Source organism: Halomonas organivorans, from assembly GCF_014192055.1.
In the GTDB taxonomy this organism is placed as follows: Bacteria; Pseudomonadota; Gammaproteobacteria; order Pseudomonadales; family Halomonadaceae; genus Halomonas; species Halomonas organivorans.
This window is the reverse complement of sequence record NZ_JACHXM010000001.1, coordinates 1-112744: the sequence shown is the minus strand read 5'-3', so window position 1 is coordinate 112744 and position 112744 is coordinate 1. Positions and strand designations below refer to the sequence as shown.

Annotated in this window: 105 protein-coding genes and 1 riboswitch (1 of these 106 cut by a window edge); of the genes, 55 read left to right on the top strand and 50 right to left on the bottom strand. The window is 65.6% G+C overall.

The window, feature by feature from the left end:
- On the top strand, window positions 1-580 hold the 3' end of the coding sequence (locus tag FHR96_RS00525; RefSeq protein ID WP_183385691.1) for a DNA cytosine methyltransferase. Its footprint begins 1133 nt before the window's first position; 580 of the gene's 1713 nt are visible here — the last part of the coding sequence; its start codon lies off the left edge, out of view; its stop codon occupies window positions 578-580.
- Window positions 581-590: 10 nt separating this feature from the next.
- Here the strand turns inward: FHR96_RS00525 and FHR96_RS00520 are convergent, their stop codons facing one another.
- The 6 genes from FHR96_RS00520 to FHR96_RS00495 form a co-directional block, all read right to left on the bottom strand.
- Window positions 591-947 carry a hypothetical protein gene (locus FHR96_RS00520; RefSeq protein ID WP_183385690.1) on the bottom strand — a complete coding sequence of 119 codons (357 nt, stop codon included), beginning with the start codon at window positions 945-947 and terminating at the stop codon, window positions 591-593.
- Between the two features lie 302 nt (window positions 948-1249).
- A complete protein-coding gene (locus tag FHR96_RS00515; RefSeq protein WP_183385689.1) occupies window positions 1250-3316 on the bottom strand; it encodes an AIPR family protein in 2067 nt (688 codons plus the stop codon).
- Window positions 3317-4297, bottom strand: coding sequence for a PD-(D/E)XK motif protein (locus FHR96_RS00510; RefSeq protein ID WP_246392688.1), 981 nt, complete (start codon window positions 4295-4297; stop codon window positions 3317-3319).
- Window positions 4281-6947: a Z1 domain-containing protein gene (locus FHR96_RS00505; RefSeq protein WP_183385687.1), complete on the bottom strand. Its 2667-nt coding sequence runs from the start codon at window positions 6945-6947 to the stop codon at window positions 4281-4283. The genes FHR96_RS00510 and FHR96_RS00505 overlap by 17 nt, the downstream gene beginning before the upstream one ends.
- Window positions 6944-8419, bottom strand: a complete 1476-nt coding sequence (locus tag FHR96_RS00500; protein WP_183385686.1) for an ATP-binding protein — start codon at window positions 8417-8419, stop codon at window positions 6944-6946. Before FHR96_RS00500 ends, FHR96_RS00505 begins: the two co-directional genes overlap by 4 nt.
- Before the next feature lie 889 nt (window positions 8420-9308).
- Window positions 9309-9980 (bottom strand): hypothetical protein, encoded by a 672-nt coding sequence (locus tag FHR96_RS00495; protein WP_183385685.1) that lies wholly within the window; start codon window positions 9978-9980, stop codon window positions 9309-9311.
- Between the two features lie 116 nt (window positions 9981-10096).
- Window positions 10097-10206, top strand: a riboswitch (TPP riboswitch).
- Here FHR96_RS00495 and FHR96_RS00490 point away from each other — a divergent pair.
- From FHR96_RS00490 to FHR96_RS00480, 3 genes are all read left to right on the top strand, one after another.
- Window positions 10196-11584 (top strand): sodium:solute symporter family transporter, encoded by a 1389-nt coding sequence (locus tag FHR96_RS00490; RefSeq protein ID WP_183385684.1) that lies wholly within the window; start codon window positions 10196-10198, stop codon window positions 11582-11584. It overlaps the preceding riboswitch by 11 nt.
- A 74-nt stretch (window positions 11585-11658) precedes the next feature.
- Window positions 11659-13347 (top strand): dihydroxy-acid dehydratase, encoded by a 1689-nt coding sequence (ilvD, locus tag FHR96_RS00485; protein WP_183385683.1) that lies wholly within the window; start codon window positions 11659-11661, stop codon window positions 13345-13347.
- 5 nt (window positions 13348-13352) lie between these two features.
- The gene (locus FHR96_RS00480) at window positions 13353-14906 is read left to right on the top strand and encodes a hypothetical protein (protein WP_183385682.1); all 1554 of its coding nucleotides are present in this window, start codon (window positions 13353-13355) and stop codon (window positions 14904-14906) included.
- Window positions 14907-14934: 28 nt separating this feature from the next.
- On the opposite strand, the gene FHR96_RS00475 is transcribed toward FHR96_RS00480, so the two are convergent.
- The 3 genes from FHR96_RS00475 to FHR96_RS00465 form a co-directional block, all read right to left on the bottom strand.
- Entirely contained in the window at window positions 14935-15405 is a 471-nt protein-coding gene (locus tag FHR96_RS00475; protein ID WP_183385681.1) for a MarR family winged helix-turn-helix transcriptional regulator, read from the bottom strand.
- Window positions 15406-15544: 139 nt separating this feature from the next.
- A complete protein-coding gene (locus FHR96_RS00470; RefSeq protein WP_183385680.1) occupies window positions 15545-16216 on the bottom strand; it encodes a hypothetical protein in 672 nt (223 codons plus the stop codon).
- 80 nt (window positions 16217-16296) lie between these two features.
- The gene (locus FHR96_RS00465; RefSeq protein ID WP_183385679.1) at window positions 16297-16575 is read right to left on the bottom strand and encodes an XRE family transcriptional regulator; all 279 of its coding nucleotides are present in this window, start codon (window positions 16573-16575) and stop codon (window positions 16297-16299) included.
- Between the two features lie 275 nt (window positions 16576-16850).
- Between FHR96_RS00465 and FHR96_RS00460 the strand changes: the two genes are divergently transcribed.
- The 6 genes from FHR96_RS00460 (at window position 16851) to FHR96_RS00435 (ending at window position 24696) form a co-directional block, all read left to right on the top strand.
- Window positions 16851-18290: an APC family permease gene (locus FHR96_RS00460; RefSeq protein ID WP_183385678.1), complete on the top strand. Its 1440-nt coding sequence runs from the start codon at window positions 16851-16853 to the stop codon at window positions 18288-18290.
- 172 nt (window positions 18291-18462) lie between these two features.
- A complete protein-coding gene (glaH, locus tag FHR96_RS00455) occupies window positions 18463-19434 on the top strand; it encodes a glutarate dioxygenase GlaH (RefSeq protein ID WP_183385677.1) in 972 nt (323 codons plus the stop codon).
- A gap of 99 nt (window positions 19435-19533) precedes the next feature.
- On the top strand, window positions 19534-20730 hold the full coding sequence (lhgO, locus tag FHR96_RS00450) for an L-2-hydroxyglutarate oxidase (RefSeq protein ID WP_183385676.1): 1197 nt from the start codon (window positions 19534-19536) through the stop codon (window positions 20728-20730).
- Between the two features lie 316 nt (window positions 20731-21046).
- Window positions 21047-22009, top strand: a complete 963-nt coding sequence (locus tag FHR96_RS00445) for a TAXI family TRAP transporter solute-binding subunit (RefSeq protein ID WP_183385675.1) — start codon at window positions 21047-21049, stop codon at window positions 22007-22009.
- Between the two features lie 11 nt (window positions 22010-22020).
- Window positions 22021-22662 carry a DUF1850 domain-containing protein gene (locus FHR96_RS00440; protein WP_379685273.1) on the top strand — a complete coding sequence of 214 codons (642 nt, stop codon included), beginning with the start codon at window positions 22021-22023 and terminating at the stop codon, window positions 22660-22662.
- 30 nt (window positions 22663-22692) lie between these two features.
- On the top strand, window positions 22693-24696 hold the full coding sequence (locus FHR96_RS00435) for a TRAP transporter permease (RefSeq protein ID WP_183385674.1): 2004 nt from the start codon (window positions 22693-22695) through the stop codon (window positions 24694-24696).
- Window positions 24697-24770: 74 nt separating this feature from the next.
- On the opposite strand, the gene FHR96_RS00430 is transcribed toward FHR96_RS00435, so the two are convergent.
- The gene (locus tag FHR96_RS00430; protein WP_183385673.1) at window positions 24771-25538 is read right to left on the bottom strand and encodes a YbaY family lipoprotein; all 768 of its coding nucleotides are present in this window, start codon (window positions 25536-25538) and stop codon (window positions 24771-24773) included.
- 295 nt (window positions 25539-25833) lie between these two features.
- On the opposite strand from FHR96_RS00430, the gene purE reads away from it, so the two are divergent.
- The gene (gene purE / locus FHR96_RS00425; protein WP_183385672.1) at window positions 25834-26343 is read left to right on the top strand and encodes a 5-(carboxyamino)imidazole ribonucleotide mutase; all 510 of its coding nucleotides are present in this window, start codon (window positions 25834-25836) and stop codon (window positions 26341-26343) included.
- Window positions 26344-26370: 27 nt separating this feature from the next.
- The gene (locus tag FHR96_RS00420; protein WP_183385671.1) at window positions 26371-27483 is read left to right on the top strand and encodes a 5-(carboxyamino)imidazole ribonucleotide synthase; all 1113 of its coding nucleotides are present in this window, start codon (window positions 26371-26373) and stop codon (window positions 27481-27483) included.
- A 120-nt stretch (window positions 27484-27603) separates the two neighbouring features.
- Here FHR96_RS00420 and FHR96_RS00415 read toward each other — a convergent pair whose 3' ends face one another.
- The gene (locus tag FHR96_RS00415; protein WP_183385670.1) at window positions 27604-28617 is read right to left on the bottom strand and encodes a YeiH family protein; all 1014 of its coding nucleotides are present in this window, start codon (window positions 28615-28617) and stop codon (window positions 27604-27606) included.
- 124 nt (window positions 28618-28741) lie between these two features.
- Between FHR96_RS00415 and FHR96_RS00410 the strand changes: the two genes are divergently transcribed.
- From FHR96_RS00410 to FHR96_RS00365, 10 genes are all read left to right on the top strand, one after another.
- The gene (locus FHR96_RS00410; RefSeq protein ID WP_183385669.1) at window positions 28742-29647 is read left to right on the top strand and encodes a LysR substrate-binding domain-containing protein; all 906 of its coding nucleotides are present in this window, start codon (window positions 28742-28744) and stop codon (window positions 29645-29647) included.
- Window positions 29648-29765: 118 nt separating this feature from the next.
- Window positions 29766-31202, top strand: coding sequence for a F0F1 ATP synthase subunit beta (atpD, locus tag FHR96_RS00405; RefSeq protein WP_221195641.1), 1437 nt, complete (start codon window positions 29766-29768; stop codon window positions 31200-31202).
- On the top strand, window positions 31180-31605 hold the full coding sequence (locus tag FHR96_RS00400; protein ID WP_221195640.1) for a F0F1 ATP synthase subunit epsilon: 426 nt from the start codon (window positions 31180-31182) through the stop codon (window positions 31603-31605). Before atpD ends, FHR96_RS00400 begins: the two co-directional genes overlap by 23 nt.
- A complete protein-coding gene (locus tag FHR96_RS00395) occupies window positions 31598-31915 on the top strand; it encodes an AtpZ/AtpI family protein (RefSeq protein ID WP_183385667.1) in 318 nt (105 codons plus the stop codon). Before FHR96_RS00400 ends, FHR96_RS00395 begins: the two co-directional genes overlap by 8 nt.
- Window positions 31905-32222: an ATP synthase subunit I gene (locus tag FHR96_RS00390; protein ID WP_183385666.1), complete on the top strand. Its 318-nt coding sequence runs from the start codon at window positions 31905-31907 to the stop codon at window positions 32220-32222. The genes FHR96_RS00395 and FHR96_RS00390 overlap by 11 nt, the downstream gene beginning before the upstream one ends.
- Window positions 32219-32935 (top strand): F0F1 ATP synthase subunit A, encoded by a 717-nt coding sequence (locus tag FHR96_RS00385; protein ID WP_183385665.1) that lies wholly within the window; start codon window positions 32219-32221, stop codon window positions 32933-32935. Before FHR96_RS00390 ends, FHR96_RS00385 begins: the two co-directional genes overlap by 4 nt.
- Window positions 32928-33203 (top strand): F0F1 ATP synthase subunit C, encoded by a 276-nt coding sequence (locus FHR96_RS00380; RefSeq protein ID WP_183385664.1) that lies wholly within the window; start codon window positions 32928-32930, stop codon window positions 33201-33203. The genes FHR96_RS00385 and FHR96_RS00380 overlap by 8 nt, the downstream gene beginning before the upstream one ends.
- 3 nt (window positions 33204-33206) lie before the next feature.
- Window positions 33207-33974, top strand: coding sequence for a F0F1 ATP synthase subunit B family protein (locus FHR96_RS00375; RefSeq protein ID WP_183385663.1), 768 nt, complete (start codon window positions 33207-33209; stop codon window positions 33972-33974).
- A 4-nt stretch (window positions 33975-33978) separates the two neighbouring features.
- Window positions 33979-35514, top strand: coding sequence for a F0F1 ATP synthase subunit alpha (locus FHR96_RS00370; protein ID WP_183385662.1), 1536 nt, complete (start codon window positions 33979-33981; stop codon window positions 35512-35514).
- 4 nt (window positions 35515-35518) lie between these two features.
- Window positions 35519-36424, top strand: a complete 906-nt coding sequence (locus FHR96_RS00365; protein WP_183385661.1) for a F0F1 ATP synthase subunit gamma — start codon at window positions 35519-35521, stop codon at window positions 36422-36424.
- Between the two features lie 10 nt (window positions 36425-36434).
- On the opposite strand, the gene FHR96_RS00360 is transcribed toward FHR96_RS00365, so the two are convergent.
- Window positions 36435-37238 carry a TraX family protein gene (locus FHR96_RS00360; protein ID WP_183385660.1) on the bottom strand — a complete coding sequence of 268 codons (804 nt, stop codon included), beginning with the start codon at window positions 37236-37238 and terminating at the stop codon, window positions 36435-36437.
- Window positions 37239-37418: 180 nt separating this feature from the next.
- Between FHR96_RS00360 and cadR the strand changes: the two genes are divergently transcribed.
- The 5 genes from cadR (at window position 37419) to FHR96_RS00335 (ending at window position 42235) form a co-directional block, all read left to right on the top strand.
- Window positions 37419-37880 carry a Cd(II)/Pb(II)-responsive transcriptional regulator gene (gene cadR, locus FHR96_RS00355; RefSeq protein WP_183385659.1) on the top strand — a complete coding sequence of 154 codons (462 nt, stop codon included), beginning with the start codon at window positions 37419-37421 and terminating at the stop codon, window positions 37878-37880.
- A gap of 257 nt (window positions 37881-38137) precedes the next feature.
- On the top strand, window positions 38138-39157 hold the full coding sequence (locus FHR96_RS00350; RefSeq protein WP_343066301.1) for a TRAP transporter substrate-binding protein: 1020 nt from the start codon (window positions 38138-38140) through the stop codon (window positions 39155-39157).
- A gap of 101 nt (window positions 39158-39258) precedes the next feature.
- The gene (locus tag FHR96_RS00345) at window positions 39259-39693 is read left to right on the top strand and encodes a TRAP transporter small permease (protein ID WP_246392686.1); all 435 of its coding nucleotides are present in this window, start codon (window positions 39259-39261) and stop codon (window positions 39691-39693) included.
- Window positions 39690-40976 carry a TRAP transporter large permease gene (locus FHR96_RS00340; RefSeq protein ID WP_183385657.1) on the top strand — a complete coding sequence of 429 codons (1287 nt, stop codon included), beginning with the start codon at window positions 39690-39692 and terminating at the stop codon, window positions 40974-40976. The genes FHR96_RS00345 and FHR96_RS00340 overlap by 4 nt, the downstream gene beginning before the upstream one ends.
- Before the next feature lie 188 nt (window positions 40977-41164).
- Window positions 41165-42235, top strand: a complete 1071-nt coding sequence (locus FHR96_RS00335) for a GlxA family transcriptional regulator (protein ID WP_246392685.1) — start codon at window positions 41165-41167, stop codon at window positions 42233-42235.
- Window positions 42236-42423: 188 nt separating this feature from the next.
- On the opposite strand, the gene FHR96_RS00330 is transcribed toward FHR96_RS00335, so the two are convergent.
- The 7 genes from FHR96_RS00330 to FHR96_RS00300 all read right to left on the bottom strand — a co-directional run bounded on the left by FHR96_RS00330 (window position 42424) and on the right by FHR96_RS00300 (window position 48798).
- Window positions 42424-43191, bottom strand: coding sequence for a transporter substrate-binding domain-containing protein (locus tag FHR96_RS00330; protein WP_221195639.1), 768 nt, complete (start codon window positions 43189-43191; stop codon window positions 42424-42426).
- Window positions 43192-43331: 140 nt separating this feature from the next.
- Complete coding sequence (locus tag FHR96_RS00325; RefSeq protein WP_183385656.1) at window positions 43332-44063, bottom strand: ABC transporter permease; 732 nt, start codon at window positions 44061-44063, stop codon at window positions 43332-43334.
- Window positions 44063-44767 carry an ABC transporter permease gene (locus FHR96_RS00320; protein ID WP_183385655.1) on the bottom strand — a complete coding sequence of 235 codons (705 nt, stop codon included), beginning with the start codon at window positions 44765-44767 and terminating at the stop codon, window positions 44063-44065. Before FHR96_RS00320 ends, FHR96_RS00325 begins: the two co-directional genes overlap by 1 nt.
- A gap of 23 nt (window positions 44768-44790) precedes the next feature.
- Window positions 44791-45561, bottom strand: a complete 771-nt coding sequence (locus tag FHR96_RS00315; RefSeq protein ID WP_183385654.1) for an ABC transporter ATP-binding protein — start codon at window positions 45559-45561, stop codon at window positions 44791-44793.
- A 270-nt stretch (window positions 45562-45831) separates the two neighbouring features.
- The gene (locus FHR96_RS00310) at window positions 45832-46827 is read right to left on the bottom strand and encodes a succinylglutamate desuccinylase (protein WP_183385653.1); all 996 of its coding nucleotides are present in this window, start codon (window positions 46825-46827) and stop codon (window positions 45832-45834) included.
- A 246-nt stretch (window positions 46828-47073) separates the two neighbouring features.
- A complete protein-coding gene (locus tag FHR96_RS00305; protein WP_183385652.1) occupies window positions 47074-48093 on the bottom strand; it encodes an SMP-30/gluconolactonase/LRE family protein in 1020 nt (339 codons plus the stop codon).
- 123 nt (window positions 48094-48216) lie between these two features.
- Window positions 48217-48798: a lipocalin family protein gene (locus FHR96_RS00300; protein ID WP_183385651.1), complete on the bottom strand. Its 582-nt coding sequence runs from the start codon at window positions 48796-48798 to the stop codon at window positions 48217-48219.
- Between the two features lie 103 nt (window positions 48799-48901).
- Here FHR96_RS00300 and FHR96_RS00295 point away from each other — a divergent pair, with 103 nt between their 5' ends.
- Together FHR96_RS00295 and wrbA are read left to right on the top strand one after the other, a co-directional pair.
- Window positions 48902-49768 carry a class I SAM-dependent methyltransferase gene (locus FHR96_RS00295; protein WP_183385650.1) on the top strand — a complete coding sequence of 289 codons (867 nt, stop codon included), beginning with the start codon at window positions 48902-48904 and terminating at the stop codon, window positions 49766-49768.
- 102 nt (window positions 49769-49870) lie between these two features.
- The gene (gene wrbA / locus FHR96_RS00290) at window positions 49871-50467 is read left to right on the top strand and encodes an NAD(P)H:quinone oxidoreductase (protein ID WP_183385649.1); all 597 of its coding nucleotides are present in this window, start codon (window positions 49871-49873) and stop codon (window positions 50465-50467) included.
- 67 nt (window positions 50468-50534) lie between these two features.
- Here the strand turns inward: wrbA and FHR96_RS00285 are convergent, their stop codons facing one another.
- The gene (locus FHR96_RS00285; protein WP_183385648.1) at window positions 50535-51614 is read right to left on the bottom strand and encodes a tartrate dehydrogenase; all 1080 of its coding nucleotides are present in this window, start codon (window positions 51612-51614) and stop codon (window positions 50535-50537) included.
- Between the two features lie 105 nt (window positions 51615-51719).
- On the opposite strand from FHR96_RS00285, the gene FHR96_RS00280 reads away from it, so the two are divergent.
- Window positions 51720-52670 carry a LysR substrate-binding domain-containing protein gene (locus tag FHR96_RS00280; RefSeq protein WP_183385647.1) on the top strand — a complete coding sequence of 317 codons (951 nt, stop codon included), beginning with the start codon at window positions 51720-51722 and terminating at the stop codon, window positions 52668-52670.
- Complete coding sequence (locus FHR96_RS00275) at window positions 52667-53992, top strand: glycosyltransferase (RefSeq protein ID WP_183385646.1); 1326 nt, start codon at window positions 52667-52669, stop codon at window positions 53990-53992. The genes FHR96_RS00280 and FHR96_RS00275 overlap by 4 nt, the downstream gene beginning before the upstream one ends.
- 42 nt (window positions 53993-54034) lie before the next feature.
- On the opposite strand, the gene FHR96_RS00270 is transcribed toward FHR96_RS00275, so the two are convergent.
- From FHR96_RS00270 to FHR96_RS00250, 5 genes are all read right to left on the bottom strand, one after another.
- On the bottom strand, window positions 54035-54712 hold the full coding sequence (locus FHR96_RS00270) for a TVP38/TMEM64 family protein (RefSeq protein WP_183385645.1): 678 nt from the start codon (window positions 54710-54712) through the stop codon (window positions 54035-54037).
- Window positions 54713-54905: 193 nt separating this feature from the next.
- Entirely contained in the window at window positions 54906-56456 is a 1551-nt protein-coding gene (locus FHR96_RS00265; protein WP_183385644.1) for an ArnT family glycosyltransferase, read from the bottom strand.
- A 25-nt stretch (window positions 56457-56481) separates the two neighbouring features.
- Window positions 56482-58200: an ArnT family glycosyltransferase gene (locus FHR96_RS00260; protein ID WP_183385643.1), complete on the bottom strand. Its 1719-nt coding sequence runs from the start codon at window positions 58198-58200 to the stop codon at window positions 56482-56484.
- A 52-nt stretch (window positions 58201-58252) separates the two neighbouring features.
- Window positions 58253-58534 (bottom strand): lipid-A-disaccharide synthase N-terminal domain-containing protein, encoded by a 282-nt coding sequence (locus tag FHR96_RS00255; protein ID WP_183385642.1) that lies wholly within the window; start codon window positions 58532-58534, stop codon window positions 58253-58255.
- Window positions 58531-59298 carry a glycosyltransferase gene (locus FHR96_RS00250; RefSeq protein ID WP_183385641.1) on the bottom strand — a complete coding sequence of 256 codons (768 nt, stop codon included), beginning with the start codon at window positions 59296-59298 and terminating at the stop codon, window positions 58531-58533. Before FHR96_RS00250 ends, FHR96_RS00255 begins: the two co-directional genes overlap by 4 nt.
- 265 nt (window positions 59299-59563) lie before the next feature.
- Between FHR96_RS00250 and FHR96_RS00245 the strand changes: the two genes are divergently transcribed.
- Window positions 59564-60226 (top strand): response regulator, encoded by a 663-nt coding sequence (locus tag FHR96_RS00245; protein WP_183385640.1) that lies wholly within the window; start codon window positions 59564-59566, stop codon window positions 60224-60226.
- Window positions 60223-61686, top strand: a complete 1464-nt coding sequence (locus tag FHR96_RS00240; protein ID WP_183385639.1) for an ATP-binding protein — start codon at window positions 60223-60225, stop codon at window positions 61684-61686. The genes FHR96_RS00245 and FHR96_RS00240 overlap by 4 nt, the downstream gene beginning before the upstream one ends.
- Here FHR96_RS00240 and FHR96_RS00235 read toward each other — a convergent pair.
- From FHR96_RS00235 to betC, 6 genes are all read right to left on the bottom strand, one after another.
- A complete protein-coding gene (locus tag FHR96_RS00235) occupies window positions 61638-62444 on the bottom strand; it encodes a zinc-dependent peptidase (protein WP_183385638.1) in 807 nt (268 codons plus the stop codon). The genes FHR96_RS00240 and FHR96_RS00235 overlap by 49 nt on opposite strands.
- A 4-nt stretch (window positions 62445-62448) precedes the next feature.
- Entirely contained in the window at window positions 62449-64023 is a 1575-nt protein-coding gene (locus tag FHR96_RS00230; RefSeq protein ID WP_183385637.1) for a bifunctional GNAT family N-acetyltransferase/carbon-nitrogen hydrolase family protein, read from the bottom strand.
- An 84-nt stretch (window positions 64024-64107) separates the two neighbouring features.
- Complete coding sequence (locus FHR96_RS00225) at window positions 64108-65022, bottom strand: DMT family transporter (protein ID WP_183385636.1); 915 nt, start codon at window positions 65020-65022, stop codon at window positions 64108-64110.
- Window positions 65023-65155: 133 nt separating this feature from the next.
- Window positions 65156-65422: a DksA/TraR family C4-type zinc finger protein gene (locus FHR96_RS00220; RefSeq protein ID WP_183385635.1), complete on the bottom strand. Its 267-nt coding sequence runs from the start codon at window positions 65420-65422 to the stop codon at window positions 65156-65158.
- A 177-nt stretch (window positions 65423-65599) separates the two neighbouring features.
- Window positions 65600-67249 carry a BCCT family transporter gene (locus FHR96_RS00215; protein WP_183385634.1) on the bottom strand — a complete coding sequence of 550 codons (1650 nt, stop codon included), beginning with the start codon at window positions 67247-67249 and terminating at the stop codon, window positions 65600-65602.
- Window positions 67250-67549: 300 nt separating this feature from the next.
- On the bottom strand, window positions 67550-69082 hold the full coding sequence (gene betC / locus FHR96_RS00210) for a choline-sulfatase (protein WP_183385633.1): 1533 nt from the start codon (window positions 69080-69082) through the stop codon (window positions 67550-67552).
- Between the two features lie 133 nt (window positions 69083-69215).
- On the opposite strand from betC, the gene FHR96_RS00205 reads away from it, so the two are divergent.
- A complete protein-coding gene (locus FHR96_RS00205; RefSeq protein WP_343066300.1) occupies window positions 69216-70088 on the top strand; it encodes a LysR substrate-binding domain-containing protein in 873 nt (290 codons plus the stop codon).
- A 73-nt stretch (window positions 70089-70161) separates the two neighbouring features.
- Here the strand turns inward: FHR96_RS00205 and FHR96_RS00200 are convergent, their stop codons facing one another.
- The 5 genes from FHR96_RS00200 to glcD all read right to left on the bottom strand — a co-directional run bounded on the left by FHR96_RS00200 (window position 70162) and on the right by glcD (window position 75167).
- Window positions 70162-70470: a hypothetical protein gene (locus FHR96_RS00200; protein ID WP_183385631.1), complete on the bottom strand. Its 309-nt coding sequence runs from the start codon at window positions 70468-70470 to the stop codon at window positions 70162-70164.
- 187 nt (window positions 70471-70657) lie between these two features.
- Window positions 70658-71059 carry a GlcG/HbpS family heme-binding protein gene (locus FHR96_RS00195; RefSeq protein ID WP_183385630.1) on the bottom strand — a complete coding sequence of 134 codons (402 nt, stop codon included), beginning with the start codon at window positions 71057-71059 and terminating at the stop codon, window positions 70658-70660.
- 261 nt (window positions 71060-71320) lie between these two features.
- Window positions 71321-72553: a glycolate oxidase subunit GlcF gene (gene glcF / locus FHR96_RS00190; RefSeq protein ID WP_183386069.1), complete on the bottom strand. Its 1233-nt coding sequence runs from the start codon at window positions 72551-72553 to the stop codon at window positions 71321-71323.
- Between the two features lies 1 nt (window position 72554).
- Window positions 72555-73658 carry a glycolate oxidase subunit GlcE gene (glcE, locus tag FHR96_RS00185; RefSeq protein ID WP_183385629.1) on the bottom strand — a complete coding sequence of 368 codons (1104 nt, stop codon included), beginning with the start codon at window positions 73656-73658 and terminating at the stop codon, window positions 72555-72557.
- A gap of 9 nt (window positions 73659-73667) precedes the next feature.
- Complete coding sequence (gene glcD / locus FHR96_RS00180) at window positions 73668-75167, bottom strand: glycolate oxidase subunit GlcD (RefSeq protein WP_183385628.1); 1500 nt, start codon at window positions 75165-75167, stop codon at window positions 73668-73670.
- A gap of 489 nt (window positions 75168-75656) precedes the next feature.
- Between glcD and FHR96_RS00175 the strand changes: the two genes are divergently transcribed.
- Window positions 75657-76364 carry a glutathione S-transferase family protein gene (locus FHR96_RS00175; RefSeq protein ID WP_183385627.1) on the top strand — a complete coding sequence of 236 codons (708 nt, stop codon included), beginning with the start codon at window positions 75657-75659 and terminating at the stop codon, window positions 76362-76364.
- A gap of 231 nt (window positions 76365-76595) precedes the next feature.
- Complete coding sequence (locus FHR96_RS00170; protein ID WP_183385626.1) at window positions 76596-76946, top strand: phasin family protein; 351 nt, start codon at window positions 76596-76598, stop codon at window positions 76944-76946.
- A gap of 88 nt (window positions 76947-77034) precedes the next feature.
- On the opposite strand, the gene FHR96_RS00165 is transcribed toward FHR96_RS00170, so the two are convergent.
- Window positions 77035-77658 carry a phosphoribosyltransferase gene (locus FHR96_RS00165; protein ID WP_183385625.1) on the bottom strand — a complete coding sequence of 208 codons (624 nt, stop codon included), beginning with the start codon at window positions 77656-77658 and terminating at the stop codon, window positions 77035-77037.
- Between the two features lie 305 nt (window positions 77659-77963).
- Between FHR96_RS00165 and FHR96_RS00160 the strand changes: the two genes are divergently transcribed.
- Complete coding sequence (locus tag FHR96_RS00160) at window positions 77964-79358, top strand: uracil-xanthine permease family protein (protein ID WP_183385624.1); 1395 nt, start codon at window positions 77964-77966, stop codon at window positions 79356-79358.
- 130 nt (window positions 79359-79488) lie between these two features.
- On the opposite strand, the gene uraD is transcribed toward FHR96_RS00160, so the two are convergent.
- Window positions 79489-80013 (bottom strand): 2-oxo-4-hydroxy-4-carboxy-5-ureidoimidazoline decarboxylase, encoded by a 525-nt coding sequence (gene uraD, locus FHR96_RS00155; protein WP_183385623.1) that lies wholly within the window; start codon window positions 80011-80013, stop codon window positions 79489-79491.
- Between the two features lie 192 nt (window positions 80014-80205).
- On the opposite strand from uraD, the gene uraH reads away from it, so the two are divergent.
- The 3 genes from uraH (at window position 80206) to FHR96_RS00140 (ending at window position 82881) form a co-directional block, all read left to right on the top strand.
- On the top strand, window positions 80206-80559 hold the full coding sequence (gene uraH / locus FHR96_RS00150) for a hydroxyisourate hydrolase (protein WP_183386068.1): 354 nt from the start codon (window positions 80206-80208) through the stop codon (window positions 80557-80559).
- 207 nt (window positions 80560-80766) lie between these two features.
- Complete coding sequence (locus FHR96_RS00145) at window positions 80767-82023, top strand: urate hydroxylase PuuD (RefSeq protein WP_183385622.1); 1257 nt, start codon at window positions 80767-80769, stop codon at window positions 82021-82023.
- 117 nt (window positions 82024-82140) lie between these two features.
- Entirely contained in the window at window positions 82141-82881 is a 741-nt protein-coding gene (locus FHR96_RS00140) for a GntR family transcriptional regulator (RefSeq protein WP_183385621.1), read from the top strand.
- A 116-nt stretch (window positions 82882-82997) separates the two neighbouring features.
- Here FHR96_RS00140 and FHR96_RS00135 read toward each other — a convergent pair whose 3' ends face one another.
- The 4 genes from FHR96_RS00135 to FHR96_RS00120 all read right to left on the bottom strand — a co-directional run bounded on the left by FHR96_RS00135 (window position 82998) and on the right by FHR96_RS00120 (window position 87788).
- Window positions 82998-83873, bottom strand: coding sequence for a MurR/RpiR family transcriptional regulator (locus FHR96_RS00135; protein ID WP_183385620.1), 876 nt, complete (start codon window positions 83871-83873; stop codon window positions 82998-83000).
- 166 nt (window positions 83874-84039) lie between these two features.
- Complete coding sequence (locus FHR96_RS00130; RefSeq protein WP_183385619.1) at window positions 84040-85491, bottom strand: NCS1 family nucleobase:cation symporter-1; 1452 nt, start codon at window positions 85489-85491, stop codon at window positions 84040-84042.
- Between the two features lie 85 nt (window positions 85492-85576).
- On the bottom strand, window positions 85577-86953 hold the full coding sequence (locus tag FHR96_RS00125) for an NCS1 family transporter (protein WP_183385618.1): 1377 nt from the start codon (window positions 86951-86953) through the stop codon (window positions 85577-85579).
- Window positions 86954-87041: 88 nt separating this feature from the next.
- Entirely contained in the window at window positions 87042-87788 is a 747-nt protein-coding gene (locus tag FHR96_RS00120; protein ID WP_183385617.1) for an aspartate/glutamate racemase family protein, read from the bottom strand.
- A 395-nt stretch (window positions 87789-88183) separates the two neighbouring features.
- On the opposite strand from FHR96_RS00120, the gene FHR96_RS00115 reads away from it, so the two are divergent.
- The gene (locus tag FHR96_RS00115; protein ID WP_183385616.1) at window positions 88184-88840 is read left to right on the top strand and encodes an aspartate/glutamate racemase family protein; all 657 of its coding nucleotides are present in this window, start codon (window positions 88184-88186) and stop codon (window positions 88838-88840) included.
- Between the two features lie 184 nt (window positions 88841-89024).
- Window positions 89025-89963: an allantoinase PuuE gene (puuE, locus tag FHR96_RS00110; RefSeq protein ID WP_183385615.1), complete on the top strand. Its 939-nt coding sequence runs from the start codon at window positions 89025-89027 to the stop codon at window positions 89961-89963.
- 122 nt (window positions 89964-90085) lie between these two features.
- On the opposite strand, the gene FHR96_RS00105 is transcribed toward puuE, so the two are convergent.
- Window positions 90086-91534: a YfcC family protein gene (locus FHR96_RS00105; protein WP_183385614.1), complete on the bottom strand. Its 1449-nt coding sequence runs from the start codon at window positions 91532-91534 to the stop codon at window positions 90086-90088.
- A gap of 425 nt (window positions 91535-91959) precedes the next feature.
- On the opposite strand from FHR96_RS00105, the gene FHR96_RS00100 reads away from it, so the two are divergent.
- Both FHR96_RS00100 and FHR96_RS00095 read left to right on the top strand, forming a co-directional pair.
- The gene (locus FHR96_RS00100; RefSeq protein ID WP_183385613.1) at window positions 91960-92493 is read left to right on the top strand and encodes an ureidoglycolate lyase; all 534 of its coding nucleotides are present in this window, start codon (window positions 91960-91962) and stop codon (window positions 92491-92493) included.
- A complete protein-coding gene (locus FHR96_RS00095) occupies window positions 92490-93338 on the top strand; it encodes a bifunctional allantoicase/(S)-ureidoglycine aminohydrolase (protein ID WP_183385612.1) in 849 nt (282 codons plus the stop codon). Before FHR96_RS00100 ends, FHR96_RS00095 begins: the two co-directional genes overlap by 4 nt.
- A 90-nt stretch (window positions 93339-93428) precedes the next feature.
- Here FHR96_RS00095 and FHR96_RS00090 read toward each other — a convergent pair whose 3' ends face one another.
- The 7 genes from FHR96_RS00090 to FHR96_RS00060 form a co-directional block, all read right to left on the bottom strand.
- Window positions 93429-94136 (bottom strand): GntR family transcriptional regulator, encoded by a 708-nt coding sequence (locus FHR96_RS00090; RefSeq protein WP_183385611.1) that lies wholly within the window; start codon window positions 94134-94136, stop codon window positions 93429-93431.
- 115 nt (window positions 94137-94251) lie between these two features.
- Window positions 94252-95439 (bottom strand): serine hydrolase domain-containing protein, encoded by a 1188-nt coding sequence (locus FHR96_RS00085; protein WP_221195638.1) that lies wholly within the window; start codon window positions 95437-95439, stop codon window positions 94252-94254.
- Between the two features lie 102 nt (window positions 95440-95541).
- On the bottom strand, window positions 95542-96306 hold the full coding sequence (locus tag FHR96_RS00080) for an aspartate/glutamate racemase family protein (protein ID WP_183385610.1): 765 nt from the start codon (window positions 96304-96306) through the stop codon (window positions 95542-95544).
- 101 nt (window positions 96307-96407) lie between these two features.
- A complete protein-coding gene (locus tag FHR96_RS00075; RefSeq protein WP_183385609.1) occupies window positions 96408-97688 on the bottom strand; it encodes a TRAP transporter large permease in 1281 nt (426 codons plus the stop codon).
- Window positions 97685-98242 carry a TRAP transporter small permease gene (locus FHR96_RS00070; RefSeq protein ID WP_183385608.1) on the bottom strand — a complete coding sequence of 186 codons (558 nt, stop codon included), beginning with the start codon at window positions 98240-98242 and terminating at the stop codon, window positions 97685-97687. The genes FHR96_RS00075 and FHR96_RS00070 overlap by 4 nt, the downstream gene beginning before the upstream one ends.
- A complete protein-coding gene (locus FHR96_RS00065; protein WP_183385607.1) occupies window positions 98239-99237 on the bottom strand; it encodes a TRAP transporter substrate-binding protein in 999 nt (332 codons plus the stop codon). The genes FHR96_RS00070 and FHR96_RS00065 overlap by 4 nt, the downstream gene beginning before the upstream one ends.
- A gap of 146 nt (window positions 99238-99383) precedes the next feature.
- On the bottom strand, window positions 99384-100103 hold the full coding sequence (locus FHR96_RS00060) for a GntR family transcriptional regulator (RefSeq protein ID WP_183385606.1): 720 nt from the start codon (window positions 100101-100103) through the stop codon (window positions 99384-99386).
- A gap of 124 nt (window positions 100104-100227) precedes the next feature.
- Here FHR96_RS00060 and FHR96_RS00055 point away from each other — a divergent pair, with 124 nt between their 5' ends.
- The 11 genes from FHR96_RS00055 to FHR96_RS00005 form a co-directional block, all read left to right on the top strand.
- The gene (locus FHR96_RS00055; protein WP_183385605.1) at window positions 100228-100965 is read left to right on the top strand and encodes a maleate cis-trans isomerase family protein; all 738 of its coding nucleotides are present in this window, start codon (window positions 100228-100230) and stop codon (window positions 100963-100965) included.
- Window positions 100966-101030: 65 nt separating this feature from the next.
- Entirely contained in the window at window positions 101031-102086 is a 1056-nt protein-coding gene (locus tag FHR96_RS00050; protein WP_221195637.1) for a TRAP transporter substrate-binding protein, read from the top strand.
- 52 nt (window positions 102087-102138) lie between these two features.
- A complete protein-coding gene (locus tag FHR96_RS00045) occupies window positions 102139-102765 on the top strand; it encodes a TRAP transporter small permease subunit (RefSeq protein ID WP_183385604.1) in 627 nt (208 codons plus the stop codon).
- Window positions 102762-104063, top strand: a complete 1302-nt coding sequence (locus FHR96_RS00040; RefSeq protein WP_183385603.1) for a TRAP transporter large permease — start codon at window positions 102762-102764, stop codon at window positions 104061-104063. The genes FHR96_RS00045 and FHR96_RS00040 overlap by 4 nt, the downstream gene beginning before the upstream one ends.
- Before the next feature lie 205 nt (window positions 104064-104268).
- Window positions 104269-105711 carry a dihydropyrimidinase gene (hydA, locus tag FHR96_RS00035; protein WP_183385602.1) on the top strand — a complete coding sequence of 481 codons (1443 nt, stop codon included), beginning with the start codon at window positions 104269-104271 and terminating at the stop codon, window positions 105709-105711.
- A gap of 2 nt (window positions 105712-105713) precedes the next feature.
- Window positions 105714-106478, top strand: coding sequence for a fumarylacetoacetate hydrolase family protein (locus FHR96_RS00030; RefSeq protein ID WP_183385601.1), 765 nt, complete (start codon window positions 105714-105716; stop codon window positions 106476-106478).
- A 248-nt stretch (window positions 106479-106726) separates the two neighbouring features.
- Entirely contained in the window at window positions 106727-108502 is a 1776-nt protein-coding gene (gene gcl / locus FHR96_RS00025; protein ID WP_183385600.1) for a glyoxylate carboligase, read from the top strand.
- A gap of 91 nt (window positions 108503-108593) precedes the next feature.
- Window positions 108594-109370 carry a hydroxypyruvate isomerase gene (gene hyi / locus FHR96_RS00020; RefSeq protein WP_183385599.1) on the top strand — a complete coding sequence of 259 codons (777 nt, stop codon included), beginning with the start codon at window positions 108594-108596 and terminating at the stop codon, window positions 109368-109370.
- A 99-nt stretch (window positions 109371-109469) separates the two neighbouring features.
- The gene (locus FHR96_RS00015) at window positions 109470-110357 is read left to right on the top strand and encodes a 2-hydroxy-3-oxopropionate reductase (protein WP_183385598.1); all 888 of its coding nucleotides are present in this window, start codon (window positions 109470-109472) and stop codon (window positions 110355-110357) included.
- Between the two features lie 181 nt (window positions 110358-110538).
- Window positions 110539-111894, top strand: a complete 1356-nt coding sequence (locus FHR96_RS00010; RefSeq protein WP_183385597.1) for a glycerate kinase type-2 family protein — start codon at window positions 110539-110541, stop codon at window positions 111892-111894.
- The coding region (locus tag FHR96_RS00005; RefSeq protein ID WP_246392684.1) for a pyruvate kinase at window positions 111891-112744 on the top strand (854 nt) is incomplete at its 3' end. The genes FHR96_RS00010 and FHR96_RS00005, both read left to right, overlap by 4 nt.

Below are 112744 nucleotides of genomic sequence, written 5' to 3'. Positions count from 1 at the left end.
TGAGCCCGTAGCTGAGCCAAGAGCCATTAGGCCGACTTCACCGCTCGAGGAGTGGTATCACGGTGCTCAGGAACCGAATATAAAAGGCTTATGGTACAATCATGAAGCCAGAAGCCACATGGAGGAGGATCTGGCCAGATACCTCTACTGCGCGACCTTTGCCAAGATCGTGGGACATTCTCCAATAGGAACCAAGGAGATCTATCTCGACTACTTGGCCCCTATGCATGTGAACTGGAAATCTGGCAAGTTTGCTGATCGCTTCAAGGTGGTGATTGAGAGTCAACCTTCAAAGACGATCACGAGCCATATCTCGAAGGACGGGCACTACTTTATCCATTACGATCCGCACCAATGCCGAAGTCTGACTGTGCGTGAAGCTGCAAGACTGCAGACCTTTCCTGATGACTACTATTTCGAAGGAAATAGAACGGAGCAGTATGTTCAAGTCGGCAATGCTGTGCCGCCGCTCTTGGCTGCTAAAATTGCTGAAAAGGTCATGCGCCTTGTGAATCAGGCCGGTAATGTTGTTGGTGAAGAGGTAGAGAAAGAGAGGGCTTTACTCAGTCGGACGGTCTAGAATCGGCTGGTCAGAAGCGCTTTATCAATATCTCATCGTCTAAGTGGTTGAGAATGTTGTCGTTCATTCCTGCTCGTAGCCAAGCGTCTACAATCTCTATTAATGTTTGCCAATATTCTATCCAATCCTCGACTCCATAAGAGGAAAGGTGCTCTTTCTCCATACTTGTGGCAGGTTCGCTATCAACGCAAATATAGCAATTCGGGTCGGTTGCTTGGTGAAGGCTCTCGAATGATGCTGTGTCTTCAACACTGATAACCCCATTGTCGATATCTTTTTTTATCAGTTGTTCTGCTGATTTTAGCCGGGTGACGAGGATGCAGTTGATGGTTTCAAAAGAAGGGGGTTCACAATGGTTTCTGTTCATCTTTCATCTCCTTTTTCTATGTTTATTATAGTATGTATGAGATGGCGGGGATCTGAAAGAGACAATTTCTCTATATGCTAGTGTTTTGACTGAGATGTCTTCAACAGCCAGGTCAGAGTGGTTTGTTCACCACGGCAGCCTTGCAGGACCAGCACGTGGAATCTGAATCGGAACCTCGCCCTGAAGAAAGCCTTGGGGACGAGGTTGCCCAGCTTGGTTACTTTATCAGTATCTTGATATCTCTTGGCATCAGATGGCCGAAGTATGGAAAAGCGTAGTAAGTGAGTATGTTGGCCATCCGGTCAGTCGGCAACAATTCCTTCTGTCCGCCCTTTTTCAAGGATACCAAGCAGTACCGTGCATTGCTTCTCAGTGGGGATTTTTTCCGGAATCTGCATGGCTATCTTGAGAATCCCGATCTCCTTCGGGGTAAGAAGCGCCTTCTCAATAAGCCTCCCATGAAGACGACTCCACTTTTCGGCAGGGACAGCCAGCACCTGTCGCTGGGCTTCGATACCGTTGTCGATCCTCTGGGTCTGCCTTGCGGTTCGCACTTCCGCTGCCTGCTCATCGGAAGACACGAGTTGAGAGTAGAACTCGGATGGAAGTCTCTTTTCGATCTCGACCGTCCGGCCCTGAATCCGGTCCCAGCAAGCTTCCTTCTTGCACCACTCCGAGATGTTTGAGATGCCATCTGGGGGCCGGGTAATTTCCTCATTCACCACACAGGAAACGATTGAAAGCACGCTGTCCATGACAGCGTCGATACCTTGCTCATTCCATATACGTAGAAAATCAAGGTGTCCCTTTTTTCGCTTTGTGATCTCGCTCAGCACCGCAAGCGTATAGGCGACGATGTTGGCGCGATATCCTCCCTTGTACCAAGGCTGTGTTGATACCAGCCGCTCGGTAGCACGAAAGATCAATCCTCGCGCAACCGAACGCTTGAAGTAGTGTTCATTGAAACTGTCGGAGGATTTTTCCCATTCACGACCGATGCGATGGGCATACTGAGCGAAGTTTTTCTGGGCACCTAGATTTACATATCGTGGGTGATCATCCCAAACGTTCTCGAACTTTGCCAAGTCGGTTTTCGTGAACATCTGTGGTTTGGGGTTCTCTGCCTTGAAGCGACGCTGTTCGCTGGGTGTGAGCTTCGACTGAGCATCGGCGTACTGGCCGCGCGCTCGTTCGTAGAACCACTTGGTCTCACGCTGTGCACCGTTCTTGGCAGGTGCCCAGATGCGCCTGGAGAATCCTTCCATACGGATATGGAATGGGTGGTTGGAAAAGAAGTCCGCAGCGTTCACTCGGTTTTGGGTGTTCGCATACTCGGAGATTTTCGGGACTACAGCTTCGCTGTTCTGACTATCGATGACGGAAAGTTTCATTTGAACGAATATCTGTGACAAATCTGCCTTGTCACGCCTCCGCGTATGGAACAGCGAGGCAGTTGTCTGGCCACCATTGACTATCTGAAGATCGATAACTCTTGTTATTGCAAGCCCGGAATCCGTCATATTGGTCTCGACGCTCTGCGCGGTCGCCGTGATACCGTTGTTATAGGAAAAGAACATTCCCGGTTCATTCAATATCGTTGCCCTTATGCCCTTGTTTACTGTACCCCGAGCCTGAAGGAATGTCCTCACGTTTTGTTCGAGCAGTCGCGCACCGAATCTTTCGTAAAGTGATGCGAGGACCTCCGCCGGCATGACAGTCAGATAGGACTGATAAGCTTTGTCTCCCAAGTGAGCCGGCAGACAGGAGATACCCGATCCGAACATCTGCTCGAAATCGAGATCGAGAGGTTCCTTGTGGCTACGCGAGCTTCTCTGGCGATGAAGGCGGGAGATATCCCAGATTTGATAGGTCACGGGAATGTCCGCCACAACCGAGTCGGGAAGCTCCTTGATCCTTTCACTCAGCGAGCGCTCGGAAAAAAGGGTCAGCCTGAGTCGACGAATTGCTCCCTTTCGATCAGTAATTTGTCTAGCAAGGCCATATTCCGGTGACGTGAGTTCCAGATCGGCTGCCAACCCCTTGCTGATACTGGCCTCAAAGAAATTCTCAACTCGCTTGAATGTAGTATCAACATCTGTCTTGGTCAGGGATGCCAGATCATCTCGGGATTCATAGTCAGCAACAAAGAGATCTAGGATACCCTCGTCGTCAAACCAATATCCATCCACACGCATTCCACGTTTCGCACGGAAGTGGCAGAGCTCAAAGCCTTCTGTGACCCCGGTTTCGATAAGTTCATTCGCAACGGTCTCCATGAACTCGGAAAGCTGAAATCTGCCATTTGCCTCGGCACCGGCCAGAAGTTCTTGGTGGAAATCGTGGAGGAATTCTGCGGTCGTGATCTCCAATCAGGGCCTCCCGAATATTTCGATATCTTCACAAGAAAATGGAGCAATTGCCTCCAATTGAATGTCATAGGCCACATGGGACAGACCCTGTGGTATCCGAGAACGGATTAGCCGGGGAAACTGTTCTGTAACCGTGTATCCATTGGTACTACCAACAGTGAAACGTGGTCTGTCATAGTCCGCCAGAGCAGCGTACCCACAACCGGCAATCTTGTCGGAGAATTTTTCAATTGCCTCGGCAGTAATAAGTTCCTGCTCAATCAATGCAACCATGTCGTTCAGCGAACGTGCCGATTCTGCATCTGGCATATCGATCAGGCGCACTGTCATCAGAAACAGGCTGTCCACCAATGCTTCCAGCTGATCCTCGGAAGATATGCGAACACTGCTCCTCTCGCGACCGGAAAGGGACTTCACTTCTATGGCAACGTTACCCAAAATGAAATCCTGATGTGAGTCGTCGGCCCCACACCACGCATCGATAGCCTCATCCTGCGTCAGTCTGTGCAGGTAAAGTTGACGTAGAACATAGAGTTCAGCAAATAGACCACGAATCTCTTCGTTCGTCAGCAGCCTCGCCTTCTTCCCTGCGAGAAAGGCCTTCCACCGCTTCAGGTGTTGAAGAGTAACGGACAGCGCGATGGTGGAGTCCGTCACAGACGCCAGACTGGAGATCAGCGTTTCACACAGTCCAAGGAAAAGGTCACTATCGATATTCCGTGAAAGTGCCAGTACGAGACGCTGCTGGCTTTCATTGTCACCATTGCGAAGGTCGACACTGATTCCATTCAGCCGGGTTACGTCACGCCGGTATTGCGCGGTGTGGTCACCCTCGAGTTCAATGATAAGAAGACAGCGGCCCGCAGTATCCTTGCCCCAGTAAAAAGGTATACCTGTCGTGTCTGCCACCCGTCTAACATTGTAATCCGAGCGAGGTTCGGCGATGTGCTCCCATGGAGTGATCCTACTCGTCATAGTCATCCTCCGCATCCGGATCATCCTCGAACGATCCATACATTTGCTGCAACCAGACACTGTTGGCAACAACTCTAATCTCATTCTCGGGACCAAAAAGACCGTTTGGGAAACTGACGCCAAACGCAGGGATCCGCTTTCCTTTCAATTCAATAAGCTCCGTTTCTGTAGGTTCAAGAACATGAATCATCAGAAGTGGCTTTTTCCTGACAATACGATAGTGAATGTCCGATGGTTTGTTTTCCTTGCTGTTCGGGTCATTCTTCGCTTCTTCTGATGCTTGAGCGAGCTGGCTTTCAGTCAAACCAAATTTTTCATCTCCGCGACTGGCTAGACGATGTTTTGACAACTGCCATCCTTTGGAGGTCGCACTTTTTGCAGAACGTTGCTGAGTCCCCAGCTTGAATTCAGCGGCTATTTCAGGCTTCTTGGAAATCAAGAGAACATCACCATGCTGGAACCGCTCGGATATAGCGTAAAGATAATCCAAGGCGGCCTTCTTATTTACCTCCATGCCAGAGTGAACTTGGAATCGTGTAACAAAAGCAGATATCTGGTCTACGCTTACATCAGGAATAAACCAACCTTTCTTTGTCTTTTCAATCTCTTTGCCGAAACCTGAGCGCCAGAATTCCTGAATGAGAGCCTCGTTTTCAGTATTAACATTCGAATCCAACGGAAGGCAGGTGATTTCTCTGATACTGCCAGTGAGATTCTGGTTGAATACAACTTCTTCTCCCGTTCGCATTTTGTTGGCAGCCGTGATAAGTAGTCTGTCTGGGTGCGACTGAACATAAAGTCCGAATTGCTTCGGGCTCATGCCATCACGACGCATACGTTTGATCTGCTCTCTCAGTTCCTCGGATGCCTCCGCGATATGTGAGTACCAATTGATCGAGTCCTCGGAAAGGTGAACACGACAGAGATCCTCAAAACCGGGGCGATAACCGAACCAACGCCCCATTTGCATGAGCGTGTCATACATTCGGGTGTTGCGGTACATGTAGCTGACAGTCAGCCCTTCTATGGTCAATCCCCGTGAAAGACTGAGCCCGCCAATGGCAATAGCGCTAAGTCCGACACCATCCCTTTCGTATTTTTTGAAATCAAGCACCTCATCGCTCTTGCTGTTGATAACAAAGATACGGAGGCTGTCGAACACCCCCATGAGAGAAGCCTTGACTTCATTCCATTCGAACTCGCAGCTCGAATACTCACTTTCGAATACAGCCCGAAGTGCTGCCATGTATTGATTTCGAGAGGAGACCTCCTCGGGCATCATGTAGTTTGCCTTGACAGCCTCTCGGACTCTTTTTTCACGGATACTGATAAAGTTCCTGACTTCCTGCTGTATGGAGACAAAGCGGGAAATGTTGATCATCATCGAACAATGCTTTCCGGAGTGTCCACGCAGGTTTCGGATTGCACGTGCGACAATAAATTGATCCATCGCCCTGTAGAGACTGGGAGGAAGTTCGACAACAGCATCATCCTTCTTGTGCGAGAAGGGTAGATAATCTTCACAGTCGGTTATGCTCTCCAGCACAACCGAGCTGGAGTCCTCGTCGAGGAACACTCTTTCCGGTCCAAAGTAGGTATTAGGTGCATCCAGTGAGTATATGAAATCCCTAGGAAACAGCTCATCCCGCGCATCATCGTCATAGGCATCCGGGTTTATGAAGATGTTTGCGAACGGAGTGGCCGTGTAGCCAACATAGCAGGACTTCGCAAACAGTCCGAGAATCCGGCGAATCATCGCATTGGTGCGGGTCGGACTGATATCCTCCTTGTTCGTATTGATCGATGCATTGTCGGCCTCGTCATCAATCAACAGCATCGGGACATCCGATATGCGCCCGTCTCCCTGAGCATTGAGCTCCTTCAGCCATTTGTGCAGAGCCTCGAGGGTGCGAACATTCTTCTTGATGACAAGGATGATGGGCTTACCGAAGTCATTGATTTTCCACCCGCTCTTGGCTGCAGTATTCTTGCTGAAATCCTCGTTGATATTGGTGAGAGTGGCTGGGTAGGGATAATCACGATTTCGTCCAACGCCGATGGCGACCCGGTTTTCCGGGTCACTGGATCGTCCGATGAATCCTTCATCGATCCGTTCCTGCGTCTGCTTGCGCAGGTTGTTGTGAATCCCCGCGATGACAATGATGAACTTGTAACCGGCATCGGCAGCCTTCGCAATGACTCCCATGTAGTTCGCGGTCTTCCCGGACTGGACATGACCAATGACCAGTCCTCTACGGTTCCAGGATCCTTCGCTGGTTGGATCCTGCAGTTGCCCCAAAATCTTGCTTCCAACGTCGCTGAGTTTCTGCACGAGGCTGGGCTGCCACTTCTCGCCCTTCAGATATCCTTCATATGCATCCGAATAGGTCCATTCTATGTCACGCTTGTAAACCCATTCTTCATCATGATATACCTCGTTATCGACCAGAGAGACGCCGGATCCCATCCATGTATCGATCGCAATCATGGCTTCCTCGACAGCAAGACGCAGGTCGCCATCGTAACCAAGAAGAGGTGCCAGCTGCCTTGCCCTAGCTTCGATATCAGCCTTTTTCGGTACCTCCTCCTGGCCCTCGAAAGCGGTAATGAGGGCTCTGATTAGCCCCTTTTCCTTTTCATTGCGAATGTCATTCATGTAAACTCCTGGTCGATATATTGGTCAACGATTTCCATATGCCGCTCAAACAGTCTTGTCGATCTGACAACTTCACGGAAAACGTCCGCATTCCCTGTGGCGTCTCCCCACAGCGCAGCACGCAGCGAAAAAAGCCTGTCAATGATATCTTGCTCCGCAGGTGTCTGACTCACTTCCTGCGGATGGGTTGAATAATCGGAATAGATCATCTCGACAGGCAATGACGCGGAAATCGAAGCCAGCAGAACATTCAGATTCTTCTCCCCGTCCTTATCCAGTCGTTCCACCAATCGCTGGATCAGTGGATGTGAACCATTGATCGTATAGCGAATCCCTCCATGGTCGGCGTACCTTTCCCATATCGGAGCCGCATTATCTTGGAAAAGGCGCTGCCCACGGCCACGATGCACAGTAGTACTGCGCCCCGTAACCTCTGAAATGATCTGGCGAAGCCGCTCGCGTACCTGGCGGGGAGGCCGAGCGCGTGATTTTTTGATATCTATGGTCCAGGATTCATCCAGATTATTGGGGAAGTCGATCTGTACCCGCGCGAGTTTGGTAGCTTCACCTTTCGGGATGAGCCGGAACCAGTCACCCCAAGCCATGAGGCGGCCATTGCGATATATATATGCGCCTTGGTTCGATATAAAGTCGCTGCGACTCTGGTAAAAATCGTACTCACTGGCAGTCAGCCTTGAGTGATGCGGCAACACATATGGCTGAAGTCGAACTGCAACGTCACCGACACGAACAATTTCCTCTGGAAGAATCTGTGTGGCCGGATTACTTTTGCAGAAAGGATCGAAAGCAATGACAGCATGGCCGTTGACGGTAATGGAAATCTTGGGGCATCCCTTGATCTCGCCAGCCAGGAACCGATGAAAGACGAGCGCGAGGTGCCTGTCCAGAACATCCAGCTTCTCACTGATGATCTCGTCTCGACGGTTGCCTGTTTCGTCCTCCACGAGCCGATCAAGATCCCGCCAGATGACGGCAGTACCACTATCCGATAGTCGGTCAACGTACGGCAACGTCTGGATATCTTCTTCGTCAAGAATGGACAGGACCCATTCGTCAACGGCGTCGATACGGTCAAGATTCCACTCGGCTCCGCAAAGTACTCCATCCTTTGCGCTGACTACTGTTAGCGAACGGCACTGGGAGAACGATGCTGTCTTCAGACCAAGGCCAAAGCGTCCCAGATCCCGCGGTGATCGAAGTTCCTTCGGATTGGTCGATCCATGGCGCATGGCATCAAGGAGCTCGCCCTCCGTCATTCCCCTACCATTGTCGAGGGTGACAACCAAAGGGGCTGTATGTGACGTGTCGCAGATGATGTCGATGGTATTTGCGTCGGCAAAAAGGCTGTTGTCGATCAGATCGGAAATTGCTGTCTCAAGTGAGTATCCGAGGTCGCGCATCGATGCTGAGAGGCATGATGCACTTGGCGGATGAGTGTGATCGCGTGCCATCAGTGCTCCCCCTGTAATTTCTGGTTCCATTCAGAAGGTTTTCTGCCACCTTCACCTGTTTGTGGCTACCAATAACGGCATAATAATTTCAATCCTGACGGAACCTCTCTCTTCGATTCCCGGCGATGATTCATTTTCCTGACTAAGTCAGACGCTAGGGGTATTGCCCCTCTCTTCCCTCATGCATTGGAATCAATAGCTCTTTGAATGTGCCACTTGACTGTTGCTTGACGCTGGAGACAACCGTCAGGGGGAGTGCATTGAGGCTCTTCCTCAGGTTATCCATGCTCCGAGGCCTCTCTGGCAGGTTATATATGGGCTACATAACAACTGCCCCCCGCACGGACGAGAGGGGGCTCTTTGCTAAGTCATCTCGCGAGGGGCGCTGTGACCACCGTGTGGCAGGCCAGCGGGCTTGAATCTGCCGTTTCCCCCCATTGTGGATAACTTGAGTTGAAAGATGGCTGCTCGCTATAGGCTCGCAAGCTAGTGTCTGTTGGGCGATTACTCAGGTGAGGCTCTCGCTCGGAGGTAAGGCCATTGAAGGTGGTATAGTGTCGGTACTTGGCATGGTTGCCCCCTGCGAGGTAGTCATTTGAGCTTTGATGCTGTTATACCATTCCGAGGGCTCAAGGTCATACCGGCCAACTGGCCTTCGACTCGGACTCGACACCAACTTTCACCCACCATGGGAGTCTCGCCGCACGAGACGCATGGGGCTGAGAGTGCCGCACGGATCGACCCCGGAACTTGATCTGGCTCATGTCGGTGGAGGAAGGATGACATGCCGTTTCTCACGTTTGCTGTGCTCTGCGCAGCAAGGCGGTGTGTTGCCTTCCTTAGCTAGCGCGCATGATCGGCGGGATGCCGTGGGAGAAGTGAACGAGGCCTATGCCTGACACTCCTCCAGCAGCTGCAGCACCGGCCCTAGCTGGCTCTCATGCAGCAATAGCACGCTTTGGCCGAGCTCGCCGTCGGCGGGCAGGACCACGGCAAACTCGCCTTCTTCCAGGTGGAATTCGTGGATCTGCCGGCTGCCTTCGGGCGTCTCGCAGCGGATCGAGCGGTAGGCGTCGTCCTCGCCGTAGATCAGGCGGTGATAGACCTTGAAGAAGGTGTAGAGCGACAGGCCCCAGGGGAAGGCCGACCAGCGGGCGGGATTGTTGCGCGTCTCGGCGTCTACCTCGATGCCATCCGATCGGGCCGCGGCGATGGCAGCGGCCAGCGGCTCGGCGAGCAGCGATGCCTCGCCACGGGGCAGTGGGGCGAGCGCCTCAGCGGCCCGGTGGTAGCGCTCGGCCACGGCCCGATAGTCTGCCAGGTCATTCAGCCGGTGGTCGCTGTGCCGCAGGTCTCCGGCGGCGCAGCCGCCGTTTTCCCAGCCGTGGATCACCCGCAGCGTCAGGCATTCTTCACGCATCGGCGTCGCCAGCAGGGCCTGAAGGGCCACGCGCAGGTGGAGCAGGCGTTCGCCGACCAGATTGTCGAAGGCGGTATAGGGGTCGGCGAAGATACCGTGCAGGCATCCGGGGGCATGTTCCTTGGCTTCGGTGAATGGCATGGCAGGCTTCCGGCGTGTGGGACGTTCGAATTCGGGTGTCGTTGTGTCATGCTGGTCGGGCGATACCGATATCGGCCGTCTCGGTCGTGGCTTGAGGGTCGCCCTCACAATTCACTCACTGTCGCCAGGGGAGTCTCGCCGTGCGCGAGGCTGAGAGAGCGTTCGTCGCTGACCCTGGAACCTGATCCGGTTCATACCGGCGGAGGAAGTGCGACATGCCTTACCTGACGTCTGCCGTGCTCGGCGCGGCGCTGCTGTGCTTTACCGTTCTGGGCCTCAGGGCCCGCCGGGCCGATGGCCCCCTCGACGACTACGTCACCGCCCGCAACTCCCAGTCGGCACCGACCCTGGGGCTGTCCTTCCTGGCCTCCGGCATGGGTGCCTGGATCCTCTTTGCTCCGCCCGAGATCGGCGCCTTCGTGGGGCCGCTGGGTCTGGCCGGCTATGCGATCGGCTCGGCGCTGCCGTTCATCGTGCTCGGCGCTTTCGGGCCGGCCATCCGCCGCCGGCTGCCCGAGGGCCGCAGCATCGGCGAATACGCCGAGGCCTGTTTCGGCGCCGGCGTGCGGCGCTGGGTATCGTTGGTCTCGGTGCTCTACATGGGCTGCTTCCTGGCTGCCGAGCTGACCGCCATCGGCGCCATCACCGGCCTGCTGTCCGACGTGTCGGTCAACCTGGTGGTGATCGGGGTGGCGGTGGCGACCCTGCTCTACACCGCGGTGGGTGGCCTGCGGGCTAGCCTTGCCACCGACCGCTGGCAGGCCTGGCTGCTGCTGGCCCTGCTGCTGGTGGTGGGCGGCGTGGCGCTCGCCCGGTTGCCTGCGCTGCCCGTCGACGCCTCGCTGCCGTCGATCCCTGCCGGTGACGCTCTCTCCGTGGCGCTGACGCTGGTGATCGCGGTGACCGCGGCCAACCTCTTCCACCAGGGCTACTGGCAGCGGGTCTGGGCGGCGCGGGACGAGCGTGCCCTGGGCCGCGGCGCCTGGCTGGGCGGCGTGACCACCGTGCTGGTGGTAGCGGTGGTCGGCGGTCTTGGCATGTTGGCCGCCATGGCCGGGGTGTCGCTTGGCGAGCCGCCGATCCCGTTCTTCGCGCTACTCGCCGAGGCGCCGGGCTGGCTGGCCCTGCCGGCTCTGGTGCTGGCGGTGACCCTGGTGGCCTCCAGCGTCGATACTCTGCAGAACGGCATCGCTTCGCTGGTGGTGGCCGGCAGCGGCCGGCGTGGCCTGTCGCTGGGCGCGGCCCGTTGGGTCACCGTGGCGCTGATGGTGCCGGTGGTGGCAATCGCCCTGCAGGGGCTCTCGGTGCTGCGGCTGTTCCTGATCGCCGATCTGCTGTGCGCCGCCATCGTCGTGCCGGTGCTGCTCGGCCTGTGGGCGCGGATGGGGGCCGCCGCGGCCCTGGCCGGCGGGCTGGCCGGCATGGCCGGTGCCGTGCTGCCGGGCTGGATCGTTTCCGGCAGCCTGATCCACGGCCTGCTGGCGGCGAGCTTCCCCGGCGGCGTGCCGACCCTGCCGCCCTTCCTCGGGGCGCTGGCGGCCTCCAGCCTGGCGGCCCTGGTGGTGGCCTGGTGGCGCCCCGCAGCGGTGGCGCGCGCCACCTGAACGGTTGCCAGCGTGGGCCTTGGCGGCCACCCTCTGAAGGTTCCCCCTGAATCGAGCCGAGAGGAGACCGCGTCATGAGCGACACGCCCCAGGACCCGCGCCGACGCCATTCCGCCCCGGTGGTGGACGGCGTCGGCAAGTCGGCCAGCCGCGCCATGCTGCGTGCGGTGGGCTTCGAGGACGCCGACTTCACCAAGCCCCAGGTGGGCATCGCCTCCACCTGGAGCCGGGTCACCCCCTGCAACAGCCACATCGGCGAGCTGGCCGAGCAGGCCAGCGACGGCGCCGATGGTGCGGGGGGCAAGGGGGTGGTCTTCAACACCATCACCATCTCCGACGGCATCGCCAACGGTACCGAGGGCATGAAGTACTCGCTGGTGTCGCGGGAGGTGATCGCCGATTCCATCGAGACGGTAGCGGGCTGCGAGGGCTTCGACGGCCTGGTGGCCATCGGTGGCTGCGACAAGAACATGCCCGGCTGCCTGATCGGCCTGGCGCGGTTGAACCGCCCCAGCGTCTTCGTCTATGGCGGCACCATCCTGCCCGGGGCAGGGCACACCGATATCGTCTCGGTGTTCGAGGCCATGGGCGCCCACTCCCGCGGCGATCTCGACCGCATCGAGCTCAAGCAGATCGAGGAAACGGCGATTCCCGGCCCCGGCGCCTGCGGCGGGATGTACACCGCCAACACCATGGCCTCGGCGATCGAGGCGCTGGGCATGAGCCTGCCGGGCAGCTCGGCGCAGAACGCCGTGTCGCAGGAGAAGCGCGACGACTGCCGCGCCGCCGGCGCCGCGGTGCTGGCGCTCCTCGAGCGCGATATCAAGCCCGTCGACATCATGACCCGTGAGGCGTTCGAGAACGCCATCACCGTGGTCATCGCGCTGGGCGGCTCGACCAATGCGGTGCTGCACCTGATCGCCATGGCCGACGCCATCGGCGTGTCGATCACCCTCGATGACTTCACCACGATCGGCCGTCGGGTCCCGGTGCTGGCCGACCTGCGGCCAAGCGGCCAGTACATGATGAGCGAGCTGGTGGAGATCGGCGGCATCCGGCCGCTGATGAAGACCCTGCTCGACGCCGGGCTGCTGCACGGCGACTGCCTGACCGTGACCGGTCGGACGCTCGCCGAGAACCTGGCCGACGTCGCGCCTTATCCGGACGGCCAGGACATCATCGCCCCGCTCGAGGCGCCGCTGAAGGCCCAGAGCCACCTGCGTATCCTCTACGGCAACCTGGCTCCTGCCGGGGCGGTGGCCAAGATCACCGGCAAGGAGGGCACCCGCTTCTCCGGCACGGCGCGGGTGTTCGGCTCCGAGGAAGAGGCCCAGGCGCGCATCAACGACGGCAGCGTGGTGGCCGGCGACGTGGTGGTGATCCGCTACGAAGGGCCGCGGGGCGGGCCCGGCATGCGCGAGATGCTGACTCCGACCTCGGCGATCATGGGCCGCGGACTCGGCAGCGAGGTGGCGCTGATCACCGATGGCCGGTTCTCGGGCGGCAGCCACGGCTTCGTGGTCGGCCACGTCACCCCCGAGGCCTTCGACGGCGGTCCGCTGGCGCTGGTGGAAGACGGCGACACCATCACCATCGACGCAGAGGCGGATACCCTCGAGGTGGCGCTGGAGGCCGCCGAACTGGAGCGTAGGCGCGCGGCCTGGCAACGGCCGGCGCCGCGCTATACCCGCGGGGTGCTGGCCAAGTACGCCCGCACGGTCGGGCCGGCCTCCGAAGGCGCGGTGACCGACCGCCCGGTGTAGTCGCCGTGACCCGCTGGCGGTGGCTGGCGGCGCTGGTCGGCGTCGCCTGGCTCGCCGGCTGCGCCGTGACTCCGGCCTGGCGGGCCGATCCGACGCCGGACCAGCGACAGTGTCGCGCCCGTCTCGCCGCCTTCGACGCCGCCGTGGCCGAGGCCGGCGTCGGCGATGCCGGGGCGGCCCGCATCGAGGGCTTTCCCTACCTGCGCACCGACCGGCTGTTGGCGAGCTTCGCCGACGAGCTGCACGATTCTTCCGAGACGCCGCGCCATGCCGACTGGCTGGCGCGGCTGCGTGGCCTGGACGCCGAGGCGCGTCGCATCGAGGCGGCCAACCTGCCCGCCGACATCCGACACCGCCTGACCCAACGCTTCGGCGATGCCCCGGCCGTGGCCGCCAATGCCTGTGCCGAGCGCCTGCTGGGCAAAGAACTGCAGGGCAAAGAACTGCTGGATGGGGAGCTGCGCGGCCCGGAGGATCGCCCGGCGCGCAGGGCGCTTCACGAGGCGATCGAGATGCCCGACCACTACGTCGATAGCTGGCGGGCGCTGGGGCTTTATCCGTTGACCCGGCTGGGGCTGGCCTGGGGCTATACACGCTGGCGGGAAGAGTATCTGGCGACGTTCGGTCGGCCCTTCCCGGCGAGCGCCGAGGTGCGTCGCTATGCGCCCGAGCCGTTGGCGAACGAGGGGCTGGACGTCGCCTCGGCCGCTCGGCTGGTGCGCGAGGCGCCGCGCAGCCCGCTGGGGATGCTGGCACTGGATGATGCCCACCTGCGACGCCTGGCGGCCTACCATGCCCCGGCCTTCGCCATCGAGACCCGCAGCCATGACGACCGCCCGGGCACGCCCGTATGGCGGCGCGGCGCGGCGGGCCCGCGGCCGGGCGTGGACACCACGCGGCCGGAGGTGGACGTGCGGTTGGCTCATACGCGCTTCCATGGCGTCGTGCTGCCGCAGCTGGTCTACACGCTGTGGTTCCCGGCGCGTACTCGACAGGGAAACTTCGACATCCTCGGTGGGCGTCTGGACGGGGTGGTCTGGCGGGTGACCCTGGGCGAGGACGGCCGGCCGCTGATCTATGACAGCATCCATGCCTGCGGCTGCTATCACCTGTTCTTTCCGGTGCCGCCGCTGCGTCGAGTGCCGGTGGCGGCAGACCACGACCTGCGTGAGGCGCCGCTGACGCCGATGTCGGCACCCTCCAGGGGAGAAGGCGAGCGTCTGAGGTTGCGCCTGGCGGCGGTCAGCCATTATCTGGTCGGGATCGAATCGGCGAGAGCATCGCAGCCATCGCAGGCGACGTATGCGCTGACCCTGGCCCGCGAGCCGCCGCGTTTCGGCCAGCGTTCCCTGGCGCTGCCGGACGGGGGACGGCGCAGCCTCTACGGGCCCGAGGGCATCGTGTCGGCGTCGGCACGTCGCGAGCGTTTCATCCTGTGGCCGGCGGGAATCCGCAGCCCCGGCGCCATGCGCCAGTGGGGCACCCACGCCACGGTGTTCGTGGGGCGACGCCATTTCGACGAGCCCTACCTGTTCGAGTCGGCCTTCGCGCTGCCGTAAGGCGGACGGGAGAGCGGTGAAGAGAGGGTCAGTGTGCCTGGACGATGGGCACTTGGCTCCGGTGGTTGTGCTCGTCGGCGATGCGCTTGAGCAGCCGCCCCAGCGTTTTCCGATCGTCGGGGGGCAGGGGCGCGAGGATTTCCTCCTGCACCTCCTCGACCAGGGGCGCCACCCGGGCGCGCAGTTCGCGGCCGGCCTCGGTGATGGTGACCCGCATGGCGCGGCGGTCCTCGGGGTTGCGTCGCCGCGAAACCAGGCCGCGGTTCTCCAGCTTGCGCACTACCCCCGCCACGGTGTTGCGGTCCAGCGCCGTCTGGCGGCCCAGGGTGACCTGATCCAGCGGGCCCAGCTCTTCCAGGGCAGACAGCATCACATACTGCAGCTGGGTGAGCTGGAAGACCTCGCACTTGCGCAGGAAGATCGCCACGCTGATCTGATGGCAGCGGCGCAGCAGATTCCCCGGCAGGGTATTGGCCCGGGAGAGCGGATGGGCGTCCATGGCGTCGAGTCTGACTGGGGTGAAGAGGGGATAGCCCTCGGATTATGTCACAGCGCCGGTTCGGGAAGGTAGTGAAGGGCCCCCGGACCCGACGCGCTCGGTCGGGTCCGGGGCAGAGGCTCCCGTCAGTGGGACGACCTCATTCCGGCACGGCAGAGCGCATCATGTCCTCGAAGGTCATGGCGTCCTCGGGCAGTTCGAAGATATCGGCTTGCGGCGTCTCGTCGGACAGTTCGGCGATCTGGAAGCGGTCGCTGAAGCGCAGCATGCCGAGCTCCCGCTCTTCCAACTCCGTGGCGATGGGATCCGACTCGCCTGTCATGCTCTGCTGGTAGGCATGAAATACCGCCATCAGCTCGCGAACCTGGGGATCGTCGCTCAGCACCAGGGTATCGTCGTGGGCGTTGCCGGCCTTGTCGGTCCACTGCAGGCGATAGACGTCGCCCTCGAGGCCGGCGATGGTCTCCTGCTCGCCGGTCGCCTCCAGGGCATCGACCGAGCTGGCCTGCTCGTCGGTGAGCCCGGCCGCAGCCTTGTCGCCGCCCATGCCTTCGGCCATTTCCCTGAGTTTGGCAAGGTCCATGACCATGGTCTGGCCTTGCATTTGGCTGACCATGTAGCCCTTGCCGTCCTTGAGCAGCATGAAGCCCGCCTGGGCCTGCTGGGGAAAGTCCATGCGCAGGTCGTCACCCGCCCAACTGACTTCCATGGTGGCGCCGCCCTGGGCGGAATGGCTCTCCAGGGTGGCCTTGCCGTCGGCCAGGACGGGCAGCGAGGCGGCCAGCAGCAGGCCGGTCACGAGGTGTCGCATCGGGAGTCTCCCTAGTGTCTCGAATCCATGAGGCGGGGTGGGCCGGCGGTGACCGGCCCTTGCCCGAGTCGCGCGGGCGGCTAGGGCGGAGTGAGTTCGTGGTCGATGGTCCGGCGCAGTGTCTGGAGCTCGTCGAGGGTGAGCTGCTCCAGCCGCCCGGCGAGGAGGTCGCTGATCTTCTGCATGGGCAGTCCCGCTCGGCGGGCGATCTCGCGATTGCCGAGATCCGATACGGCGATCAGCCGGGTGATGATGCGCATCAGGCGCGTGCGTTGTTCGAGATCCCTGACGTCGAGGTCAGGGCACCTTGGCGGAGGTTCTACGCGATCCGCGCGGGTGGTGGGGCTTGCCGTGCTCATGATGCTCCAGAGGACAGAATCGACCGCTACAGCATGAAGGCTTTTTTCGGGTTTCGCCAGCCCCGAAATGTCCTTGCGATCGCCCCGTGGCAAGGTGGCCATGGGGCCGCCCGTCATGCCTGATCCGGCCGCGTCGGCGAGCGATGTGCTGCGACCAAAGTTGCATGCATCTCGATGACTGACGACTTGTGACCGCAAGGGGGAGTGGTTATTTTGTCGATGATTTTGAAAAAAATATTAATTAATACAAAAAATCGTCTAAATGGGAGAGGTACATGAACAACGACCCGACGCAAACGACACAGCTGACGCGAGTGCTCGCGCGCAAGGACGTGCTGGCCCTGGCCTTCGGCGCGATGATCGGCTGGGGATGGATCGTGCTGACCGGTAGCTGGATCCAGTCGGCGGGCAGCCTGGGCGCCATTACTGCCTTCTTGCTCGGCGGGGCGGTGATCGTGCTGGTGGGCCTGACCTACGCCGAACTCGCCTCGGCCATGCCCCAGGTCGGCGGCGAGCACGTCTACAGCTACCGTGCCATGGGGCACTTCGCTTCCTTCCTGTGTACCTGGGCGATCACCCTGGGCTACGTCAGCGTAGTCGCCTTCGAAGCCGTGGCGCTGCCCACGGTGGTCGAGCACCTGTTTCCCGACTATGCGGTGGGACAGTTGTGGACCATCGCCGGCTGGGACGTGAAGGCCACCTGGGTGGCGGTCGGCGTGGCCGGTTCGCTGGTGATGACCTGGATCAACTACCTCGGCGTGCGCACCGCGGCCCTGGTGCAGAAGGTGGTGACCCTGCTGATCCTGGCGGTGGGGGTGATGTTCATCACCGGCGCCCTGTTCGAGGGCAGCGCCGCCACCCTGGAGCCGCTGTTCAACGTCGAGCAGGGCGTGGTCGGCGGCATCATGACGGTGATCATCATGGTGCCCTTCATGTTCGTCGGCTTCGACGTGATTCCCCAGGCCGCCGAGGAGATCGATCTGCCGTTCAGGGAGATCGGCCGGGTGCTGATGATCTCGGTGATCCTGGCAGTGTTCTGGTACGCTTTCATCATCCTCGGCACGGCGCTGATGCTGGACCCGGCGGCGCTGGCCGAGAGCTCGTTGGCGGTGCCCGATGCCATGCAGGCGGTCTTCCAGGCGCCCTGGGCGGGCAACCTGATGATCCTGGCCGGCATCGCCGGCATCATCACCAGCTGGAACGCCTTCTACATTGGCGGCTCCCGGGCCATCTATGCCCTGGCACATTCCGGCATGCTGCCGGCCTTCCTCGCCCGGCTGCATCCCAAGCACCGCACGCCCACCAACGCCATCCTGGTGATGGGGCTGCTGTCTGCCGCCGCACCCTTGCTCGGTCGACCGGCGCTGGTCTGGCTGGTGGTCGCCGGCGGTCTGGGCATCGTCGTCGCCTACCTGTTCGTGTCGCTGTCCTTCGTGCTGCTGCGTCGCCGCGAGCCGGACATGCCGCGCCCCTTCCGCGTGCGCCGCGGCAAGACGGTGGGCGCGCTGTCGGTGATCCTCTCGCTGGCGCTGATCGGCCTCTACCTGCCCGGCAGCCCGTCCGCGCTGTCGCCGCTGGAATGGTCGCTGTTCGGCGGCTGGATGATACTGGGGCTGGCGCTTTATGCCTGGTCGCGGGCCCGCTACGGCGTGGCCTACAGCGACACCATGATGCAGCGCGAGCTGGACGGTGCCGATCCCTACCAAGGGCGTTGACGGCTCCTGCTGCCCCGATGGATTCGACCCCGGCCTCTCACAGGCCGGGGTTTTTGTTGGTCAGTCTGCGGTGTGAGGAAGGCAGGGGAAAGATGAAACGTAGATATATTGACGATTTTAAAAAATGTAGATATTTTTAATTCATCAACGCTCGAGACCATGGAGACCCCAGATGACCGTGCTGACCCGGATTCCCGACATCGCCATGCCGCTGCCCGCCGACCTCCAGGGCTTCAGCCTGACGCCGTCGACGCAGTCGCCGCGGCTGCTGCAGATGACCTTCTCCCGCGAGGTGGTCGAGGCCTTCCTCGCTGCCGTGGCCGACTGGCCGGTGCAGGCGCTGGAGTACAAGTCGATGCTGCGCTTCCGGGTGGCGAAGATCCTCGACGAGCTGTGCGGCAATACCCTGAAGCCGGTGCTGATCAATACCCTGGTGGATCGTGGTACGGGTGGGCTCCAGGTGGTGCCCGAGGGCCTCGACGGCGTCGAGCAGGCCGAGGAGATGGTCAAGTTCGCCACCGCCGTGGCGCACCTGATGGGCCGCTCCAACTACGACGCCATGAGCGGCCAGTACTATGCGCGTTTCGTGGTCAAGAACGTCGACGAGTCGGACAGCTACCTGCGCCAGCCCCACCGAGTGATGGAGCTGCACAACGACGGCACCTTCGTCGAGCAGGACACCGACTACGTGCTGATGATGAAGATCGACGAGCAGCACATGCAGGGCGGCAACTCCCTGCTGCTGCACCTGGACGACTGGGCGGACCTGGAGCGCTTCTACCGTCATCCGCTGGCGCGCCGCGAGATGCGCTGGACCGCGCCGCCAAGCAAGAACGTCGCCAAGGACGTCTACCATGCGGTGTTCGACGTGGACACCGAGGGTCGGCCGATCATGTCCTACATCGACCAGTTCGTGCAGCCCAAGGACTTCGAGGAGGGCAACTGGCTGAGCGATCTCTCCGAGTCCCTGGAGAACAGCCCGGCGATCCTCTCGGTGCCCAACCCGGTGGGCAGCTTCCTGCTGATCAACAACCACTTCTGGCTGCACGGTCGGGATCGCTTCACACCGCACCCCGAGCTGCGCCGCGAGCTGATGCGCCAGCGGGGCTACTTCACCCATGCCAGCACCCTGCGCCAGCGCTGAGAAGAGGGCGCCGGGGAGCAATGCGCCCGGCGTAGGGGTACCCTGACCAGGCCACGCCGCCATCGCGGCGTGGCCGTCGCATTGGCACAAGAGGACGGCATGTACGATTTCATCATCATCGGCGGGGGCATCCTGGGCATGTCCACCGCCATGCAGCTCAAGCAGGCCTATCCGGATCGCCGGATGCTGGTGGTGGAGAAGGAGCGCGAGGCGGCGCGCCACCAGACCGGCCATAACAGCGGGGTGATCCACGCCGGGGTCTACTACACCCCGGGCAGTCTCAAGGCTCGCTTCTGCCTGGAAGGCAACCGGGCCACCAAGGCCTTCTGCGATGTCCACGACATACCCTACGACAGCTGCGGCAAACTGCTGGTGGCCACCAACGACCTGGAGATGCAGCGCATGCAGGCGCTGTGGGATCGCACCGAGGCCAACGGCCTCACGCGCGAGTGGCTGGACGCGGGCGCCCTGCGGGAACGCGAGCCCAACATCACCGGGGTCGGCGGCATCTTCGTGCCGTCGAGCGGTATCGTCGACTACCGTGCGGTGACCCGCGCCATGGCCGCCGAGTTCGAGCGCCTGGGCGGCGAGATTCGCTACGGCGCCGAGGTGACGGGGCTCGAGGAACGGCGCCGCGAGGTGGTGGTGACCACCGGGGCCGGCGAGTTTACCGGCCGCTATCTGGTGAGCTGTTCGGGGCTGATGGCCGACCGGGTGGTGCGCATGCTGGGCCAGGATCCCGGATTCACCATCTGTCCCTTCCGCGGCGAGTACTACCGGCTGCCCGAGCGCCACAACGCCATCGTCAATCACCTGATTTATCCGATCCCGGATCCCTCGATGCCGTTTCTCGGCGTGCACCTGACGCGCATGATCGACGGCTCGGTCACCGTGGGCCCCAACGCCGTGCTGGCCTTCAAGCGTGAGGGCTATCGCCGGCGTGACGTGTCGCCCCGAGACCTGGCGCAGATGTTCACCAACCCGGGCATTCTCCGGGTGCTGGGCAAGCACCTGCGCCCGGGAATCAAGGAGATGAAGAACTCGCTGCACAAGCGCGGCTATCTGGAGCTGGTGCGCAAGTATTGCCCGAGCCTGACCCTCGACGATCTGGAGGCCTATCCGGCCGGGGTGCGGGCCCAGGCGGTATCGCGGGACGGCAAGTTGGTCGACGACTTCCTGTTCGTCAACACTCCGCGCACGGTCAACGTCGGCAATGCGCCGTCGCCGGCCGCCACCTCGGCGTTGCCCATCGGCGCGCACATCGTTGCCAAGGTGAAGGAGCAGGTCGGTGAGTGAGTTCGCGTTGAAAGAAAACGGCGAGGGAGGGGTAGACGGGGGCGAAACGTCTGTGGAAGACGAACAGGGACAACGGGAAAGGCGGCCTGTGGCCCACGCGGACAAGGGCTTCCGGCCGCTTTTCAACTCGTCAGGACAATATGCTCTCGATGATTCGGTATTATCTAAAGTAGTAGCGCGTATCGACATTGGTGGTCTGGTCGCTTTGCCCGGGGCCTGCTAGCGTTTTTGCATGCGTTGGCGCTCGGTGGTTGACCGGGCCCCACCGCCCCACAAGGACAACAAGCTCAGCGATATTCGCGAGGGAGGATTCTTCATGCGCGCACTCAAGACGGCCCTGGCGGCCACCCTGCTGGTCGTGGCCCCCGCGGCCCTGGCCCAGCAGCAGCTGTCCATCGCCACGGGGGGGACCGGCGGCACCTACTATCCCTACGGCGGCGGCCTGGCCGAGCTGATCAACGAGCACGTCGAGGGATACGACGCCGTAGCCGAGGTCACCGGCGCCTCGGTGGAGAACATGGGGCTGATCTGGCGCGGTGACTCCGACCTGGCGCTGGCCCTGGCCGATACCGTCTACCAGGCCTACAACGGCACCGGTGACTTCGAGGGTCGCAAGCTCGAGAACATCCGCGCCCTGGCGTCGATCTATCCCAACGCCGTGCAGATCGTCACCATGGCGGATTCCGGCATCGAATCGCTGTCGGACCTGAAGGGCAAGATCGTGTCGGTAGGGGCGCCGGGCAGCGGCACCGAGATCAACGCCAGCACCCTGCTGGAGGCCAACGGTATCACCTATGATGACATCGATGCGCGTCGCCTCAACTTCAACGAGACCGCTGACGCCATCCGCGACGGCGACATCGATGCCGGCTTCTGGAGCGTGGGGCCGCCCACCAGCTCGATCATGAACCTGGCCACCACTCGCGACATCCGTCTGATCGGCCTCTCCGACGAGGAGGTCGCCAACGCCAAGGCCGAGGAGCCGGTCTTCGCCGCCTACCAGCTCAAGTCAGGCCTCTACGAGGGCATGGAAGAACCGGTGCAGACCATCGGCATTCCCAACGTGCTGGCGGTGAGCAGCGAGATGGACGAGGAGCTGGCCTACCAGATCACCAAGACGCTGTTCGAACATACCGATCAACTGATCGCCATCCACCCGGCGGCCAACGACACCACCGTCGAGTTCAGCGTCGAGTCCACGCCGATCGCCTTTCATCCCGGCGCGCTGCGCTACTACGAGGAAGTCGGCGCCGAGATCGCCGATCGTCAGCGTCCCTGAGGGCCGTCGACATGTCACCGATGACCAAGGGGCGAGCCGGCTGGCTCGCCCCCTTGTCGTGGTTGGCCCTGGTGCTCGGGGCGCTGTCGATGGTGCCGCCGGCGCTGGCCGACTGTCCCAGCCATGAACTGCGCGTGCGCGACGCCGAAGGGCAGCTGCTGGTGCGCCTGCCGATGCCGCAAGGCGACGGCTGGTGTCTGGCCTGGAACCACTCGGTGGAGGGCTTCACCGTCCACGACTGCTATCGCAACGTCGAAGGCCACATGGTGCTCCAGCGCAGCCACCTGCCGGACTTCGCCGCCGGCCTCGATCATATTCCGGGGCGCGGTCGCCAGGTCTCGGACGGCCAGGGCGGTTACTGGATCGAGGCTCTCGACGAGCCGGTGCCCGGTGACGCTTACCGGCTGCGGGTCGGGGCGATGCGCGTCGACCACCGTCTGGTCAGCCGTCGGGACGGGACGAGTCTGGCGACGTTGCTGGACGACGCCCGCGACTGCAGCGCCGGTGAGGGCTACGCCGATGGCCTGGTCGCCATGGCCGCCGAGCCGCCGGTGGTGGTCAGCCTCAGCGAGCGGGCCGCCAACCAGCGCGTGACGTTGGCGCTGGAGGCGCTGGCCCCCGAACCTCGGGGGCAGGACATCGCGGATCCCTGATACGACACCGTAGCTTCGAGAGAGACGCCAATGAGCGAAGAGGGCACTTCCCCCATCGTCCCCGGCAGCCAGGCGCCGCACTCGCGCCCGGTGCTGTGGCTGATCAGTCTGGTGGCCGTGGCGCTGTCGCTGTTCCAGCTGTATTCGGCCGGCATCCAGCCGCTGGGGCTGTTCTACCAGCGCAGCATCCACCTGGCGCTGGTCATGATGCTGGCCTTCCTGATGTTTCCGGTATTCGGCCCCCGCCACAAGCGGGGGGCGGTCGGCGGCGTGATCGACCTGGCGTTCTTCGCCGGGGCGGTGATCACCGGCGGCTACATGGCGCTGTACCTTGATGAGATCATCAACCGCGCCGGCTTCTGGAGCCAGACCGACATCACCGTCGGCATCATCGCCACCATCACCGTGCTCGAGGCCAGCCGCCGCGCGGTGGGGCTCGGCATGACGATCATCGGCGTGCTGGCAATCCTCTATGCCTTCGCCGGGCCGCGCGGCGAGCTGCCGTGGCTTGGGGAGTGGCTGCCCGGCATTCTCGAGCACCGCGGCTACGGACTGGACCGACTGGTCGGCCAGCTCTACCTGGGCCAGGAGGGCATCTTCGGGCTGCCGATGGGGGTGGCTGCCACCTACATCTTCATCTTCGTGCTGTTCGGCGCCTTCCTGGAGATCACCGGCGCCGGCAAGTTCTTCATCGACCTGGCCTACGCCGCCACCGGGCGCCAGCGCGGTGGACCGGCCAAGGCCGCCGTCATCGCTTCTGCCGGCATGGGCTCGATCTCCGGCAGCGCCATCGCCAACGTGGTGACTACCGGCGCCTTCACCATCCCGCTGATGAAGCGCCTGGGCTACAAGCCCCACCAGGCCGGGGGCATCGAGGCGGCGGCCTCCACCGGCGGCCAGATCATGCCACCGCTGATGGGCGCCGGCGCCTTCCTGATCGCCGAGTACACGCGGATGCCCTACCTGGACGTGGTCAAGGTCAGCATCCTGCCGGCGATCATGTATTTCGGCACTGTCTACCTGTTCGTGCACATCATCGCACTCAAGCAGGGCATGCAGGGCATGGCGAGAAGCGAGCTGCCCCAGATGCGTGACGTGATGGGCGCCGGCTGGCACTTCCTGCTGCCGCTGGCGGTGCTGGTGTGGCTGCTGGTGATGAACATGTCGCCGATGCGGGTGGGCTACTACGCCATCCTCACCATGCTGGCGGTGGCGGCGCTGCGCTTCGCGGTATGGTTCTTGTTCGTCGCCCCGAAACGGGGCCAGCCGGTCACCGGCGCGGCGTTGACCCAGGCGCTGAAAAAAGGCGCGCTCAAGGTGATCGAGGGCCTGGAGCTCGGGGCCCGCAATGCCGTGGCGGTGTCCATGGCCTGTGCCGTGGCCGGGATCATCGTCGGGGTGGTGGGGCTGACCGGCCTGGGGCTCAAGTTCTCGGCCATGATGATGGCATTCTCCGGCGGCAACCTGCTGCTGGCGCTGATCATGGTGCTGCTGGCCAGCCTGGTGCTGGGGATGGGGCTGCCGGTGACCGCCAGCTATATCGTGCTGATCGTGCTGGTGGGGCCGGCGCTGACCTCGGAGTTCGGCGTGCCGCTGCTGATCGCCCACCTGGTGGTGTTCTGGTACTCCCAGGATTCCAACGTCACTCCGCCCATTGCGCTGGCCGGCTTCGCCGGAGCGGCGATCGCCGGGGCCAAGCCGATGGACACCGGCTTCCAGGCCTGGAAATTCGCCAAGGGCCTCTACCTGATCCCGCTGTTCATGGTCTTCAATCCGGAGATCATCATGGGCGGCCCGCTGCCGCTGCTGGCCTGGACGACGCTGACCGCCTTCCTGGCGCTGGGAGCGTTCGCGGCGGCCCTGGAGGGCTACCTGTTCACGCGCATGTCGGCGCCGATCCGGCTGGTGCTGCTGCCGGCCATCGTCGGCGTCTTCTATCCGAGCCTGATCGCCGAGGTCGCCGGGGCCGTGGTGATGGCCCTGGCGCTAGGGGGCAACTGGCTGGCCAGCCGTCGCGAGGCGGCGGCCGGCTGAAGCGGAGCTTCCCCCTGACGACACGCGGCCCCGCCCGGAGCTCCGGGCGGGGCCGCGTCGTATCGAGCGCGGGGTTACTGGGTGGACTGAGTGTCGTCCTGGGTCACTTCGTCCAGCTCTTCCGCGGTCTCCTCGGCGGCCTGTTGGGTGGCTTCGGCGGCGTCCTCGGCGGTTTCCTGGGTAGCCTCTGCGGCGTCGCCGGCGGCCTGTTCGGTCGCCTCGACGGCCTCCCCGGCGGTGTTGGCGACGGCGTCGCCCGCTTCGTCCAGTGCCTCACCGGTCTCTTCCAGCGGCTCGCCGGCCATGGCCTCGGTGGCCACCGGCTCCAGGGTCAGGGTGATCGGTGCCTGCTCGGCTTCCGGGCCGACCTCGACCGGATGGCGCTCGGGGCTGTTCCAGCGCAGGTTGCCGTCACCGTCGAAGACCTCGGCGTGCAGGGCGTGGGCATGACCGGGATCCACCTGATCGGTCGGATAGTCGAGGCTGAACTCGACCGGGCCGTTGCCCGACGCGTCCACGTTGGTCTCGGTGATGATGGTGGCCGGGGCATCCGCCAGGGCCTCGTCGCGCAGGCTAACCACGACCTGGGCGTCGTCCGGCAGCGGGGTGTCGGTGGCGGCGAATTCCAGGACGCCGTCGAGGGTCTTGCTGGCCTGCTGCGTGTCCTGGTTCGTATCGCTCTGGTCAGTCTGTTCGCTCTGGGCAGTCTGCTCGCCCTGGGCGCTCTGTTCGGTCTGGGTGGTCTCGGCCTGGGCATCCTGTTCGGTGTCGTCGGCCTTGTCGCAGCCGGCCAGCGCCAGGGTGCCGGTCAGGGCTGCCACGATGAAAAGATGACGCTTCATGGTCGGTCTCCTTCTGCACGTTGTCCGTGTGGGGCTGAGCGGCCGCGTCCTGTCGACCGCTTTGACTATGACCCTACCAAGGTAATCTGCAGGAAGGTTGAAACCCGCTGTCGCCCGACGGCGACGTATCTGCGGACGACGCCGAGCCCCGAGCCTCCCCGCGCGCGCTGGTTTCCGTGCGGGGAGGAGAGGTAGGCGCGGCGCGGCTCTGCTAGAATAGCGGGCTTCCACTTTCATCACCTGCCCGCGGCGACGGCCGTGCGGCGGCGCCATTGCCGTTTTCGAGGAGCCCAGGATGCCAGCACCGAAAGAGTCGCCGCGGGTCGGCGTGATCATGGGGTCGAAGTCCGACTGGCCGGTCATGGAGCATGCGGTCGCCATGCTCGAACGCCTCGGGGTGCCCTGCGAGACCCGCGTCGTCTCGGCCCATCGCACCCCGGACCTGTTGTTCGACTATGCCAAGTCCGCCGCCGAGCGCGGCCTCTCGGTGATCATCGCCGGTGCCGGCGGTGCCGCCCACCTGCCCGGCATGGTGGCCTCCCAGACGGCGCTGCCGGTGCTTGGCGTGCCGGTGGAGTCCAAGTCCCTCAAGGGGCTGGATTCGCTGCTGTCGATCGTGCAGATGCCGGGCGGCATCGCCGTGGGTACCCTGGCCATCGGCAAGGCCGGGGCGACCAATGCCGGCCTGCTGGCCGCCCAGATCGTCGGGCTGCAGGACGACACGGTACGCGAGGCCGTGGAGGCCTTCCGCGCCGAGCAGACCCAGACGGTGCTGGACAATCCCGACCCGCGGCCTACCCCCTGACCGAGAGCGACGAGCGAGGCAACCACGATGAACATCGGCGTACTGGGAGCCGGCCAACTGGGCCGGATGCTGGCCCTGGCGGGCTATCCGCTGGCCAACCGTTTCACCTTTCTCGACACCACCGGCCACCCCAGCGCGGGGATCGGTGATGTGATGGTGGACACCGATCAGAAGCACCTCGAGAGCTTTCTCGACAAGGTCGACCTGGTCACCTACGAGTTCGAGCACCTGCCGGTCTCGCTGGTCCAGGCGATCGAAGAGCGCAAGCCCGTGCATCCCTCCAGCGAGGCGATTCGGGTGTGCCAGCATCGCGCCGAGGAGAAGGCGCTGTTCGACCGCCTGGGCATTCCCACCCCGGCCTATCGCCTGGTGGACAGCGCCGAGGCGCTGGAGGCCGCGGTGCGCGAACTGGGGGCGCCGGTGGTCGCGAAGTCGGTCACCGAGGGCTACGACGGCAAGGGCCAGGCGGTGATCAAGGACCCGGCCGACGCGGCCGAGGCGTGGCGCTCGATCAACCATCCGAGGCTGATCGTCGAGGCCTTCGTCGACTTCGTGCGCGAGGTGTCGATCATCGCCGTGCGCGGTCGCGACGGCGAGGTGGTCTTCTACCCGATGGCCGAGAACGTCCACGTCGACGGCATCCTGCGCTATTCGGTGGCGCCGATGCCGGACCTGGACGATGCCGTCCAGCAGACCGCCGACGACTACATCCGGGCGCTGCTCGACGAGCTCGACTACGTGGGCGTGCTGACCCTGGAGCTGTTCCAGACCCGCGACGGTGCCCTGCTGGCCAACGAGATGGCCCCCAGGGTGCACAACTCCGGGCACTGGACCCAGGACGGCGCGGTGACCAGCCAGTTCGAGAACCATCTGCGCGCCATTCAGGGCCTGCCGCTGGGCAGCACCGCGGCTCGCGCACCGACCTGCATGGTCAACGTCATCGGCCGCGAGGGTGAGGCGGCGAAGCTGCTGGAGATCGAGGACGCCCACCTGCATCGCTACGACAAGAGCGAGCGCCCCGGTCGCAAGCTGGCCCACGTCAACCTGGTGGCACCGACCCATGAGGCGCTGCTGGACAAGGTCCGTGCCTGCGCAGCCCTGCTGCCCGATGCCCCGGCGCCGAGCTTCAGCTTCGAGTGAGGCGTCGCCTCATCGGCTGAGATGAAAAAGGCCGCGCCCCCGGGCGCGGCCTTCGCCTGTCTCCTCACGTCGACTTCCTCAGGCCTGTCTCTTGGCTCTTCCTTCTTCCTTCTTAACCCTTCAACCCATCAGCAGCCAACTGGCCACCCCGCCGCCGCCCACCAGCAGCCCGAACAGGATCAGCGCCAGCAAGAAGGGGCGCAGCCCCAGGGCGCGCAGTTTCTCGAGGCGTGTCTCGAAGCCCAGCGCTGCCATGGCCATGGTCAACGACAGCTGGCCGAGCTGTACCAGTGCTGAATGGAGCGGGGCGGGCAGGGCGACCAGGCTGTTGAATGCCACCATGGCAAGGAAGCCGAAGGCGAACCAGGGAATCACCAGCCTGGCCGGTTCGCCGCCATCGGCGTCGATGGGCTCCGCTCGATGACGCAGCCACCACTGGCCGACGATCAGCAGGAAGGGCACCAGCAGCATCACCCGCACCAGCTTGACGATCACCGCATTGGCCAGGGCGTCCGGGCCCACCGCCTCGCCGGCGGCCACCACCTGGGCGACCTCGTGGACGGTGGCACCGATATAGACGCCGAACAGGCCCTCATCCATGCCTATCAGCGGATACAGCAGCGGGTAGACCAGCATCGCCAGCGAACCGAACAGCACCACCGTGGCCACGGCCATGGACGTGGCCGCGGGGCGCGAGCGGATGGTCGACTCGGTCGCCAATACCGCCGCGGCGCCGCAGATGGCGCTGCCGGCGCTGGTCAGCAGCGCCGTGTCGCGATCCAGTCCCAGCAGGCGGGTGCCGATCAGGTAGCCGGCGCACAGCACGCTGGTGATGACCAGCGCATCCAGCAGCAGCACCTTCGGCCCCAGTCCGACCACCTGCTGGAGCGTGAGCGACAGGCCGAACAGTACGATGCCGCCGCGCAGCAGTCGGCGGGTGGCGAAGGCCAACCCCGGCCCGGCCAGTGTCAGGCGTCGAGACAGGCGCCGGGAAAGCGGCACATTGCCGGCCACGATGCCCAGCAGTAGGGCAAGGACCAGCGGGCTCACGCTGGCCTCGGCGAGTATCGGCAGCCGGGCGAGGCCGGTGCCGGCGATGGTCAGCAGGGTACAGATCAATAGGCCTTGCCACATGAGATCGGGCTCCGGACGGTGTGAGGGGCGGGTGTTGTGAGCGCGGTGCGTTATCGTCATGCTAGGCACTGATAGCTCATATGGTTATCAGCTAATAACGAAACCTCTCTTCGGAAAAACCGATATGACGCCCCAGGTCAGCTTCCGCCAGCTTCAGGTCTTCGCCGCCGTGGCACGACTCGGTACCGTGAGCGCCGCCGCGGAGGAGCTGTCGCTGTCCCAATCGGCCACCAGCCAGGCGCTTTCCGACCTGGAGCGCCAGCTTGGCGTGGCGTTGTTCGAGCGCCCCGGCCGCCGGCTGGTACTCAACGACCTGGGGCGCAGCCTGCTGCCGCGCGCCGAGGCACTGCTCGACGGCATGGCCGCTTTCGTCGCCGCCGCGCGCGAGCCGGAAGGCGAGCTGCATGGGGTGCTCGGCGTGTCGGCCAGCGCCACCGTGGGCACCTACCTGCTGCCCGACCTGGTGGGGCGTTTCAGCGAGGCGCATCCCCGCACGGATCTGCGCCTGCGGCTACGCAACACTCATGAGGTGATCGGCGACGTGCTGCGCCTGGAAGCCGACCTGGGGTTGATCGAGGGCGAGTGTCGGGAGCCGGCCCTGGTCAGCGAGCCCTGGTGCGAGGATCGCCTGGTGGTGGTGGCCGCTCCGGGGCATCCGCTGGCGAGCCGCGAACGGCTCGACGATCACGCCCTGGCCGCGGCCGCCTGGATCCTGCGCGAGCCCGGTTCGGGCACCCGCGAGGTCTTCGAACAGGCCATGCGCCGGCGCGGCGTGTCACCCCGAGTACGCATGGCGCTCGGCCAGCATGAAGCGATCAAGCAGGCAGTGCTCGCCGGCCTCGGGCTGGGCTGCCTGTCGGCGCTCGGCGTGGCCGGCGAGCTCGAGCGCGGCGAGCTGGTGGCACTCGACAGCGAGCTGACCCTGCGCCGCACCTTCTCGCTGGTATGGCATCCCGAGCGCTACCGCAGCCTCCTTTGGCAGGCCTTCAAGGTCTTCCTGGTCGAGGCGCGCGACGCCCGCATCGGCTGACGCTCGGCCCGCTAGTGGCTCCTCCCGGTGTGCACCGTTTTCTTGATCTGTCCCCGCATTGGGCGGGCAAGCCTGGCATACACTGAAGACCGGGCGATACATGAGGGCCGATCAGAGAATGAGCCAGGGACTCGTCGAGCCGGCGGGTGAGGTGACGGCCGTGCGTGGCAACGTGGTCGACGTGCGCTTCGCCGCTGGCCTGCCGCCGCGCGGTCGCCAATTGCGCGCGGGGGCGCCGCCTGGGGTGGTGCTGGAAGTCCAGGCGCATGTCGATCCCGGCACGGTGCGCTGCATCGCCCTGCAGCCGACGCGTCGGCTGGGGCGCGGCATGCCGGTCGAGGATACCGGCGGTCCGCTGACGATTCCGGTGGGCGAGGCCTTGCTGGGGCGCATGCTCGACGTCTTCGGCGAGCCGATCGATGGCCTGGGGCCGCTGCCGACCGAGCGGCGCTGGCCGATCCATCGCCCGCCGCCGTCGCTTGCCGCGCGTGCCACCGCCGACGAGATCTTCGAGACCGGCATCAAGGCCATCGACCTGCTGGCGCCGCTGGAGCGCGGCGGCAAGGCCGGGATGTTCGGTGGAGCCGGGGTCGGCAAGACGGTGCTGATCAACGAGCTGATCCACAACATGGCCCAGGCGTATGCCGGGGTCAGCCTGTTCTGCGGCATCGGCGAGCGGCTGCGTGAGGCCGAGGACATGTACCGCGCCATGGCCGATTCCGGCGTGCTCGACAAGACGGTGCTGATCTACGGTCAGATGAACGAGCCCCCGGGAGCGCGCTTCCGGGTCGGCCACGCGGCGCTGTCGATCGCCGAGTATTTCCGAGACGTGGCGCGACGCGACGTGCTGCTGTTGATCGACAACATCTTTCGTTTCGTGCAGTCCGGCACCGAGGTCTCGGGGCTGATGGGCCGCATTCCTTCTCGGGTCGGCTACCAGCCCACCCTGGCCAGCGAGCTGGCCGAGCTCGAGGAGCGCATCTGCAGCGCGCGGGGCGCCAGCATCACCTCGGTGCAGGCGGTCTACGTGCCGGCCGACGACCTGACCGATCCCGCTGCCACTCACATCTTCGCCCATCTCTCGGCGTCCATCGTGCTGTCTCGCCAGCGCGCCAGCCAGGGGCTCTATCCGGCCATCGACCCGCTGCAGACCGATTCCAAGATGCTCAACCCGGGGGTGGTAGGCGAGCGCCACTATCGGCTGGCCCAGGCCGTGCGCGCGATCCTGGCCGAGTACGAGGACCTCAAGGACATCATCGCCATGCTGGGGCTCGAGGAGCTGTCGCGAGAGGACCGGGCCACAGTGAGCCGGGCGCGGCGCCTCGAGCGCTTCCTGACCCAGCCGTTCTTCACCACCGGGCAGTTCACCGGCAAGGGCGGCCGCCGGGTGGCGCTGGGCGCGACCCTGGAGGGCTGCGAGCGAATTCTCGCCGATGAGTTCAGCGACCGGCCCGAACAGGCCCTGTACATGATTGGCCCGGTTGATGAGGCAAGAGTCGACGAGGCGAGGGATGCCGCGAAGGAGGCCGCCCATGGCGAGCGCGCTGGCGCCTGACGGCAGCATGCGGCTGCAGGTGCTGCTGCCCACCGAGGTGCTGGTCGACGAACCGGCGCGGCGGGTCCTCGCCGTGGCGGAGGATGGCGCCTTCTGCCTGCTGCCGCGCCACCTGGACTTCGTGGCCGCGCTGGTGCCGGGGGTGCTGCTGTTTCACGACGCCGCCGACCGTGAACGCTGCCTGGCCGTGGATCGTGGCCTGCTGGTGAAATGCGGCCAGACGGTGCGGGTCTCGACCCCAAACGGGGTGCGCGGCGAGGACCTCGGGGCGCTGCAGGCGCTGGTCGAGGCGCGATTCCTGGCCCTCGACGACCAGGCGCGACGGACCCGCTCCACCCTGGCTCGCCTCGAGGCGGGCACCCTGCGCCGCTTCCGCCAGTTGCAGGAATCCCGCCATGGCTGAGCCGCCTGGACCCCGCCGGCGCCCGCACGAGGGCAGCCGGCTCGGCCACGAAGTGGGCCGGCACGCCGAGCGCAAGCGCCGCGCCCGGGCCCGCGGCCATCGGGCGGCCTGGTTCGGGCTGGGCATGTTCGGCCTGGTGGGCTGGTCGGTGGCGATTCCCACCCTGGCAGGCATCGCCCTGGGTGCCTGGCTGGATCGTCGCACCGAGGGCGCGGCGTCCTGGACGCTGACCTTCCTGTTCATCGGCGTGGCGTTGGGTTGCCTCAACGCCTGGTACTGGGTCCGACAGGAGTCTCATTATGACGACTGAAGCGTTGACCGCACTGGACTGGCCGCTGCTGGCGGGCGCCCTGTTGGCTGGAGCGGGGCTTGGGCTGATGTTCTTCGCCGGTCTGTGGCTGACGGTACGGCGCCTGGCAGTGGCTCGCCATCCGGGCATCTGGCTGCTGGCCAGCGCGGCGCTGCGTTTCGCGTTGGCGCTGGGCGGGCTGCTGTGGCTGGTGAGCCGTGGCGGCGCCTCGGCGGGCCTGGTCGGGGTGCTGGGCTTTGCCCTGGCCCGCTGGGCGCTGGCCCGGCGACTGGGCCCGCGGGTGGCGGCCGGAGAGACGCGGCCATGACCCTGGGGCCCGACAGCGAGGTGATCTGGCGCTGGGGCGATGCGGCGCTCACCGCCACCCTGGTCGACACCTGGCTGGTGATGGGGCTGCTGACCCTGGGCGCCTGGTGGCTGACGCGGCGCCTGTCCGAGGGGCCTTCACTGTCGCGCTGGCAGCATCTGCTGGAGGTCCTGGTCACCGGCATCGACGACCAGATCCGCCAGGTCAGCCACCAGGAACCGGGACGCTACCGGCCGTTCGTGGGCACGCTGTTCCTGTTCATTGCCGTCTCCAACCTGCTCGAGGTGGTGCCCGGCTTCACCTCGCCGATGGGCTCGCTGTCGACGACCACGGCGCTGGCGATCTGCGTGTTCGTGGCGGTGCCACTGTACGGCATCGCTCGGGAGGGGCCGGTGGCCTACCTGCGTCACTACCTCACGCCCAGCTGGCTGATGCTGCCGTTCAACGTCATCGGCGAGCTGTCACGCACCGTCGCGCTGGCGGTGCGCCTGTACGGCAACATCATGAGCGGCACGCTGATCGTGGCGATCCTGCTCAGCCTCACGCCCTACGTCTTTCCCGTGCTCATGCAGCTGCTGGGGCTGCTGACCGGCATGATCCAGGCCTATATCTTCGCCGTGCTGGCCATGGTGTACATCGCCTCCGCCGCGTCCGCGCAGCGGGCGAGCCGCCGTGGCCGCCGGCCCACCGACGGAGGAAACGATCATGGATAGCCTCACCCTCATCGGCATGGTGTCGGTGGTCACCGCCGGTTTGACCATCTCGATCGGCTGCATCGGGCCGGCATTGGCCGAGGGGCGGGCGGTGGCCCAGGCGCTCATGGCCATCGCCCAGCAGCCCGACGAGGCCGCCACCCTGACCCGCACCCTGTTCGTGGGGCTGGCGATGATCGAGTCCACCGCCATCTACTGTTTCGTGGTGTCGATGATCCTGATCTTCGCCAACCCGTTCTGGGATCACGTCGCGGCGACGGGGGGCTGAGCCATGGCGATCGACTGGCTGACGGTCTCGGCGCAGGTGGTCAATTTCCTGATCCTGGTGTGGTTGCTCAAGCGTTTCCTCTACCGGCCGGTGCTGCGTGCCATGGAGCGGCGCGAGACGGGCATCCGCGAGCGCCTCGAGCAGGCCGGCCAGCGAGAGGCCGAGGCCGCGGCCAGCCTCCAGGGCTATCGTCAGCGGGAGGCCGAGCTGGCGAGCCGTCGTGAGGCGCTGTTCGACGCGGCGGAGAAGGAAGCGGAGCATCGCCGCCACCAGTGGCTCGAGGCGGCCCGCGACGAGGTGGCGGCCCGCCGGGCCGACTGGCAGCGCCAGTGGGACGAGGAGCGTGAGGGACTGCTCGACCGCGTCGGCCAGCGCGCCCTGGCGAGCGTCGAGAGCGTCCTGCGCCAGGCGTTGCAGGAACTCGCCGGGGCGGATCTCGAGACCCGGGCCGTCGAGGTCTTCATCGCCCGTCTCGAGGCCCTGGACGATAACGCCCGGCGGTCGCTGGGCGGGGCGCGGGGCGCGATCAGCGTGGCCACCTCCTTCGCGCCGTCACCGGAGATCGAGGCACGCCTCGTTGATGCGGTCCGTGGTCGGATCGACGCGACGGCGGAGGTGCGTCTGATCCGTTCGGCGGAGCTGATCTGCGGCATCGAGCTGGTCCGCGGGGGACACCGACTGGGCTGGAGCCTGGCGGACTACCTGGAGACGCTGCACGAGCGGCTCGGACAGGACACGCGGGTGGTGGCCGTCGAGCAGGAAGCCGGATAGCACGATGGCGGAGAGGCGGCTGGAGGCGCGGTTGACGCATACCCTCGAGCGGTTGTCGGCGGCGGCGGCGCACACGCGGCTCGGACTGCGCCTGCAGGAAGTGGGGCGTGTGGTCGAGATCGGCGGCGGGATCGCTCGCGTCGAGGGGCTGCCGAGCGTTACCGCCGAGGAACTGGTGACCTTCGCCGATGGCACTGCGGGTATCGTCTTCGACCTGGCGCCGGAGGCGGTCGAGGTCATGCTGCTGGATGATCCACCGAGTCTCGCCGCCGGGAGCCGGGTCCGCGCCACCGGCCGCGAGGCCGATACCCCGGTGGGCGAGGCGCTGCTCGGCCGGGTGATCGACGCCACCGGCCGGGAGCTCGACGGCGGCGAGCCGCTCGGCGAGCTCGAGCGCTGGCCGGTGGAGCGGCCGGCCCCGGGCGTGCTGGACCGGGCGCCGGTCGAGGCGCCGCTGCAGACCGGCATCAAGGTCATCGATGCCCTCATCCCCATCGGCCGCGGCCAGCGTGAACTGATCGTCGGTGACCGACTGACCGGCAAGACCTCGGTGGCCGTGGACGCCATCCTCAACCAGCGCGACAGCGGCGTGCTGTGTATCTACTGTGCGGTCGGCCAGCGCGGCACCGCGGTGTCGCGGGTGGTGGACACCCTGCGCACCTCCGGAGCGCTCACCCACACCCTGGTGGTGGTGGCGTCGGACGCCGACACCGCGGGGCTGCGCTTCATCACTCCCTATGCCGCCATGAGCATGGCGGAGTATTTCATGGCACGGGGGCGCGACGTGCTGCTGGTGATCGACGACCTGACCCGGCATGCGCGGGCCTATCGCGAGCTGTCGCTGCTGGCCAGGCGGCCGCCCGGGCGCGAGGCCTTCCCCGGCGATATCTTCTACATCCATTCGCGGCTGCTGGAGCGTTCGACGCACCTGGCGGCGTCGCAGGGCGGCGGCTCGCTGACCACGCTGCCGATCATCGAGACCCAGGGGCAGGACATGTCGGCCTATATTCCCACCAACCTGATCTCGATCACCGACGGCCAGGTCTACCTGTCGCCGACCCTGTTCCACAAGGGCCAACTGCCGGCCATCGACGTGGGGCGTTCGGTGTCGCGGGTCGGCGGTGCGGCCCAGTATCCGGCCTTTCGCGAGGTGTCCGGCGACCTGCGCCTCGCCCATGCCCAGTTCGAGGAGCTGGAAACATTCTCGCGCTTCGCCACCCGCCTGGACGACCCCACGCGACGGGCGATCGAGCACGGGCGGCGCGTGCGAGAGGTTCTCCGGCAGCCGGAACACCGCCCGGCGTCCGTCGCCGAGCAGCTGGCGGTGCTCAAGGCGGTCAACGCCGGGCTGTTCGATGCCCTGCCGCTGGCGAGGATCGCCGAGGGCGAGGCGGCCGTTCGACAGCGAGTGCTCGAGCGGCTGGACGAGGCCTGCCGGCGCCTGGACACCGGCCAGGCGCTGGAGGCGGCCCAGTGGGAGCAACTGCTGGCGGTCGCCGGCGAGGCACTGGCCGGATTCGCTGCGACGCCGGGGGAGTGACGACATGGAAGCGCTCGAAACGCTGCAGGGACAATTGGGCACGCTGCGCGAGCTGCATACCATCGTCAGGACCATGAAGTCGCTGTCGTCGGCGAGCATCCGCCAGTACGAGCAGGCCGCGGAGGCGTTGGCCGGCTATGCCACCACCGTCGAGCTGGGGCTGCAGGCCGTGCTGCGTGACGTGGCGGTGCCAGCGGTGGCGATACCGCCGCCGACGATGCCTGTGGGGGCCATCGTGTTCGGCTCCGACCACGGCCTGTGCGGGCGTTTCAATGAGGCGATCGTCGACCATGCGCTGTCGCAACTGGAAACGCCCTCACGCTGCCGGTGGCTGGCGGTGGGGGCGCGGGCGGCCGACGGACTCGCCGACCGGGGGCAGGTCTGCGAAGCCTGCCTGGAGATGCCAGGCTCGGCGGCGCGTATTACCCGCACGGTGCAGGCGCTGCTCGAGCGCGTCGATGCCTGGGAACAGCAGGGCGTCCAGCGGATTGTGTTATTTCATCATCGCCGCAGCGGCGCCGAGCTTGCCGGAGCGGTGACCCTTTCCCTGCTGCCGGTAGACCTGCACCGTTACTCGCGTACCGAGGCGCCGGCCTGGCCGTCGCGACGCCTGCCCGGCTTTCGCATGGCCCCCGGGGTCCTGCTGCGACGGCTGGTGGGGCAGCTGCTGTTCGTCTCGCTGTTTCGCGCCTGTGCGGAGTCCCTGGCCAGCGAGCATGCCAGCCGGCGCAGTGCCATGCAGGCCGCCCAGCGCAACCTGGACGAGCGCCTCGATACCCTCACCCAGGAACTGCGCCGCGCCCGGCAGGCGCTGATCACCGCCGAGCTGCTGGAAGTGGTCGGCGGCTTCGAGGTGATCGCCGGCGCGGCGCAACGCCCGGGGCCGGGCGGGAACGCTCAGGGGATATAGCCGATCGACATCAGGCACCGGCAAGACCGCCGGTGAGCCCCAGCCATAGCGCGATGGCGGCGAAGTGCGCGGGATACCAGGCCAGCCACAGGCGGCGAGGCATTTGCACAGGCACCCGGGGCGAGAGGCGGTGGGCGCCGGCAGCCAGCAGCAGGACCGCCAGGCAGGTGGCGACGGTGACGGTCTTGGCCATCCCGGAGCTGTTCATCAAGCCGGCGGTGACCAGCACCGGCAGTGCGGCGGCGACGCTCGCGAGGTGCTCGTTCAGCCCGCTGCCGGACGAGTGAAGGCTGCGCAAGGCTAGCATGTAGAACGGAATCATCAGCAGGCCCAGGTGGCCGTATTCGACGACCTGGCCTGCCAGGGCCCAGACCGCCAGCGCGCCGAGCCCCTCGGCGACTGCACGCCAGGGGGCGGTGCCGTTCGCCAGCCGCCCCGGGAGTCCCTGCAGCCAGGCGCCGCCGATCAGGCCCAGCGACAGGGTGAAGCAGATATTGAGGATCAGCCCGTCGACGTCGCGGGGCATCAGCGCGTAGGGCAACTGGGCGATCAGCCCGATCACCAGCACGCGCCGCGCATAGCGCAACGGATCGCGGGTGTTGAAGAGTCCGTGCCAGGCGACCATGGCGGCAAACAGCGGGAAGGCGACGCGGCCAAGCGAGGAGTCGATCCAGCCCATGTGCCAGGCGTCGGGCATGGCGTAGCGGGCCAGGTGGTCGAGGGTCATGGTGACCAGCGCCAGCCACTGGCCCCAGCCGGTCCAGGCCGAGGAGGGGCGGGTGACGGTGGCATCGGCATTGGCAGCGAGCGGCATCGTGATCTCCCGGTATGAGTGACCCTTTCGGTGACCGGCGAGCGAGAGAGCGGTTCGGCAAAAATAGGCGCTTGTCGATTCTCTGCATCGGGTGTCGCCGTCCGGGGACGGCACCGCCAGCGGCTTGCCCGACGCCTGGCCTATAGTCACTATAGGGGAAAGTCTTCACCGGAGCTTGTCATGAAGATCGGCGAACTGGCGCGGCTCACCGACTGCCGCGTCGTCACCATCCGCTACTACGAACGCGAAGGGCTGCTGCCCGAGCCGGCGCGCAGCGAGGCCAACTACCGCCTCTACGGCGAGGCCCATGTCGAGCGCCTGGCCTTCATTCGTCACTGCCGGGCGCTGGACATGACGCTGGGCGAGATCCGGGCCCTGCTGGACTGCCATGATCATCCCGATCGGCCCTGTCACGAAGCCGACGCCTTGATCGACGCACACCTGGAGCACGTGGCGGCGCGCATTGCCCAGCTCCAGGCACTGGAGCGTGCGCTGCAGGCGCTGCGCGAGCGCTGTCAGGGGCAGAGTTCCGCCGCCGAGTGCGGCATCCTCGATGCCTTGGCGCATCCGCCAGCAGAGGACGCATCGGCCCTGGCCCAGACCGGGGACGACCATGTGCCCGGCGTGCATCCAAGGGTGTGATCGACGTCACTCGAGGCAACGCCGGACCATGACGCCAACGGCCCCGACACTGTCGGGGCCGTTGGCGTTTGGCCGACTAGGAATGTCGTGCCCGGAGGCGAGGGGGTGATTCGGCAAGACGAAACGAATGTGACACCGGCGAGAGATGAAAGTGCACAGTTTGTCGCATATGGCACCCTTTTGTTCGCATTCAGTGCCAGTGTCAGCCTGGCTTTGTGAGAGGTTCTTAAAGAGTTTTCCAACCAAGGGAACCTGAAGTGAAAAAAACAATGCTGGCGGCAAGCGTCTCACTGGCGCTGATGGGGGCCGCAACTCAGGCCTGGTCCGACGTTCGGACACTGAAGTTTCACAGCGGTCTGGCCGAGTCGCGCCCCGAGGCGGCCTACCTGGAGCGTTTCTCAGAGCTGGTCGACGAGTATTCCGACGGCCAGTTGCAGGTCGATGTCTACCATGCGGGGTCGCTGGGCCTGAAGGAAGTCGACATGCTGCGCATCATGCAGCGCGGCATGGTCGACATGGCGCTGATGTACGGCGAGTACTACAACCGTGACGCCCCGGAAATGGCCTCCATCTACGCCCAGGGCGCGATTACCGAGGCGGAGCAGCACCTCGACATACTGCCCACTCTGCGCAAGCTGTATCGCGAGGGCTATGCCGACTGGGGCGTCCATACCGTTGGTGGCGTCGTCGCCCCGGTATTCGACGTGGGCCTGCACTGCAAGGAGCCGGTCAATACTCTCGAGGGGCTGCGCGACAAGAAGGTACGGGTCTGGTCGGGCCATCTCGTCGATACTTTCGACCGCCTTGGCATCTCGGCCCAGGTGATTCCCCAGAACGACATGTACCTGGCCTTGCAGACCGGGGTCGTGGACTGTGCCTACTATCTCTCGACCGTGGCCAAGACGGTTTCCCTGCAGGAAGTGACCGACTACGAGGCCTACCTGCATCCCTGGGCGGCTTCTCCCTGGATGTTTGGTGTCAGCGATCGCACCTGGAACAGCCTGGATGAGCAGCAGCAGGAGATCCTGACGCGGGCCGGTGAACAGATCTGGCAGGAGACCCGTGACAAGGCGGTGGATCCCGAGCGCGAGGCCGAGGCCCGCGAGGAGCGCGAAGCCATGGGTATCACCGTGCTGCCGGCGTTCTCGGACGAGGACGTGCAGACCTTCGTGGACGCCGCCTGGGAAGCCTGGCATGAAATGGCCAGCGAAGCCGGCGACGAGGGCATTCGCTACTACGACACCGTGACCGGTGAGCTACAGAGCGATTCCCAGTAAGTCGTCACCGACAGAAGAGGCATTTCATGAAAGTCTTGTCTACCTGGTTGGACAGACTGGTATATGGGGTTTTTCTGATAGGTGTGTGTGGAGGGGTGTTCATGACCGGCCTGGTGCTGGTCAGCACCCTGATGAGATATCTGGCCGGAAGCCCCATCGGGTTTTCCGATGAGCTTTCCGGCCTGCTGTTTCTGTCTCTCTCGTTCCTGTCGCTTCCCCATGTGCTGAATACCAGTCAGCACATTCGCATCGATATGCTGGTGCGCACGTTCTCCCCGCGGCTGGCCGTGGCGGCCGACATCTTTGCCAATGCGATCTTCGTCGCCTTCGCTGGCATCTTCGCCTACGAGGCCTGGGATTTCATGGTCTTTTCGCTGCAGATCGGCTCTCGTTCCGAGATCAGCGGGGTGCTGCTGTGGCCCTGGATGGCGCTGATGCCGCTGTCGATGCTGCTGTGCATCCTGATCATCGTCAGAAACGGGCTGCAAGGGCTGTCTGGCCGCGATGCGGCTTCATCCGAGGAGGGCCTGTCATGAGTTGGGCGATTCTGAGCGCCGGTCTGCTGGTCTTTCTAGGCAGTGGCGCCGTACTGGGGGCAGCCCTGGGGCTGACCGGCTTCATTCTGCTGCACTTCCAGGCCGGCGGGGCCTCGGCGCTGGCGATCAACTCGGCGTGGAACCTGCTGACCGAGTTCACCCTCAGCGCCGTGCCGCTGTTCATCTTCCTGGGCGACATCCTGCTGGCCAGCGGCGTCTCGACCCGGGTCTACAACGGTCTGACGCCGTTGTTCCGGCGGATCCCCGGGCAGCTGCTGCACACCAATATCGCGGTCTGCACGCTGTTCGGCGCGGTGAGCGGGTCGAGCACCTCGACCGCGGCGGCGATCGGCTCAGTGGGGTATCCCGAGCTGAGCCGGCGCGGCTACTCTCCGAGCATGGTCGTGGGCACGCTGGCGGCGGGCGGCACCCTCGGGCTGTTGATCCCACCCAGCCTGGCGCTGTTGATCTACGGAGCGACCCAGAACGTGTCGATCGGCAAGCTGTTCCTGGCCGGCATGCTGCCCGGCCTGCTGATCGCGATGGCGTTCTTCGCCTGGATCATGGTGCGCTCGAGCCTTGGGTCGTCGGTCTCTCCGCCGCGGGAGGACAGCATGGACTGGGGCGCCGTGGGCCGTGGCCTGCTGGAAGTCTGGCCACTGCCGATCCTGATCTTCTTCGTGCTGGGCACCATCTACATGGGCATCGCCACGCCCACCGAGGCGGCGGCTCTAGGGGTGGCGGCCAGCATCGTCCTTGGATTGACGTGGGGAGATCTTGATCTCGAGAAGCTGTGGGAGGCCTTCAAGCATGCCTCGATGATGTTCGGGGCCATCGCCATGATTCTGATCGGCACGGTGATTCTCTCCCAGGCGGTGAGCCTTCTCGGACTGCCAAGGGCTGCCGTTGATGCCATCGCCGGAATCGGGTTGGATCGCTACGGTATCCTGCTGATGATCGTCCTGGTCTACCTGCTGCTTGGCTGCTTCTTCGACGGAATCTCCCTGCTGCTGATGACCCTGCCCATCACGTTTCCGATGGTGACCAGCCTGGGCTTCGACCCTGTCTGGTTCGGCGTCATCGTGACGCTGCTGATGGAGATCGGGATGATCACGCCGCCGGTGGGGCTCAATCTGTTCGTACTCTGCTCGATCACTCGCAATGAGGTGACACTGCCAGATGCTGCCAGGGCCTCGCTACCCTACTGGATGATTCTGCTGGCTGCCGTAGGGATCTTTACCGTGTTTCCCGAGCTGATTCTTTGGCTGCCCAACCTGCTATAGGCAGCACCCTCGGCGTCGTCGTCGAGGGTGCTTCTATTTTCTGCTGTTTATCGGGTTGCCATCGTTGTTGTCGCATGCCTTAGCTCGGGTGCGTTAAATAATTGCAGGTCGATTGTTTTCTTACTCGACGATAGTGCCGGGCTGGTGCGTGCGTCCTCACTGTCGCCTTCCAAGCAAGTCTGGTAGAGATGATGATCGCCGGTAAAAACATGAATAATGGTTTCGGTTTTTCAAGCCCTTTGGCTAGCAAGAATAGGCCCTTCGTCGACCTAGAAGTTGGCGAGGGAGTTGGGGTGGAAAAGAGAAGGTTTGCTTTTATCTTGTTCGAGAATTTTTCTCTGATGGCATTTACGGGCGCGCTTGATGCCTTGGTGACTGCTAACTTGGTGAGATCGAATATTATCTATGAGTTTTCCGTCGTGAGTGCCGCGGATGTCGGAGGAAAAGTCGTCAGCGATTTAGGTATTGAGGTTGCGGTAGATTATTCTTTGGAAGATCTCGAAGAAGATACTTTCGACTACCTGATTCTCTGCGGTGGTTATCGCCTTGAGATGTGTTCTCCTCCTCGATTGAGAGCCAAGTTGAAAACCGCGGATCATGTGGGCTGTGTGCTGGGTGGGCTATGGAACGGCTCTTATTTCATCGCTGAAGCCGGCTTGTTGGAGGGGTACGAATGTGCATTCCATCCCGATGGGCGAGCCATGATGTCGGAAGAATTCCCTGGGGTGAAGATTTCCCAGCAGAGTTATGTGGTGGATCGTGATCGAGTGAGCTGTGCCGGAGCCAATAGCTCCTTGGATATGATGCTGTCGATTCTCAGTCGTGACTGTGATGGTGCTTGCATCAGTGCGATAGAGGAAGTCTTGAGCTGCGACAAGAAATCGGATGTGATTGATATTTCTGCCATTAGCATCGATCGTAACAACTTGCTGCCAAAGTCCCTGAAAAGCGCGCTGGAGTTAATGCGAAACAATATCGATGAGCCGCTATCGGTAGAGGAGTTGGCGGACTGTGTGGGTATCTCGAGACGTCAGTTGGAGCGGCTGTTCGGGAGTCATCTCGACACGTCACCGTCACGTTACTATCTGGAATTGCGGCTTACTCAAGCTCGTCAGCTATTGCAACATACCAACAAGACGCTTGCCGATATTGCCGTTGCGACGGGTTTTGTTAATATTTCTCACTTTCGGCGCTGCTTCAGTCAACTGTTTGGCGTCTCGCCAGGGCGTTTTCGAAAAAACTTGCCACAGTCTCCATGAGGTGCATGGCGCATCTGTTGTCATGGTGAGAAGTATGAGGCGGCCTGTCGAAGACATGGGCAGCGTTCGTGAAGTGCCATGCAGCGTCTTTGGCGCTGAGCATTGCGGCCCCTGAAGACAGAAGCCGCAATGTGATGGAGTTCAGATGCCTCCATCTGAGTTGATGAAGGCCTTATTCACCAACGCCCTTATTCACCAAAGTACTTGGTTTCGATCTCCTCGTAGGTGCCGTTGTCCTTGAGGGTTGCCAGGGCCTCGTTGAAGGCCTGTGCCAGCTCCTCATCGCGCTGGCGGAAGGCGATGCCGAAGCCTTCGCCGAAGTATTTCACCGGCTCGCTGATCTTCTCGCCGACGGTCTTGTAGTTGCCGGCCTCGCTGTCGAGCAGGGTGGACTTGCCGATCGGGAAGTCGAGGAAGACGATGTCGAGGCGGCCGGCGTCCATGTCCAGCACCATGTCGTCGGCGGTGGCGTAGCGGTTCACGTCGGCCACGTCGCCGTACAGGTCGGTGACGTAGTTGTCCTGCAGGGTGCCGCGCTGAACGCCGATGGACTTGCCTTCCAGGGACTCGGCGTCGGGGGTGGTGATCTCGCTGTCCGCCGGCGCGAACCAGGCGGAGGGCGGCGTGATGTAGGGGTCGGAGAACAGCACCTGTTCACGGCGCTGCTCGTTGATGGTCATCGAGGACATGATGGCGTCGTACTTGCGCGCCTGCAGCCCCGGAATGATGCCGTCCCAGCCCTGGACGACCCACTCGCACTGGATGCCGATCTCGGCGCACAGGGCGTTGCCCAGCTCGATGTCGAAGCCGGTCAACTCGCCCTCGGGCGTGCGGTACTCCATCGGCTCGTAGGGCACGTCGACGCCGATGCGGATGTCGCGCACCTCGGCGTTGGCGACGCCGGCGATCATGGCGGCGCTCAGCACGCCGAGGCTCAGGATCTTCTGAATCTTCATTGAGGGATTCCCCTTGTTGTTGATGGTCCACCTTGTGGGCGGCGACTCTGGGATGGTGACCCGCCCACCTTAGCGGAAGGTCGGACGGGCCGAAAGATCGGGAACGAACGTCGGTTCCCAACGCTTGTTTGACGCTGGCCTCAGCCGCTGGCCGGCTTGAGGTGGGCGAGCAGCCGCTTCTCCAGGTGGCGGAAGAAGTAGATGATCGAGAAGGTCAGGCACAGGTAGATCGCCGCCACGAACAGAAAGGCGTCGAAGGGCGCGTAGAAGCGTGCATAGACGAAGCGCGCCGCGCCGGTGAGGTCCATGATGGTCACCACGCTGGCGATGGCGCTGGCATGGAGCATGAAGATCACCTCGTTGCCGTAGGCCGGCAGCGCGCGTCGGAAGGCGCTGGGCAGCACGATGCGCCGCAGCATGAGGCCCCAGGACATGCCGTAGGCGCGGGCCGCCTCGATCTCGCCCCTTGGCGTGGACTTGATGGCGCCACGGAAGATCTCGGTGGTGTAGGCCCCGGTGTTGAGGGTGAAGGCGATCAACGCCGGCACGAAAGGCTTCTCGAGGATCACCCACAGCCAGGTGTCCTGGATGCCCTCGATGAACACCACCCCGTAGTAGATCAGGTAGAGCTGCACCAGCAGCGGCGTGCCGCGGAACACGTAGCAGTAGAAGAAGATCGGCAGCCGGATCCAGGCCTTCTTGGAGCCGCGACCGATGGCCAGGGGAATCGCCATCACCAGGCCGATGATCAGCGACATGAACACCAGCTGGACGGTGGTGACCAGGCCGTCGCCGTAGTAGGAGAGCGTCTGCAGGGTGAAGATGCTGTTGTCGGCCAGTTGGGCCTCGAGCCAGTTCATCAGGGCGTCCATCAGTCTGCCTCCCCGTAGCCGATGTCATAGCGTTTCTGCAGCCGCGCGAAGCCCCACTCGGAGACGCTGGCGATCAGCAGGTAGATGACCGCGACGATGATCATGAAGGTGAAGGGCTCGCGGGTTGCCTTCGAGGCCTCTGCGGCGACGCGAACCATGTCGGACAGCCCGATCACCGACACCAGGGCGGTGGTCTTGAGCAGCACCATCCAGTTGTTGGACAAACCTGGCAGGGCGTGGCGCATCATCTGCGGGAAGCGGATGCGACGAAATACCAGCCAGTGGCTCATGCCGTAGGCGCGCCCGGCCTCGATCTGGCCGCTGTCCACGGCCAGGAAGGCGCCGCGGAAGGTCTCGCCCATGTAGGCGCCGAAGATCAGGCCGATGGTGCCCACCCCGGCGACGAACTCGTTGACGTTGATGAAGATGTCCACGTCGAACTGGTAGTAGAGCCAGTCGGTGAACATGTTGATGCCGATCTGACCGCCGAAGAACAGCAGCATCATCAGCACCAGGTCCGGCACGCCGCGGATCAGGGTGGTATAGAGGGTGCCGAGCCGATGCAGCCACCAGTGGCGCGACATCTTGGCGGTGGCGGTGGCGAGCCCCAGCACGACGGCCAGGAGCAGCGACAGCACCGCCAGTTCGACGGTGATCAGGGCGCCTTCGAACAGGCGCGGGCCGTAGCCGTGCAGATCGATCATGGAGATCTCCTCGTGCGGGCGCCTCAGTGCTTGGGAGCCAGGAACTGCTTGAGTCGCTCGGAACGCGGGTTACCCAGCACCTGCTCGGGCGGCCCGGCTTCCTCGACCTGTCCCTGGTGCAGGTAGATGACCTGGGTGGAAACGTCGCGGGCGAAGGCCATCTCGTGGGTGACCACGATCATGGTACGCCCCTCCTCGGCCAGGTCGCGCATCACCTTGAGCACGTCGCCGACCAGCTCCGGGTCGAGTGCCGAGGTGGGCTCGTCGAACAGCATCACCTCCGGGTCCATGGCCAGCGCCCGGGCGATGGCGCCGCGCTGCTGCTGGCCGCCGGACAGCTGGGCGGGGTAGTAGTCGGCGCGCTCGCCCAGGCCGACCCGTTCGAGCAGCTGGCGGGCATGGGCGGTGGCTTCCTGCTTCGACTTGCCGAGCACGTGGACCGGCGCCTCGATGACGTTTTCCAGCAGCGTCATGTGGGCCCACAGGTTGAAGCTCTGGAAGACCATGGACAGCTTGGCGCGCATGGCCACGACCTGCTTCCAGTCGGCCGGCTCGCGGCCGTGCTTGGTCTCCTTGAAGCGAATCGGCTCGCCGTGGACGATCAGCTCGCCCTCGTTGGGCTGTTCCAGCAGGTTCATGCAGCGCAGGAAGGTGCTCTTCCCGGAGCCGGAGGCGCCGATCAGGGTGATGACGTCACCCTTGTGGGCCTGCAGGGAGAGTCCCTTGAGGACTTCGGTGTCGCCGAAGCGTTTCTTGATGTTGCGCACTTCCAGCGGGATCGGGGTGTCGGCCATGGAAAAGGCTCCAGTTCGCAGGGTTCACCCGGGCTGCGTCCGACACGGCGCGCGAGTGGCGCGGCGTGTCGGGCGAAGCCCCGAAGACCGATGGTGACGGTCCGGCGTGAAAAAGGGGGCGATTCTACCAGCCTCGACGAGCTTCGGCAGGTCGCCTTGTCCAGACGGTCATTCGACCTTGGTCTAAGTGGTGTGAAAAGAGTGTCATGAATGCTTTCCGGGGTGTTGGGATTGTTGTTGTTGAGCCTATCGACCGGGCCTGCGTGATGATCAGGTGCCGTCGTCCGGCGGTGTCGCGGCGCTGACCAGCAGGGCCGCGCGGGCGCCTATCTCCACCGCGGCATTGGGGAAGACCACCCGCAGGGGGCGCTCGCCGACCGTGATGGGGCCGTCGATGGCGTCCTCGGCCAGGCGGGTGCCGGGGGCGAACTCGGTGAAGTTGGGCGTGTCGTCGGGGAAGCACAGCCTGAAGTCCTCGGCGTGGCGCCTGAGCTCGTGTTCGACGCGGAAGAAGGCCAAGGTCTCGGCGGATCGGCTGGCCGGCGGGCGGTCCTCGACCAGTGCCTCGAGCAGCCGGGCCATGGGCGCCAGAGGCGCGAGATCGTTATCGCCGAAGGGCAGGGCGCGGCCCAGCTCCAGGGTGAAGGCCGCGGCGTCGTGATAGTGCTTCGAATAGTGGGAGAAGGTCCAGCTGTGGGCATGTTGGTGCAGGACCGCCTGGATGTCGGCGCCGGCCAGCCAGCGCCATTGCGTCGCCGGGGTGACCGTTTCGGCGTAGGGATCGACCGCGAAGCGTGGGTACTGGCTGTCGCGGATCGCGGTGTGCAGGTCATAGTGCAGCCGGGGGCGATCCGCATGGTGCGCGTAGAAGGCATCCACCGCGGACATCAGCGCTCGCGCACGATCCGGCTCCATGCCAGCGGCGTCGAGGCCGCGACGAAACAGCCGGTTGAGATTGGTGTCGACGTAGCGGGTACCGGCGCGGATGGCCTCGAGGTTACCGAGGATCACCAGCGTCGGGGTGGCCAGCCGCAGCAGGCCGGCCTCCAGGCGAGCCAGGAGTTCCCCGAGCAGCTCGATGGGGGCGGTCTCGTTGCCGTGGATCCCTGCCGAAAGAATCAGCGCCGGTGCCGTCGCCGACGATGCCGCGGGCGTGAGTTCCAGCAGGCCGGCACCCTCGATGCGGTAGCGTCCTCCGGCCAGAGCGCCTTCCTTCGCGTCGGGAGACCGGCCGTCGAGACTGGCTTCCAGCCATTCACTGAGCATGGCGCTCACCTCGGCAACGGCGATGGCGGGTCGGGGGCAGCATGGGGATCCTCGTGTTGTGGCTTTTTTCAGGATGCGGCCTACCTTCGGCCCTGCCCGAGGCCGGCTCAAGGGATCCTGTCGATTTAATGAAAATGGCCGGTGCGTGTGTGAAAAGCCGGAAGGATACGCCGGCGCCCGGCCATGGGGGCCGGGCGTCGCGGGGTGGCGCGTCGCCATCGCGCGCCGGGGCGGGGCGTTCTGCGATCAGGCGCCGCGGGCCCCGGTGTAAAGGGTGTAGATGGAGCGGCTGGCGGTCATCAGCAGCCGATTGCGGTCCTCGCCGGTGAAGCACACGTTGGCGCACACCTCGGGTAGCAGGATGCGGCCGAGGCGCTCGCCCTCGGCGGTGAAGATGCTGACGCCATCCTTGCCCTCTCCGCCCGAGGTGCCCACCCAGAGGTTGCCGTCCTCGTCCACGGCCATGCCGTCGTAGCCTTCGCCCTGGCCTTCCACCAGGCGAGTACCCTCCGAGACCTGCTTGCCGTCCCCCGAGAGCGTGAAGCGGAAGATGGCGGGGGGCTGATCGGGATAGTGGGACGGTGCGGTGTCGGTCACGTAGAGCGTGCGCCGGTCGGGGCTCAGGGCGATGCCGTTCGGCTTGTAGGGCGCGGTGGTCAAGCGCAGCGGCTCGTCGAGGGTGTCGTCGACGTAATAGACCGCCGGCTCGATTTCCAGCTCGCGCCGATGGCCCTCGTAATCCACGTGGGCGCCGTAGCCGGGGTCGGTGAAGATGATACCGCCGCCGGGCAGGGTGACCAGGTCGTTGGGCGCGTTGAGGCGCTTGCCCTGCCAGCCGTCGGCCAGCACGCTCACGCTGCCGTCCCACTCGTAGCGCACCACCCGGGCGGGTGAGTGCTCGCAGGCGACCAGCCGTCCGCGGTCGTCGAAGGCGTTGCCATTGGAGTGGCCGACCTCGTGACGCAGCACGCTGACCGTGTTGCTGGCCTCGTCCCAGCGCATCTGGCGGGCGCGGGGAATGTCGCTGAACACCGCGTAGCGACCCACGGCGTTCCAGGCCGGCCCCTCGAGCCAGAGTCCGCCGCTCCAGATCCGCTGCAGCGGCGAGTTGAACAGCATGTAGCGCTCGAAGCGCTCGTCGAGCACTTGCCAGCAGTCGTTGGGATAACGCGCGGGCGCCTCGGCGCGAGCGAACAGTGAGGGCGAGCTCGCCGCGGCGGTCAGGGCGGCGGTCCCGGCCAGGAATTGACGGCGTCCTATCGTCATATGTCACCTCATGTGAATGCACGTTTGTTGTTCGGGAGTGCGTGCATGAGGATGACGTGAACAATGCGTATGTGTAACTACGACATACGTATGTTGTACATTCTTTCATGTCTCTGGGGTTGCTCAACGCTCGCTCGGCGCGTCGAGTGGCCCCGCCGAGCCGTTGCGACGCCAGGGCGTGCAGGCTTCGCCCTGCGCCACCTCGATCAGCTCGTCGACCGGGAAGTCCAGCGCCGCGGCGCGGTCGACCAGCGCGCGGTAGGTGTCCGGAGCGAGTTCGGGGTGGCGCGAGAGGATCCACAGATAGTCGCGGTCCGGGCCTGACACTAGCGCCCACTCATAGTCGTCGGCCAGTACCAGCACGTTGTAGCCGGCATAGAAGGGACCGAAGAAGCTGACCTTGAGGCGACCGAGGCGCGGATCGTCGAGTGGATAGGCCCGACCCTCGGCGACGTCGACCTCGCCGGCGTCGAGGTCGACGCCGCGATTGATCACTCGAATGCCGCCGTCGTCGCGTCGGGCATAGTCGGCAGTCACGCAGTCCAAGCCCTCCTCGAAGGAATGATCGAGACGCGCGATCTCGTACCAGCGGCCCAGGTAGCGCTCGGCATCGAAGCCATCGACGGCTCGGGTGCCCTCGGGAATGCCGGTACAGGCGGACAGGCCCAGGGCGAGCAGGGCCAGGGAAAGCAGGGTGCGTGGCATCGTGACCTCCGTGTCGGGGCGACCATGGCAGGATAGGGGGGCGGCCGGAAAGTCGCTAGGCTGGAACGCCTGGATATTCAAGGAGAGCCCCGCGAGGGATAGCATGCCGCAGCTCGATGCCCACTACGATGCCCTCGCCCGGCAGGACGGCGAGCCGCTGACCGCCCGGCTTCGGGCGGCGTTCCGGGCCGCTGGCCGGGACCCGGAGCGGCTTTCTCCGGACGAGGTTGCCGGCATCGACCAGCTGCACCTGGGCGGGCGCCGGGCCAGTCGCGACCTGGCACGGCGCGGTGCCGTCGCCGCCGGACAGCGAGTGCTGGACGTCGGCTGCGGCACCGGCGGTGCCAGCCGGCTGCTGGCCCACGAGTTTGGCGCCGAGGCGCTGGGCGTGGACATCACCGCGGCCTTCGTCGCGGTGGCCGAGTGGTTGAGCCAGGCCACCGGTCTGGCGGATCGGGCCCGCTTCCTGTGTGCGGATGCCGCTCGGCTGCCGCTGCCGGCGGCGAGCGTGGATGTGGTCTGGTGCCAGCATGCCCTGATGAACATGCCCGATCCGGCGACGGTGCTTGCCGAGTGGCGTCGCCTGCTGGTGCCCGGGGGCCGCGTGCTGCTCCATGAGGTGGTCGCCGGGGACAACCCGGCGCCGCTCTCGCGGCCGGTGCCCTGGGCCCGGGAGGTCGCGCATAGCCACCTGATCCATCGGGAGACCCTGGAGGCCGGGCTTGCCGAGGCAGGATTCGTCGCCCGCGAGGTGGACGACGTCAGCGCTGCGGCGCTGGCCTGGCGGCGTCGGCAGGTGGAGGGAAAGGTGGAAGGAAAGGGGAAGGGCAAGGAGCGCTCGGCGTCGGCAGCCTTGCCAGGGCCGGCGCTGATCTTCGGCGACGATTTCGCGGCCATGGGACGCAATCTGCTCGATAACCTGTCGGACGATCGGATGCGGATCATCGCCGGCGCCTGGGCACGTGCCTGACCGTTCGATGGGGTCGCATGCCGGCGTCGAAAGGCTTCGCCTTTGCCCGGGGCGACGGCGGCTAGACTGAATCTCGTCATCCATCGACAGGAGGCGGGATTCATGACCAAGGTACTGGTGCTCTATCACTCCATGTACGGCCATATCGACACCCTGGCCCGAGCCGTTGCCGAAGGCGCCGGCCGGGTGGCCGGCGTCGAGGTCGACGTCAAGCGCGTGCCCGAGACCATGGACGCGGCGGCCTTCACCAAGGCGGGCGGTCAGACCTTCGATACCCCGGAGGCGAGCCCTCAGGAGCTGGCCGACTACGACGCGGTGATCTTCGGCACGCCGACCCGCTTCGGCAACATGTCGGGCCAGATGCGCACCTTCCTCGACCAGACCGGTGGCCTGTGGGCCAAGGGCGCGCTGCGCGGCAAGGTGGCCAGCGTCTTCACCTCCACCGGTACCGGCGGCGGCAACGAGTCGACCATCCTCACCGCCTGGACGACCCTGGCCCACCACGGCATGGTCATCGTGCCAATCGGCTACGGCCTCGAGGCCCAGTTCGACATCTCCGAGGTCAAGGGCGGTTCGCCCTACGGTGCCGCGACCATCGCCGGCGGCGACGGCTCGCGCCAGCCCAGCGATACGGAGCTCGAGCTGGCGCGCTTCCAGGGCGAGCACGTGGCCGGCATCGCGGCGAAGCTGGCCGGCTAGCCGGCAGCCGCGTCATGCGCGTTGATGCCCCGCCTGGCGCGGGACATCGTCGTTCGTGCCTTCTGTTTCAGGTCCGGGAGGCGATGCGTTCGGCGATGGCGCGGCCCAGGCGCTCGGTGGTGCCGCGGCCCTTGAGATCCGGCGTGAGCGTCTCGGCATCGCCTTCGGCGAGCACCGATTCGATGGCGGCCAGGATTGCCGCGCCCGCTTCGGGGTGCCCCAGGTGCTCGAGCATCATGGCACCGGACCAGATCTGGCCGATGGGATTGGCGATGCCGCGCCCGGCGATGTCCGGGGCGCTGCCGTGAACCGGCTCGAACAGGCTCGGGAAAGTGCCCTCGGGGTTGATGTTGGCCGAGGGCGCCACGCCGATGGTGCCGGTGCAGGCCGGGCCCAGGTCTGAGAGGATGTCGCCGAACAGGTTGCTGGCCACCACCACGTCGAACCAGTCCGGGTGGAGCACGAAGTTGGCGGTCAGGATATCGATATGGAACTTGTCGACCTCGACCTGCGGGTAGCGCTCGCTCATGGCCGCCACGCGCTTGTCCCACCAGGGCATGGTGATGGCGATGCCGTTGGACTTGGTCGCCGAGGTCAGCTTCTGCCGAGGGCGGCTCTGGGCCAGGTCGAAGGCGTACTTCAGCACCCGGTCGACCCCGGTGCGGGTCATCACCGTCTCCTGGATCACCACCTCGCGCTCGGTGCCCTCGAACATGGTGCCGCCGACGCTGGAGTACTCGCCCTCGGTGTTCTCGCGCACCACGTAGAAATCGATGTCGCCCGGCTTGCGGCCGGCCAGCGGACTCTCGATGCCGGGCAACAGCCGGCAGGGTCGCAGGTTGACGTACTGGTCGAACTCGCGGCGGAACTTGAGCAGCGAGCCCCACAGCGAGATATGGTCCGGGACCTTCTCCGGCCAGCCGATGGCGCCGTAGTAGAGGGCGTCGAAGGCAACCAGGGTCTGGTGCCAGTCGTCGGGCAGCATCTGGCCATGCTCGAGGTAGTAGTCGCAGCTGGCGAAGTCGAAGTGCTCGAAGGCCAGGTCGAGGCCGAAGCGGTGGGCGGCGGCCTCGAGGACGCGCAGGCCCTCGGGCATGACTTCGATGCCGATGCCGTCACCGGCGAGCACGGCGATGCGCTGGGTCATGGGGAATCCTCTTGGTACGGAATGTGGCATCCAGTCTACGCCTGCACATCGACGAGATAATCGGGGTAATATTCAAGGAATTGTTGAATACGAGTGGAGAGTGCGGTGACGCCCCTCGACGATCTGGCCTTCTTCCAGCGCCTGGCCCAGGCCGGCAGCCTGACCGCTACCGCCCGGGAGCTCGGGCTGTCGCTGTCGGCAGTGAGCAAGCGCCTGCAGCGCCTCGAGGCGCGCCTCGGCGTCTCGCTGGCGGCGCGCACCACCCGGCGGCTGACGCTGACCGCCGAGGGCGAGCGCTATCTGGCCCGCGGCGGGGCTATCCTCGATGACCTGACGGAGCTGGAGGAGAGCCTGGGCGACCATCGCGCCGAGCTCTCCGGGCCGCTGCGCATCAACGCCACTTTCGGCTTCGGGCGTCGGCACGTGGCGCCGTTGCTGTCGGCCTTCCGCACCCGGCATCCGCGCCTCGAGGCGAGCCTGGAACTGACCAACTTCCCGCTTGGCCTGGCCGACCAGGGCATCGATATCGGCATCCGGGTCGGCGAGCCGCCGGACTCGCGGCTGGTGGCCCGTCGCTTCCTGGTCAACCGGCGCATCCTCTGCGCGGCCCCGCACTATGTAGCCGACATGCCGCCGCTGGAGGAGCCGGCCGATCTGGCTCGTCATCCCTGCCTGGTGCTGCGCGAGATCGCCAGCGACTATGCGGTGTGGCGCTTTCGGCGACGCGATGCGCCGAGCGAGGAGCGCGCGGTCAAGGTCACCGGCCCCATGGCCAGCAACGACGGCGAGGTGATCCGGCGCCTGGCCCGCGACGGCCACGGCATCGCCCTGCGTTCCTGGTGGGACGTCCATGAGGATCTGGGGACGGGGCGGTTGGTCGAGCTGCTGCCGGAATGGCAGGGCGTGCGTGCCGACTTCCATGCCGTGTATGATCGGCGCCGCCATGTCCCGCTGCGGATTCGTGCCTTCATCGCCTATCTTGAGCAGGAGATGCCGGGGCGCGTGCCGACGTTGGACGTGCCCCCGCAAGCCAGGCAAGGAGAGTCGCGCCCGTGAATGTGCTGATGTTCACCAACACCTATCTGCCCATCGTCGGCGGCGTCAGCGAGTCGGTTCAGCGGCTCAAGCGACAGCTCCAGGCCGCCGGCCACAACGTACTCGTTGTGGCGCCGCGCCTCGAGGGCCAGCCGGACTTCGAGGCCGACGTTGTGCGTGTGGCCGCGGTGCAGCACTTCAACGGCAGCGACTTCTCGCTGCCGGTGCCGATTCCCGGCCAGCTCTATGATGCCATCGAGGCCTTCGAGCCGGACCTGGTGCATGCCCATCACCCCTTCCTGCTCGGCGATACCGCGGCTCGGGCCGCCGAGACCTACGGCCTGCCGCTGGTGTTCACCCATCACACCCTCTACGAGCACTACACCCACTACGTGCCCGGGGACTCGCCGCGCATGCAGCGCTTCGCCGTGGCGCTGGCCACCCAGTACACCTGGCTGTGCGATGCCGTCATCGCACCCAGCGAGAGCATTCGCGACCTGCTGCTGGCGCGCGACGGCAATCCCGAGATTCGCGTGGTGCCGAGCGGCGTCGACACGGCGCGCTTCGCCGAAGGCGACGGCGTGGCGTGCCGGCGACGCCTGGGCGTCCCGGATGACGCCTACGTGATCGGCCATGTGGGCAGGCTCGCCCGCGAGAAGAACCTGGTGTTTCTGGCCGAGGGCGTGTGCCGGGCGCTTGCCGAGCGGCCTGAAGCGCATTTCCTGGTGGTCGGCGACGGCGACGCCGCCGAGGGCATGGCGGCGATCTCACGGGAATGGGAGGTGGCCGAACGGATCCACTTCACCGGTCGTCTGCAGGGGCAGGCGCTGATCGAGGCCTACCATGCCATGGACGTTTTCGCCTTCGCCTCCCACAGCGAGACCCAGGGCATGGTCGTGGCCGAGGCCATGGCCGCCGGCCTGCCGGTAGTGGCGGTACGCGCCCCTGGCGTCGTGGAGGTGGTAGCGGACGGCGAGAACGGCCGGTTGCTGGCCGATGACGACGCCGAGGCGATGGCGTCGGCATTGGCCGAGCTTGCCGACCCGGAATGCCGCAAGCCGCTGCATCACGGCGCCCTGGCCACCGCCGCGGACTACGACGAGCGGCTCTGCGCCGAGCGCTGCCTGGCCGTCTACCGGCGGGTGATCGCCCGCGGTGGCCCTTTCACCCATGCCGACGATGGCGGCTGGGATCGGGTACGCGGACGGCTGGGGGCGGAGTGGCAGATGCTGCGCTATCGGGGGCGGATCCTGCGCCATCTGGTCCAGGAGGAGTGGGAGCAGGAGCGGCCCTCCTGGTGGCCCGGCGGACGCTCCGACGAGCCAGAATTACCTTCCAAGTAAGCGGCTCTCCGAGCAAGCCGCCCCCCGAAACGGGCGTCGTTCTCAGCGCCTCTGGCGGCGCTCGGCCCAGCGCTTCAGCCCGTAGAGCAGCCCTGCGCCCAGCACCAGGCCTCCCAGCGCGACGATCACCTCCTTACGGCTCTCGGCGGCGGCCAGCTGTCCGAGCTGGCTGCCGAGCAGGGTCACGCCGGCGAGGCCGGGGATGATGCCCAGCGTCGAGCCGATCATGTAGTCGCGAAAGCGCAGGTGAAAGGCCCCGGCCATCATGTTGGTCAGGGTGAAGGGCGCCAGCGGCAGCAGGTTGACCAGCGTCATGGTGCGGATGCCGCGGCCAGAGAGGTAGCGGGACAGGCCCTTGAGCCGCTTGCCGCCATAGCGCAGCAGGGCGTCGCGACCCAGCTGACGGCCTACCCACCAGGTCAGCACCGAGGCGGCCAGGGTGCCGGCCAGCGCATAGCCGAAGCCCCACCAGGGACCGAACAGCAGCCCGGTCAGCGCCACCAGCAGGCTCAGCGGGAACATCACCAGCGAGGCCCCGGCGTAGACCGCCATCACCACCAGCACCGCCCAGGGCGCGTCGCGCCAGGCCACCGAGCCGTGGGCCAGGGTCATCAGGCTGTCGACGGTGAGCAGGTCCTGCATGGCCAGCCACTGCCACAGCAGGCCCAGGGCGACGAGGACGGTGAGGGTCAGGGCGAGCAAGCCGAGCGATCGGGACATGGGACGTGGGGTTCCTGTTCAGCGTCAGGCCACAGCATACGGCAGTGGGGGCGCGGGCCAAAGGGCGCTTGCCGTCAGGGGCCGGGGCATTGGTTGGCCCTCACTCCCGCGACGACTTCGTTGGACGACCTCGTTGGACGAGATAGTTGAACGACATAGTTGGAGGGCTTTGCTGGACGTCATGTGGGGATGCCTAGTTCGCCGTAAAGGCGCTCCAGCGACTGGCAGGCACCAGGAAGTAGGTGCGTCCCCGGTAGGGCTGGTGGAAGTCCGCCAGCCGCTCGAGGGCTGCCGAGGTGCTACGGCGTGAGGCAATCAGGTAGCCCTCGGGATGGCTGGTGGCCCAGGCGGCCAGCGCCTGATCGTCCTCGAATACGCTCAGATCGGTGGTCAGGCGCCCCAGGAAGCGGAACTGGTCCTGATAGTCGCCGGCATAGGCCAGCGGCACGGCGACACGCTCCAGGGCGGCCAGACGTTCGGCCATGGGAGTGAGGTCGTAGTGGCGCTGCAGGGTCGGCGACAGCAGCAACAGCAGGGCCAGCAGGGCCGCCGGCCAGGCCGTGACCATCCCCAAGCGATGAGGACGCCACAGCAAGCCGGCCGCCAGGCCCAGCGGCAGCAGGGCGCCGAGGCGCGTCCAGCCGGACAGCGACTCGGCGGGCAGGTAACGGCCGGCGAGTTCGGGCAGCGCCAGCATCAACCCTGCGACGCCGACCAGCAGCGTTATCAGGCCCCATGGGCGCCCGGGTGTTCGGGTGACCAGCCGCTCGGCGAGCCAGATGGCCAGGAACGGCAGTGTCGGCATCAGGTAGTGGATCTGCTTGCCGCTGATCAGGCTCAGCAGCACCAGTGGCGGCAGCACGCCCCAGGCGGCGAAGCGCTGCAGGGGCGTGGACAGCCAGGGATGCTGCCGGCGCCATAGCGTCGACCAGGGCAGGGTCGCGACGAACAGCACCGGCAGGTACCAGTACCAGGGGCGGGCGTGATCGAAGGCATCGGCGACGCGTCCGGCGGACTGGTTCCAGAGGATGGCCTCGGCGTAGTCCGCTCCCCCGAGCAGGACGGCCGGTAGTGCCCAGGCCAGGCCGATCAGGCCACCCAGCAGGCTCGCCGCCAGTACGCCTCGGTAGGCCGCCGCCATCGTCGGGCAGCCCGACGGCCGCCAGTCACGCAGGCCGAGCGCCAGCGGTAGCCAATAGAGATATACCGCCGGCCCCTTGGCCAGCACGCCGAGTCCCAGCCCCAGCCCGGCCAGAAGCAGCGCCCGCCGTCGCCCACCGTCGAGATAGCGCACCAGGCCATCGACCGCCAGCAGCAGGCAGGTGGCAAGCAGGATGTCGAACATGCTCAGCGGCAGGTAGAGCCACCACAGGGTGGTGCCGAACAGCACCAGCGGCGCCCAGCGGGTCGTGGCCCGGGCCTCCGGGGCCAGCCGACGCACGATATCGGCCAGCAGCCAGAAGGCGCCGAGTCCCACGGCAGGAATCACCATTCGTGAGACCAGCTCCGAGGTGCCGAACAGGGCCCAGCCCAGCCGGAGCAGCCAGAACAGCAGCGGCGGCTTGTGCGAATAGGGCGCTCCGTTGAGCAACGGCACCAGCACGGCGTGGTGCTGCCACATCTCCCAGGCCACCGACAGGTAGCGGGTCTCGTCGATGGGCATCACCGGCAGGCTGCCGACCCGGATCAGCAGGGTGGCGGCCCCCAGCAGGGTGGCCAGGGCCGCGCCGCCGAACGTCGTCATGGCGAGTCGCATCGCGGCGTGCTCGCTAGTCGTGAGGCTCGGCGGCCAGGGTGGTCGGTGCCACATAGAGCGGCGCGGCCTCGGCATCGCCCCGGCAGGCGGTGAAGGCGGTGCCGGGAATCAGCCACCACCGCTCGCTGTTCTGCATGCCCAGGTCGCGGGCGCGGCCTAGATCGGCGCAGGCGATCGCCTCGTCGCGGTGCTGGGGCACCAGCATCCAGCGGTCGTCGGGCGCAGCCTGCAGCCAGGCGAAGGCACGCTGGAACTGCTCGTCGTCCGGGGTGTGATAGCCGAAGTGGACCATCGGCTGGCGCGCCTGGAGCAGGAACTCCTCGTCGAAGTCGGGCATCGCCAGCCAGGCATCCGAACCGGTCTGGTCGACGATCTCGGCCATCAGGTCGCGGGGCGAACGGGCGTGATCCATCAGCGCATAGCCCCAGGTCGACCAGCTCAGCCAGAACACTGCCAGCCAGGTCGAGAGCATTACCAGGCCACGGCGCGGACGCCCCCAGGCCAGCAGCGCCAGGGCGGCGAGCCCCAGCAGGCTCCACCAGGCCCAGGGGACGACGCCATGCTCCTCCGCGAGGTCGGCAAGCGCCGGCAGCCCCACTGCACCGAGTACCCCGGCGGCGAGGAAGACGACGCCGAACAGGGCCAGCACGCCGCCGCCCAGCCACTGCAGGCGCGGTCGGCACAGCAGGCCGGCCAGCATCGGGGCGGCGGCCAGTACCAGCAGCGGCAGGGTCGGCAGCAGGTAGACGCCGCGTTTGCCCGGCGACAGCGAGAAGAAGGCGATGATCATCACCAGGCCGCCAAGGGGCAGCAGGACGCGGGCGTCGAGGCGCTTGCCGCGTCGCCACCAGGCGGGCACCAGCCAGGGCAGCGCCAGCACCAGCGGCAGCCAGGCCCAGGGAATCACTTCCGCGAGGTAGTAGTACCAGGGCTTGATATGGTGCCAGGAGTCGGCGTAACGCTCACCGGTCTGCTTGAACAGGATGTTGTCGCGATAGGCCGTCAGCAACGGGTTGTCGCTGAGGCTGGTAATGATGGCCATCGGCCCGACCCACAGCAGCACCACGCCGAGCAGCACGGCGAGCCCCAGGCCGAGGTCTCGCCAGGTGGGGCGCACCGCCTGACCGCGCCAGGCCAGCAGCCCCCAGATCGGCAGCATCAGCAGCGGCAGGAAGCCCACGCCCTTGGTCAGCACGCCGAGCCCCATGCCCGCGCAGCCGATCAGCCACCAGCGGCGATCGGGGCCGAGCAGGGCGTGACGCATCAGGCCGTAGGCGCCGAGGGTGATCCAGCAGGTGACCAGCATGTCGATCTGGGCGGTGCGAGCCTGCAGCCCGAACTGGAAGCAGGAGAGCAGGGCGAGGCCGGCCAGCCAGGCCACGCGCCGACCGTAGAAGCGCGCCGAGAGGTCCATGACCATGGCCAGGGTGCCCAGGGCGCCGAGCAGCGACGGCAGCAGGAAGCCGAGGCGCACCGAGCCGGTCAGCTGGATGCCGGCGGCCATGGCCCACATGAAGATCGGCGGCTTGTCGGGATAGGGCTCCCCGCCGCGGTGGGGGATCCAGAACTGCCCGGTCTTGAGCATTTCCAGGGCATTGAGGGCGAAGCGTGGCTCGTCGGCAGGCCAGGGGTCGCGCAGGCCTAGGCCCACGCCGAGGAAGATGGCCGCCAGTCCCAGCAGCCACCACCAGGACAGGGACGGAACACGGCGAAGGTAGCGGGGGCGCGTCATGGTCGAACTCGCAGGAGGAAATCGAGGGTGAATACGCAGGGCGAACCGAGGACTACTGGCGGGCCCGGCTCAGGCGTGTCTCGCGGCGGATCAGCATCAGGTTGCGGCCGTAGATGAGCAGCCCCGCGCCCTGGCCGGCGATGAACACCGGATCGCGCCGATAGAGCGCGTAGGCCAGCAGGGTGACGCCGCCGGCCAGGCTGAAGAACCAGAAGGCCTTGGGCACGATGCTGCGACGGGCGCGTTCGCTGGCCAGCCACTGGACCAGGAAACGCGCCGAGAACAGCGCCTGGCCGAGGAAGCCCACGGCCAGCCAGAACCACTCGGTGTTCATCCTTCGCTCCTCTGCGTCGACGTGATCGCCTCGGCCTTGAGGGAGGTCTCGCAGGTCTCCACTTCGGCGGGCAGGCGAGAGCGATAGCGCAGCCACATCACCCCCAGCATGTCGAGCAGGCCTGCCCACAGGCGGTTGTTCAGCCCATAGTGGGAGCGTCCGGCGCCTCGCGGGCGGTGATTGACCGGCAGCGAAACGCAGCGCCCGCCCTGGGAGAGGATCAGCGCCGGCAGGAAGCGGTGCATGTGATCGAAGTAGGGCAGGCGCAGGAACGACCGGCGGTGGATGACCTTGAGGCCGCAGCCGGTGTCAGGCGTATTGTCCTTGAGCAGGGCGGAGCGCACCCGGTTGGCCACGCGCGATGACAGGCGCTTGAGCCAGTCGTCGCGGCGGGTGGTGCGATGGCCGGCGACGAGGCTTACGTCGCCCTGACGGGCACGCTCGATCAGCTGCGGCAGGTCGGCGGGGTCGTTCTGGCCGTCACCGTCCAGGGTGGCCAGCCACTCCCCGCGCGCCAGGTGGGCGGCCTGCCATACTGAGGTGCTCTGCCCGGCGCTCTTGGCATGGCGAAGCGGACGCAGTCGAGCATCCTCGGCGGCGCGGGCCTCGAGCAGGCGCCAGCTATCGTCTCGTGAGGCGTCGTCCACCACCAGTACCTCGTGCTCGATGGCCGACAGGGCGGCGGCAATCTCGTCGAGCAGGGTGGGCAGATTGCCCGATTCGTCCCGGGCGGGAATGATCACGGAAACAAGGGGAACACTCACGGTGGATCGCTCTTCACTGTTGTTGGTGGCCGGGGGCCGAAGCCTAGTGGAGTTACCTTAACGCAGGCTTAAGCTAGCTTCATTCCCGGGCCGCTGAAAACGGCTGGCGCCATGATGTCGTGCGTCGCTTGATCCGCGTCAATCGCCCGCCGTCTGTGGAGTGGCCGAAGCGTCCGGGCCACGTTAGCCTTGCCAGAGCGGCGTTAAGCCGGGCTTAAGAATCCGTCCGGACAATGCCCCCACAAGTCGCGAAAGGGAGAGGCGCATGCGCGTGCTGCTGGTGGAGGACGATCCGTTGCTGGGGGATGGTATCAGAACCGCCCTGCTGCGCGAGGGCTATGCCGTCGACTGGCTGGAGAACGGTCGTGAGGCGGTGGCGGCGGCCCGCTACGACGATTTCTCGGTGATGGTCCTCGACCTGGGGCTGCCGGACATGGATGGCATGAAGGTACTGGAGTCGGTGCGGGGACATGGCGCCCTGCCGGTGCTGATCCTGACCGCCCGAGACGACATCGAATCGCGGATCGCCGGGCTCGACGGCGGCGCGGACGACTACGTGCTCAAGCCCTTCGACCTGCATGAGCTGTTGGCCCGCCTGCGGGTGGTGACGCGCCGCGCCGAGGGACGGGCCTCGCAGTATCTCGACGTGGGCAGCCTGCGCATCGATGAGGCCCGTCATCGAGTGATCTGGCAGGGCGAGGAAGTGGCGCTGACGCGTCGCGAATATGCCCTGCTGCTGGAGCTGGCGCGCCACGCCGACCGGGTGATGACCCGGCCACGCCTGGAAAGCCTGTTGTATGGCTGGGAGGACGAGGTGGCGTCCAACGCCGTGGAGGTGCATATCCATCACCTGCGCAAGAAGTTTCACAAGGGGCTGATCACCACCATCCGTGGCATCGGCTATCGATTGAACGCCGGCGACGCATGAGATCGATTCGTCGCTATCTGAGCCGCACCCTGGCGCTGGTGCTGGCGGGGGTGACCCTGCTGGTGGTGACGGCCGCCTATCTGATCACCGCCCATGAGACCGAGGAGATCCTCGACGCCCAGCTCAGCCTGCAGGGTCGGGTGGTGGCCAGCCTGATCGGGCCCGGAGCCACCGAGGACACCTATCGTCGGGTCGCCGAGCGGCTCAGCCATCCGGGGCATCTGGCGCGCTTCTATCAGGACGGTGTACCGACGATGGACGAGATCGGTGACAGGGCGGCGCTCTATCACCATGAGGAGCGCGAACTGTCGCTGGGCTTCTGGAATCGCGACGGCAGCCCGCTGCTGATGGGGGCGGAGTGGAACGGCTCGGGCGCTTTCCCCGCGCCTCGCGAGGACGGCTATACCTGGGTTGAGTACGACGGAGAACGCTGGCGAGTGTTCTCGATGTTCGATGAGGCCAGCGGGACCTGGATCCGCTCCGGGGTGAGCATCGCGTTCATGCAGGAGCTGGAGCGCAAGGTCGCGCTCGGCAACCTGGTGCCGATGCTGCTGGCCCTGCCGCTGCTGCTCGTGGCCATGGGCTGGATCGTGCGGCGTGGGCTGACGCCGATCGGTTCCCTGTCGCGCGAGGTCGCCGGCCGCGACGATCGCGACCTGAGTTTCCTCGCTGTCGATGTGCCGCGTGAGCTCTCGGGGCTGCGCCAGGCGATCAACGACTTCATTTCACGGCTGCGCGAGACGCTCGAACGCGAGCGGCGTTTCACCGCCGATGCCGCCCACGAGCTGCGCACGCCGCTGGCGGGACTCAAGATCCATCTCGACAATGCCCGGGCGGGCGAACGGGACTCGCTGGACAAGGCCTATCGCGGCGTGGAGCGGCTGCAGCGGGTGGTCGAGCAGCTGCTGGTACTGGCCCGGCTGGACCGCCGGGAGGCGCGCGAGGCCCGGGACATCGATCTCTATCCGCTGGTGCTCGAACTGGTCGCCGAGCTGTGGCCATGGGCCCAGGCTCGGCACCAGGAGATGTCCCTGCGCGGCGTCGAGGCGCTGTGGGTGCGTGCCGATCCCGTCGAGGCGGGCATCCTGATTCGTAACCTGCTGGACAATGCCCTGCGCTACACCCCGGAGCACGGCGAGGTGACGATCGAACTCTCGGAGACCGCCGGCGGGGCCGTGCTGGCGGTGCGCGACAGCGGCCCGGGCATTGCCGAGGAAGCGCTCGGCACCATCACCGAGCGTTTCCGCCGCGCCGCCGACCAGCGCATCACCGGCAGCGGCCTGGGGCTGTCGATCGTCCAGCAACTGGCCGAGCGCCAGCAGGCCAGGCTGACGCTACGCAACTGCCATCCCCACGGTCTCGAGGCCGCGCTGTGCTGGCCGGCGCGCTCGCCGGCCAGCGAGCCATCGGCTCAGGTGGCGGACCCGGCGCGCCAGGCCAGCGGGTCCTGGCGGAAGTAGCGGGTGAGCAGCGTGTAGAGCGCCGGGTAGGCGTCGTGCAGCGCCTCGGGGGCAGTGAAGAAATACTCGCAGCTCACCGCGAAGCACTCGCCGGGCTGGCTGGCGGCATAGTCGTCGATGGGCGTGGCCTCGCCACGGGCGAGATGCGCCTGGAGGTCGTCCCACACGGCGGTGAATACCCGATGCCAGTCGCGCGGGTCCATGTCGCCGGGCAGCGGCGGGAAGCCGTCGGCGTCGAGGGAGTTGGCCATGTCGAGCTTGTGGGCCAGCTCGTGGATGACCACGTTGAAGCCGTCGAGATGGCCGCTGGCCATCAGGTCGGGGTAGGCCACCACCACGGGGCCCTGGTGGGAGGTCTCGCCGGCGCGCTCGTCGTCATACTCGTGCATCACCCCGAACTCGTCGAGTTCCTCGACCCGACGATGAAAGGCGTCGGGGACGATCAGGATCTCATGGAGCCCGGCAAAGGCCTCGTGGTGGGTGTGGTCATCCCAGCCCAGGGTCAGCAGGCAGCCCTGGGCGGCGATGGCCAGCCGTGCCGGGACGTCGAAGTCGATCGCCGCGTCGAGCTCGGGATGGCGGCTCAGCCGCTTGGCATGCGCGAAGCGCCAGGCGCGATGGCCCAGGCGCTCGGCGGCGTCCTCGGGCAAGGCGGCGAGCAGCGGCAGTCGCGCCCGGGCCTCGGCCCACTCCGCTGCGGGGAAGGGGTGGCGCGCCTCGAAGCGTGCCGCCCGCCAGCGCTTCAGCCGTTCCAGCACGGCCTCAGCTCTCCTCCACGTCCCGCCCCCCGGACTTCCACGACCAGTCGCGCAGGCGCAGGTCGAACAGGTCCTGGCGGCGATCCTTGAGGTTGGTCACCGAGCCTTCGTTGCGCACCACCTTGAGGCGATTCAGGTCGAGGTCCGAGAACATGATCATCTCGGTGTTGGGCGTGGTCTCGGCCAGCACGGCGTCGTGGGGGAATGAGAAGTCCGAGGGCGAGAATACCGAGGACTGGGCGTACTGGATGTCGAGGTTCTCGATCGACGGCACGTTGCCGACGCTGCCGCACAGCACCACGTAGCATTCGTTTTCGATGGCGCGGGCCTGGGCGCAGTGGCGCACCCGCAGGTAGCCGTTCTTGGTGTCGGTCCAGAACGGCACGAACAGGATGTCCATGTCCTGCTCGGCGAGCAGTCGCGACAGCTCGGGGAATTCCACGTCATAGCAGATCTGGATGCCGATGCGGCCGGCGTCGGTCTCGAATACCTGCAGCTCGTCGCCGCCCTCGATCACCCAGTCGCGACGCTCCTGCGGGGTGATGTGCAGCTTGGCCTGGCGCTCGATGGAGCCGTCGCGGTGGCACAGGTAGGCGACGTTGTAGAGCCGGTCTTCCGCGCCGACCTCGATCATCGAGCCGGCCACGATGTTGATGTTGTAGGCCACCGCCATGCGCGACAGTTCGGTCTTGAAGCGCTCGGTGAAGCCGGCCAGGAAGCGGATGGCCGCCAACTGGTCCTGCTGGGCAGCGCGATCCTGCAGGCCCATCAGCGGGGCGTTGAACAGCTCCGGGAAGACCGCGAAGTCGCTCTGGTAATCGGCCAGGGCGTCGACGAAGTACTCGACCTGCTGCAGTACCGCCTCCACCGATGCGAACTCGCGCATCTGCCACTGCACGGCGCCGACCCGCACCTGGGTGCGGCGAGTCTCCAGCACCCGTTCGGCGGGCTCGAAGAGGATGTTGTTCCACTCCAGCAGTGTCGCGTAACCCTGGGACTTCTCGTCCTCGGGCAGGTACTTGCGCAGCAGCCGCTTGACCTGGAAGTCGTTGGCCAGCTGGAACGACAGGATCGGGTCGTGGACCTCCTTGCGCGCCACCTTGTCGATGTACTCCGCCGGGGAGAGCTCGTCGGCGTAATGGTGATACTGGGGGATGCGCCCGCCGGCCAGGATGGCGCGCATGTTCAGCGAGCGGCACAGCTCCTTGCGGGCTTCGTAGAGCCGCCGGCCCAGGCGGTAGCCGCGGTAATCCGGGTGGATCAGCACGTCGAGGCCGTACATGGCATCGCCGTCGGCGTCGTTGAGGATGATCTCGCGCTGGCCGATCAGGTCGTCGTACTGGTGGGGGTTGGAGAACTCGTCGTAGTCGACCTGCACGGTCAGCGCCACGCCGACCAGGCGGCCGTCGTCCTCGATGACGATCTGGCCGTCCGGGAATTCCTGGATCAGCTTGTCGATGGTGTGCTCTGGCCAGGCGCCGCCGATGTCGTGGTAGACGGCGTCCATCAGCGCCTTGAGCTGCGGGTAGTCGTCCTGCGTCAGGTTGCGCAGGTTGAGGTGCAGGTCATCGAGGGACATGGCCGCGGGCTCTCCGGTCGGGTAACGAAAATCGCAGTCTATCAGGGTGTCGGCCCCATCGGGGAAGGCCCGCAGCGGGACGCGTCAGCGAGCGCGGTCGGCGACGCCTCGGCGAGGCGTGCGGGTCAGCGGCCGGGTCAGCGTCTGGGCCATGATCACGCCGGCCAGCACCAGGATACCGCCGACGACATGGTAGGCGGCGAGACGTTCGCCAAGCGCGAACATGGCGATCACGGCGCTGAACAGCGGCATCAGGTTGATGAAGATGCTGGCCTGGCTGGCGCCGATGCGGCGGATGGCCAGCATCCACAGGAAGGTGGTGACGATGGACGCGGGGATACCGGCGTAGAGGATCAGGCCCAGGTTGCCGGCGTTCACCGGGGTCATCGGCCCCAGCAGGTAGGGCGGCAGCAGGATCAGCACGGCACAGATCACCTGTCCGTAGAGCAGTACCCAGGGCGGCAGCGCCAGGGGCCAGCGCTTGAGCATCACGCCATAGAGGGCATAGCAGGTAGCGGCCACCACCATCAAGGCGTCGCCTACGGCCACCTCCAGGTCGAGCAGCGACAGCGGGTTGCCGTGGCCCAGCAGGATCGACACGCCGGCGAGTGCCAGCAGGCCGCCGATGACGCCGCCCAGGCTGGGCGGCTCGCGCAGGATGAGCGCGCTGAGCAGCACGGTCAGCAGCGGCACCATGGCGGCCAGGATGCCCATGTTGGTGGCCGAGGTGGTCTCGGCGGCCACGTAGGCGAGCCCCTGCCAGAGCCCCATGCCCAGCAGGCCGAGCACCGCCAGCTTCGGCCAGTGGCGGCGCAGTTCGGCGCGATGCCGCCAGGCGGCGGGCGCGACGAAAGGGGTGAGCACGGCGAGCGCCAGCAGCCAGCGCAGGAAGGCGATGCTGCTCGGGGCGATGGCGCCTACGGTGAGCTGGTTGATGGTCATGTTGCCCGACCAGATCAGCACGGCGCCGAGAGGCGGCAGAAAATGAAGTAATGGCATGACGTCCCTGGCATGACGAAATGGGCCCCGTCCCCGGGGCCCGAAAATGGTGTGTCGATGATAGGGGGGAATCGATGAGAGCGCTAATGGCATCGGCCGCTACCTGGGCCGAACGGTGCGGCCACGGCCGGCCTCAGCGCAGCTGGCTGTCCTTGCTGCCACGCCGATTGACGCCGCCTGCCGGACCCTGGCGCCGGTCGCGTTCGGCCTGGCAGGCCAGGCACAGCCGTACGCCGGGAACGGCCCGGCGACGTGCCTCGGGAATCGGCTCGTCGCACTCGTGGCAGTGGTGGGCGCTCTCGCCGCGAGGTAGCGAGCGTCTGGCGCGCTCGAGTTCGTCGCGTACGCTGTCGTCGATCTGCTGCTGCACATCGCCGTCCTTCGACCAGCCGCCTGCCATGGTGTCGTCTCCTCTGGCTCGCGCCGAGCCTTCTGCCTGCTGCCCCGGGGCGTCATGGCCCTCCAGGCCCCAGACTAGCGTGCCCCGCGGGGCGGCGCGATGCTCGGTGCGACATCCGGGCGTCCCCCGGACATTGCCGACCGGCAATGTCCGGGGGACGCCGCCCGGTCAAGGGCGTCAGGCGACCTGGCGACGCAGCTGGCGCAGTTCGCCGTTCAGCGCCTTGATGATGGTGTAGCACATCAAGAGCATGACGATCGAGAACGGGATCGCCGTTGCCGTCACCCCGGCCTGGAGCGCCGACAGCCCGCCGCCGAGCAGCAGTACGATGGCGATCAAGCCTTCCACGGCGGCCCAGAACATGCGCTGGGGGCGCGGGGCATCCACCTTGCCGCCGGCGGTGATGGTATCGATCACCAGCGAGCCGGAGTCCGAGGAGGTGACGAAGAAAATCAGCGCCAGGATGATGCCGAGGGTCGACATCAGGCCCGAGAATGGCAGCTCGTTGAGCATGCCGAACAGCGACAGCTCGGGGCTGTAGTTGTCGATCACGTAGTCCTTGACCAGGCTGCCGGCGGGATCGGCATAGAGCTGGTCGAGGGCAGTGCCGCCGAACACGCCCATCCAGATGAAGATGAACAGGCTGGGAATCAGCAGCACGCAGATCACGAACTCCCGCACCGTGCGTCCCCGCGAGACCCGGGCGATGAACATGCCGACGAACGGCGCCCAGCTGACCCACCAGGCCCAGTAGAAGATGGTCCAGGCCTGGCGATAGGCATCGTCGTCACGGCCGAAGGGCGCCGATAGCGGCAGGAAGTCCTTCACGTAGGTTTCCAGGCCGGTCCAGAAGCCGCTCAGGGCCACCAGGGTCGGGCCGGCGAACAGCACGAAGAAGAAGAACAGCACGGCCATGATCATGTTGATCTCGGAGAGCTTCTTCACGCCGCCCTCGAGCCCGCGCCAGACCGAGACCATGGCCACCGCGGTCACCATCACGATGACGATGACTTGAAAGGTGGTGCTGATATCCAGGCCGAACACGAAGTTCATGCCCGCGTTGGCCTGCTGTGCCCCGAGGCCGAGCGACGTGGCCAGGCCGAACAGGGTGGAGAACACCGCCAGGATATCGATCGCATGGCCCCACCAGCCCCAGACGCGGTCGCCGAGGATCGGGAAGAAGGCCGAGCGAATGGAGAAGGGCAGGCCCTTGTTGTAGGTGAAGATGGACAGGGCCAGTGCCATGACCACATAGACGGCCCATCCGTGGATGCCCCAGTGCAGATAGGTGCCGGCGATGCCCATGGCGCTGGCCTCGGCGATGGCATCCGGATTCAGCTCTCCATTGGCCCCGAAGGGCGAGGTGATGCCCAGGGGCAGGGAAACGTTGGCGTGGTAGACCGGCTCCAGCACGCCGAAGAACAGCAGGCCGATGCCGATCCCGGCGGCGAACAGCATCGCGAACCACGACAGGTAGCCGTGCTCGGGCCGGGCATCCGGTCCGCCCAGCCGGACTTTCCCGTAGGGCAGGAAGACCAGCGCCACGCAGAACAGGATGAAGAAATCCACCACGATCATGAAGTACCAGTCCAGCGTCCCCGTCGAGAAGGCGACGATGGATTGGAAGACGCTGCTGGCCTGGTCCGGGAACAGCAGGGTGAGCACGATGAAGATCACCGAGGCGAGCGCCGAGACGACGAACACCCGGTTGTGGATATCGAAGGCGAAGGGGCCCAGTCGCCCCTCGATATTGTCCTGGCCGACGGTGTAGTCGGTCTGCATGTCACTGGCCACCGCGGAGGGGGCCGGATCGCTTGGAACGCTCATGGGCGTCTTCTCCTTGTGTCATGAACAGGGGAGCGAAGGAACGCTGACAGGCCGGCCCTGATGCGCGGGATCCAGGCGGGCGACACCAGAGGGCTCGTGGCCGGTGCGTTCGAGAACAGGCCGAGGAATATCGCGTCATCCGCTCGGCTGTCGTTTGTCGTTGTGTCTCGGGGGATGGCCTCTTGAAGGATAGTGGCAGGACCGTGGGCATCGCCGCGATGCTCTCCACGGTCGCTGCCGGGTGTGGGCGGGCCTCTCCTGGGCCCGCGTGGTCAGCCAGCAAGATGGGAGCCGCTGCGTTCAGGCTCCCTCGCCGCCCGCTCTCGGGAAGCGCGCACGTGCCTCGAGATCGTCCAGGTCGATGGTGTTGCGCATGTACTGGACGCTGGCATCGAAGAACGGCTGGTGATCCCAGGAGGTGACCTTGCCCTTCATGTTGGCGCGGGATACCAGCTTGCGGCGGCGCTGGCTGTCGAGCACCTGCTGGTGCAGTTTTTCGGTATCCCAGCGACGGGCGATCTCGTCGCGGAAACGCTGGCGTAGTTCCTGGTGATCGGCGTCCTCGGCCAGGTTGGTCAGCTCCAGCGGATCGGCTTCGAGGTCGAACAACTGGTCGGGGTCCGGCGTGGAGTAGACGAACTTGTAGCGGCCGCGGCGGATCATCAGCAGCGGGGCGATGGCACCCTCGCCGCAGTATTCGCCGATCACCTCGTCGTGGCCACCTTCGCCGGTCAGGTGAGGCACCAGGCTGCGTCCATCGACGGGCACCGCGTACTGCGGGGCCTGGCCGCGGTTGCCCCACTCGGCGAAGGTCGGCAGCAGGTCCATGGTGGAGACCGACTGCTTGACCCGGCCGGCGGCATAGCGGCCCGGCGCATGCACGATCATCGGCACCCGGGCGGATCCCTCGAACCAGCTCATCTTGTACCACAGGCCCCGCTCGCCCAGCATGTCGCCGTGGTCGCCGGAGAACACGATGATGGTGTCCTCGGCCAGGCCGCTTTCCTCCAGGGCCTTGAGCACCTTGCCGAGCTGGTCGTCGACGTAGCTGATCGCCCCATAGTAGGCGCGGCGCGCGTTGCGGATCTGCGCGTCGTCGACGGTGTCCTCTTCGCACTGGTAGACCTGGCGCAGGCGCTTGGAGTGCGGATCCATCAGTTCCCGGGAGTAGGGCACCCGCGGCATGTCGATCTCGTCGTGATCGTAGCGGTCCCAGTACTCCTGTGGAATGGTGTAGGGATCGTGGGGGTGGGTCAGCGAGACCGTCAGGCAGAAGGGGCGATCCCGGTCGCTGCGGGCATAGTCGTAGATGAATCGTTGGGCGCGGAAGGTGACTTCATCGTCGAAATCGAGCTGGTTGGAGCGCACGCAGGGCCCGGCCTGGGTCACCGAGGACATGTTGTGGTAGTAGCTCGGGCGCTCCTCGAAGTTCTCCCAGTCGACGAACCAGCCGAAGTCGGCCGGATAGATGTCGGAGGTCAGGCGCTCCTCGAAGCCGTGCAGCTGGTCCGGGCCGCAGAAGTGCATCTTGCCGGACAGCGCCGTCAGGTAGCCGGCGTCGCGCAGATAGTGGGCGTAGGTCGGCGTGTCCGCGGAGAGTTCCGCGGCGTTGTCGAAGCCGCCGATCCGCGAGGGCAGCTGGCCGGCCATCAGGGTGAAGCGCGACGGCGCACACAGCGGGCTGTTGCAGTAGGCCGAGTCGAAGACTACGCCTTCCTCGGCCAGGCGCGAGAGGTGGGGTGTCTTGACGACCCGGTGGCCATAGAACGGCAGCGAGGGGGCGGCCATCTGGTCCGCCATCAGAAACAGGATATTCGGCTGCTGGTGGGACATCGGGAGACTCCCTGGCGTTGTCGGAGTGAGTGGTGACGTGGCTCCCAGTCTCTATGCTAATCTCATGCCCTGTAAACTCGCTGTTTTTTTATGATTGGGATTAGTACAGCTAATGTCTTTGATGGAAAGAAGGGTGTCGCCCAACGGCCTGAGGGTGTTCGAGGCGGCGGCTCGCCACCTGAGCTTCACCGCCGCCGCCCAGGAGCTGCGTTCGACCCAGTCCGCGGTCAGCCAGCAGGTTCGCGCTCTCGAGGAGGCGCTTGACCTCAAGCTGTTCGATCGGGTGCATCGCGGCGTGCGCCTGAGCGAGCCGGGCCAGGCCCTGTTCGAGGCCGTGCAGGAGGGGTTCGCGACCATCGAGCGCACCATCGATCGGCTGCAGCAGCGTCATCGCAATCCGCGGCTCAACATCCTCACCGACTTCTCGCTGGCCTCCTACTGGCTGCTGCCTCGGTTGCCGGTGTTTCGTCGGCTTCACCCGCATATCGATGTGCGCATCATGACCAACCAGGGCGTCTTCGACTGGCAGGGGCAGGAGGTCGACATCGCCATCGTGTTCGGCGACCGCCGGGGACTGGAAGGGGCGCCGCGCCTGCTGGACGAGGAAGTCTTCCCAGTGTGCAGTGCGGGATTTCTGGAACAGCACGGGCCGATCGATGACCTGGACAGGCTCGGTGAGGTGCCGCTGCTGACGCTGACCGCCGATCAGGGGCAGCGCTGGCTGGACTGGCCCGGCTACTTCGAACGCCTGGGCGGCAGGGCGCATTCGGCGCCCTCCGAGCTGATCTTCAATAATTATCCACTACTTGTACAAGCTTCAATTGCCGGTCAGGGCGTGGCCCTTGGCTGGCGAGGTCTGGTGGATGACCTGATCGAGCGCGGCATGCTGGTGGGGCTGGAAAATCTCTCGCTGGGCACGGCCAGCGGATATGGGGTGATCGATGTGCATCCGGAGGAGCGTCGCGCCGCCAAGCGGGCATTCGTCGACTGGATGCTGTCGAGCTAGCGGATTTGCTCACGCCAGTCCCCGGTTCAAATCGAAGGCTGGCGTGAGCCATGGAATGGCAAGTGTCTTGAACTCAGTCCTCGGGGTCGTTGGCGGAGTCCACGCCTTCCTTGGGAGCCATATCATCGTCGAGACTGCCCTCGGCGTGGGAGGCATCTGCATCCGACGGGGCGTTGGCAGTGTCCGTACCGCCTTCCTCGACGATGGGCTCGTCGCTCATGGCGCCCTCGTCGTGTTTCACGGTGGATTCTTCCACCATGTTGGCGCTGTCTGCGCCGCTGTTCGGCGCCATTTCTTCCCCTTCATGGTGATCCGCCAGGGCGGTGCCGGTCAGCATCATCAGGGCGCTCAGGGTAATGGCAGCAGTCGCAATACGTTTCATGGTGCACCTCTCGTCCGGTGATGGGCGTGTCTGGCATCCGTGCATTGCGTCGAATGCTATACAAAACCTATGCAATATTTTTTATGAATGCAAGTGTTGACCGCAAACCGACAAGACCCCGGCGGCAGCCGGGGTCTTGGCATTGGACGGAACGAGAGCTGGTGTTCCGCTGCGTAGGGGCAGGGCGCTAGAGTACGGCGGCGATACTGGCGCGGGCCACCTGGGCATCCTGGTCGGCCTTGACGCCGGAGACGCCCACCGCACCGATCACCCGGCCGTCGACGACCACCGGCACGCCGCCTTCCATCAGGCCCTGCAGGGGCGCGGACAGGAAGGCGTGGCGGCCCTCGTTGATCATGCGCTCGAAGACCTGAGTCTCCTTGTGGCTCAGGGCGGCGGTGCGGGCCTTCTGGGCGCTGATCATGGCGGTCATCGGCGAGGCGCCGTCGAGGCGTCGCAGTCCCAGCAGTTCGCCGCTGTCGTCGGTGATGGAAATGGTGACGTTCCACTGATTGGCCTCGGCCTCACGCTGAGCGGCGTCGAGGATGGCGTTGACCTCGGTGAGGCCGAGAATGGCTTTGGTCTGCATGGCATGCTCCTTGGTTTGGATTTGGGGTAGAGCAGAGGATCCCCGGGCTTCGGGCTTCGGGCTTCGGGCTTCGGGCTTCGGGCTTTGGGCTCCGGGCTTTGGGCTCGGGGGGAGAAATGGTTGTTCGGCGATGTTGGCCATGTGGCGTGGGAGCGCTGCTCCGCAGCGCGATCCGCCGCGACGCGGCGGTCGGCGACGTGCCGGCGGGCGCCTGGCGGCGCCATTCGCGCCATGAATTGCGCTCCCACGAGGGATGGCCGGTCATGACAGCGCCTCGTCGACGAGTTCGATCCAGTGGCGCACTTCGGTACGATCGGCGCCGCCGAGGTGGGTCTGGCAGCCGATGTTCGCCGTGGCAATCACCTCCGGCTCGCCGGCTTCCAGGGCGTCGAGCCTGTCGTCGCGAAGGCGGGCGGCGAGTTCGGGCTGAGTGATCGAGTAGGTACCCGCCGAACCGCAGCACAGGTGCGGGTTCTGGACCACGGACAGCGAGAAGCCGAGTCGGGTCAGTACGCCTTCCACCGCGCCGCCCAGCTTCTGGGCGTGCTGCAGCGTGCAGGGGCAGTGGAAGGCCAGGCGCCGCTCGGCCTTGGCGTGGAGCGGTTCGAGGTCTTCGTCGCGCAGCACTTCCACCAGGTCACGGGCCAGGGCGCTGATCCGGGCGGCTCGCTCGGCATAGGCGGGGTCGTCGGCGAGCAGCTCGCCGTACTCCTTGACGAAGGCGCCGCAGCCGCTGGCGGTCTGGACGATGGCTTCCACGCCGGCCTCAATGTGCGGCCACCAGGCGTCGATATTGGCGCGGGCGCGGTCCCGGCCGGCTTCCTGGGCGTCCAGGTGGAAGTCCACGGCGCCGCAGCAGCCGGCCTCCGGAGCCGGTGTCAGGCCGATGCCCAGGCGATCTAGCACCCGCGCGGCGGCGGCGTTGGTGTTGGGCGAGAGCCCGGGCTGCACGCAGCCCTCGAGGATCAGCATTTGCCGGGCATGGCGATGGCCGTCGGGACGCGTGCCGGCGTTCACCGGTGCGGGCGGCAGCTTGGTTGCGAGGCGGCCGGTGAGCAGCGGGCGAAAGGTCAGGCCGACGGCGAGCAGGGCCTTGAAGCGGGCCGGTTCCACCACGGCGTGACGCAGGGCGAAGCGGAAGGCCCGTTCGCTGGCCGGCCGCGGCAGGCGACGCTCCAGCTCGGCGCGGCCGATGTCGAGCAGCTTGTGGTACTCCACCCCGGAAGGGCAGGTGGTTTCGCAGTTGCGGCAGCTCAGGCAGCGATCCAGGTGCAGTCGGGTCTCGGCGGTGATGTCGGCCCGTTCGTCGCGGTCCTCGAGCAGTGCCTTCATCAGGTAGATGCGTCCGCGAGGACCGTCGCGCTCGTCGCCGAGCAGCCGGTAGGTGGGGCAGGTGGCGTTGCAGAAGCCGCAGTGCACGCAGCTGCGCAGCACCCGGTCGGCTTCGCGGAGGTGCGGTTGCTGGAGGTCCTCGGCGGTGAAGTGCGTCTGCATGTCATAGCCCCCCGTAGAGTCGGCCTGGATTGAAGATCCCATGGGGATCCAGCTCGGCCTTGAGGCGTTGGTGATACTTGGCCAGCGGCGGCGCCAGCGGCGTGAAGGGCTCGGCGGCACCGGGCGTCAGGCAGGTGGCATGGCCACCGGCGCGGGTCACGCCGTCGCGCAGCGTCCCGGCGTCGAGGTCGCTTCTCAGCCAGCGCTGGGCGCCGGCCCAGTCATGCAGCATGGTGTCCTCGTCGAGCCCCTCGATGTCCAGCCTCGCTCGCTGGGGCAGTGAAAGCCGCCACAGGGGCCGGGGATCCGCAGTGTCGAAGAAGGGCAGGCGCAGCTCGCGCAGCGTGTCCCAGTAGTCGTCTTCCAGGTCGTCGCCACCGAACTCGCGCCGGGTCGCGGCTACCGAGCCGGCACCGCCCTCGAGACGCAGGTTCAGGGCGCCGTCCTGCCAGGCGGCGGCGCTGATCGGCAGCGGACGCCGGCCCCACTCGGCCAGGCGCTGCCTGGCCTCCTCCCGCGACATCGGCAGGCGCAGGCCGTGGCGGGCGGCGGGACGCGGCAGCACCTTGAGCGAGACCTCGGCGACGAGTCCCAGGGTGCCCTGGGCGCCGACCACCAGCCGCGACAGGTCGTAGCCGGCGACGTTCTTCATCACTTCGCCGCCGAAGCGCAGCGACCGGCCGTGGCGGTCGATCATGCGGATGCCGAGCACGAAGTCGCGCACTGCCCCGGCCCAGGGGCGCCGCGGCCCGGAGAGCCCGGCGGCGACCATGCCGCCCAGCGTGGCCTCCGCGCCGAAATGAGGCGGCTCGAAGGGCAGCATCTGGCCCTGTTCGGCGAGCGTCGCCTCCAGCTCGGCCAGCGGCGTGCCGGCGCGTGCCGAGACGATCAGCTCCACCGGGTCGTAGGTGGTGATGCCGCGATGCTCGCGGGTCGAGAGCGTCTCGACCTCCATCGACCGACCCTGAACTTTACGACCATAGAAGGCCTTGGTGTCGCCGCCGACGATGCGCAGCGGCGTGCCCTCGGCGTCGGCCTGGCGAATGCGCTCGCCGAGCGCTTGGGTGGCGTCCCTGTCCGGGAGCGTCTGGGTGGACGTATCCATGATCACTCCTCAGAAACGTGGCAGATCGGGATGCGGCAGCTTGCCATGGTGCACGTGCAAGGCGCCGAACTCGGCACAGCGTGCAAGCGTAGGGATGTTCTTGCCCGGGTTGAGCAGCCTCTTCGGGTCGAAGGCGGCCTTCACGCTGTGAAAGGTCGTCAGCTCGTCGGACTGGAACTGCACGCACATCTGGTTGATCTTTTCGCGACCCACCCCGTGCTCGCCGGTGATCGAGCCGCCGGCGGCCACGCAGGCCTCGAGGATCTGGCCGCCCAGCGCCTCGGCCCTCTCCAGCTCGCCTTCGCGGTTGGCATCGAAGAGGATCAGCGGGTGCATGTTGCCGTCGCCGGCGTGGAAGACGTTGGCCACGCGCAGGCCGTACGTCTCGGAGAGCTCGGCGATGGTCTCCAGCACCTGGGGCAGGGCGCGCCGCGGAATGGTGCCGTCCATGCAGTAATAGTCGGGTGACATGCGGCCTACCGCTGGAAAGGCATTCTTGCGTCCGGCCCAGAACAGGGCGCGCTCGGCCTCGTCCCGGGCCTGGCGGACCTCGATGGCGCCGGCGGCTTCCATCACCCGGCGGGCGGCCTCGCAGTCGGCGTCCACGTCGTCCTCGACGCCGTCCAGCTCGCACAGCAGGATGGCCGCGGCTTCCACCGGATAGCCGGCGTGGATGAAGTCCTCCGCGGCGCGGATTGCCAGGTTGTCCATCATCTCGAGGCCTCCGGGCACGATGCCGGCGGCGATGATGTCGCCCACCGCGCGACCGGCCTGCGCCACGTCGTCGAAGCTTGCCATCAGCACCTTGGCGGTTTCGGGCTTGGGCAGTAGCCTGACGGTGATCTCGGTGACGATCCCGAGCATGCCTTCCGAACCGTTGATCAACGCCAGCAGGTCGAATCCGGGGGCGTCCAGCGCCTCGCTGCCGAGTACCAGGCGCTCACCCTCCAGGGTCAGCAGCTCGACGCGCATCACGTTGTGCACCGTCAGCCCGTATTTCAGACAGTGCACGCCACCGGCATTCTCGGCCACGTTGCCGCCGATCGAGCAGGCGATCTGCGAGGAGGGATCCGGCGCGTAGTAGAGCCCGTAGGGCGCGGCGGCCTCCGAGATGGCCAGGTTGCGCACCCCGGGCTGGACCCGTGCCGTGCGGGCGTCGGGATCCACCTCGAGGATGCGGTCGAAGCGCGACATCACCAGCAGAACGCCTTGTTCCAGGGGTAGAGCGCCGCCGGACAGGCCGGTACCGGCGCCGCGGGTGACCACGGGGACGCCGAGGGCATGGCAGCGTATCAGCAGGGTCGCGACCTGCTCGAGGTCGTCCGGCAAGGCGACCAGCATCGGCAGGGCGCGGTAGGCCGACAATCCGTCGCACTCGAAGGGGCGCAGGTCCTCCTCGCGGTGCAGCAGGGTCATGTCGGGTACGGACCGCTTCAGGTCGGCCAGTACCGTGGCCTTGTCCTGGCGAGGCAGGTCGCCATCGAGACGCGCGTCGTAGTGGATGTTCATGGCGGCTCCGGAACGGGAAGGCATCCGTTGGTTCGATACTATGGAAGTGGTTTTCATAAATCTATGGAAAAAATTTCCGTTTTTATGTCGCTGCGGCGTGATTCCTGCTGTGACTCTTCGCCAACGGCGTCGTCACGCGTCCTGCAGCGGATCGAGCCGTGCCGCTCTGCGACACTGTGACGCCCCGTCGAAGCGAGATGGCCGGCGCCGTGATACGTGGCGAAACTCCTCTCACCATAGGGCCGCCCGGTCGTGATGACCATTTTAGGTAAATTGGTTTTACCAATAGTTTCCAGTCCGGACTGGCCCGTCACTGTGGAAAGTTGGTCGTGAATTCAAGGTGCTGCGCGGCAACGACATCAGCAGATGGCCAGTGAAGGCAGGCATTGGTTCGACTAATGGACAAGGTAATCGGGGTGGCTCCCGACATGGCGGGTCGCTGGCAAGCCTGTCACCATCGGGCTTTCCCATCGGTGACGAGGAGTCGGTATGACACGCGTGCTCTATGACCTCTGCGGCCTGGACGAGCGGCTGCGTTTTTCTCCCTACTGCTGGCGAGTGCGCTATGCGCTGGCCCACAAGGGCCTCGACGTCGAGGCGCGGCCCTGGCGCTTTACCGACAAGGCCGCGCTGGCCTTCGCCGATCACGACAAGGTGCCGGTGCTCGTCGACGGCGACGAGGTCGTGACCGACAGCTATGCCATCCTGCGCTACCTGGACCGCACCTATCCCGAGGCGCCGCTGCTCGGCGATGGGCAGGCCGAAGTCCGGGGCCGATTCTTCAAGCACTATGCCGAGCGAGCCCTGGCGCCGGCCATGATGCGTACCATCATCATGGACCTGTTCAATGCCATTCACCCCGACGACCGTGCCTACTTCCGCGAGAGTCGAGAGAAGCGCTTCGGCCGTTCCCTGGAGGAGTTCCACTCCCCGGCCAAGGGGCTCGCCCAGCTCGATGCGGCTCTGGCGCCGTTGCGCGGCCATCTGGAAGACGCCGACTTCCTGGACGGCGCGGCGCCGGCCGGAGCCGACTACCTGGTATTCGGCTTCTTCATGTGGGCGCGCTGTGTCTCCAGCGCCGACCTGATCTCCAATGCCGACCCGGTCCACGCCTGGCGCGAACGGATGCTCGATTGCCACGGATCCTTGGGGCGCGAGGCGCTGCGCGTGACCGACATCGAGGGTGCCTATCGCTAGGCTCGGGTGGAGCATCGTCTGCGCTCGGCGCATGGCGTTGGTTATTGGCTCGAGCGTGAGCCCGGTCCTGGATTTCGCTCGCCGACTTTGCAAGCGAATGGCTGATAGCCAAGGGGCTGACCTCAATAGTGGGAGGGGCGAACGTCAATGTTGCGGTGCACAAAAACGGCTGCTATGTTGCAATGCAGCACGGACGATTCGTCCGCTGCGCGTTTCCACTGGAGGTGTGCCATGACCAAGACCGCGACCGCCAAGACCGGCGAGCAGTTCGCATCCATGTTCGTTACCCCGCTCCGGGCCTACGGCGCCCTCAACCTGGAGACCGCCGAGAAGCTGGTGGCTGCCCAGTTCGGCGTCGCCGAGTCGCTTTCCGAGGCGACGCTGGCACAGGCGCGCAGTTGGCTGTCGGTCAAAGGGGTCGAGGACTTCCAGAAGGCTCTGGACGGCCAGCAGCAGACGATGAAGTCGCTCGGCGAGCGAATGAAGTCGGATGCCGAGACCTTGATGAGCCTGGGCCAGGATTACGTGCAGAAGAGTCAGAAGCTGGTCGAAGGTCAAATGAAGGCGGCCGGCACTTCCTGAGACACGTCAGGCAAGGGGCCCATTGCCGGGCCTTTGGGGTCATCGCCGTGAGGCGGTGGCCCTTTTTTGTGGGAGGTCGACTGCCGGCTCAGCCGTGCTCGGTGCCCAGCAGGCGTACGACCTCGTCGTCGCTGACCTGGCCGAAGTCGGCGTAGAACTGGCCGACGGCGCTGAAGTTTGCCGTCGTCAGCAGGCAGACCACCTCGTCGGCGAGCGGCTTCAGACGCGATATCGTCTCCGGGGGCGCGGCGCCGAGCGCGGCGATCAGCAGCGCCGGACGTCGCGGTCGCAGACTGGTCAGGGCCATGGCCATGGTGGCACCGGTGGCGCTGCCGTCGTCCACGATCACCACGATGCGGCCTGCCGGATCGATCGGTGCACGCACCGGAGTATATCGCCGCCGGCGCTCGGCGAGACGCGCCTGCTGAGCTTCGACTTCTCGTGCGATGTCATCTTCGTCGTAGTGATGTGCCGCCGGTTCCAGCTGTACCCGATCCTCTTCGCCCACCGCGCCGATGGCGTACTCCGGATTGCCCGGAGCCCCCAGCTTGCGTACCAGCACCACATCGAGATCGCCCTCCAGCTCGTCGGCGATCAGTCGTGCCATGGGCACCCCGCCGCGGGGGATGGCAAGGATCAAGGGACGGGTGCCCTTCAGGTGTTCGAGTCGTCGCGCCAGCTGCTGGGCAGCATCCCGGCGGTCGCGGAACATGGATCGCTCCTTGCGTCGCCTCACTGCCTTGAGTCTAGTTCAGATCCCGGGAAAACGGATCGGATGGATGTCTTGATTGTATACATGATGCTCCATTATTGTGCTTCAAGGATTCCGGTCTCATTGTATCCAATAAGGATGGGCTTCGAGACACAACCATAACCGCCAGCCGTTCACGAGACGGCCGGGACCCACCCGACGAGGCCGGCTGTCCGCGATGGACACCCACGGGATCCCCGCTCCCCGGTGCGTGCATGCCGGGCGAGCAAGACGCCACAACAACACCACATCCAATGGCCGAAATCATGCAGACCAACGTCAACAACACCTCGATATTCGATTTCCATGGCAAGCCACCCTTCCTGAAGGCCTTGCCGATCTCCCTCCAACACGTGCTGGCGATGATCGCGGGCGTGATCACGCCGCCCATCATCATTGCCGGCGTGGTGGGCTCCACGCCGCAGGAGAAGCTGCTGCTGATTCAGATCGCCGTGCTGGCCTCGGGGATCTGCACGCTGTTCCATCTCTACGGCGTCTGGAAATTCGGTGCCCGGCTGCCGGCGATCTTCGGCGTGGGCTTTGCCTATGTCCCGACGCTGATCGCCGTGGGCGGCCAGTTCGGCATCGAGGGCATCCTCGGCGCCCAGCTGATCGGCGGCATCACGATGATGGTGGTGGGCTACTTCATCCAGTACATTCGCCATCTCTTTCCGCCGGTGGTGGCAGGCACGGTGGTGCTGGTCATCGGCCTGTCGCTGTATGACATCGCCATCCGCTACATCGCCGGCAGCGGCAACGTGAATGCTCCCCACTTCGGCGAGCTGCAGAACTGGGGCGTGGGCCTGGTGACCCTGGTCACCGTGCTGCTGGCCTCGCAGTTCGGCAAGGGCGTGGTCAAGCTCTCGGCGATCATCGTCGGCATCCTGGTCGGCTACCTGATCGCGCTGCCGCTTGGCATGGTCGACTTCAGCTCCGTGGCCAGCGCCGAGTGGATCGCCGTGCCTCGGGTGATGCCCTTCGAGATGGAGTTCCATTCGGCCGCCATCGTCTCGCTGGTGGTGATCTGCGTGATCAATTCCGTGCAGACCATCGGTGACCTCTCGGCGACCAGTGTGGCCGGCATGAACCGCGAGCTGAAGACCAGGGAACTGACCGGTGGCCTGCTCGGTAACGGGCTGACCACGGCGGTGAGTGCCTTCTTTGGCGCCCTGCCCACCTCCACCTTCAGCCAGAACGTGGGCATCGTGGCGATGACCAAGGTGATCAGCCGCTATGTCCTGGCCATTGCCGGGATCTTCATGCTGCTGGCCGGTCTCAGCCCCAAGTTCGGGGCCATCATGACCACCATCCCTTATCCGGTACTCGGCGGCGCCACCATCACGGTGTTCGGGATGATCACCATGACCGGCATCCAACTGCTGACCAAGGATGAAATGTCGGCCCGCAACATGACCATCGTCGGGCTGGCCCTGGCGCTTAGCCTGGGGATCTCGGCGGTGCCTTCGGCCATCGCCCAGTTCCCGGAGACCCTGCAGAACGTGATCGGCGGGGCGCCTATCGTGGTCGCCGCGATCACCGCCTTCGTGCTCAATCTGGTGCTGCCACGCAAGACGCTGGCGGACGAGGCCCGTGAACGCGAGGAGATTGCCGAGGCGGATGCCGAGGCGACCAACCAGAGCGGTCTGCAGGCCGAGAAATGAGGGCCGGGGCGGGCACTCGCCCGCCCCGCGGCATTCAAGCCTTCACGCGGAACATGCAGCCGCGTGACATGAAAAAAGCGCTGCCGGGGTCTCCCGGCAGCGCTTTGGCGTTATTCGCGGCGACGCGCGATCAGGCGGCGCGCTCTTCCAGGCGGAAGGCGGCGATGCGGTTGATCTGCTCGATGGCGGTGCGGCGTTCCTCGGCCGGTTCGTTGCTCAGCCGGGTCTCGAAGGCGGCGAGGATATCGTGTCGATCGTTACCCTTGACCGCCATCACGAAGGGAAAGCCGAAGCGCTCCTTGTAGGCGGCGTTGAGGCGTTCGAAGCGTGCCATCTCTTCGGGGGTGCACTGGTCCAGCCCGGCGCCGGCCTGCTCCTTGGTGGAGTCGTCGGTGAGTTCGCCGGCGATGGCGGCCTTGCCGGCGAGGTCCGGGTGAGCGCGGATCACCTCCAGCTGGCGTTCCGGGTCGGCTTCGCTGAGCTCGCGCCCCATGGCCGCGGCCAGTCCTTCGGGGCTGTCCTGTTCGGCCGAGAGGCCGCGCTGCCAGGCCAGTTCGGCCACCCAGGGGGAGTGTTCGTAGATATCGCCGAAGCGCTCGACGAAGGCGGACTGGTCCAGCTGGCTGGGCCGGGGAGAAAGCGTCTTGGTGGTCATGGGAAGGACTCCTTGGTGCGTGTTTGCCTCGATACCGTCAGGATAGCGATAAAACTGTATACAATAAAGTCTTTGAAATGTACTCTATTAAAAGCTAAAACTGTTCCTATAGGGCGGCGCTCAAAGGCGCGTCGACCGTGATGACACTCCCGCCGGCGTCTCGCCGGGCACCGATGACAAGAGGAGAAGATGATGGGCTACCTCACCACTCACGTGCTGGATACCGCCCTCGGCCTGCCGGGCGAGGGCATCCGTATCGAGGTCTATCGCCTGGAGGGCGGCGAGCGCCAGCGGCTCACCGAGGTCGTGACCAACGACGACGGCCGCTGCGATGCGCCGATCCTGGAGGGAGAGGCCTTCACCGTCGGCGAGTATGAGCTGGTCTTCCATGCCGGCGAATACCTGGATCGTCGCGGCGTCGCCGCGGACAAGCCGCGTTTCCTCGACGTGATTCCGCTGCGTTTCGGGGTCGCCGACGCGGGCCAGCACTATCACGTACCGCTGCTGCTGTCGCCCTACAGCTACTCCACCTACCGCGGCAGCTGAGAAAACGCTGATTTATGGCTGCGCTCGGCATCCTGGCCGCCGGCGGTTCCGAAGCGTTGGACCGTCGTCATGCTCATGTAGCAGGCTACATTCCGGTGACTGCGATCCGGCGGCGACCAGCCTTCCTTCGCGCGCGACATAAATCAGCCGTTTTCTGTAGCGCTCGAATCGAGACAACAATTGCATAATTCCAACGAGGCCTGACCGATGGAAGCCTATTTCCTGGATTTCGCCAACCTCCTGCTGAGGTGGCTGCATGTGATCGCCGCCGTGGCCTGGATCGGCGAGTCGATCTATTTCGTGATGCTCGACAACGGCCTGCGTCCGCCGAAGGCGGCCGAGGACAAGAACAAGGGCGTGTTCGGAGAGATGTGGGCCGTGCACGGCGGCGGCTTCTATCATAATCAGAAGTACGCCAGTGCCCCCGAAAAGCTGCCCGAAGACCTGCACTGGTCGTTCTGGAAGGCCTACACCACCTGGCTGTCCGGTTTCGGGCTGTTCATGCTGCTGTACATGGCCAATCCCAGCTTCTATCTGGTCAATCCGAACAGCTCCTGGGAATGGGCCGCCAACCTGAGCGGCTGGCAGGCCAATGCGGTGGCCCTGGTGTTCCTGCTCGGTGGCTGGGTCGTCTACAACGAGATGTGCAAGCGCATCAGCCCCAACATGGAGCGTGACGGCATCCTGAGCATCGGCGTGGCGGTGCTGATGGTAGTGGTCGCCTACCTGAGCACCCACATCTTTGCCGGCCGGGCGGCCTTCCTGCTCACCGGTGCGGTGATGGCTACCGCCATGTCCGCCAACGTGTTCTTCTGGATCATCCCCGGTCAGCGGCGCATGGTGAAGGCGATGAAGGCCGGCGAGACGCCGAACCCCATCGATGGCAAGCGCGGCAAGCAGCGTTCGGTGCACAACACCTACTTCACGCTGCCGGTGGTGCTGCTGATGCTCAGCAACCACTACTCCTTCACCTACACCCATGAGCTGTCCTGGCTGATCATGGTGCTGTTCATCTTCGCCGGTGCGCTGATCCGTCAGTTCTTCGTGCTGATGCATGCCGGTCACACCAAGCCGGCCTATCCGGCCGCCGGCGTGGCGCTGATCCTGGTGGCGGTGTGGATCGGTGCGCCGTCGAACAACAACGGCGTGGCCACGGCCAGCACCGAGGCTCCCGCGGCCAGCGGCGAGGCGGCCGCGGCCAGTGACGACACGGTTGCCGCTGCCGGTTCGGTAGGCGAGATCCATGCCATCATCGAGCAGCGCTGCGTGTCCTGCCATGCCCAGAACCCCGAGCATCAGGGCTTCACGGCGGCTCCGGCCGGCGTGATCCTCGAGACCGAGGATCAGCTGCTGCGCCAGGCCGACCAGGTCAAGCAGGTGATCGCGAGCGGTTACATGCCGCTTGGCAACCTGACCCAGATGACCGACGAGGAGCGCCAGCGGGTCGCCAGCTGGACCCCCTGAGCCCGGCCTCGCTCCCATCTTGCCGCCGCCCTCCGCCTTCGGAGGGCGGCGGTCGTGTTTCTAGCGGGAAAGCGTATACAATATCGCCGAGAAGGGTTTTCAGGAGATGTGCTGCCCATGAACCAGCGTCAGGTCGATACCGAGCGCAAGCCCGCCCCGGGCGGCGGCCGCCCCGGAAAGAACGGAGACGGAGCCGAGCGCCACGAGGCGATCCACCGGTCGATCAGCGATGCCATCATCGAGCATCGCCTCAAGCCCGGCGCGCGGCTGCGCGAGGATGCCCTGTCGGAGGTCTTTGGCATCAGCCGCACCGGCATCCGCAAGATCCTGCAGCGCCTGGCCCTGGAGCAGCTGGTCACCCTCACGCCGCGGCGAGGCGCCAGCGTGACGCGCCCCACCGCCGACGAAGCCAAGGATGTCTTCGATGCTCGCCAGATGGTCGAGTGCGGTCTGATGCCGGAAGTGGCGCGGCGCATCACCGCCGCCGACCTCGAGGCCCTGCGCGACATGGCGCGACGCGAACGCCAGGCGCTCAAGGCCGGCGAGCAGAGCACCGCCATCAAGCTGTCCGCCGCCTTCCACGGGCGCCTGGCGCACATCTCGGGCAACGCTACCCTGGCGGCCTTCGTCGAGCAGCTGTGCTCGCGCTCCTCGTTGATCCTCGCCGTCTACGGCAACGCCGGCCACCTGGGTTGCGAGTCCCACGACCACGATGACCTGCTCGGCTATCTGGAGGGCGGCGACGGGGAGCGTGCCCGCGCCTTCATGAGCCGCCACCTCAAGGCCATCGAGGCCTCGCTGTCGATCCACGAGGAAGAGAGCGAAGCCCCCGACCTGTACGAGATCTTCTCGGGCTGAGCCCGGGCGACCCTCCCCGCTGAGGTCAGTGCCGGCGGCGCAGTCGCCCCGGCGATACGCCGTTACCCTGCCAGTATCTTGTGACAGGTGCCGTGGCTGGGGGGTTGCACGTTCAGTCAGTCGTCGAAATCGCGCATCTTCTCGTGGGCGATCTCGATGTCCTCGAGGCGCAGGCGTCCCGCTTTGCCGGTCAGTCGCACGGCCTGCACGCTCAGGTAGTGGATCAGCCCCATGGGTCCCACGTAGCTGTGGAAGAGGAAGCTGCTGGAGATGTCGCAGCGCAGGGTCCAGGTGGCGAAGGGCTTGTCGCCGGCCAGCGAGTCGGTGATGTAGAGCACCGGCATGTCGCGTTCTTGGGCGGCCTGCATCACGCGGTCGAGCTCCGGCACACGCCGGCGCATGCCCACCGCGATCAGCAGGTCGTCCGGCGCGAATTCGGTGACGTGCTCGCCGAGGGTCTCGCCCGGATGGGGCAGCAGGTCGACGCGGGGCCGGAACTGGATGAACTGCCAGCGGGCATAGGCGGCCATGAAATAGCTGTTGCGATAGCCGACCAGCCAGATGCGCCTGGCGTCGACGATGCGCTGCAGGGCGGCCTCGATGTCCGCGGCGGAGAGCTGGTCGAAGGTGCGCGTCAGCGCGGTGACATGATCGTCGAGGAAGGCCTGCTTCTCGGAGGGCAGGGGAGACGAGTCCTGCTGACGCTCGTGCAGGTAGATGGGTGAGCCCCACTGCTTGATATCGCGGACCAGGCGGCGGGCCTGCTCGAAGTTGCGAAACCCCAGGCGCTTGAACAGCCTCGAGGCGGCCGCCTTGGAGACGCCGGCCAGCTTGGCCAGCTCCGTGGCGTTATAGGCGGAAAGCTCGCCGGGAAAGTCGAGGATCAGCTCGGCGAGCTTGCGCTCGCTGGAGGGCAGCTCCGGCAGGTGCTCCTGGATTCGGGCCTCGAGGGAGCGGGGCCTTTCCTTGGTCTGGGGATGAGAGCCGGACATCACCGGGTCCTCTGGCTGGCCTTGGGGAGACGATCGCGTGCCGCGGGCACGGCAGATCCCATCATCGAAACGCTACCATAGATGCATGGCCGCTGAAATTATGATTTCAGCGGCCATGCGGGGCGTGGAACCGACTCGGTGGCGGAGGTAGCGATGTTCCCGGGCGTCAGCCCTGTTCGGGAAGCGCCTGGGACTGGGTGCGCATCAGCAGGAAGTAGAAGAGCCCGCCGAGGCCGGCGCCGATCAGCCAGGCATAGCCGCCAAGCGCCTCCAGCGCCGGCACCCATACCGAGGAGATCGAGAACAGCGCGGCCAGCGCGAAGGCGCCGATGGCGCGCTTGTTCCAGCCCTTCACGTAGTGATAGGCGCCGTCCGGTGCAGCGGAGAACATGTCCTGGATGTTCAGGCGCTGGCGCCTCACCAGGTAATAGTCCACCACGATGATGCCGTAGAAGGGGGCGATGATGGCGCCCAGGGCGTTGACGAAGCCGGCGATCCCGATCTGGCTGATCACCGCGACCCACATGGCCCCGACCACGAAAGCCACCAGTGCAGTGATCAGCCCGCCGATGCGAAAGCTGATCTTGCTTGGAAAGAGGTTGGCCAGGTCGTAGGCCGGGGGAATGAAGTTGGCGACCAGGTTGATGCCCACCGTGGCGGCGAAGAAGGTGATCGCCGCGATCAGCGTCAGCGGCAACGAGTCGACCCGCGCGATGATGTCGGAGGGGTTGGTCAGCGTCTCGCCGAACAGTGCCAGGGTGCCGGCGGTGATGATCAGCGCGATGAACGAGAAGAAGGCCACGTTGAGCGGCAGCCCCAGCAGGTTGCCGAGCTTCATGTCGCGCTCGCTCTTCACGAAGCGCGAGAAGTCGCCGAAGTTGATCACCACGGCGGCGAAGTAGGCGATCATGGTGCCGGTGATCGCCAGGAAGGCACCGATCGCGCTGCCCTGGTAGTCGCTCTGGCCGCTGAAGATGGTGTTCACTGCGGGCAGCAGGTCGCTGCCGGCCTTGAACCAGACGATGAGCATCAGCGCGACCATCACCACGTAGACCAGCGGCCCGGCCCAGTTGAGGAAGTGCTTGATGCGCTCGATGCCGGCCCAGAACAGCGCCATCTGGAACACCCACACGATCACGAACGACAGCCACCCTACCGGCGACATGCCGAGCCAGCTGCCGCCAGGATCGCCGAACAGCGAGGTGATCAGCAGTGCCACGGCGGTGGAGGCGAAATAGGTCTGAACGCCATACCAGAAGATGCCGATGATGGCGCGCAGCATGGCCGGGAAGTTGGCGCCGTGCACGCCCATGCTGGCGCGGATCATCACCGGGAAGGGGACGCCGTACTTGACGCTGGGTCGGCCGGAGAGATTGACCAGCCCCATCACCACGAAGCCGGCGAGGATGATCGCCGCCATCACCGCCCAGCCGTTGAGGCCATAGGAGATGAACAGCGAGGCCGCCAGGGTGTAGCCGAACAGGCTCTGGATGTCGTTCGACCACACGTTGAAGATCTCGAACCAGCCCCAGCTGCGATCGCCCTTCTTGATCGGGGCCAGGTCGTCGTTGTAGAGCCGCGGATCGATGTGCCGGATTTCCAGCTCTTGGTCGGTCATGTCCGTCATGGGAAAGAGGCCTTAGCGTCTTGTTGTGATAATAGACGGCCCTCCAGAAGAGGGCCGTCGCCAGAGTATGGGAGTGTCAGTCGCTGAAGCGACGGCAGGGGGCCCAGGTCTTCATCAGCAGCAGGTAGGTCAGGCCGGCCGGCAGCAGGCTGGCGTACCAGGACACCGAAGAGAAGGTCAGGGCAACGATGGCCCCCGCGGCGGTGGCGATCAGCGCCGCCGGGTTGACGCCGCGATAGGGGCCGTCGGCGTCGTACAGCTTGCCGAGGTCCAGGGTGCGGCGGCGAATCAGGTAGTAGTCGACCACCAGGATGGCGAAGATCGGGCCCAGGAAGGCGGAATAGGTCTGTACGAACAGCTGCAGGCCGGCGGCGGACTCGTCCTTGACCAGCTCCCAGGGGAAGGTGGCGAAGGCCAGCAGTCCGACGATCACCGTGGCGGTGCGGAACTTCAGCTTGAAGGCGTCCATCAGCACGTAGGTCGGCGGCACCACATTGTTGAGTACGTTGGTGGTGACCTGGGCGAAGGCGATGAACAGCAGGGTGGTCATCAGTAGCGGGGTGTTGTCCACGGCGTTCGAGAACACCTGGATGGGGTCGGCGACGCCGGTGGCCTCGGACACCATGTAGCCGATCAGGCCCATGAACAGGGTGCAGGGCAGGATCGACATGGCGTAGATGGTGGTCAAAAGGCCTGGGCCGGTGCCCTCCTTGTGCTCGCGGGCATAGTCGCTGACATTGAGCATCATGGTGCTGTAGATGCCCAGGAACAGCATGGTGGCGCCCCAGAAGGGCATGCCCCAGGAGCCGTCCATGGTCAGCATGCTGGCGGACAGCTCGTCGCCGTAGCGCTGCACGGTGCTGTAGAACATGTATACCAGCGAGCACAGGATGAAGGCGCTGCCGACGTTCTCCAGCCACTTGATGCCCTGGAAGCCCAGCACCGAGAGGGCGATCTGCAGCAGCTGAAAGGTGATGAAGAAGAAGATCAGGTTGTCGAAGCCGAACAGCGTCGACGAGACCATGTTCAGGGCGCCGGCGCCGATCCAGCTCTGGAAACCGTACCAGACGATGGCAGGCACGGCGCGGACCAGGCCCGGCAGGCGGGTGCCGGAGAAGCCGAAGGCGCTGCGCGCCTGGACCATGAAGGGAATGCCGTACTTGTAGCCGGCGGCGCCGTTCAGCGCCAGGGCGATGCCGATCACGAAGCAGCCGATGGCGATCGCCAGCGTGGCCTGCACCAGGTTCAGGGTGCCGACCACGCTGGAGCCCATGGTGAAGGTGCCGATCGACACGCAGCCGCCGAACCAGGCCAGCAGATAGGACAGGCGTCCCATGATGCGGGTCTGCTGAGGGGCCAGCGACTCGTGGCCGGCGGCCTTGGTGTCGTGGGAAACAGCAGGGTTCACGTGGCTATCGTCGCCCGTGGTGGAGCGGGAAGTCGAGAGTGTCATGGTGAGGTCCTCGCAAACGAGTGCATTGATTGTGGTTGTCGTCCGCTCGTAAGGGAGCGAGTTGCGGGATTCGAGGAACGGGTGACCTTCAGCTCAGCGCGGCGCCCTTCGAGAAGTGCGCGTAGCGTCCGATGAAGGGCTTGGGCCGGGGAAAGGCCAGATCGCCGTGCTTGCTGGTGCCGAGCCCTAGACCGACCAGGGCTTCGGCGAGCTTGACCGCGGCGGTCACTCCCTCGACCACCGGCAGCCCCACCGCCGCGGCGATCTCGTCGGTGAGATCGGCCATGCCGCCGCAGCCCAGCACGATGGCACCGATGCCGTCTTCGTCGCGGGCCCGGCGGCCTTCGTCGATGATGCGCGCCAGGGCGGCGTCGCCGTCGTCTTCCAGGTCCAGCACCGGGATCTCGGCGGCGCGAACCCGGCGGCAGTGGTGATGGAAGCCGTACTGATCCAGCAGGTGCTCGGCGATGATGCCGGTGCGGCCCAGGGTGGTGACCACCGAGAAGCGGGTGCTGATCAACGTCGCCATGTGGAAGGCGGCCTCGGCGATGCCGATCACCGGGGCCCGCGTCAGCTCCCGCGCGGCCAGCAGGCCGGGATCGCCGAAGCAGGCGATGATGTAGGCGTCGACCCCATCGCGCTCCCCGGCTCTCACTTCCTCGAGTACCCCCACGGCGCTGATGGCTTCGTCGAAGTGACTCTCGATGGAGACCGGTCCATGGGCCGGCTGGGTGGCGCTGATCCGGGTGCCGGGAGAGGCGATGCCCTGGGCAGCGGTGGCAATGGTATCGGTCATGCCACGAGTGGTGTTGGGGTTGATGACGCGAATCTGCATGGAAGCTCCTGAGAGTTGTTTTTGTGAACAAATAGAAATGTCTTTGTACACAAAATAGTCTCGGCTTCCCGGGGAAATCAAGCTGCTACTGCACGCAAATTTTCAAAACTTGTTCTTCAAAAACAGTGGTTTGCATTTGTCCTAAGAATAATTACATGCCGTCATTTGTTGTATACAAATATTGGTTTTAATTTTTTCGGAAAATGTGTCGTCTATTTTTGGTATAGAATGTATACATGTTGAGATTGTGCGCCCTTTGACATGCCGGTAAGGCGGACTGGGTGGGCAGGTCAAGGATGCAGAGGCCTTCGGAAGACGACTTGACTGGCGATAGGGATTGATTTTTTGTATACAAAGAGTGAGGCTGAAATCCGATCAGGATTCGAGGAGCCGCCATGCGCCTGCTGATGCTCAACGGCAATATCAATGTCGCCATGACCGACTGGATGGCGCGTCGTGCCCAGGCGTTCTACGACGGTACGGTCGAGGTGACGGCGGAGACCGCTGCCCAGGGCGTGCCCTACATCGCCTCGCGTCGGGACTGCGCTTTGGCCGGCGGTGCACTGGTCGCGAGCCTGGAATCGCACGACCTCGAGGCATGGGATGCCGTGCTGCTGGCCTGCTTCGGCGAGCCCGGCCTGGCGGCCGCTCGCGAATGCTGTTCGGTGCCGGTGGTCGGCATGCTCGAGGCTTCGGTGCTCAGCGCGCTGCAGCTGGGGGCGCGCTTCTCGATCGTCACGCCGGGACGACGCTGGCCACGCATGATCGAGGATGTTCTCCACGAGCTGGGTGTCGGCCGCCAATGCCTCGGGATCACGCCGGTGACGATCGACGATCTCGCACTGCCCGCGCAGCGCGACGAGGCGCGTGAGCGCACTGCGGCAGCGGTCAGGGAGCAGGCGACGACGCTGGCACCGGAGGTCATCATCATCGGCGGCGCCGCCCTGGCTGGGCTGGCCGCGGAGCTCGAGGCGCCGCCGGGCTGCCGGTTGGTGGACTCGCTGGATGCGGCCCTGGCCCAGGCTCGGGCGCTGATGTCGCTGTCGATCTGAACGCGGTCGGCGATCGGGCAGGTCGGGGCCGGCGATGGCGCCACGCGGCGGCTGGAGAGTCGCTTGCAAGATAAGTGGGTACATTCTAGAATTTTATTGTATACATTAAATGTCGCTCAGGATGCGAGCTCGCGCCCGAGCCGACCCAGAACAACGGATCACCACAAGACCGGGAGGCTTCGCCATGACCTCAACGACGCGACGCGACTATCCACGCGACCTGATCGGCTACGGCCGCACGCCGCCCGAGGCCAAGTGGCCCGGCAAGGCGCGCATCGCCGTGCAGTTCGTGCTCAATTACGAAGAGGGCGGCGAGAACTGCGTGCTGCACGGGGACGAAGGCTCCGAGCAGTTCCTGTCCGAGATCATCGGCGCCGACGCCTATCCCGATCGCCACCTGAGCATGGAGTCGATCTACGAGTACGGCTCGCGGGCCGGCGTGTGGCGGATCCTGCGCGAGTTCGAACGGCGCGGCCTGCCGCTGACCGTGTTCGGCGTTGCCATGGCACTGGAGCGCAACCCCGAGGTGGCCCAGGCGTTCAAGGAGCTGGACCACGAGATCGCCTGCCACGGCTATCGCTGGATCCACTACCAGAACGTGCCGGAGAGCGTCGAGCGCGAGCACATGCGCAAGGCTATCGAGATATTCCAGTCGCTCTACGGCGAGAAGCCGCTGGGCTGGTACACCGGCCGCGACAGCCCCAACACCCGCCGCCTGGTGCTCGACGAAGGCAGCTTCCTCTACGACAGCGACTATTACGGTGACGACCTGCCGTTCTGGACCCGCGAGGAAGACAGCCAGGGCCGCGAGCACAGCCACCTGGTGGTGCCCTATACCCTGGACAGCAACGACATGCGTTTCGCCGCGCCCCAGGGCTTCAACACCGCGGACCACTTCTTCACCTATCTGCGCGATGCCTTCGATGTGCTCTACGCGGAAGGCGAGGATACGCCGAAGATGCTCTCGGTGGGCATGCACTGCCGGCTGCTGGGTCGCCCCGGTCGCTTCCGTGCCCTGCAGCGCTTCCTCGACCACATCGAGGCCCACGACCGCGTCTGGGTGACCCGTAGGGTGGACATCGCCCGCCACTGGGCCGAGCATCACCCGGCGACGCAGGGCTGAGGCCAGCCGTCATGACGTTACCGACGACCCATGAAAAGCCGGGCGCCGCACCCGCTGTCCGAGGCCATCTCGGAGAGCGGGTGCGGCGCCCGGCGTGGGACGTCAGTCGTGGATGGAGGGTGTCAACCGACCCACTGGGTAGCCTGGGCGAAGGCCAGGAAGCCCAGCGAGATCAGTACCCAGGTGCCGAACAGCGGCAGGAAGAACTTGACCCACTTCTGCCAGGGCACCCCGGCGATGGCAAGCGTGGCCATGAAATAGCCGGAGGTCGGGTAGAGGATGTTGCCGATGCCGTCGCCGAGCTGGTAGGCCAGCACCGCGGTCTGGCGAGTGACGCCGATCAGGTCGGCCAGCGGGCTCATGATCGGCATGGTGACCAGAGCCTGGCCGCTGCCGGACGGCACCACGAAGTTGAAGCCGAGCTGGGCGAAGTACATGCCGATGGCCGACAGCAGGGTAGGCAGTTCGCCGACCAGGTTGCCGAGACCGTAGACCAGGGTGTCCATGATCTGGCCGTCCTCGAGGACGACGGCGACACCGCGGGCCACGCCGGCGATCATGGCGCCGACCAGTACGTCGCGAAAGCCCTTGTTGAAGCCTTCGCAGATGTCCTCGGTGGTCAGCCCGGCGATCAGGCCGACGACGATGCCCATGACGATGAACAGGCCGGCCATTTCCATCATGAACCAGCCCTGGGCCAGCACGCCATAGACCAGCAGGGCGAGGAAAGCGAAGGTGGCGAGCGCCGCCCATTTCTGGCGGGTGGTGGCGACCAGCGCACCCTCATCGGTGGCATGCTGGAAGTGGACGCGCTTCTCGGCCTCGGTGGCGTCGTCGGCCATCAGGCTGAGCTCGGGGTTGCGGCGAATCTTCCGCGCATAGCGCATGACGAAGAAGATGCCGGCGCCCAGCACCGCGACGAACGCCAGCGCCCGCAGACCGAAGCCGGAGTACAGCGGCAGGTTGGACAGCTGCTGGCCGAGCCCGGTGTTGATGGGGTTGAGAATGCCGGTGGTGAAGCCCGCGGTGGTAGCGCACAGCGCCACGCCAGCGGCGGTCACCGAGTCGAAGCGCAGCGCGATCATCAGCGGCAGGATCACCGGTACGTAGACCAGCGCCAGTTCCTGGGTGCCGATGATGGTGGCGATGACGGCAAACACGCTCATCAGCACCGGAATCAGCAGCAGGCTGCGGTTGGCGAATCGGCGGCTCAGCTTGTCGACGCCGATCTCGATGATGCCGGTGCGATGCAGCACCATGAACATGCCGCCGATCATGAAGGTGAAGAACACCACCTGGCCAGCGCTCATCAGGCCGTTGGGTATCGCCAGCATGAAGTCGACCAGGCCGACCGGCGTCGAATCGACGAACTGGAACGACTCGGCATCGATCGTGATGCGCCCGTTGGGGCCGGGGATGCGCTCGTACACGCCGGCCGGCACGAAGTAGGTCGCGATCGACGCCAGCGCGATGAACACGAACAGGATCACATAGATGTGGGGAATCTGAAACGCGCCCTTGTGTTTCTGGACGTGGGACGTCGTTTCGCCGGACTGAGGTTGTTGAGACATACGGGACCTCGGGTTGTTGTTGGTCTGCGTCGAACCGCCTCGACGTCACGGTCGTCGGACCTGATACGTCGAGTGAGTATCGAGTGATATCACGAAATTCGCGTTTCACTCATCAAGCCTTTCTCGATTCGCCGCGTCCTCTTTCGGGTGTGGTGGTATTGCCGGCTACGCAGCCTCCCCGCTGCGTAGGCGATCCATAGTGAGTGAAGCCTATCGTGGAAAAAATTTCCACAATTGTTTTTTCACTGACTAGCCGTTATTGAAATTTTAGTTTCGGCGGTTAAGATGATGGTACCGGATAGCCGGCAGGTCAATGCCTGACCGCCGGGATGCGCCGTGACACGTCGAGGCCTCGGCGCCTGGGCAGGCCGTCTTGACCGTTTCACTATTTCCGGGAGGGCCAGCCCTCCCCGACAGGAGGTTGCATGCTCGAACTCGAGGCCCGTCCCCTGACGCCGGAGGCCTTCGCGCCCTTCGGTGACGTGATCGATACCCGCACGTCCGACTACTTTCATATCAATGCCGGGCGCACCCGCCGCTACCACGACCTGGCCAAGGTCGAGACCCTCGGCGACCAGGCCCGGGCGCTGATCAGCATCTTCGTCAGCCAGCCCGTCACGGTGCCGCTGGAGCTGACGTTCCTGGAGCGCCACCCCCAAGGCAGCCAGGCCTTCGTGCCGATGCACGAAGAGCGCTTCATCGTCGTGGTGGCACCGCCCGGCGACGCCATCGACCCCGCCGATGTGCGGGCCTTCATCACCGATGGCCGGCAGGGCGTCAACTATCGCGCCGGAACCTGGCATGCCATCCAGTCGGTGCTGGAGCGCGAGGGCGAGTTCCTGGTCGTCGACCGCGGCGGCGAGGGCAACAACTGCGACGAGCATCCGATCGACATCCGCGTGACCCTGCCCCAGGGCGAGGCCGTCGCGTCTACCAGCGAACAAGAGGAAACCTCATGAGTCAGCGTCAGCACTCTCGTCAGTACTATGCCCCCCAGGGCGGTCATCCGAGCCAGAAGGTGATGACCACCGACCGCGCCATGTTCACCGAGGCCTTCGCGGTGATTCCCAAGGGCGTGTATCGCGACATCGTCGCCAGCAAGCTGCCTCACTGGGAGAACACTCGCCTGTGGGTGCTGTCGCGCCCGCTGTCCGGCTTCGCCGAGACCTTCTCCCAGTACATCATGGAGGTCTCTCCCGGCGGCGGCAGCGAGCGCCCAGAGACCGATCCGGGCGCCGAGGGCGTGCTGTTCGTGGTGGAGGGCGAGATGACGCTGACGCTGGCCGGCGAGAAGCATCACATGGTGCCGGGCGGTTACGCCTTCATCCCGCCGGGCACCGACTGGCAGCTGCGCAACGAGGCCGACGCTCCGGTGCGCTTCCACTGGATCCGCAAGGCCTACGAGTTCGTCGACGGCATCGAGGTGCCGGAGCCCTTCGTCACCAACGAGAACGACATCGAACCGTCGGTGATGCCGGACTGCAACGAGGTGTGGGCGACCACCCGCTTCGTCGACCAGGAAGACCTGCGTCACGACATGCACGTCAACATCGTCACCTTCCAGCCCGGCGGCGTGATTCCCTTCGACGAGACCCACGTCATGGAGCACGGTCTCTACGTGCTCGAGGGCAAGGCGGTCTATCACCTCAACCAGGAATGGGTGGAAGTCGAGGCCGGCGACTACATGTGGCTGCGTGCCTTCTGCCCGCAGGCCTGCTACGCAGGTGGCCCGGGCCCGTTCCGCTACCTGCTGTACAAGGACGTCAACCGGCACATGGCGCTGCCCTACAGCAAGCGTCGCTGATCACCGCGATCGGCCCCGGCACGCAACGGTATGACGACACCCGCCCTTTGGCGGGTGTCGTCGTTTGCGGGAGTTGGTAAGCGTGCGGCGTCAGCGGCGATTGATGGCGGTGATGGACTCGCCGGTATGCCGGACGTGGTCGGACAGCAGGCGACGGGCGCGCTCGGCATCGCGGGTCTTGAGCGCCTCGAGAATGGCGCGATGCTCGTCGGTGGATTCCTTCCAGCGGCCGAGGCGGTCGAGGGCCAGGTAGCGGGCACGTTCCAGGCGGCCGAGCAGCCGGCGGTGTGTCTCCTCGAGGACCGGATTCTTGGCGCCGGCCACCAGCAGGGCGTGGATGCGCTGGTTGAGCGCGAAATAGGCGTCGCGGTCGCCCTTGGCGAGGAGTCGCTCCAGGCGTTCCTGAAGGGACTCCAGCTGCTTGAGCTCGGTATTGGTCATGCGCTCGGCGGCCAGGCCCACGGCCAGGCTCTCGATGCCGGCTTCGACCTCGAAGAGATGCTCCAGCTCGGTCGGGTCGATGCGCGTCACCACGGCGTTGCGGTTGCGGCGGGTGGCGATCAGCCCCTCGCTTGCTAGCATGCGCAGCGCCTCGCGCAGCGGCGTGCGCGAGATGCCGAGCTGCTCGCAAAGCGCCGGCTCGACGATCCGTGCGCCCGGGGCAAGCTCGCCGTGCACGATCATCCGTTGCAGGATGCGATAGGCCTCCTGGGCCAGCGAGGTGGTCTGGATGCGGCGCCGTGCGGCGGTGGCGCTGCCGCTGTCGCCAGCGACGGTTGCCTCGGTGTCCGTGGTCATGGCATGGCCTCCTTGGGCTTGGGGTCGCGAGGCGCGAGGGCCGGAATGCCTTCAGTATAAGGTGCCCGGCCGTGGGCCGAGAAGCCGCCGGGGCCGAGCCGGCGGCGATCTCCGTTCAGCGTTGGGGAGCGTCGGTGGGGTCGACGAAGACACCGGGCTCGGGGTGGCTTGCCAGGCTGGCGGCAAGCTCCTCCTCGAGCGCCTCCTGGGCGGCCGGCGCATGGGTGCCATCTGGCTCCGCGTCAAGTGCCGGGAGCACGTAGTCGTTGACCACGTCGCGGAAGATCCGCACGTTCTTGGCGTGACGCAGCCCGCCCTCGATGGGCAGCATGCCGGTCATCACCACCACGGTGTCATGCTCGGGCAGGGCGGTGACGAACTGTCCCTTGAAGCCCATCATGTCATAGCTCGTCTCGGTGTCGACGATATGCTGGCGCCACAGGTAGTAGCCAAAGTCGCGCACTGCCTGGGGCGTGGTCATCCGGGCGATCCAGTCGGCGGGCACCAGCTGCTCGCCTTGCCACTGGCCGTGGTTGATCAGCAGCATGCCGAGCTTGGCCAGGTCCACCGGGCGCAGCCTCAGCCCCCAGCCGGCGGACACCAGACCACGGTCGTCGGCGCGCTGCCAGGCGTAGTGCTCCATGCCCATGGGCTCGAAGAGCCGCTCGGCGGCATATTCGGGCAGCGGCACGTCGCTTGCGGCGTCGAGCATGGCGGCGGCGAATACCGGGTTGACGTCGGTGTACTCGAAGTCGCTGCCGGGTGCGAACCGAGTGGGCGTATCGGCGATCAGGTCCAGGCGATCGTCGGCCCCGTAGTAGATGGGATCGCCCTCGGGGGCGAAGTCATAGGCCAGGCCAGACGACATCGACAACACATGGCGCAGCTCGATGTCGTCCATGTCAGCGACCCGCTCGGCGAGATCCGGTCGGTAGTCGCCGATTACCGAGGCGATGTCGTCGTCCAGCGTGATCTTGCCGTCCTCGATGAGCATGCCGGCAAGCAGCGCGGTGACGGTCTTGGTCACCGAGTAGAGCTCGTAGTTGTGGTCGCGGGTCAGGCCGTCGGTATAGCGCTCGAAGACCAGCTTGCCGTCCTTGATTACCAGCAGGCTGTGCACATCCAGGCCGTCCTCGCGCAGCCAGGCCGAGAGCGCCGTGAGGCGCCCGGGGTCGATGCCATGGTCGGCCGGTGTAGCGACGGGCAGGTCTGAGGCCTGGGCGGCGCCGGCGCTCAGGGCGGCGCCCAGCAGCCAGGGAGCCAGGAGACGGCGGGGCAGGTCGGTGGGAATCAGCATTTTCATTGTCATTGTTATCCTCACGGTGAAGCGTCTCGATGGAGGTCGACCGGGCACGGTCTGACGTCGGCGATGGCACGGCCCGCCGCGGGCGGCGGGCCGTCAGCCTCAAACACCCTGGGTGGCGAGCGGCTGGCGGCCGACCAGCCGTGACAGGGCCTCGGGCAGGCCCCGGCAGTCCTTGGCGGGAGGCACGGCGAAACTGCCTCCGCGGGCGACGGCGGGATCCAGGTCGACCATCGCCTGGGCCTGGTGAAGGGCGCAGGTCACACCGTCCAGGGCCGGCACCGGTAGTCGATGGGCCACCGTGCGGGCGAGCCCCGCCAGGGGGGCGCCGGCCAGGATCAGCACGTCGGCGCCATCCTCGACCACCGCCCGCTCGGCCAGCGCCACCAGGCGATCGCCCTGGTCCTCCTGGACGTGTCCGATGTGGGCCAGCGGTTCGTCCAGGGCGCGGATGCTAGCCAGACGGTCGACGAGGCCGTAGCCGGCGATGGTCTCCCGGTACCAGGCCTGGATGCGCTGGGAAATGGCGATGACCGAGAAGCGACTGCCCTGTTGGCAGGCGCTGACCAAGGCGGACTCGGTCATGCCCACTACCGGTATCGGCAGGATCTCGCGCAGGGCGGTGAGACCCGGGTCGCCGAAGGCCGCGACCACGACGGCGTCGTGGCCCTCATGCGCCTCGGCGGCGACCTGCATGGCGGCATAGCCGCCGATCTGGGCCTCGGCCCGGGTCTCGATGTAGGCCACGCCGAAGGGGGCGGTGGCCATGGTCAGCGCGGTGCCAGGGCGAGCGCTGCGCCGTGCCTCGGCCTCGATCAGACGGGTCACGTCGGTGGAGATGTTGGGATTGATGACGAGGAGTTTCATGGCATGTTCTCTTGTCGTTCCTTGTTATCGTCGTCGTCCGGGCCGCAGGGGGCCGACCCCGCCGTCGTGGCGGGGGACGCGTGTCATGTCTTTCTTGCGGGTCAGTAGCCCAGGGTGCGGGGCAGCCAGGTGACGATGCCCGGGAAGGCGATACAGGCGATCAGCACCGCGTACTGGAAGGCGATGAACGGCCAGGCGCTCTTCATCAGCTCGTTGAGGCCGATCTTGGAGATGCCGCACATCACGAACAGCAGCACGCCCACCGGCGGCGTCATCATGCCCACCACCAGGTTCATCACGAACAGGAAGCCGAACAGCAGCGGGTCGATGCCGTAGGCCAGGGCGATCGGTGCCAGCAGCGGCACCAGCATGATGTAGGCGGCGTTGGACTCGATGAACATGCCCACCCCGATCAGCAGCGCCATCACCAGCAGCAGGAACATCAGCGGGTCGCCGGTGATGCCCTGGATCCAGTCGGTGAGGCGCATCGGGATCAGGTCGATGGTGAAGGCGAAGGTCATCGTGGAGGCAAAAGCGATCAGCGCACCGACCATGGCGGCGGTGATCGCGGCGTTGAACATTGCCTTGGGAAGATCGGCCAGGCGCAACTGGCGGGTCACGAAGAAGCCGATCAGCAGCGCGTAGACCACGGCGATGGCGGCCCCTTCGGTGGGCGTGAAGGCCCCGGCGACGATGCCGCCGACCACGACGATGGGCATCAGCAGGATCGGCAGGGCGCGCCAGGTCTGCAACAGCACGTGCTTGAGACCGATCTCGCCGCCGGCCAGCGGGTAGCGGCGACGCATGGCGATGAAACTGGCCAGGCCCATGAAGCCCACGGCCAGGATGATGCCTGGCACCACGCCGGCCATGAACAGTCCGCCCACCGAGACCGAGGAGCCGGCCATCAGGGCATAGACGATCATGGCGTTGCTGGGCGGGATGATGGCGCCCAGGTTGGCCGCCGAGGCGACCACGGCGCTGCTGTAACCGGTGTCGTACTGCTGACGCATGGACGGTACCAGCGAGCTGCCCAGGGCGCTGGCGCTTGCCACGGCGGCGCCGCTGACCGCCGCCAGCACCATGCCGGCGACGATGGCGACGTGGGCCAGGCCGCCGTGGACGCGTCCGATCAGCGAGTTGGCGAAATCCACCAGGCGCTGGAGGATGCCGGCGGCGACCATCAGCTCGCCGGCCAGCATGAACAGCGGGATGGCCATCAGCGGAAAGCTGTTGACTGAGTGCATCATGCGCTGGGGCAGCACGGCGAAGTCCATGCCGCCGACGTAGAGGCCGATCAGTGAGGCCAGCCCCAGGGCGAAGGCCAGCGGCATGCGCAGCAGGGCGAAGCCCAGGAAAGTGAAGATGATGGCGGGGGTCATGAGTCGTTCCCTCCTTGCCGGCCGGGAGGCGCGCTGGGCAGCGGCTCCAGTCGAAAGGCCTGGGCGATCAGGTGCAGGCAGCCATGTCCGGCACAGATCAGCACGGCGATATAGAAGACGGCGGCGGTGATCGGCAGGGTCGGCATCAGTTCCGGCCACTTGTCGACCACTGCGCCGACGCTGATCCAGCACAGCGCCGCCATGAAGCTCGCGGCGACCAGTGCCATCAGGCGGGCCAGCTGCTCCTGGAGCACCTGCGGCAGCAGGCTGACCAGGGCGTCGATGCCGACGTGGATGCCTACCTTGATGCCGTGGGGGATGGCCAGGAAGATCGCCCAGACGAAGAACAGGCGCGACAGCTCGTCGGCGGAGTCGATGGAGGTGCCGAGTACGTAGCGGGCGAATACCTGGGCCGAGACCAGCAGGGTCATCAGGGCCATGGCCGTCAGGATGGCGTAGTAGGAAGCGCGGTCCAGCAGCGCCAGGCCATGCAGGAAGTGTCGCTTGATGGGGCTGGAGGCGTATGCCTCCAGCCGATGCCAGGCGGGTGTCATGACTCGAGCTCCTCGAGCACCCGGTCGACGATGTCCGCGCCTATCTTGTCGCGCAGGTCGTCGACCACGCTCTGGCTGGCCTCACGCAGCGCGGCGCGGGTCTCGTCGCTGATCGGGGTGAACTCCATGCCGCGCTCGATCAGGGCTTCCCGGGCGGCCGTGTCCTCCTCGGCGGCGGTCCGGCGCTGCCAGGCCACGGCCTCGTCCATGGCGGCCTGCACGGCCTGCTGCTGTGACTCGCTCAGCGACTCGAACTTGTCGCGGTTGGCGACCACCACGATGTAGTCATAGAAGTGACCGGTATCCGAGAGGTACTGCTGCACCTCGTCGAGGCGCTTGGTGCTGATGATGCTGTAGGGGTTCTCCTGGCCGTCCAGCACGCCCTGCTGCAGGGCCCCGTAGACTTCCTTGATGTCCATCGATACCGGATTGGCGCCGATCGCCCGGAAGGTGTCCAGGTGGGTCTGGTTGGGCTGCAGACGGATCTTGAGGTCTTGGAAGTCCTCGATGGTTTCGAGCGGGCGTACGTCGTTGGTGACGTGGCGGAAGCCCAGCTCCATGTAGCCCAGTGCGGTGAAGCCGGCCTCGGCGAGCTTCTCGTCGAGCAGTTCGCCGACCTCGCCGTCGATCAGCGCGAAGGCATCCTCGCGGCTGTCGAAGGCGAAGGGCAGGCTCAGGGCTTCGAGCTCTGGCACGGTGCGCGACAGATAGGAGACGCCGATCCAGGTGCCCATGATGGCTCCTGAGCTGACCTGGTCGATGTTCTCGCCTGCGCCGCCGAGTTGCATGTTGGGAAACAGCTGGGCGGTCAGCTCGCCGTCGGTGCGCTCGGCCAGCTGCTCCTTGAAGATTTCCATGGCCCGGCTGCTGGAGTGGTCGCCGGTGAAGTTACCACCGAAGCGCAGGGTATCGGCATGGCCGATCAGGGGAGCGCCTAGGCCGAGGGCGAGCAGCAGGGCGGTGGACAGACGGGGGGTACGCGTTGTTGTTGTCATGCGGTTTTCCTTCGCAGGTGGGCGGTAAATGGTCGCGCCGCGGCGCGGTGACGACTCAGGAAAACCATAGGTCAGGTTATCTGGAAATACAAAATACAGGATACGATTTTTTTATTTTATCAGTTAAAACATATATTTATATTTTTCTATTTCTTGTCTGGTGATCCATTCACTCCCAGTCCCTGGAGCACCGCCTCGCCGGTGCGGCGCATGTGGTCTCGCATGGTGCGTGACAGGGCCACGGCATCACGGGCCTCCAGGGCTTCCAGGATCTCGGCGTGTTCCCTGGCCGATTCTTCCCAGCGTCCCAATTGGAGGTTGGCCGCGTAGCGGGCCCGAGTGACCTTGACCGTCAGCGAGGATTCCAGCTCGAGCAGCACGCCGTTACCGGCGATCTCGGTCAGGCGACGGTGCAAGCGCTGGTTGAGGGCGAAGTAGTCCTGGCGCTCCTGGCGTCGGTAGTGGTCGAGCATTCGTTCGTGCAGCTCTCGAACCTCGGCGATCGCCGTTTCGTCGGCCCGCTCGGCCAGCAGGCGTCCCGAGAGCCCCTCCAGCTCCGCCATGACCTCGAACAGGTCGGCCACCGCCTGCGGATCCACTTCGGTCACCTTGGCCCCGCGATTGGGCAGCAGCTCCACGAGGCCCTCATTGGCCAGCACCTTGAGCGCCTCGCGCAGCGGCGTACGCGAGACCTCGAAGCTCTCGCAGAGCCGCTTTTCCGAGATTCGGCTACCCGGCGGCAGTTCGCCTTCCAGCACCATCTCGCGCAGTCGTTCGGCGACCACCTCATAGAGCGACAGGCGCCTCAGCCGCGGCGCGGTGGTGCGGGACGTGGCGGGCTCGGTGGGTAGGGAGGTGTGATCCATGGAATCTCCTGAGGGCGATGCAGCGAGGGAAAAGTGTACTTGCAAAATCTCTCGCTTGTGCAACGCTGACGTTCGTGTATTTTGAATTCAAAATGCAGAATACGACAAAAACAAGGATTGCCCCATGGATCGCACTCTCATCGGCATGCTCACGCCGTCCTCCAACACCGTGCTGGAGCCCTGCACGGCCGCCCTGCTGCACGACCTGGCGCCAGCGGTCACGGCGCACTTCCAGCGCTTCACGGTCAAGGAGATCTCGCTGCGCGAAGCGGCGCTCGCGCAGTTCGATCCCGCGCCGCTGCTCGAGGCCGCCCGCCTGCTCAACGACGCGCGCATGAACGTCATCGCCTGGAATGGCACCTCCGCAAGCTGGCTGGGCTTCGAGAGCGATCGCCGGCTGTGTGCCGCCATCCTCGATGCCACCGGAGTGCCGGCTACCACCAGCGTGCTGGCGCTCAACGAGGCGCTGGAACGTACCGCTGTGACCCGGCTAGGGCTGGTGACGCCCTATCTGGACGACATCCAGGCGGCGATCGTCGACAACTATGCCGGGGCAGGCATCGAGGTGGTGGCCGAGCGACATCTCAACGATCGCGGCAACTTCTCTTTCTCCGAGTACGACGAGGACACCCTGGCCGGGATGGTGCGCGAGGTGGCCAGGGCCGAGCCGGATGCCATCACCATCCTGTGCACCAACCTGCGGGGTGCCCGAATCGTGCCCGAGCTGGAGCGGGAGCTCGGCATTCCCATCTACGACTCGGTCAGCGTGACGGTGTGGAAGACGCTCGCGCTGGGCGGCGTCGATCCGAGCCGCCTCGCGGACTGGGGACGACTCTTCCGGGACCCGCGCCTGGCGGCGTGAGCCCGACAACAGCGGCAAGACGCAACGGCAAGACCACCCAACAATCCCAATCAAGAGGTGACCCGATGCCAACCATGACGTCCAGGAGAATCGCACTTGGCGGAGCGCTGACCGCCAGCCTGCTGATCGCAGGCCTGGCCCAGGCCAATGAAACCATGTTGCGCGCCGTCGGCAACTTTTCCGGTAACAAGCTCCACGTGGAGGGCGTGGAGCGGCCTTTCTTCAGCGAGCTCGATGCCCGGGACGACCTGGCGGTCGTCTACAACCCCATGGATGCCATCGGCGTCGAGGCGGCCGACGCCCTGCGCCTGATCCGTTCCGGGGCGTTCGATGTGATGTCGGTGCAGATCGGCATGGCCTCCCGGGACGAGCCCTTCTTCGAAGGCATCGACCTGGCCGGCGTTGCCCCAGGGCTCGATGCCCAGCGGGAGGCGGTGAATGCTGTGCGAGACAAGTTCGACGCGCGCCTGCAGGAGCGTTTCAACGCCAAGCTGATGACGCTGTGGCCCTTCGGACCGCAGATGATGTTCTGCAACGGCGACATCGATGGCGTCGAGGACCTGGAGGGCAAGAAGGTGCGGGTCTTCACGCCCTCCATGTCAAGGCTGGTGAAAGGACTTGGTGCGACGCCGGTGACGCTGTCGTTCAGTGAGGTCTACCTGGCCCTGCAGCGCGGCGTGGCCGACTGCGGGGTAACGGCGCCCTCCGCCGGCAACAACGGCAAGTGGCCCGAGGTCACCGACACTTTCGTACCGCTGCCGCTGGCCTATTCGGTCCAGGGACACTTCATGAACCTGGACACCTGGAACGGCCTTAGCGAGACGCAGCAGCGTGATCTCACTGAAGCCTTCTCCCGCCTGGAAGATCAGATGTGGAAGTTGGCCTACGACGTCAACGACGACGCCATTGCCTGCAATACCGGCCAGGATAGCTGCACCGACCACGAGGCCTACGATATGGAACTGGTGACGATCGACCCTGCTGCCCGTCAGCTCGTCGAGTCGATCACCCGCGAGGCGGTGCTGCCGGTGTGGGCCGAGACCTGCAGCCAGCAGTACGACGGCTGCGCCGAGGATTGGAATGCCACTGTCGGGGAAGCTACCGGCCTGAGCATCCAGTAAGCGTCGTCAACCCGTGCCCCGGCCAAGGCCGGGGCATCCTTGGAGGTGCCCGATGGTATCCCGGAGTCCCTACTGGCTCGCCCGCGGACTGGCTCACGGCGCCGCCGTGGCCGCCGGCTACGCTGCGCTGGGCCTGTCGCTGCTGATCACCTTCGAGGTGATCGCCCGCAAGCTTTTCAACTTCTCGCTGCAGGGCGTCGACGAGATCGGCGGCTACGTGCTGGCGATCGGCGTCGCGTTCAGCTTCGCCTACGCCCTGCTGCACCGTGCCCATACTCGGGTCGACGTGTTGATGGCCCGCCTGCCGAAGGCCCTGCAGGCGCTTCTCAACGCCCTGGCCATGCTGATGCTGGCGATTTTTTCGCTGTTCATGCTGTGGCGGGCCTTGGCCACGCTGCACGAGACGCTGGAGTTCGGCAGCCTCGCCAGCACCCCGCTGCAGACCCCGTTGTGGATTCCCCAGACCCTGTGGGTTCTTGGGCTTGGCGTCTTCGCCCTGTTTACCTGCCTGTTGGCCCTGCATGCCCTGGGGCAGCTGGCCACCGGCCGCCTGGGGGCGCTCAACCGGGACTATGGTCCCCGTAGTGCCCGGGACGACCTCGACGAGGCCCGTGAGGACTATGCCGGGCAAGCTCCGGCCGAGGGTCTGGCCAACACTGTTCAGGGGAAAGCGTCATGATCACTGCATTCGAGGTCCTGATCGGCTTTCTCATCATGCTGGGCATGATGGCGGCCGGCATCCACGTGGCGGTGGCCATCTTCACGGTGGCCGCCCTGGGCACCCTGACGTACTTGGGCACGCCGCTGCTGTACTCCTTCGGCGATGCCCTCTGGGGGACGCTCAACGACTTCATCCTCACCGCCATTCCGCTGTTCATCCTGCTGGGAGAATTACTCCTTCGCAGCGGCATCACCGAGCGCATGTACAGCGCCCTGTCGGTGTGGCTCAACCGCATGCCCGGCGGGCTTTTGCACACCAACATCGGGGCATCCTCGGTTTTCGCCGCCATGTCCGGCTCTTCGGTGGCCACCGCCGCTACCATCGGTACCGTGGCGCTGCCTGCCTTCGCCGAGCGTGGCTACAGCGAGCGGCTGGCGCTGGGCACTCTTGCAGCCGGGGCGACGCTGGGCATCCTGATTCCGCCCAGCATCAACATGATCATCTACGGTGCGATCACCAATACCTCCATCGGCAAGCTGTTCATCGCCGGGGTCCTGCCGGGCCTGGCGCTGGCGGCGGCCTTCATGCTGGCGATCATGGCCTTCAGCCTGCTGCGCCCGGGGGTGGCAGGCGAGGCCGAGCCGCTGGCTTCGTGGCGAGAGCGCCTGGCTTCGCTGGTGGATCTGCTGCCGCCGGCCTGCGTCTTCGCCATCGTCATCGGCAGCATCTACAGCGGCTGGGCCACCCCCACCGAGGCCGCGGCCCTCGGTGTGGTGGCAGCCCTGGTGCTCGCTGCGATCAACCGCAAGCTGACGCTTGCCATGCTGCACGAGTGCTTCCTGTCGATGGCCCGTACCACGGCGATGATCATGCTGATCATCGTGGCGGCTTTCTTCCTCAACTACATCGTCGGCATCCTCGGTATTCCCCATACCCTGACCCAGTGGGTCGCCGACCTGGGGCTCTCGCCGCTGGGGTTGATCCTGGCGCTGGTGATCTTCTACCTGGTGCTGGGCTGCTTCCTCGAGACCCTGTCAATGATGATTGCCACCGTGCCCATCGTGGTACCCATGGTGGTGCAGTTCGGCTTCGACCCGGTGTGGTTCGGCATCTTCCTGGTCATCATGATGGAGGTCTCGCTGATCACCCCGCCCATCGGCATGAACCTGTACGTGGTCCAGGGCGTGCGCGGGCGAGGCTCCATCGGCGACGTCATGCTCGGTAGCCTGCCGTTTCTCGCCATCATGCTGTTCTTCGTGCTGCTGATCACGCTGTGGCCGGGGCTGGTGCTGTGGCTCCCCGACGCCATGAGCTAGCCACGCTGAAAGTGTCTGCGCTCGGCTGCACGGCTTTAAAAATCAGCTCAAAATGCTCATTTACTGATCGTAAACTCCGCTTTTTCGCTGATTTTTGCCTTGTCTAGCCTTCGCTCGACGACTTTCAGGTCTTGACGAAGACTCTTCTCTCACTGGGTCGGCGCCTGCGCCGGCCCCTTCTGACACTCTCGACGAGGCACGCGACATGTCACGCTTCGACACACTGATCACCAACGGGCAGCTGATCACCGCTGCCGATCGCTATATCGCCGATATCGGCATCAAGGACGGGCGCATCGTCGCCCTGGGCCAGGAGCTGATCCAGGAACCGGGCGAGGCCGGGGAGGTCATCGACGCCGAGGGGCTGTGGGTGATGCCCGGCGGCGTCGACGCCCATTGCCACCTGGACCAGCCGCTCGGCGATGGTGCGGTGATGGCCGATGGTTTCGAGAGCGGCACACGCTCGGCGGCCTGTGGCGGCACCACCACGGTGATTCCCTTCGCCGCGCAGCAGAAGGGCCAGAGCCTGCGCGCCGCGGTGGAGGACTATCATCGGCGCAGCGAGGGGCAGGCCGTCGTCGACTATGCCTTCCACATGATCGTCACCGACCCCACCGAGACGGTGCTCAAGGAGGAGCTGCCAGCGCTGATCGAGGAGGGCTACAGCTCGTTCAAGATCTACCTGACCTACGACGACCTCAAGCTCAACGACCGCGAGGTGCTCAACGTGCTGGCCATGGCCCGCCGCGAAGGTGGCATGGTGATGGTGCACGCCGAGAACGCCGACTGCATCGCCTACCTCACCGAGCTGCTCGAGGAGCAGGGCAGGACCGCGCCCTACTATCACGGAGTGGCGCATTCGAGCATCGCCGAGCGGGAGGCCACGCATCGGGCGATCTCGCTGGCTGAGCTGATCGACGTGCCGCTGCTGATCGTGCACGTCTCCGGCCCCGAGGCCATCGAGCAGATCCGCTGGGCCCAGAGCCGCGGCCTGCGGGTCTACGGCGAGACTTGTCCCCAGTACCTGATGCTGACCGCCTCCGACCTGGATCAGGAGGGGTTCGAGGGGGCCAAGTGCGTGTGCAGCCCGCCGCCACGGGATCCCGCTGCCCAGGAGGCGGTCTGGGAGGCCCTGGAGAGCGGCGTCTTCCAGGTGTTCTCCTCGGATCATGCGCCTTTCCGCTACGAGGATCCCAAGGGCAAGAAGCTGCACGGCGAGTCGGCCGGTTTCGCGCACATTCCCAACGGCATCCCTGGGCTGGAGACGCGGCTGTCGATCCTTTTCTCCGAGGGGGTGGTCAAGCAGCGCATCGATGCCACCCGCTTCGTATCACTGACCGCCACGCAGCCGGCCAAGATCTACGGCCTCTATCCGCGCAAGGGCACCATCGCCATCGGCAGCGACGCCGACCTGACACTGTGGGATCCCGCCGCCCGCACCACAGTGCGCAACGCCGACCTGCACCATGCCGTGGACTACACCCCCTACGAGGGGCTGGAGCTCACCGGCAAGCCGGTGTTGACCCTGTGTCGGGGAGAGGTGGTCTCGCGGGACGGCCGGCCCGTTGCCGAGCCGGGCCATGGGCAGTTCCTGAAGTGCGACAGGCCCCAGCCGGCGCGGCCGCGCGGCGCGGCCAAGGGGTTCTGAACATGATACGAGACGAGATCATCAGTGCTGGCGCCGAGCGCCTGATCGCTGCACACCGGGAGGGACGGGCGATCCCGGTGCCCCACGACATCCCGCTGGCCGAGGAGGCCGACGCCTACGCCATCCAGGAGCGGGTCTCCGCGACCCTGGGCACCGATGCCGGCTGGAAGCTGGGCGGCATCGTGCGCGGCGAGACGCCGCGCTATTCCCGGCTGTTTGTCGAGCGCAACCAGGCCTCGCCCGGGAGCTTTCGTCGCTGCGACCACTATGTGGTGTTTCTCGAGCCGGAGCTCGCCGTGGTGCTTGGCGAGGACATCCCTGTCCGCGACGCCCCCTACACCCTGGCCGAGATCGCCGCCCGGGTTGCCAGCCTGCATGCGGCCATCGAGGTGGTCGACAGCCGCTTCGACGCCTGGCCGGAAGTGCCGGCGCTGTGGCAGCTGGCGGATGGTCTGAGCCATGGCGGCTTCGTGCTCGGCAGTGGCGTTGCGCCCGGGGCGCTCGACCAGATGGTCGATGCCGAGTACCGGCTGATCCTCGACGGCCGGGAGGCCTTGGCCGGCCGGGGAGAACATCCCGGCGGCGATCCGGCCGCGCTGTTGGTGGAGATGGTCAACGCCCGCATTGCCCGTGACGGCGAGGGCTTCGCCGCCGGCGAGGTGATCACCACCGGGACCTTCGACGGGGTGGTGGAGATGCCCGCCGGCCAGCGGGCCCGGCTGGTCTTCGCCGGCATCGGCGAGGCGAGCCTGCACCTCGCGCCCTGAGGTATACGAGCGGGTACTTTCGGGCCGGGTCATACCCCTTCAGGGGTATGGCGCCTGGCATCGGAATCACTGAATTTATGGATGAATTTTCCAATATCCCAAGCCTCTGATATGGCTTGGGTATTTTTTTGGAATCCAAAAGCTGGAAATGTTTTCCAAAAAGTATTGACGGCGCTCCCGGCACGGGTCTAGTCTCTGTATACAGAAATATTTTCCAAAAAATAGAACCCGTCACTGGAGGATTCGTCATGGCTCGTATGACTGCCGCGGAAGCTGCCGTTCACGTGCTCCGGAAGGAAGGCGTTGATGTCGCCTTCGGCCTGCCCGGCGCCGCCATCAACCCCTTCTATGCCGCCATGCGCAAGGTCGGGGGCGTGGATCACGTCCTGGCACGCCATGTCGAAGGCGCCTCGCACATGGCCGAGGGCTATACCCGTACCCAGCCGGGCAATATCGGCGTGTGCATCGGCACCTCGGGGCCGGCCGGCACCGACATGATCACCGGCCTGTACTCGGCCTCCGCCGACTCCATCCCGATCCTGTGCATCACCGGCCAGGCGCCGGCCAGCAAGCTGCACAAGGAAGACTTCCAGGCGGTCGACATCCAGGCCATCGCCGGCCCGGTCACCAAGTGGGCCATCACCGTGCGCGAGCCGGCCCAGGTGCCGCGTGCCTTCCAGCAGGCCTTCCAGATCATGCGCAGTTCGCGTCCGGGCCCGGTGCTGCTCGATCTGCCGATCGATGTCCAGATGACCGAGATCGAGTTCGATCCGGACACCTACGAGCCGCTGCCGGCCTACAAGCCGGCCGCGACTCGCGCCCAGATCGAGAAGGCGCTGGGCATGCTCAACGAGGCCGACAAGCCGCTGCTGGTGGCCGGGGGCGGCATCATCAATGCCGACGCCAGCGACCTGCTCACCGAGTTCGCCGAGCTCACCGGCGTGCCGGTCATCCCGACCCTGATGGGTTGGGGCACCATTCCCGACGACCACGAGCTGATGGCGGGCATGGTCGGCCTGCAGACCTCGCACCGCTACGGCAACGCGACCATGCTCGAGTCCGACTTCGTGATGGGTATCGGCAACCGCTGGGCCAACCGCCACACCGGGACGCTGGACACCTACACCGAGGGTCGCAAGTTCGTCCACGTGGACATCGAGCCGACCCAGATCGGCCGCATCTTCGGGCCGGACTATGGCATCGTCTCCGATGCCAAGGCGGCACTGGAGCTGTTCGTCGAGGTGGCCAAGGAGTGGAAGGCCGAGGGCAAGCTGAAGGATCGTCGCCAGTGGGCCGAGGAGTGCCAGGAGCGCAAGCGCACCCTGCTGCGCAAGACGCACTTCGACAACGTGCCGGTCAAGCCGCAGCGCGTCTACGAAGAGATGAACAAGGCGTTCGGCAAGAACACCCGCTACGTCAGCACCATCGGCCTGTCGCAGATCGCCGGCGCCCAGTTCCTGCACGTCTACAAGCCGCGCCACTGGATCAACTGTGGCCAGGCGGGTCCGCTGGGCTGGACCATTCCGGCCGCCCTGGGCGTGCGTCGTGCCGATCCGGACACCGACATCGTCGCGCTGTCGGGCGACTATGATTTCCAGTTCATGATCGAGGAGCTGGCCGTGGGCGCGCAGTTCAACCTGCCCTACATCCACGTGCTGGTGAACAACTCCTACCTGGGGCTGATCCGCCAGGCCCAGCGCGGCTTCGACATGGACTACCAGGTGCAGCTGTCGTTCGAGAACATCAACTGCCCCGAGATCAACGGCTATGGCGTGGACCACGTGTCCGTGGTCGAGGGCCTGGGCTGCAAGGCGATCCGCGTCACCGAGCCCGACCAGATCGGCGCGGCCTTCGCCGAGGCCCGTGATCTGATGAAGCAGTATCGCGTGCCGGTGGTGGTCGAAGTGATCCTCGAGCGGGTGACCAACATCTCCATGGGCACCGACCTGGCCGGCATCAACGAGTTCGAGGACCTGGCCGAGAACGTCGCCGACGCGCCGAGCTCCATTGCTGCCCTGCGCTGAGGACGACCGTTGCCCGGCCATCGGTGGGGACCGGTGGCCGGGCGGCTCGAGAAGTACGCTGACATACACGAGAAGACACAGGGAGATTCACATGGCCAAGTTTGCCGCCAATCTCAGCATGCTGTTCACCGAGGTCGATTTCCTCGACCGCTTCGAGGCCGCCGCCAAGGCCGGTTTCAAGGGCGTGGAATATCTCTTCCCCTACGATTTCGAGGCCGCCGAGATCCGCCAGCGTCTCGATGACAACGGCCTGACCCAGGTACTGTTCAACCTGCCGGCCGGCGACTGGGGCGCCGGCGAGCGGGGCATCGCCTGTCATCCCGACCGCGTCGAGGAGTTTCGCGCCGGGGTCGATCGCGCCATCGAGTACGCCAAGGTGCTCGGCAACACCCAGGTCAACTGCCTGGCCGGCATCCAGCCGCAGGGCGTGAGCGACGACGAGGCCCGCAAGACGCTGGTCGACAACCTGCGCTTCGCCGCCGAGAAGCTCCAGGCCGCCGGCATCCTGCTGATCGCCGAGCCGATCAACACCCGCGACATTCCGGGCTTCTTCCTCAATCGCACCGCGCAGGCGCTGGCGATCTTCGACGAGGTAGGCAGCGACAACCTGAAGCTGCAGTACGACATCTATCACATGCAGATCATGGAAGGGGACCTGGCGCCGACCATCGAGAAGCACCTCGATCGCATCGCCCACGTCCAGCTGGCCGACAACCCGGGGCGCCACGAGCCGGGCAGCGGCGAGATCAACTATCCCTTCCTGTTCGGTCACCTCGATCGCCTGGGCTATCAGGGCTGGATCGGCTGCGAGTACAAGCCGGCAGGGTCGACCCAGGAAGGTCTGGGCTGGCTGGATAGCGTTCGCTGAAACGCGACTGCGCTCGACATCTCGAGCTCGTAACGCGTTTCGCACCAGGAAAGATCAAGAGACGATGCGACGCATCACGCAAGTGACAGGAGAATCATCATGAGCAAGATCGGTTTTATTGGCCTCGGCATCATGGGCCGTCCCATGGCGGGCCACCTGATGGACGCCGGCCACGAGTTGACCACCGTCAAGCGCGGCACCCTGGATGAGACCCTGGCCTCCAAGGGCATGCAGGAACTCGACAATCCCAAGGCGGTCGCCGAGGCCTCCGAGATCGTCATCACCATGGTGCCGGACACCCCCGACGTCGAAGAGGTACTGTTCGGCGAGGGCGGCGTCATCGAGGGCCTCAAGCCCGGCACGCTGGTGATCGACATGAGCTCGATTGCCCCGCTGGCCACCCAGGAATTTGCCAAGCGCATCCAGGACGCCGGCGGTGAGTACGTCGACGCCCCGGTCTCCGGCGGCGAGGGCGGTGCCATCAACGCTGCCCTGACCATCATGGTCGGCGCCACCCCGGAAGGCTTCGAGCGCGCCAAGCCGCTGCTCGAGATCATGGGCAAGACCATCACCCATATCGGTGACCAGGGCGCCGGCCAGACCTGCAAGGTAGCCAACCAGATCGTCGTCGCCCTGACCATCGAAGCGGTCTCCGAGGGGCTGCTGTTCGCCTCCAAGGCCGGCGCCGACGTGGCCAAGGTTCGCGAGTCGCTGCTCGGTGGCCTGGCCCAGTCGAAGATCCTCGACGTCCACGGCGAGCGCATGATCAACCGCACCTTCGATCCCGGCTTCAAGATCAAGCTGCATCAGAAGGACCTCAACCTGGCATTGGAAGGCGCGCGTAGCCTCAATCTCGCGCTGCCCGGTACCGCCAATGCCCAGCAGCTGTTCCAGGCCTGCGTCGCCCACGGCGGCGCCGATTGGGACCACGCCGGCATCGCCCGTGCCCTGGAACAGCTCGCCGATCACGAGATCGGCAGCCGCTGAGTCCGTCCCGCCGGCCGTCGGGCGACGGTCGGCGGGGGACAGGGGAGGTGACTGCTCCCTGATGGTAGGCGTCGGGTCGTCGTCTACCTGGACCGTCGCTTGACGGTCCTTTGCCCGGTGTAGAGTCTTCCCCTGTAGACCCTGGCTCATCACCGGGCCCTTTTGTTAAGGAGACCCCCGAATGAATGCCCTTTCCCCCCTGCTTTCCCGCGAGCGGCCCGAGGCAGCGCGCGCCTGGCTGAAGCGGCTCGGCGAGACCGCCGTCTCGGCCGTGCATCCCGACACGCTGTTGCCCGACCGGCTGCCCGATCCCCCGGCCGGCCGCACCCTGGTGGTAGGGGCCGGGAAGGCGGCGGCCGCCATGGCGGCCGCCCTGGAACGCGCCTGGCAGGCGCGCCATCCCGAGGCGCCGCTGTCCGGCCTGGTGGTGACTCGCTACGGCCATGGTCCTCAAGAGCAGAGTCCTCAAGGTCAGGGCCCTGAAGGTCAGGGCGCCGAGTGCCGCCACATCGAGGTCCTCGAGGCCTCGCACCCGATGCCCGATGACCTTAGCGAAAAGGCCGCCCGTCGCATGCTCGAGGCCGTCGAGGACCTCGGCGAGGACGACCTGGTCATCGCGCTGATCTCCGGCGGCGGCTCGGCGCTGATGACCCTGCCGGCGCCGGGTATCCCGCTGGCCGAGAAGCAGGCCATCAACAAGGCGCTGCTGAGAAGCGGCGCGCCGATCCGCGAGATCAACACCGTGCGCCGCCACCTGTCGGCGATCAAGGGCGGCCGCCTGGCCGCCGCCGCCCACCCGGCCCGGGTGCTAACCTGGCTGATCTCCGACGTGCCCGGCGACGAGGCCTCGCTGATCGCCTCCGGCCCGACATTGCCCGATGCCAGTACCCCGGCCGAGGCGCTGGCGATCCTCGAGCGCTACGACATCGAGATCTCCGACGCGGTTCGTCACCAGCTCGAGGCCAATACCGAGGCGCCGCGCCCCGACGATCCGGGCTTCGCCCGGGACGAGAGCGAGATCCTGGCCCGTGCCTGCGACGCCCTGGCCGCGGCCCGCGAGGCTGCCGAAGACGAGGGTGTCGAGGTGCGGCTGCTGGGCGACGACCTGGAAGGCGAAGCTCGCGAGCTTGGCCGGGCCCAGGGGCGCATGGCGCTTTCCGCCCAGGACGGCCTGACGCGGCCGCTGGTGATCCTGTCCGGCGGCGAAACCAGCGTGACGGTCAAGGGTGACGGCCGCGGCGGACGCAACGTCGAGTATTTGCTGGGACTGTTCTCGACCCTCCGGGGCGCCGAAGGCATCCACGCCCTGGCCATCGACACCGACGGCATCGACGGCTCCGAGGACAACGCCGGCGCGATCTTCGATCCGGCCTGCTGGGCACGCATGGAGACGTTGGGGCTTGACCCGGACGCCTATCTGTCCCGCAATGATGCGTATACTTTCTTCGAAGCGCTCGACGACCTGATCGTGACCGGGCCGACGCGCACCAACGTCAACGACTTTCGTGCCATCCTGGTACTGCCGAGGAGCTCATGACCCTGCCGCCCCATGCCCCGATCCACGAACCGGTTCGCCGCACCAAGATCGTCGCCACCCTGGGCCCCGCCAGCGACCGCGAGGGCGTGCTGGAAGCCATGATCGCCGCCGGCGTCGACGTGGTGCGCCTCAACTTCTCCCACGGCTCGGCGGACGACCACCGCCGCCGGCTGGCCGCAGTGCGCGAGATCGCCGCCCGCCAGGGCAGAAGCGTCGCCGCCCTGGGCGACCTCCAGGGGCCCAAGATCCGCATCGCCCGCTTCCGTGACGGCAAGGTCAGCCTGGCCGAGGGCGCGCCCTTCGTCATCGACGTGGCCCTCGACCGCGAGGCCGGCGACGCCGAGCGGGTCGGCTGCGACTACCGCGAACTGGCCGATGACGTGGCCGCCGGCGACCGCCTGCTGCTCGACGACGGCCGAGTGGTGCTCGACGTGGCGAAGGTCGACGGCAGCGCCATCCACACCACCGTGGTGGTGGGCGGCGAGCTGTCCAACAACAAGGGCATCAACAAGCAGGGCGGCGGGCTGTCCGCCCCGGCGCTGACCGACAAGGACAAGGCCGACCTGGAGACCGCCGTGGCCATCGGCGTCGACTACCTGGCGGTGTCCTTCCCGCGCAGCGCCGCCGACATGGTCGAGGCCCGCGCACTGCTGGGCGAGGCCGGCCGCGAGATCGGCCTGGTGGCCAAGCTCGAGCGCGCCGAGGCGGTGGCCAGCGATGCCACGCTGGATGCCATCATCGAGGCCAGCGAGGCAGTGATGGTGGCCCGCGGCGACCTGGGCGTGGAGATCGGCGACGAGGCGCTGATCGGCACCCAGAAGCGCATCATCAAGCACGCCCGCAGCCTCAA

Bases quoted from the DNA above. Each gene is read 5' to 3' on its own strand.
- FHR96_RS00520 (WP_183385690.1), bottom strand. From the start codon at position 947: ATGAACAGAAACCATTGTGAACCCCCTTCTTTTGAAACCATCAACTGC.
- FHR96_RS00510 (WP_246392688.1), bottom strand. From the start codon at position 4,297: ATGACTATGACGAGTAGGATCACTCCATGGGAGCACATCGCCGAACCT.
- FHR96_RS00505 (WP_183385687.1), bottom strand. From the start codon at position 6,947: ATGAATGACATTCGCAATGAAAAGGAAAAGGGGCTAATCAGAGCCCTC.
- FHR96_RS00500 (WP_183385686.1), bottom strand. From the start codon at position 8,419: ATGGCACGCGATCACACTCATCCGCCAAGTGCATCATGCCTCTCAGCA.
- FHR96_RS00495 (WP_183385685.1), bottom strand. From the start codon at position 9,980: ATGCCATTCACCGAAGCCAAGGAACATGCCCCCGGATGCCTGCACGGT.
- FHR96_RS00490 (WP_183385684.1), top strand. From the start codon at position 10,196: ATGCCTTACCTGACGTCTGCCGTGCTCGGCGCGGCGCTGCTGTGCTTT.
- ilvD (WP_183385683.1), top strand. From the start codon at position 11,659: ATGAGCGACACGCCCCAGGACCCGCGCCGACGCCATTCCGCCCCGGTG.
- FHR96_RS00475 (WP_183385681.1), bottom strand. From the start codon at position 15,405: ATGGACGCCCATCCGCTCTCCCGGGCCAATACCCTGCCGGGGAATCTG.
- FHR96_RS00470 (WP_183385680.1), bottom strand. From the start codon at position 16,216: ATGCGACACCTCGTGACCGGCCTGCTGCTGGCCGCCTCGCTGCCCGTC.
- FHR96_RS00465 (WP_183385679.1), bottom strand. From the start codon at position 16,575: ATGAGCACGGCAAGCCCCACCACCCGCGCGGATCGCGTAGAACCTCCG.
- FHR96_RS00460 (WP_183385678.1), top strand. From the start codon at position 16,851: ATGAACAACGACCCGACGCAAACGACACAGCTGACGCGAGTGCTCGCG.
- glaH (WP_183385677.1), top strand. From the start codon at position 18,463: ATGACCGTGCTGACCCGGATTCCCGACATCGCCATGCCGCTGCCCGCC.
- lhgO (WP_183385676.1), top strand. From the start codon at position 19,534: ATGTACGATTTCATCATCATCGGCGGGGGCATCCTGGGCATGTCCACC.
- FHR96_RS00445 (WP_183385675.1), top strand. From the start codon at position 21,047: ATGCGCGCACTCAAGACGGCCCTGGCGGCCACCCTGCTGGTCGTGGCC.
- FHR96_RS00440 (WP_379685273.1), top strand. From the start codon at position 22,021: ATGTCACCGATGACCAAGGGGCGAGCCGGCTGGCTCGCCCCCTTGTCG.
- FHR96_RS00435 (WP_183385674.1), top strand. From the start codon at position 22,693: ATGAGCGAAGAGGGCACTTCCCCCATCGTCCCCGGCAGCCAGGCGCCG.
- FHR96_RS00430 (WP_183385673.1), bottom strand. From the start codon at position 25,538: ATGAAGCGTCATCTTTTCATCGTGGCAGCCCTGACCGGCACCCTGGCG.
- purE (WP_183385672.1), top strand. From the start codon at position 25,834: ATGCCAGCACCGAAAGAGTCGCCGCGGGTCGGCGTGATCATGGGGTCG.
- FHR96_RS00420 (WP_183385671.1), top strand. From the start codon at position 26,371: ATGAACATCGGCGTACTGGGAGCCGGCCAACTGGGCCGGATGCTGGCC.
- FHR96_RS00415 (WP_183385670.1), bottom strand. From the start codon at position 28,617: ATGTGGCAAGGCCTATTGATCTGTACCCTGCTGACCATCGCCGGCACC.
- FHR96_RS00410 (WP_183385669.1), top strand. From the start codon at position 28,742: ATGACGCCCCAGGTCAGCTTCCGCCAGCTTCAGGTCTTCGCCGCCGTG.
- atpD (WP_221195641.1), top strand. From the start codon at position 29,766: ATGAGCCAGGGACTCGTCGAGCCGGCGGGTGAGGTGACGGCCGTGCGT.
- FHR96_RS00400 (WP_221195640.1), top strand. From the start codon at position 31,180: ATGGCGAGCGCGCTGGCGCCTGACGGCAGCATGCGGCTGCAGGTGCTG.
- FHR96_RS00395 (WP_183385667.1), top strand. From the start codon at position 31,598: ATGGCTGAGCCGCCTGGACCCCGCCGGCGCCCGCACGAGGGCAGCCGG.
- FHR96_RS00390 (WP_183385666.1), top strand. From the start codon at position 31,905: ATGACGACTGAAGCGTTGACCGCACTGGACTGGCCGCTGCTGGCGGGC.
- FHR96_RS00385 (WP_183385665.1), top strand. From the start codon at position 32,219: ATGACCCTGGGGCCCGACAGCGAGGTGATCTGGCGCTGGGGCGATGCG.
- FHR96_RS00380 (WP_183385664.1), top strand. From the start codon at position 32,928: ATGGATAGCCTCACCCTCATCGGCATGGTGTCGGTGGTCACCGCCGGT.
- FHR96_RS00375 (WP_183385663.1), top strand. From the start codon at position 33,207: ATGGCGATCGACTGGCTGACGGTCTCGGCGCAGGTGGTCAATTTCCTG.
- FHR96_RS00370 (WP_183385662.1), top strand. From the start codon at position 33,979: ATGGCGGAGAGGCGGCTGGAGGCGCGGTTGACGCATACCCTCGAGCGG.
- FHR96_RS00365 (WP_183385661.1), top strand. From the start codon at position 35,519: ATGGAAGCGCTCGAAACGCTGCAGGGACAATTGGGCACGCTGCGCGAG.
- FHR96_RS00360 (WP_183385660.1), bottom strand. From the start codon at position 37,238: ATGCCGCTCGCTGCCAATGCCGATGCCACCGTCACCCGCCCCTCCTCG.
- cadR (WP_183385659.1), top strand. From the start codon at position 37,419: ATGAAGATCGGCGAACTGGCGCGGCTCACCGACTGCCGCGTCGTCACC.
- FHR96_RS00345 (WP_246392686.1), top strand. From the start codon at position 39,259: ATGACCGGCCTGGTGCTGGTCAGCACCCTGATGAGATATCTGGCCGGA.
- FHR96_RS00340 (WP_183385657.1), top strand. From the start codon at position 39,690: ATGAGTTGGGCGATTCTGAGCGCCGGTCTGCTGGTCTTTCTAGGCAGT.
- FHR96_RS00335 (WP_246392685.1), top strand. From the start codon at position 41,165: ATGATGATCGCCGGTAAAAACATGAATAATGGTTTCGGTTTTTCAAGC.
- FHR96_RS00330 (WP_221195639.1), bottom strand. From the start codon at position 43,191: ATGAAGATTCAGAAGATCCTGAGCCTCGGCGTGCTGAGCGCCGCCATG.
- FHR96_RS00325 (WP_183385656.1), bottom strand. From the start codon at position 44,063: ATGGACGCCCTGATGAACTGGCTCGAGGCCCAACTGGCCGACAACAGC.
- FHR96_RS00320 (WP_183385655.1), bottom strand. From the start codon at position 44,767: ATGATCGATCTGCACGGCTACGGCCCGCGCCTGTTCGAAGGCGCCCTG.
- FHR96_RS00315 (WP_183385654.1), bottom strand. From the start codon at position 45,561: ATGGCCGACACCCCGATCCCGCTGGAAGTGCGCAACATCAAGAAACGC.
- FHR96_RS00310 (WP_183385653.1), bottom strand. From the start codon at position 46,827: ATGCTCAGTGAATGGCTGGAAGCCAGTCTCGACGGCCGGTCTCCCGAC.
- FHR96_RS00305 (WP_183385652.1), bottom strand. From the start codon at position 48,093: ATGACGATAGGACGCCGTCAATTCCTGGCCGGGACCGCCGCCCTGACC.
- FHR96_RS00300 (WP_183385651.1), bottom strand. From the start codon at position 48,798: ATGCCACGCACCCTGCTTTCCCTGGCCCTGCTCGCCCTGGGCCTGTCC.
- FHR96_RS00295 (WP_183385650.1), top strand. From the start codon at position 48,902: ATGCCGCAGCTCGATGCCCACTACGATGCCCTCGCCCGGCAGGACGGC.
- wrbA (WP_183385649.1), top strand. From the start codon at position 49,871: ATGACCAAGGTACTGGTGCTCTATCACTCCATGTACGGCCATATCGAC.
- FHR96_RS00285 (WP_183385648.1), bottom strand. From the start codon at position 51,614: ATGACCCAGCGCATCGCCGTGCTCGCCGGTGACGGCATCGGCATCGAA.
- FHR96_RS00270 (WP_183385645.1), bottom strand. From the start codon at position 54,712: ATGTCCCGATCGCTCGGCTTGCTCGCCCTGACCCTCACCGTCCTCGTC.
- FHR96_RS00265 (WP_183385644.1), bottom strand. From the start codon at position 56,456: ATGACGACGTTCGGCGGCGCGGCCCTGGCCACCCTGCTGGGGGCCGCC.
- FHR96_RS00260 (WP_183385643.1), bottom strand. From the start codon at position 58,200: ATGACGCGCCCCCGCTACCTTCGCCGTGTTCCGTCCCTGTCCTGGTGG.
- FHR96_RS00255 (WP_183385642.1), bottom strand. From the start codon at position 58,534: ATGAACACCGAGTGGTTCTGGCTGGCCGTGGGCTTCCTCGGCCAGGCG.
- FHR96_RS00245 (WP_183385640.1), top strand. From the start codon at position 59,564: ATGCGCGTGCTGCTGGTGGAGGACGATCCGTTGCTGGGGGATGGTATC.
- FHR96_RS00240 (WP_183385639.1), top strand. From the start codon at position 60,223: ATGAGATCGATTCGTCGCTATCTGAGCCGCACCCTGGCGCTGGTGCTG.
- FHR96_RS00230 (WP_183385637.1), bottom strand. From the start codon at position 64,023: ATGTCCCTCGATGACCTGCACCTCAACCTGCGCAACCTGACGCAGGAC.
- FHR96_RS00225 (WP_183385636.1), bottom strand. From the start codon at position 65,022: ATGCCATTACTTCATTTTCTGCCGCCTCTCGGCGCCGTGCTGATCTGG.
- FHR96_RS00220 (WP_183385635.1), bottom strand. From the start codon at position 65,422: ATGGCAGGCGGCTGGTCGAAGGACGGCGATGTGCAGCAGCAGATCGAC.
- FHR96_RS00215 (WP_183385634.1), bottom strand. From the start codon at position 67,249: ATGAGCGTTCCAAGCGATCCGGCCCCCTCCGCGGTGGCCAGTGACATG.
- betC (WP_183385633.1), bottom strand. From the start codon at position 69,082: ATGTCCCACCAGCAGCCGAATATCCTGTTTCTGATGGCGGACCAGATG.
- FHR96_RS00200 (WP_183385631.1), bottom strand. From the start codon at position 70,470: ATGAAACGTATTGCGACTGCTGCCATTACCCTGAGCGCCCTGATGATG.
- FHR96_RS00195 (WP_183385630.1), bottom strand. From the start codon at position 71,059: ATGCAGACCAAAGCCATTCTCGGCCTCACCGAGGTCAACGCCATCCTC.
- glcF (WP_183386069.1), bottom strand. From the start codon at position 72,553: ATGCAGACGCACTTCACCGCCGAGGACCTCCAGCAACCGCACCTCCGC.
- glcE (WP_183385629.1), bottom strand. From the start codon at position 73,658: ATGGATACGTCCACCCAGACGCTCCCGGACAGGGACGCCACCCAAGCG.
- glcD (WP_183385628.1), bottom strand. From the start codon at position 75,167: ATGAACATCCACTACGACGCGCGTCTCGATGGCGACCTGCCTCGCCAG.
- FHR96_RS00175 (WP_183385627.1), top strand. From the start codon at position 75,657: ATGACACGCGTGCTCTATGACCTCTGCGGCCTGGACGAGCGGCTGCGT.
- FHR96_RS00170 (WP_183385626.1), top strand. From the start codon at position 76,596: ATGACCAAGACCGCGACCGCCAAGACCGGCGAGCAGTTCGCATCCATG.
- FHR96_RS00165 (WP_183385625.1), bottom strand. From the start codon at position 77,658: ATGTTCCGCGACCGCCGGGATGCTGCCCAGCAGCTGGCGCGACGACTC.
- FHR96_RS00160 (WP_183385624.1), top strand. From the start codon at position 77,964: ATGCAGACCAACGTCAACAACACCTCGATATTCGATTTCCATGGCAAG.
- uraD (WP_183385623.1), bottom strand. From the start codon at position 80,013: ATGACCACCAAGACGCTTTCTCCCCGGCCCAGCCAGCTGGACCAGTCC.
- uraH (WP_183386068.1), top strand. From the start codon at position 80,206: ATGGGCTACCTCACCACTCACGTGCTGGATACCGCCCTCGGCCTGCCG.
- FHR96_RS00145 (WP_183385622.1), top strand. From the start codon at position 80,767: ATGGAAGCCTATTTCCTGGATTTCGCCAACCTCCTGCTGAGGTGGCTG.
- FHR96_RS00140 (WP_183385621.1), top strand. From the start codon at position 82,141: ATGAACCAGCGTCAGGTCGATACCGAGCGCAAGCCCGCCCCGGGCGGC.
- FHR96_RS00135 (WP_183385620.1), bottom strand. From the start codon at position 83,873: ATGTCCGGCTCTCATCCCCAGACCAAGGAAAGGCCCCGCTCCCTCGAG.
- FHR96_RS00130 (WP_183385619.1), bottom strand. From the start codon at position 85,491: ATGACCGACCAAGAGCTGGAAATCCGGCACATCGATCCGCGGCTCTAC.
- FHR96_RS00125 (WP_183385618.1), bottom strand. From the start codon at position 86,953: ATGACACTCTCGACTTCCCGCTCCACCACGGGCGACGATAGCCACGTG.
- FHR96_RS00120 (WP_183385617.1), bottom strand. From the start codon at position 87,788: ATGCAGATTCGCGTCATCAACCCCAACACCACTCGTGGCATGACCGAT.
- FHR96_RS00115 (WP_183385616.1), top strand. From the start codon at position 88,184: ATGCGCCTGCTGATGCTCAACGGCAATATCAATGTCGCCATGACCGAC.
- puuE (WP_183385615.1), top strand. From the start codon at position 89,025: ATGACCTCAACGACGCGACGCGACTATCCACGCGACCTGATCGGCTAC.
- FHR96_RS00105 (WP_183385614.1), bottom strand. From the start codon at position 91,534: ATGTCTCAACAACCTCAGTCCGGCGAAACGACGTCCCACGTCCAGAAA.
- FHR96_RS00100 (WP_183385613.1), top strand. From the start codon at position 91,960: ATGCTCGAACTCGAGGCCCGTCCCCTGACGCCGGAGGCCTTCGCGCCC.
- FHR96_RS00095 (WP_183385612.1), top strand. From the start codon at position 92,490: ATGAGTCAGCGTCAGCACTCTCGTCAGTACTATGCCCCCCAGGGCGGT.
- FHR96_RS00090 (WP_183385611.1), bottom strand. From the start codon at position 94,136: ATGACCACGGACACCGAGGCAACCGTCGCTGGCGACAGCGGCAGCGCC.
- FHR96_RS00085 (WP_221195638.1), bottom strand. From the start codon at position 95,439: ATGAAAATGCTGATTCCCACCGACCTGCCCCGCCGTCTCCTGGCTCCC.
- FHR96_RS00080 (WP_183385610.1), bottom strand. From the start codon at position 96,306: ATGAAACTCCTCGTCATCAATCCCAACATCTCCACCGACGTGACCCGT.
- FHR96_RS00075 (WP_183385609.1), bottom strand. From the start codon at position 97,688: ATGACCCCCGCCATCATCTTCACTTTCCTGGGCTTCGCCCTGCTGCGC.
- FHR96_RS00070 (WP_183385608.1), bottom strand. From the start codon at position 98,242: ATGACACCCGCCTGGCATCGGCTGGAGGCATACGCCTCCAGCCCCATC.
- FHR96_RS00065 (WP_183385607.1), bottom strand. From the start codon at position 99,237: ATGACAACAACAACGCGTACCCCCCGTCTGTCCACCGCCCTGCTGCTC.
- FHR96_RS00060 (WP_183385606.1), bottom strand. From the start codon at position 100,103: ATGGATCACACCTCCCTACCCACCGAGCCCGCCACGTCCCGCACCACC.
- FHR96_RS00055 (WP_183385605.1), top strand. From the start codon at position 100,228: ATGGATCGCACTCTCATCGGCATGCTCACGCCGTCCTCCAACACCGTG.
- FHR96_RS00050 (WP_221195637.1), top strand. From the start codon at position 101,031: ATGCCAACCATGACGTCCAGGAGAATCGCACTTGGCGGAGCGCTGACC.
- FHR96_RS00045 (WP_183385604.1), top strand. From the start codon at position 102,139: ATGGTATCCCGGAGTCCCTACTGGCTCGCCCGCGGACTGGCTCACGGC.
- FHR96_RS00040 (WP_183385603.1), top strand. From the start codon at position 102,762: ATGATCACTGCATTCGAGGTCCTGATCGGCTTTCTCATCATGCTGGGC.
- hydA (WP_183385602.1), top strand. From the start codon at position 104,269: ATGTCACGCTTCGACACACTGATCACCAACGGGCAGCTGATCACCGCT.
- FHR96_RS00030 (WP_183385601.1), top strand. From the start codon at position 105,714: ATGATACGAGACGAGATCATCAGTGCTGGCGCCGAGCGCCTGATCGCT.
- gcl (WP_183385600.1), top strand. From the start codon at position 106,727: ATGGCTCGTATGACTGCCGCGGAAGCTGCCGTTCACGTGCTCCGGAAG.
- hyi (WP_183385599.1), top strand. From the start codon at position 108,594: ATGGCCAAGTTTGCCGCCAATCTCAGCATGCTGTTCACCGAGGTCGAT.
- FHR96_RS00015 (WP_183385598.1), top strand. From the start codon at position 109,470: ATGAGCAAGATCGGTTTTATTGGCCTCGGCATCATGGGCCGTCCCATG.
- FHR96_RS00010 (WP_183385597.1), top strand. From the start codon at position 110,539: ATGAATGCCCTTTCCCCCCTGCTTTCCCGCGAGCGGCCCGAGGCAGCG.